This is a genomic window from Agrobacterium sp. D14, from assembly GCF_001526505.1.
Taxonomy (GTDB): Bacteria; Pseudomonadota; Alphaproteobacteria; order Rhizobiales; family Rhizobiaceae; genus Agrobacterium; species Agrobacterium leguminum.
Map to the genome: position 1 here is coordinate 1 of NZ_ASXX01000015.1, position 115,343 is coordinate 115,343.

General features: G+C 60.6%; 98 protein-coding genes, 1 tRNA gene and 3 pseudogenes (1 of these 102 running past the window's edge). 46 read left to right on the forward strand and 56 right to left on the reverse strand.

All coding sequences use genetic code 11. The features are described 5' to 3' along the window. The first annotated feature begins 317 nt into the window (after positions 1-317). Positions 318-2,264 carry a M23 family metallopeptidase gene (locus L901_RS11730; protein ID WP_059756793.1) on the forward strand — a complete coding sequence of 649 codons (1,947 nt, stop codon included), beginning with the start codon at positions 318-320 and terminating at the stop codon, positions 2,262-2,264. An 87-nt stretch (positions 2,265-2,351) separates the two neighbouring features. Here the strand turns inward: L901_RS11730 and clpB are convergent, their stop codons facing one another. From clpB to L901_RS11760, 6 genes are all read right to left on the reverse strand, one after another. Beyond that, positions 2,352-4,976 (reverse strand): ATP-dependent chaperone ClpB, encoded by a 2,625-nt coding sequence (gene clpB / locus L901_RS11735; protein WP_059756796.1) that lies wholly within the window; start codon positions 4,974-4,976, stop codon positions 2,352-2,354. Between the two features lie 366 nt (positions 4,977-5,342). Then, positions 5,343-6,122: a DUF4167 domain-containing protein gene (locus L901_RS11740; protein ID WP_059756798.1), complete on the reverse strand. Its 780-nt coding sequence runs from the start codon at positions 6,120-6,122 to the stop codon at positions 5,343-5,345. Between the two features lie 396 nt (positions 6,123-6,518). Then, positions 6,519-7,388 carry a peptide chain release factor N(5)-glutamine methyltransferase gene (prmC, locus tag L901_RS11745; RefSeq protein WP_059756801.1) on the reverse strand — a complete coding sequence of 290 codons (870 nt, stop codon included), beginning with the start codon at positions 7,386-7,388 and terminating at the stop codon, positions 6,519-6,521. Next, positions 7,385-8,464, reverse strand: a complete 1,080-nt coding sequence (gene prfA / locus L901_RS11750; RefSeq protein WP_059756804.1) for a peptide chain release factor 1 — start codon at positions 8,462-8,464, stop codon at positions 7,385-7,387. The genes prmC and prfA overlap by 4 nt, the downstream gene beginning before the upstream one ends. A gap of 130 nt (positions 8,465-8,594) precedes the next feature. Beyond that, positions 8,595-10,862 (reverse strand): phosphoenolpyruvate--protein phosphotransferase, encoded by a 2,268-nt coding sequence (gene ptsP / locus L901_RS11755; RefSeq protein WP_059756808.1) that lies wholly within the window; start codon positions 10,860-10,862, stop codon positions 8,595-8,597. A 174-nt stretch (positions 10,863-11,036) separates the two neighbouring features. Further along, positions 11,037-12,314: an aspartate kinase gene (locus L901_RS11760; protein WP_003522538.1), complete on the reverse strand. Its 1,278-nt coding sequence runs from the start codon at positions 12,312-12,314 to the stop codon at positions 11,037-11,039. Positions 12,315-12,704: 390 nt separating this feature from the next. Between L901_RS11760 and L901_RS11765 the strand changes: the two genes are divergently transcribed. Then, positions 12,705-14,552, forward strand: a complete 1,848-nt coding sequence (locus L901_RS11765) for a DEAD/DEAH box helicase (RefSeq protein WP_059756811.1) — start codon at positions 12,705-12,707, stop codon at positions 14,550-14,552. Positions 14,553-14,825: 273 nt separating this feature from the next. Here the strand turns inward: L901_RS11765 and L901_RS11770 are convergent, their stop codons facing one another. Both L901_RS11770 and nspC read right to left on the reverse strand, forming a co-directional pair. Beyond that, the gene (locus L901_RS11770; RefSeq protein WP_059756814.1) at positions 14,826-16,064 is read right to left on the reverse strand and encodes a saccharopine dehydrogenase family protein; all 1,239 of its coding nucleotides are present in this window, start codon (positions 16,062-16,064) and stop codon (positions 14,826-14,828) included. 60 nt (positions 16,065-16,124) lie between these two features. Continuing rightward, positions 16,125-17,222: a carboxynorspermidine decarboxylase gene (gene nspC / locus L901_RS11775; protein ID WP_059756815.1), complete on the reverse strand. Its 1,098-nt coding sequence runs from the start codon at positions 17,220-17,222 to the stop codon at positions 16,125-16,127. 273 nt (positions 17,223-17,495) lie between these two features. On the opposite strand from nspC, the gene L901_RS11780 reads away from it, so the two are divergent. The 3 genes from L901_RS11780 to galE all read left to right on the forward strand — a co-directional run bounded on the left by L901_RS11780 (position 17,496) and on the right by galE (position 19,453). Beyond that, positions 17,496-17,840, forward strand: coding sequence for a YqjD family protein (locus L901_RS11780; RefSeq protein ID WP_003522534.1), 345 nt, complete (start codon positions 17,496-17,498; stop codon positions 17,838-17,840). Between the two features lie 10 nt (positions 17,841-17,850). Further along, a complete protein-coding gene (locus L901_RS11785; protein WP_003508754.1) occupies positions 17,851-18,288 on the forward strand; it encodes a hypothetical protein in 438 nt (145 codons plus the stop codon). A gap of 181 nt (positions 18,289-18,469) precedes the next feature. Next, positions 18,470-19,453, forward strand: coding sequence for a UDP-glucose 4-epimerase GalE (gene galE / locus L901_RS11790; protein WP_035239308.1), 984 nt, complete (start codon positions 18,470-18,472; stop codon positions 19,451-19,453). 105 nt (positions 19,454-19,558) lie between these two features. On the opposite strand, the gene L901_RS11795 is transcribed toward galE, so the two are convergent. Beyond that, positions 19,559-20,134 (reverse strand): PRC-barrel domain-containing protein, encoded by a 576-nt coding sequence (locus tag L901_RS11795; protein ID WP_059756996.1) that lies wholly within the window; start codon positions 20,132-20,134, stop codon positions 19,559-19,561. A gap of 235 nt (positions 20,135-20,369) precedes the next feature. Between L901_RS11795 and L901_RS11800 the strand changes: the two genes are divergently transcribed. Further along, the gene (locus L901_RS11800; protein ID WP_059756819.1) at positions 20,370-22,094 is read left to right on the forward strand and encodes a sensor histidine kinase; all 1,725 of its coding nucleotides are present in this window, start codon (positions 20,370-20,372) and stop codon (positions 22,092-22,094) included. 296 nt (positions 22,095-22,390) lie between these two features. Here L901_RS11800 and L901_RS11805 read toward each other — a convergent pair whose 3' ends face one another. Both L901_RS11805 and L901_RS11810 read right to left on the reverse strand, forming a co-directional pair. Beyond that, a complete protein-coding gene (locus L901_RS11805) occupies positions 22,391-23,374 on the reverse strand; it encodes a sensor histidine kinase (RefSeq protein ID WP_059756822.1) in 984 nt (327 codons plus the stop codon). A 101-nt stretch (positions 23,375-23,475) separates the two neighbouring features. Beyond that, on the reverse strand, positions 23,476-24,270 hold the full coding sequence (locus tag L901_RS11810; protein ID WP_003522529.1) for a response regulator: 795 nt from the start codon (positions 24,268-24,270) through the stop codon (positions 23,476-23,478). Positions 24,271-24,408: 138 nt separating this feature from the next. Between L901_RS11810 and L901_RS11815 the strand changes: the two genes are divergently transcribed. Both L901_RS11815 and L901_RS11820 read left to right on the forward strand, forming a co-directional pair. Beyond that, positions 24,409-24,615: a NepR family anti-sigma factor gene (locus L901_RS11815; protein WP_003522527.1), complete on the forward strand. Its 207-nt coding sequence runs from the start codon at positions 24,409-24,411 to the stop codon at positions 24,613-24,615. Continuing rightward, positions 24,615-25,181, forward strand: a complete 567-nt coding sequence (locus L901_RS11820; protein WP_003508744.1) for an RNA polymerase sigma factor — start codon at positions 24,615-24,617, stop codon at positions 25,179-25,181. The genes L901_RS11815 and L901_RS11820 overlap by 1 nt, the downstream gene beginning before the upstream one ends. A 66-nt stretch (positions 25,182-25,247) precedes the next feature. Here the strand turns inward: L901_RS11820 and L901_RS11825 are convergent, their stop codons facing one another. Next, positions 25,248-25,718, reverse strand: coding sequence for an Lrp/AsnC ligand binding domain-containing protein (locus L901_RS11825; RefSeq protein ID WP_003522526.1), 471 nt, complete (start codon positions 25,716-25,718; stop codon positions 25,248-25,250). A gap of 175 nt (positions 25,719-25,893) precedes the next feature. Between L901_RS11825 and putA the strand changes: the two genes are divergently transcribed. Further along, positions 25,894-29,568, forward strand: coding sequence for a trifunctional transcriptional regulator/proline dehydrogenase/L-glutamate gamma-semialdehyde dehydrogenase (gene putA / locus L901_RS11830; protein WP_059756825.1), 3,675 nt, complete (start codon positions 25,894-25,896; stop codon positions 29,566-29,568). A 41-nt stretch (positions 29,569-29,609) separates the two neighbouring features. Here putA and L901_RS11835 read toward each other — a convergent pair whose 3' ends face one another. The 4 genes and pseudogenes from L901_RS11835 to L901_RS11850 all read right to left on the reverse strand — a co-directional run bounded on the left by L901_RS11835 (position 29,610) and on the right by L901_RS11850 (position 33,964). After that, positions 29,610-30,431 carry an ABC transporter ATP-binding protein gene (locus L901_RS11835; RefSeq protein WP_059756826.1) on the reverse strand — a complete coding sequence of 274 codons (822 nt, stop codon included), beginning with the start codon at positions 30,429-30,431 and terminating at the stop codon, positions 29,610-29,612. 8 nt (positions 30,432-30,439) lie between these two features. After that, entirely contained in the window at positions 30,440-31,219 is a 780-nt protein-coding gene (locus L901_RS27050; RefSeq protein ID WP_059756829.1) for an ABC transporter permease subunit, read from the reverse strand. A gap of 21 nt (positions 31,220-31,240) precedes the next feature. Further along, positions 31,241-32,194 carry an aliphatic sulfonate ABC transporter substrate-binding protein gene (locus tag L901_RS27055; protein WP_059756831.1) on the reverse strand — a complete coding sequence of 318 codons (954 nt, stop codon included), beginning with the start codon at positions 32,192-32,194 and terminating at the stop codon, positions 31,241-31,243. 241 nt (positions 32,195-32,435) lie between these two features. Continuing rightward, positions 32,436-33,964 (reverse strand): annotated as a pseudogene (locus L901_RS11850) (aldehyde dehydrogenase family protein). A 231-nt stretch (positions 33,965-34,195) separates the two neighbouring features. Here L901_RS11850 and L901_RS11855 point away from each other — a divergent pair. Next, positions 34,196-35,098, forward strand: coding sequence for a LysR family transcriptional regulator (locus L901_RS11855; RefSeq protein WP_059756833.1), 903 nt, complete (start codon positions 34,196-34,198; stop codon positions 35,096-35,098). Between the two features lie 12 nt (positions 35,099-35,110). On the opposite strand, the gene L901_RS11860 is transcribed toward L901_RS11855, so the two are convergent. Together L901_RS11860 and L901_RS11865 are read right to left on the reverse strand one after the other, a co-directional pair. Then, complete coding sequence (locus L901_RS11860) at positions 35,111-36,091, reverse strand: glutathione S-transferase family protein (protein WP_059756836.1); 981 nt, start codon at positions 36,089-36,091, stop codon at positions 35,111-35,113. 104 nt (positions 36,092-36,195) lie between these two features. Then, complete coding sequence (locus L901_RS11865) at positions 36,196-37,083, reverse strand: DMT family transporter (RefSeq protein ID WP_003522518.1); 888 nt, start codon at positions 37,081-37,083, stop codon at positions 36,196-36,198. A 383-nt stretch (positions 37,084-37,466) separates the two neighbouring features. Here L901_RS11865 and L901_RS11870 point away from each other — a divergent pair, with 383 nt between their 5' ends. Together L901_RS11870 and L901_RS11875 are read left to right on the forward strand one after the other, a co-directional pair. Continuing rightward, the gene (locus L901_RS11870; protein WP_059756839.1) at positions 37,467-38,798 is read left to right on the forward strand and encodes a UDP-glucose/GDP-mannose dehydrogenase family protein; all 1,332 of its coding nucleotides are present in this window, start codon (positions 37,467-37,469) and stop codon (positions 38,796-38,798) included. An 86-nt stretch (positions 38,799-38,884) separates the two neighbouring features. Beyond that, positions 38,885-39,907: an NAD-dependent epimerase gene (locus tag L901_RS11875; protein ID WP_059756841.1), complete on the forward strand. Its 1,023-nt coding sequence runs from the start codon at positions 38,885-38,887 to the stop codon at positions 39,905-39,907. 2 nt (positions 39,908-39,909) lie between these two features. Here the strand turns inward: L901_RS11875 and L901_RS11880 are convergent, their stop codons facing one another. From L901_RS11880 to L901_RS11890, 3 genes are read right to left on the reverse strand one after another with little or no spacing between them, the layout of a single operon-like run. Then, complete coding sequence (locus L901_RS11880) at positions 39,910-40,956, reverse strand: glutathione synthase (protein WP_059756844.1); 1,047 nt, start codon at positions 40,954-40,956, stop codon at positions 39,910-39,912. Positions 40,957-40,966: 10 nt separating this feature from the next. Beyond that, on the reverse strand, positions 40,967-42,844 hold the full coding sequence (locus tag L901_RS11885; protein WP_059756847.1) for a flavohemoglobin expression-modulating QEGLA motif protein: 1,878 nt from the start codon (positions 42,842-42,844) through the stop codon (positions 40,967-40,969). After that, positions 42,841-43,671, reverse strand: a complete 831-nt coding sequence (locus L901_RS11890) for an N-formylglutamate amidohydrolase (RefSeq protein ID WP_059756850.1) — start codon at positions 43,669-43,671, stop codon at positions 42,841-42,843. Before L901_RS11890 ends, L901_RS11885 begins: the two co-directional genes overlap by 4 nt. 292 nt (positions 43,672-43,963) lie before the next feature. Here L901_RS11890 and L901_RS11895 point away from each other — a divergent pair, with 292 nt between their 5' ends. The 6 genes from L901_RS11895 to L901_RS11920 all read left to right on the forward strand — a co-directional run bounded on the left by L901_RS11895 (position 43,964) and on the right by L901_RS11920 (position 47,844). Beyond that, positions 43,964-44,185 carry a hypothetical protein gene (locus tag L901_RS11895; RefSeq protein WP_020811542.1) on the forward strand — a complete coding sequence of 74 codons (222 nt, stop codon included), beginning with the start codon at positions 43,964-43,966 and terminating at the stop codon, positions 44,183-44,185. 18 nt (positions 44,186-44,203) lie between these two features. Then, on the forward strand, positions 44,204-44,764 hold the full coding sequence (locus L901_RS11900) for a type 1 glutamine amidotransferase domain-containing protein (protein WP_059756853.1): 561 nt from the start codon (positions 44,204-44,206) through the stop codon (positions 44,762-44,764). A 61-nt stretch (positions 44,765-44,825) separates the two neighbouring features. Next, positions 44,826-45,266, forward strand: coding sequence for a PPC domain-containing DNA-binding protein (locus L901_RS11905; RefSeq protein WP_059756855.1), 441 nt, complete (start codon positions 44,826-44,828; stop codon positions 45,264-45,266). A 53-nt stretch (positions 45,267-45,319) separates the two neighbouring features. After that, positions 45,320-46,180, forward strand: coding sequence for a TIGR02587 family membrane protein (locus L901_RS11910; protein WP_059756858.1), 861 nt, complete (start codon positions 45,320-45,322; stop codon positions 46,178-46,180). Positions 46,181-46,187: 7 nt separating this feature from the next. Next, positions 46,188-46,598 (forward strand): TIGR02588 family protein, encoded by a 411-nt coding sequence (locus tag L901_RS11915; protein WP_059756861.1) that lies wholly within the window; start codon positions 46,188-46,190, stop codon positions 46,596-46,598. Between the two features lie 19 nt (positions 46,599-46,617). Next, entirely contained in the window at positions 46,618-47,844 is a 1,227-nt protein-coding gene (locus L901_RS11920) for an FAD-binding oxidoreductase (protein WP_059756999.1), read from the forward strand. Between the two features lie 6 nt (positions 47,845-47,850). On the opposite strand, the gene L901_RS11925 is transcribed toward L901_RS11920, so the two are convergent. Further along, positions 47,851-48,336, reverse strand: coding sequence for an MgtC/SapB family protein (locus tag L901_RS11925; protein ID WP_059756862.1), 486 nt, complete (start codon positions 48,334-48,336; stop codon positions 47,851-47,853). A gap of 172 nt (positions 48,337-48,508) precedes the next feature. Here L901_RS11925 and L901_RS11930 point away from each other — a divergent pair, with 172 nt between their 5' ends. Continuing rightward, complete coding sequence (locus tag L901_RS11930; RefSeq protein WP_020811535.1) at positions 48,509-49,009, forward strand: ferritin-like domain-containing protein; 501 nt, start codon at positions 48,509-48,511, stop codon at positions 49,007-49,009. Between the two features lie 76 nt (positions 49,010-49,085). Here L901_RS11930 and L901_RS11935 read toward each other — a convergent pair whose 3' ends face one another. From L901_RS11935 to L901_RS11990, 12 genes are all read right to left on the reverse strand, one after another. Then, a complete protein-coding gene (locus L901_RS11935; RefSeq protein WP_059756865.1) occupies positions 49,086-51,422 on the reverse strand; it encodes a glucose/quinate/shikimate family membrane-bound PQQ-dependent dehydrogenase in 2,337 nt (778 codons plus the stop codon). 103 nt (positions 51,423-51,525) lie between these two features. Continuing rightward, entirely contained in the window at positions 51,526-51,786 is a 261-nt protein-coding gene (locus tag L901_RS11940) for a hypothetical protein (RefSeq protein ID WP_059756868.1), read from the reverse strand. A gap of 490 nt (positions 51,787-52,276) precedes the next feature. Next, on the reverse strand, positions 52,277-53,320 hold the full coding sequence (locus tag L901_RS11945; protein WP_059756871.1) for a helix-turn-helix domain-containing protein: 1,044 nt from the start codon (positions 53,318-53,320) through the stop codon (positions 52,277-52,279). Between the two features lie 118 nt (positions 53,321-53,438). Next, on the reverse strand, positions 53,439-54,224 hold the full coding sequence (locus L901_RS11950) for a 3-hydroxybutyrate dehydrogenase (protein WP_059756874.1): 786 nt from the start codon (positions 54,222-54,224) through the stop codon (positions 53,439-53,441). Between the two features lie 4 nt (positions 54,225-54,228). Further along, a complete protein-coding gene (locus tag L901_RS11955; protein ID WP_059756877.1) occupies positions 54,229-56,184 on the reverse strand; it encodes an acetoacetate--CoA ligase in 1,956 nt (651 codons plus the stop codon). Then, positions 56,181-57,065: a 3-hydroxyisobutyrate dehydrogenase gene (gene mmsB, locus L901_RS11960; protein WP_059756880.1), complete on the reverse strand. Its 885-nt coding sequence runs from the start codon at positions 57,063-57,065 to the stop codon at positions 56,181-56,183. The genes L901_RS11955 and mmsB overlap by 4 nt, the downstream gene beginning before the upstream one ends. Positions 57,066-57,078: 13 nt before the next feature. Continuing rightward, positions 57,079-58,674 (reverse strand): GMC family oxidoreductase, encoded by a 1,596-nt coding sequence (locus L901_RS11965; protein WP_003522498.1) that lies wholly within the window; start codon positions 58,672-58,674, stop codon positions 57,079-57,081. A 75-nt stretch (positions 58,675-58,749) separates the two neighbouring features. Then, positions 58,750-59,757, reverse strand: coding sequence for a branched-chain amino acid ABC transporter permease (locus tag L901_RS11970; RefSeq protein ID WP_059756883.1), 1,008 nt, complete (start codon positions 59,755-59,757; stop codon positions 58,750-58,752). Between the two features lies 1 nt (position 59,758). Beyond that, a complete protein-coding gene (locus tag L901_RS11975; protein ID WP_003522496.1) occupies positions 59,759-60,646 on the reverse strand; it encodes a branched-chain amino acid ABC transporter permease in 888 nt (295 codons plus the stop codon). A 2-nt stretch (positions 60,647-60,648) separates the two neighbouring features. After that, positions 60,649-61,350 carry an ABC transporter ATP-binding protein gene (locus L901_RS11980; protein ID WP_059756885.1) on the reverse strand — a complete coding sequence of 234 codons (702 nt, stop codon included), beginning with the start codon at positions 61,348-61,350 and terminating at the stop codon, positions 60,649-60,651. Position 61,351: 1 nt separating this feature from the next. Further along, positions 61,352-62,137: an ABC transporter ATP-binding protein gene (locus L901_RS11985; RefSeq protein WP_059756888.1), complete on the reverse strand. Its 786-nt coding sequence runs from the start codon at positions 62,135-62,137 to the stop codon at positions 61,352-61,354. Positions 62,138-62,162: 25 nt separating this feature from the next. Further along, the gene (locus L901_RS11990) at positions 62,163-63,371 is read right to left on the reverse strand and encodes an ABC transporter substrate-binding protein (RefSeq protein WP_059756891.1); all 1,209 of its coding nucleotides are present in this window, start codon (positions 63,369-63,371) and stop codon (positions 62,163-62,165) included. Between the two features lie 231 nt (positions 63,372-63,602). Here L901_RS11990 and L901_RS11995 point away from each other — a divergent pair, with 231 nt between their 5' ends. Continuing rightward, on the forward strand, positions 63,603-64,520 hold the full coding sequence (locus L901_RS11995) for a LysR family transcriptional regulator (protein WP_059756893.1): 918 nt from the start codon (positions 63,603-63,605) through the stop codon (positions 64,518-64,520). Between the two features lie 135 nt (positions 64,521-64,655). Beyond that, positions 64,656-65,677, forward strand: a pseudogene (locus tag L901_RS12000) (LLM class flavin-dependent oxidoreductase). A gap of 46 nt (positions 65,678-65,723) precedes the next feature. Here the strand turns inward: L901_RS12000 and L901_RS12005 are convergent. Then, positions 65,724-66,842: a mandelate racemase/muconate lactonizing enzyme family protein gene (locus tag L901_RS12005; RefSeq protein WP_059756896.1), complete on the reverse strand. Its 1,119-nt coding sequence runs from the start codon at positions 66,840-66,842 to the stop codon at positions 65,724-65,726. A 230-nt stretch (positions 66,843-67,072) separates the two neighbouring features. Here L901_RS12005 and L901_RS12010 point away from each other — a divergent pair, with 230 nt between their 5' ends. Together L901_RS12010 and L901_RS12015 are read left to right on the forward strand one after the other, a co-directional pair. Next, a complete protein-coding gene (locus L901_RS12010; protein ID WP_059756898.1) occupies positions 67,073-67,747 on the forward strand; it encodes a GntR family transcriptional regulator in 675 nt (224 codons plus the stop codon). 109 nt (positions 67,748-67,856) lie between these two features. Then, complete coding sequence (locus tag L901_RS12015) at positions 67,857-69,326, forward strand: mannitol dehydrogenase family protein (protein ID WP_059756901.1); 1,470 nt, start codon at positions 67,857-67,859, stop codon at positions 69,324-69,326. Positions 69,327-69,376: 50 nt separating this feature from the next. On the opposite strand, the gene L901_RS12020 is transcribed toward L901_RS12015, so the two are convergent. The 8 genes from L901_RS12020 to L901_RS12055 all read right to left on the reverse strand — a co-directional run bounded on the left by L901_RS12020 (position 69,377) and on the right by L901_RS12055 (position 77,868). Further along, complete coding sequence (locus L901_RS12020) at positions 69,377-70,222, reverse strand: ATP-binding cassette domain-containing protein (RefSeq protein WP_003522486.1); 846 nt, start codon at positions 70,220-70,222, stop codon at positions 69,377-69,379. Next, entirely contained in the window at positions 70,219-71,058 is an 840-nt protein-coding gene (locus tag L901_RS12025; protein ID WP_003522485.1) for an ABC transporter ATP-binding protein, read from the reverse strand. The genes L901_RS12020 and L901_RS12025 overlap by 4 nt, the downstream gene beginning before the upstream one ends. A 3-nt stretch (positions 71,059-71,061) precedes the next feature. Further along, positions 71,062-71,976 (reverse strand): ABC transporter permease subunit, encoded by a 915-nt coding sequence (locus tag L901_RS12030; protein WP_003522484.1) that lies wholly within the window; start codon positions 71,974-71,976, stop codon positions 71,062-71,064. Beyond that, positions 71,973-72,980, reverse strand: a complete 1,008-nt coding sequence (locus L901_RS12035) for an ABC transporter permease subunit (protein ID WP_003522483.1) — start codon at positions 72,978-72,980, stop codon at positions 71,973-71,975. Before L901_RS12035 ends, L901_RS12030 begins: the two co-directional genes overlap by 4 nt. A 61-nt stretch (positions 72,981-73,041) precedes the next feature. Beyond that, positions 73,042-74,646 carry an ABC transporter substrate-binding protein gene (locus tag L901_RS12040; protein ID WP_020809098.1) on the reverse strand — a complete coding sequence of 535 codons (1,605 nt, stop codon included), beginning with the start codon at positions 74,644-74,646 and terminating at the stop codon, positions 73,042-73,044. A 119-nt stretch (positions 74,647-74,765) separates the two neighbouring features. Then, positions 74,766-75,953 (reverse strand): Xaa-Pro peptidase family protein, encoded by a 1,188-nt coding sequence (locus L901_RS12045; RefSeq protein WP_059756904.1) that lies wholly within the window; start codon positions 75,951-75,953, stop codon positions 74,766-74,768. Between the two features lie 554 nt (positions 75,954-76,507). Beyond that, positions 76,508-77,257 carry an SDR family oxidoreductase gene (locus L901_RS12050; RefSeq protein ID WP_059756907.1) on the reverse strand — a complete coding sequence of 250 codons (750 nt, stop codon included), beginning with the start codon at positions 77,255-77,257 and terminating at the stop codon, positions 76,508-76,510. Then, entirely contained in the window at positions 77,254-77,868 is a 615-nt protein-coding gene (locus L901_RS12055; protein WP_059756911.1) for a nucleoside 2-deoxyribosyltransferase, read from the reverse strand. Before L901_RS12055 ends, L901_RS12050 begins: the two co-directional genes overlap by 4 nt. 176 nt (positions 77,869-78,044) lie before the next feature. On the opposite strand from L901_RS12055, the gene L901_RS12060 reads away from it, so the two are divergent. From L901_RS12060 to L901_RS12075, 4 genes are all read left to right on the forward strand, one after another. Continuing rightward, positions 78,045-78,671, forward strand: coding sequence for a ribonuclease D (locus L901_RS12060; protein ID WP_059756914.1), 627 nt, complete (start codon positions 78,045-78,047; stop codon positions 78,669-78,671). A gap of 84 nt (positions 78,672-78,755) precedes the next feature. Then, the gene (locus L901_RS12065) at positions 78,756-79,985 is read left to right on the forward strand and encodes a hypothetical protein (protein ID WP_059756917.1); all 1,230 of its coding nucleotides are present in this window, start codon (positions 78,756-78,758) and stop codon (positions 79,983-79,985) included. Between the two features lie 48 nt (positions 79,986-80,033). Next, positions 80,034-80,342 carry a hypothetical protein gene (locus L901_RS12070; protein ID WP_035263283.1) on the forward strand — a complete coding sequence of 103 codons (309 nt, stop codon included), beginning with the start codon at positions 80,034-80,036 and terminating at the stop codon, positions 80,340-80,342. A gap of 254 nt (positions 80,343-80,596) precedes the next feature. Beyond that, positions 80,597-82,144, forward strand: coding sequence for a hypothetical protein (locus L901_RS12075; RefSeq protein ID WP_059756920.1), 1,548 nt, complete (start codon positions 80,597-80,599; stop codon positions 82,142-82,144). A gap of 239 nt (positions 82,145-82,383) precedes the next feature. On the opposite strand, the gene rpsA is transcribed toward L901_RS12075, so the two are convergent. Next, entirely contained in the window at positions 82,384-84,084 is a 1,701-nt protein-coding gene (gene rpsA, locus L901_RS12080; RefSeq protein ID WP_003522474.1) for a 30S ribosomal protein S1, read from the reverse strand. 170 nt (positions 84,085-84,254) lie between these two features. Next, complete coding sequence (gene cmk, locus L901_RS12085) at positions 84,255-84,914, reverse strand: (d)CMP kinase (RefSeq protein WP_059756923.1); 660 nt, start codon at positions 84,912-84,914, stop codon at positions 84,255-84,257. A gap of 199 nt (positions 84,915-85,113) precedes the next feature. Here cmk and L901_RS12090 point away from each other — a divergent pair, with 199 nt between their 5' ends. Then, entirely contained in the window at positions 85,114-85,500 is a 387-nt protein-coding gene (locus tag L901_RS12090; RefSeq protein ID WP_003522472.1) for a TIGR02300 family protein, read from the forward strand. A gap of 152 nt (positions 85,501-85,652) precedes the next feature. After that, positions 85,653-85,728, forward strand: a tRNA-Ala gene (locus L901_RS12095). 76 nt (positions 85,729-85,804) lie between these two features. Here the strand turns inward: L901_RS12095 and L901_RS12100 are convergent. Together L901_RS12100 and L901_RS12105 are read right to left on the reverse strand one after the other, a co-directional pair. Further along, entirely contained in the window at positions 85,805-86,305 is a 501-nt protein-coding gene (locus L901_RS12100) for a hypothetical protein (protein WP_059756926.1), read from the reverse strand. Between the two features lie 73 nt (positions 86,306-86,378). Beyond that, entirely contained in the window at positions 86,379-86,753 is a 375-nt protein-coding gene (locus tag L901_RS12105; RefSeq protein ID WP_059756929.1) for a PAS domain-containing protein, read from the reverse strand. Positions 86,754-86,959: 206 nt separating this feature from the next. Between L901_RS12105 and L901_RS12110 the strand changes: the two genes are divergently transcribed. The 7 genes from L901_RS12110 to L901_RS12140 all read left to right on the forward strand — a co-directional run bounded on the left by L901_RS12110 (position 86,960) and on the right by L901_RS12140 (position 92,366). Then, on the forward strand, positions 86,960-87,862 hold the full coding sequence (locus L901_RS12110; RefSeq protein WP_059757002.1) for a hypothetical protein: 903 nt from the start codon (positions 86,960-86,962) through the stop codon (positions 87,860-87,862). 69 nt (positions 87,863-87,931) lie between these two features. Continuing rightward, on the forward strand, positions 87,932-88,903 hold the full coding sequence (nadA, locus tag L901_RS12115) for a quinolinate synthase NadA (RefSeq protein WP_059756932.1): 972 nt from the start codon (positions 87,932-87,934) through the stop codon (positions 88,901-88,903). Then, on the forward strand, positions 88,900-90,471 hold the full coding sequence (locus L901_RS12120; RefSeq protein WP_059756935.1) for an L-aspartate oxidase: 1,572 nt from the start codon (positions 88,900-88,902) through the stop codon (positions 90,469-90,471). The genes nadA and L901_RS12120 overlap by 4 nt, the downstream gene beginning before the upstream one ends. 1 nt (position 90,472) lies before the next feature. Beyond that, positions 90,473-91,330 (forward strand): carboxylating nicotinate-nucleotide diphosphorylase, encoded by an 858-nt coding sequence (nadC, locus tag L901_RS12125; RefSeq protein WP_059756938.1) that lies wholly within the window; start codon positions 90,473-90,475, stop codon positions 91,328-91,330. A 150-nt stretch (positions 91,331-91,480) separates the two neighbouring features. Continuing rightward, positions 91,481-91,732, forward strand: a complete 252-nt coding sequence (locus L901_RS12130; RefSeq protein ID WP_003522465.1) for a GlsB/YeaQ/YmgE family stress response membrane protein — start codon at positions 91,481-91,483, stop codon at positions 91,730-91,732. A gap of 12 nt (positions 91,733-91,744) precedes the next feature. Next, a complete protein-coding gene (locus tag L901_RS12135; RefSeq protein WP_059756941.1) occupies positions 91,745-92,155 on the forward strand; it encodes a DUF3597 domain-containing protein in 411 nt (136 codons plus the stop codon). Between the two features lie 22 nt (positions 92,156-92,177). Next, positions 92,178-92,366, forward strand: coding sequence for a hypothetical protein (locus tag L901_RS12140; RefSeq protein ID WP_020010007.1), 189 nt, complete (start codon positions 92,178-92,180; stop codon positions 92,364-92,366). Between the two features lie 232 nt (positions 92,367-92,598). On the opposite strand, the gene cydX is transcribed toward L901_RS12140, so the two are convergent. The 8 genes and pseudogenes from cydX to L901_RS12180 all read right to left on the reverse strand — a co-directional run bounded on the left by cydX (position 92,599) and on the right by L901_RS12180 (position 101,128). Continuing rightward, positions 92,599-92,721: a cytochrome bd-I oxidase subunit CydX gene (gene cydX, locus L901_RS12145; RefSeq protein ID WP_003508602.1), complete on the reverse strand. Its 123-nt coding sequence runs from the start codon at positions 92,719-92,721 to the stop codon at positions 92,599-92,601. A 25-nt stretch (positions 92,722-92,746) separates the two neighbouring features. Beyond that, positions 92,747-93,904 (reverse strand): cytochrome d ubiquinol oxidase subunit II, encoded by a 1,158-nt coding sequence (gene cydB, locus L901_RS12150; RefSeq protein WP_059756943.1) that lies wholly within the window; start codon positions 93,902-93,904, stop codon positions 92,747-92,749. 6 nt (positions 93,905-93,910) lie between these two features. Then, positions 93,911-95,488 (reverse strand): cytochrome ubiquinol oxidase subunit I, encoded by a 1,578-nt coding sequence (locus L901_RS12155; RefSeq protein ID WP_059756945.1) that lies wholly within the window; start codon positions 95,486-95,488, stop codon positions 93,911-93,913. 67 nt (positions 95,489-95,555) lie between these two features. Continuing rightward, positions 95,556-97,247 (reverse strand): thiol reductant ABC exporter subunit CydC, encoded by a 1,692-nt coding sequence (gene cydC / locus L901_RS12160; protein WP_059756948.1) that lies wholly within the window; start codon positions 97,245-97,247, stop codon positions 95,556-95,558. Beyond that, positions 97,244-99,039, reverse strand: a pseudogene (gene cydD / locus L901_RS12165) (thiol reductant ABC exporter subunit CydD). Before cydD ends, cydC begins: the two are co-directional and overlap by 4 nt. A 17-nt stretch (positions 99,040-99,056) precedes the next feature. After that, complete coding sequence (locus L901_RS12170; RefSeq protein ID WP_003522458.1) at positions 99,057-99,635, reverse strand: GbsR/MarR family transcriptional regulator; 579 nt, start codon at positions 99,633-99,635, stop codon at positions 99,057-99,059. A gap of 2 nt (positions 99,636-99,637) precedes the next feature. After that, positions 99,638-99,844 carry a hypothetical protein gene (locus L901_RS27065; protein ID WP_147401507.1) on the reverse strand — a complete coding sequence of 69 codons (207 nt, stop codon included), beginning with the start codon at positions 99,842-99,844 and terminating at the stop codon, positions 99,638-99,640. A gap of 252 nt (positions 99,845-100,096) precedes the next feature. After that, a complete protein-coding gene (locus L901_RS12180) occupies positions 100,097-101,128 on the reverse strand; it encodes an L-idonate 5-dehydrogenase (protein ID WP_059756955.1) in 1,032 nt (343 codons plus the stop codon). A 220-nt stretch (positions 101,129-101,348) separates the two neighbouring features. Here L901_RS12180 and L901_RS12185 point away from each other — a divergent pair, with 220 nt between their 5' ends. From L901_RS12185 to L901_RS12195, 3 genes are all read left to right on the forward strand, one after another. Continuing rightward, a complete protein-coding gene (locus L901_RS12185) occupies positions 101,349-102,104 on the forward strand; it encodes an SDR family oxidoreductase (protein ID WP_003522158.1) in 756 nt (251 codons plus the stop codon). 88 nt (positions 102,105-102,192) lie between these two features. After that, positions 102,193-103,086, forward strand: coding sequence for an NAD(P)-dependent oxidoreductase (locus L901_RS12190; RefSeq protein ID WP_035263414.1), 894 nt, complete (start codon positions 102,193-102,195; stop codon positions 103,084-103,086). A 159-nt stretch (positions 103,087-103,245) separates the two neighbouring features. Continuing rightward, positions 103,246-104,229 (forward strand): aldose 1-epimerase, encoded by a 984-nt coding sequence (locus L901_RS12195; protein WP_059757005.1) that lies wholly within the window; start codon positions 103,246-103,248, stop codon positions 104,227-104,229. 18 nt (positions 104,230-104,247) lie between these two features. On the opposite strand, the gene L901_RS12200 is transcribed toward L901_RS12195, so the two are convergent. Further along, complete coding sequence (locus L901_RS12200) at positions 104,248-104,709, reverse strand: Lrp/AsnC family transcriptional regulator (RefSeq protein WP_003522155.1); 462 nt, start codon at positions 104,707-104,709, stop codon at positions 104,248-104,250. A 167-nt stretch (positions 104,710-104,876) separates the two neighbouring features. On the opposite strand from L901_RS12200, the gene L901_RS12205 reads away from it, so the two are divergent. The 7 genes from L901_RS12205 to L901_RS12235 form a co-directional block, all read left to right on the forward strand. Next, positions 104,877-105,590 carry an aspartate/glutamate racemase family protein gene (locus L901_RS12205; protein WP_035223929.1) on the forward strand — a complete coding sequence of 238 codons (714 nt, stop codon included), beginning with the start codon at positions 104,877-104,879 and terminating at the stop codon, positions 105,588-105,590. Then, the gene (locus tag L901_RS12210; protein WP_059756958.1) at positions 105,591-106,361 is read left to right on the forward strand and encodes a class II glutamine amidotransferase; all 771 of its coding nucleotides are present in this window, start codon (positions 105,591-105,593) and stop codon (positions 106,359-106,361) included. A 441-nt stretch (positions 106,362-106,802) separates the two neighbouring features. Continuing rightward, on the forward strand, positions 106,803-109,265 hold the full coding sequence (locus L901_RS12215; protein ID WP_059756961.1) for a glycogen/starch/alpha-glucan phosphorylase: 2,463 nt from the start codon (positions 106,803-106,805) through the stop codon (positions 109,263-109,265). Continuing rightward, the gene (glgB, locus tag L901_RS12220; protein ID WP_059756964.1) at positions 109,265-111,472 is read left to right on the forward strand and encodes a 1,4-alpha-glucan branching protein GlgB; all 2,208 of its coding nucleotides are present in this window, start codon (positions 109,265-109,267) and stop codon (positions 111,470-111,472) included. Before L901_RS12215 ends, glgB begins: the two co-directional genes overlap by 1 nt. A gap of 21 nt (positions 111,473-111,493) precedes the next feature. Then, positions 111,494-112,756, forward strand: coding sequence for a glucose-1-phosphate adenylyltransferase (gene glgC, locus L901_RS12225; protein ID WP_003522150.1), 1,263 nt, complete (start codon positions 111,494-111,496; stop codon positions 112,754-112,756). 5 nt (positions 112,757-112,761) lie between these two features. Beyond that, positions 112,762-114,204, forward strand: a complete 1,443-nt coding sequence (glgA, locus tag L901_RS12230; RefSeq protein WP_059756967.1) for a glycogen synthase GlgA — start codon at positions 112,762-112,764, stop codon at positions 114,202-114,204. 4 nt (positions 114,205-114,208) lie between these two features. Continuing rightward, a protein-coding gene (locus L901_RS12235) for an alpha-D-glucose phosphate-specific phosphoglucomutase (protein WP_059756970.1) crosses the window boundary here: on the forward strand, positions 114,209-115,343 show its 5' portion. Its footprint extends 494 nt past the window's final position; only the first 1,135 of its 1,629 coding nucleotides appear in the window; the start codon lies at positions 114,209-114,211; the stop codon falls past the right edge of the window.

A 115,343-nucleotide genomic window follows, 5' to 3' on the forward strand; every position in this document is an offset into this window, starting at 1 on the left:
GATATGTACCTGATTGTAAAAGGGAATTTCGTTTTCATGAGCTTATCGGCATAAAAAGACGCAACCACACTCCTGGTTTTGCACAGGAGAACAGGCCGCCGGGCGTCAAGGCAGGGCTCGCGCCTTCTTTTAGCCCCCTTCCTCGCTAATTGCTTCGTCAACGAAGCGTTAATACGAGACATGCCTGCGCGTGTCCTTATATGGGCTGCTGCGACATGTCCCGCTGGTGCGTCGACCGATTTGACTCCCAGCTTTGAAAGTTGCACACCTTCGCCTGAAGTTTCTGGAGAGCGCATGACCGACGGGGCACAGCTGGTATGACTGCGGATCGCAATGTGATCCGGTCGCTAGGCACAGAACCGCCAATTCTGGCGGAAGGGCGCCGTGCACCCGATCGTCGCGAAATTTCGCTCCGATGGCTTTCCGGCACGTTCCTCACCGGCATTACCTCTTCCATATTGATGGGCGTGGCGCTGTTTGCCGCTCTTGACGGTCGCCAGCAGCTCGCCATTCCCGCCGAAGCCTTCGCGAAGGCGGATATGGGCAACAATGCCACGGAAGCCGCCCGTCGCGGAACGCGCCTCGTCGCACCGAATATCGCGGCCCGGCCGTCCGACCGGTCGATCATGGAAGTTTCCACCGTCATCAATGAAGGCGACAAGGAAGTGGTCCGCAAGGTCCCCTTCTCCCACGTCAAGATTCCGCTGGCGTCAAATTACGCCAAGCAGGATGACTATCCCGCCTTCGATCCCCTGAATATTTTTGCGAGCAACGAGGACAAGGACGCATCGGCACCCGCGCCAAGCCGGACGGGAACGATCTATGGCTCCGAGGTTGAATCCGAAGTCAGCCTGAAGACTGTCGCCTTTCCCGTCCAGCATTCCAAATATGCCTTCGCCGGCTCCTTGAGCTTCGACGAGGTCGAGGAGGCGGTGCGCTCGAACGGTTCGATCCTGACGGATGGCAACGAACAGCTGGCCGCGCTCTATTATATCGACCCACGCCGTTTCGATAATGACGACGGCGATGTCGACATTACCGCGGGCCTTGCCGCCCGTGTCGTCGAACAGAACATGTCGGTCTCGACCCCGCAGTCCGCTTCGGTGCCTATCAAGGAATATGCCGACGACGTGATCCCTGCCCGCCAGACCGAAACCATCGAGGCCGCCCTTTTCGGCGCCGGCTATTCGAAGGCGCAGTCCTCGGAAATCGCTGGGCTGCTATCGCCGCAAATCCAGTCGAACAATGTCGAAAGCGGCGATGTGCTGCGCGTCGGCATTATTCAGGAAGACGAGAAAAGCGACATCGTGCGCGTCAGCCTTTACCGCAAGGGCCGGCACATGGTCACCATGGCCATCGATGACAGCAAGCGTTTCATCAAGGCCAGCGAACCGCCGAAGCTCGATGCCGTGGCGACCGCCTTCGACAGCACCCCGGCACCTGCCGCCGGACGCGATCTGCCGAGCGTTTATGACGGGGTCTACCGTGCGGCTCTGGCCTACGGCATGAACCAGGGCATGGTTTCGCAGCTCATCAAGCTTCTGGCCAGCAGCGTCGATTTTCAGGCTCAGCTCAAGCCGGCGGATACGCTGGAAGCCTTCTTCTCCGTGGAAGACGCGGATGGCAAGGCGACGGACAAGTCGGAACTGCTCTACGTCAACGCCAAGTTCGGCGACAACGAGACACGTTTTTACCGGTTCCAGAACCCGGACGACAACAGCATCGATTATTTCGATGAAAACGGCAAAAGCATCCGGCAGTTCCTGTTGCGCAACCCGGTTCCGAACGGCCGCATGACATCCGGTTTCGGCATGCGCCGTCACCCGGTTCTGAAATTCAGCCGCATGCATACCGGCACCGACTGGGCCGCCGCCCGCGGCACGCCGATCATCGCGACGGGCAATGGCACCGTCGAAAAGGCCGGATGGGCCTCCGGTTACGGCAACCAGACGCTGATCCGCCATGCCAATGGCTATGTCTCTTCCTATAACCACCAGAGCGCCATCGCCAAGGGTGTCACCGAAGGCGCAAAGGTCCGGCAGGGCCAGGTCATCGGTTATGTGGGATCGACCGGCCTTTCGACCGGCGCGCATCTGCATTACGAGCTGATCGTCAACGGCACCAAGGTGGATGCGATGAAGGTACGCCTGCCGGGCGGCAAGTCGCTTTCCGGCGAGGCGCTGGCGCGTTTCTCCGATGAGAGAAAGCGCATCGACAATCTGCTGAATATTGACGAAAAGCCCAATCAGGTGGCGAGCCGCTGATCTGCGGAGAGACCCGAACGACAATCCCGGTCATGTGAAAAGGGCCCGGTCATATAAAAAGGGCTCCGTTTCCGGAGCCCTTTCATTTTATGCCGCATCGGCCGTTTCAGCTTCGGCCTCGCCCTTTGCGGGCTTGACCTTGAACAGCAGCCGGTCCGTGCCCGAGGTCACCTTGACCCGCGATCCATCCGGGACTTCGCCACCGAGGATCATTTCGGCAAGCCTGTCCTGAACCGCCTTCTGGATCACCCGCTTCAGCGGACGCGCGCCGTAAGCCGGATCGTAACCCTTATTGGCAAGCCAGTTGCGGGCATCCTCATCCAGTTCGAGCGAAATCTTGCGATCGCCGAGCAGCGAGATGAGGCGCTTCAGCTGGATTTCGACAATTGCACCCATTTCGTCGCGCCGCAGGCGGTGGAACAGGATGATATCGTCGATACGGTTGAGGAATTCCGGCCGGAAATGCGACCGGACCCGCTCCATCACCAGGTCACGAACCGAATCCACATCGTCATTGTCGCCCATCTGCGTCATGAATTCCGAACCGAGGTTCGAGGTCATGATGATGATGGTGTTCTTGAAATCGACGGTGCGGCCCTGGCCGTCCGTCAGGCGGCCGTCATCCAGCACCTGCAAGAGGACGTTGAACACGTCCGGATGCGCTTTTTCGATCTCGTCGAACAGCACGACCTGATAGGGCCGGCGGCGAACCGCTTCGGTCAGGGCACCGCCCTCTTCATAACCGACATAGCCGGGAGGCGCACCGATCAGCCGGGCAACGGAGTGTTTCTCCATATATTCCGACATGTCGAGGCGAACCATTGCGGTTTCGTCGTCGAACAGGAAGCGAGCGAGCGACTTGGTCAGCTCGGTCTTGCCCACGCCCGTCGGGCCGAGGAAGATGAACGAACCGATCGGCCGGTTGGGATCCTGAAGACCGGCGCGCGAACGGCGAACCGCCTTGGAAACCGCCTGAACGGCCTCGCCCTGCCCGACAACGGACTTGGCAAGCTCGTCTTCCATGCGCAGCAACTTTTCGCGCTGGCCTTCCAGCATCTTGTCGACCGGAATGCCGGTCCAGCGGGAAACGACATGGGCGATATTGTCCGCCGTCACCACTTCCTGAACCATCGAGCCGGCACCGCTGCTATCGCGGGCTTCCGCCGCAGCCAGTTCCTTTTCGAGACCCGGAATGATGCCATAGGTCAGCTCACCGGCGCGCTGGAACTGGCCGTTGCGCTGGGCAATCGCCAATTCGTTGCGGGCTTCGTCCAGCCGCTTCTTGAGGTCTGCGGCATGGCCGAGCTTCTGCTTTTCCGCCTGCCAGCGGGCCGTCAGCGCATCCGCCTTTTCTTCCGTATCGGCCAACTCGTCCTCGAGCTTCTTGAGGCGGTCGGCGGACGACTGGTCCGTTTCCTGCTTCAGGGCTTCGCGCTCGATCTTGAGCTGAATGATGCGGCGATCCAGTTCGTCCAGTTCTTCCGGTTTTGAATCCACCTGCATGCGAAGACGCGAAGCGGCTTCGTCCATCAGGTCGATTGCCTTGTCGGGCAGGAAGCGGTCGGTGATATAGCGGTTGGAAAGCGTCGCAGCCGCAACCAGGGCCGAATCCGAGATACGGACCTTGTGGTGCTGTTCGTATTTTTCCTTCAACCCGCGCAGGATCGAGATCGTGTCCTCAACGGTCGGCTCATCCACAAGAACGGGCTGGAAACGGCGGGCAAGGGCCGGGTCCTTTTCCACATGCTTGCGGTATTCATCGAGCGTGGTGGCGCCGACGCAGTGCAACTCGCCACGGGCAAGCGCGGGCTTCAGGAGGTTGGACGCATCCATCGCACCATCGGCCTTGCCGGCGCCGACCAGCGTGTGCATCTCATCGATGAACAGGATGATGCCGCCATTTTCGGCCTGCACCTCATTGAGCACAGCTTTCAGACGCTCTTCGAACTCACCGCGATATTTCGCACCGGCGATCAGCGCGCCCATATCGAGCGCCATCAGCTTCTTGTCCTTCAGGCTTTCCGGCACGTCGCCATTGACGATGCGCAGCGCAAGGCCTTCGGCAATCGCCGTTTTACCGACGCCCGGTTCACCGATCAGCACGGGATTGTTCTTGGTGCGGCGCGAGAGCACCTGAATGGTGCGGCGGATTTCGTCGTCACGACCGATCACCGGATCGAGCTTGCCTTCGCGGGCCTCTTCCGTCAGGTCGCGCGCGAACTTCTTCAGCGCATCGAAGCCCTGTTCGGCATTGGCGCTGTCAGCCGTGCGGCCCTTGCGGATATCGTTGATGACCTGATTGAGCGCCTGCGCGGTTGCGCCGGCCTTCTTCAGGGAAGCCGAAGTGGTGGCGGAACTTTCAATCGCAAGCGCCTGCAGCAGACGCTCGACAGTGACGAAACTGTCGCCGGCCTTCTTGGCGAGATCTTCCGCGGTCGAGAACACTTTGGCGAGCGGCGCGGTGAGAGAAAGGCCGCCATTGCCGCCGGAAACCTTGGGCAATTTCGCCAGCGCCGCATCATTGGCAAGGCGCGCTTCCTTGGCATCGCCACCGGCCCGCTCGATCAGCGATGCCGCCATGCCCTGCTCGTCATCGAGCAGAACCTTCAGAACGTGTTCGGGCGAAAACTGCTGATGGTTTTCCGCCAGCGCAAAGGTCTGTGCCGATTGCAGAAAACCGCGAACGCGCTCAGAGTATTTTTCAATATTCATAGTCGAACCTCCATAGACCGGCCCGCCCGCTTTCGGCACGGCTCCGGGTGTTAGGGTTGAGGCTCCCTCAAAAGGCAAGCCCCGCTGCGACAGCCGTGCTTAAAGGATTTCACGATTGCCGCCTCTCGACGGTCGGTTGCCGGCGAATGCGGCTTCCGTCCGTCCTGCACGAATATGGGAGGCATTTTCATCGGTTTAAAGGGGAGAAAATCCACCGTCCGGGAAATTTTCATATGATTTGACAGGCATCAATTCGCCACATGAAATCACGTGGATTGCTGGCGGAATGTTCATAACCAAGCACCAAAAGCAAAAAACTCCGGCAGGCCGGAGTTTTTCGATCGCAGAGTGATTTGCAGAAGCTGCTTATTCGGCAGCGTTCTCAAGCGTGGCAGGTGCAGCGTCTTCACCGGCCGGCGCATCTTCGCCTTCGGCGCCTTCCGCAGCGGCGGTGCGGCGCGGGCGGCGCTGGCGCGGTCCGGTTGCACGGCGCGTCTTCGGTGCGCGTTCGCCCGCCGGAGCTTCCGCCTGCTGCTGCTCTTCCTCAACAGCCACTTCCATGGGCGTGCCTTCGATGACGGGCTGCGGCGCCTGGCTGGCGTCGTATACCGGCGGCGGCTGTTCGGCGGCTACCTGCGGCTGGCGCGGCTGACGCTCGCGGCGGTCCGGGCGCTCACGACGCTCCTGGCGCTGTTCGTTCCGCTCAGTACGCTCCTGACGTTCCGGCTGCTGCGCGCGCTCGGCCTGTTCGGCCTGCTGCTGCGGTGCAACGACGCCTTCATCGCCGTCGTTCACATCCATATCGTCGCCATCGGCAGCATTGTACTCGCCGCGGTCGTCGCGCTGGAAACGTTCCTGCATCTGGGCCTGAGCCGAAGCGATGATGCGGTTATAATGTTCAGCGTGCTGCAGATAGTTCTCAGCGATCACGCGGTCGCCGGAACTCTGCGCGTCGCGCGCCAGAGCCGCGTATTTTTCCGCTATGTGCTGGGCTGTGCCACGGATTTTAACATCGGGGCCGGAACTGTCATAAGTCCTGGTGAGCGGGTTGCCGCCCTTGCGGTTGAAGTTGTTGTTACCGCCACCATTGTTATTGTTGTTGTTTCCACGCCCCCGGCCGCGCTTGTTTTGCTGTCCTGGCCTCATCAATTGCTCACCTGAATTCTGTTTTGCTGACAATCTGGTTGTTTTCATGCAATTCCGGGCGGAAAACCGCTGGAAATTTTTCCTGAAATTGCTCCATCACGCGCCTTGCCGAAGATAACCCCAGGGCAAGACCTCGCGTATGACGACCGGCTGCGCAAATGCTGCACCGAGCCGCCTGCGAACAAAGTTTACTGATTCACATGCCGGAAACGCCCAGCCTTTCAGGGCTCTTTAAAGAACCCGCTTCGGGACTGACCCATACCCTGACGAATCTGTGTTCGTCCTCAGCCACCCGGCATGTGGCCGCAAACTATCCCGCTTCCTGCGGAAATCCAAGCCTTTTCTTTTGCTGTGCAAAATATCCTTGCAAAAAATCCGCAGACATATCGCGAACAACTATCTCCGGAAGGTCAAAACTCTGTCGTTACCGCCATAATCCTTCACGGCGTCCAGAAGAGAGAAGCCGTGGGAAGCAAATATAGCGGAAACATCAAGCCTTTGATCGAAACCGATCTCCACACCGACAATCCCGTTTTCCACAAGAAAGCGGCCTGCATCGGCAGCGATGAGGCGGTACGGTGCAAGGCCGTCCTGACCTCCATCCAGCGCCGCCATCGGGTCGTGGATACGAACCTCCTGGTCAAGCGTTGCGACGATATCAGTCCTTATATAAGGCGGATTCGACACAATTATGTCAAAGCGGCCAGAGATTTTTTCAAACCAGTCGCTGCGGATGGCCTCGAAGCGCCCGCCGAGATCGTTTCGGGCCGCATTCCGGGCCGCCGTTTCCAGCGCATCGGCGGAAATGTCGCTGCCGATGCCGGTTGCTTCGGGGCACTCCTTCAACAGCGCCAGACAGATCGCGCCGGTCCCGGTGCCCATATCCAGAATGCGGGCGTTGCCCTTGGCGGAAACGGCTTTTTTCAGCGCCGGCAACAGGGTATCAACAAGAACCTCCGTATCCGGCCGGGGTTCGAGCGTCTCCTTTGATAAAAGAAGGTCGAGGCCATGAAATTCCCGGTGGCCGAGAATACGATGAACGGGTTCGCCATTCGCCCGTCTTTCGATCATGGCGGCAATACGGGCGCTTTCTTCCGGCGTAATGACACGATCAGGCTTCATCACGAAATCGGTCAATGAAAAACCGACAACCTCCGCAATCAAAAGCCGCGCATCGAGAAGCGGATCGGCAATCCCCGCCGCCTGCAGCCTTTTGCGGGCTGCGGCAAGCGCGTTCGCAACACTCGCTTCAGCCGCCGTGCTCAAAGCTGTTCGCCGAGCTGTGCAAGCTGCCCCGCCTGATAGTCGGCGATCAGCGCATCCACAAGTTCATCGATCTCGCCTTCGATCATCCGGTCCAGCTTGTAGAGCGTCAGGTTGATGCGGTGATCGGTAACGCGGCCCTGCGGAAAATTATAGGTGCGGATACGCTCGGAACGGTCGCCGGAACCAACCTGGCTCTTACGGTCGGCCGAACGTTCGCTATCCACTTTCTGGCGCTCGATGTCGTAAAGGCGCGAGCGCAGAACCTGCATGGCCTTGGCGCGGTTCTGATGCTGCGATTTCTCCGAGCTGGTGACGATCAGGCCCGTCGGTAGATGGGTGATGCGAACGGCGGAGTCGGTGGTGTTGACGTGCTGGCCGCCCGCACCCGAGGCTCGCATCGTGTCGATGCGAATGTCTTCCGGGCGGATTTCGATATCGATATCTTCCGCTTCCGGCAGCACAGCAACGGTGGCAGCAGACGTGTGGATACGGCCGCTCGCTTCAGTTTCCGGTACGCGCTGCACCCGGTGCACGCCGGATTCGAATTTCAGCTTGGAGAACACCCCGCGCCCGCTGATCGTCGCGATAATTTCCTTGTAGCCGCCCGCTTCGCCCTCGCTTGCGGAAAGCACTTCCACCTTCCAGCCCTTGGTCGAGGCGAAACGTTCATACATGCGGAACAGATCACCGGCGAAGAGCGCGGCCTCGGACCCGCCGGTGCCGGCGCGAATTTCGAGAATCGCGCTTTTTTCGTCCGCCGCATCCTTCGGCAGCAGCAGGACCTGCATGTCCTTTTCAAGCTCGCCGATGCGGACCTCGACCTCCGGCAGCTCCATTTCCGCCAGGTCGCGCATATCCTTGTCGGTCGACTTGTCGGCCAGCAGCGCCTCCAGATCGGCGGCCTCGGAAACCGCCTTCTCGTAGTCGCGGATTTTCTTCACCACCGGCTCGAGTTCGGAATATTCCGAAGCCAGCTTCACATAGACATCCGCAGCAGGCCCGGCCGACATACGCGCTTCGATCTCACCGAAGCGTCTTTCCAACTCGCGCATTTTTTCGACGGGAAGCTTCGCCACCAGTCACTCCAATAATGAAACAGGTCTTTTAGAGCGTTTTCGCTTTTCTTCGAAACGCGAAAACGCTCTAACTTTTTACTTTAACGCATTTCCGGACGGAAAACCGGGGTCCACTTTTCCTGGAAATGCTCTAAATGGGAATGGAATGCGTCGCGGCAAAGCGTAACAACACCTCGCGCGCGCTTTCCAGCGAATTATGGTCGTCCAGCGCCGCGTTCAGCTCTTCGGCAAGGCGCGCGGCATCGAGCCCGAGCAGCATGGCCTTGACCGGACCGATGGCCGTCGGCGACATGGAAACAGAACGGAAGCCGAGGCCGATCAAAGCCATGGCCGAAAGCGGCTTGCCCGCCATTTCGCCGCACAGCGTGACCGAGGTGTGGTGCCTTTCGCCGGCGCGGACGATATCGCGCAGAATGCGCAGGAACGGCTTGCCGAGATTATCGAAACGATCCGAAACACGCGCATTGCCGCGATCGACCGCCATCGAGAACTGGAACAGGTCGTTCGAACCGACGGAGACGAAATCCACCTCCTGCATCAGCTCATCGAGCTGCCACATCAGCGATGGCACTTCCAGCATGGCGCCGAATTGCAGCTTCTTCGGCAGCGCGTGGCTGAATTTCGAAAGATGCTGCACTTCCTTCTGCAGAAGATCGCGAGCGGCGCGGATTTCTGACACTTCCGTCACCATCGGCAGCATCATGCGCAGCTCGGCGCCCGAGGCGGCACGGAGCAGCGCGCGCATCTGCGTGCGCATCAGGCCCGGCCGGTCGAGCGACAGGCGGATCGCCCGCCAGCCCAGTGCCGGGTTTTCCTCTTCCTGACCGCGCATATAGGAAACGACCTTGTCGCCGCCGATATCGAGCGTACGGAAGGTGACGCTCTTGCCCTTCGCCTGCCGCAGAACGGAGCGGTAGAACGCCTCCTGCTCCTCGCCCTTCGGCATGTTGGAGGCGATCATGAATTGCAGCTCGGTGCGGAACAGGCCAATGCCGTCAGCGCCGGATTCGTCGAGCTGCGGCAGGTCCACCAAAAGGCCCGCATTCATCTTCAGATTGACCTTCTGGCCATCCTTGGTGATCGGCTCGACGTTGCGCAGCGCGCGGAACTGTTCCTGCCGCTTGGCGCGCAGGCGCACCTTTTCTTCATAGGCACGCTGCAAATCCGACATCGGGCGCAGATGCACCTGACCGTCATCGCCATCGATAATGATGGGATCGTTGTTTTCCGCCAGAGCGACGATACCGGTCGCCTGCCCGATGATCGGAATGCCCATGGCACGCGCGACGATGACGACATGGCTCGTCACCGCGCCGTCTTCAAGCACCAGACCACGCAGTTTTTCACGCGGGTAATCGAGCAGTTCGGCAGCACCCATGGCGCGCGCCAGAACGATGGCGTCGAGCGGGAAATCCTGCTCCGGCCCACGACCGCCAAAACCGATCAACTGCCGCAGCAGCCGGTTGGCGAGATCGTCGAAATCATGCATGCGCTCGCGCAGATAGGGATCGGTCAGGCGCATCATGCGCGCCTTGGTATCGCTCTGCACCTTCTCGACCGCCGCTTCCGCCGTCAGGCCGTTGCGGATCGCCTCTTCCATGCGCCGCACCCAGCCCTGGTCGTGGGCGAACATGCGGTAGGTTTCCAGAACCTCGCGGTGCTCACCCTCGGTCGGCACATCGCGACGCTGCAGCATATCGTCGATGGAGAGACGCAGCGAACCGATGGCATCGGCAAGACGCCGGATTTCCGTATCGGCATCTTCATTGAGCAGATTGGTGACGACGATGCGCGGATCGTGCAGCACGACGTGGCCAAGACCGATGCCTTCGCCATAGCCGTCGCCATCGATGGAAACGGCGCGCGTCAGATCCAGCTCCACCCCAGGGCGGGTGATCTTCTTCAACTCGCCGCTCGCCACTATTTCGGCAATGAGCATCGCGGTTGTCTCAAGCGCTTCCACTTCATCCTCCCGGTATGTTCGGCTGGCCTTGTTCTGGACCACAAGAACGCCAAGAGTGCGACCGGAACGCAAAATCGGCACGCCGAGGAAGGAATGATAAATTTCCTCACCGGTTTCAGGAAGATAGCGGAAAGCGGGATGCGCCTGCGCATCGGAAAGATTGAGAGGTTGGGCGGAAGCGGCGATGGTGCCGACAAGACCCTGCCCCATTTTCAGCTGGGCAAGATGCACGGCATCCTTGTTCAGACCTTCGGTCGCGTAAAGCTCGAGCACGCTGTCGGAGCGCAGCACATAGACCGAGCAAACCTCCGCCACCATGTTGCTGGCAATCTGACGGACGATCTGGTCCAGACGGTCCTGCGGTTCAAGGTGCTCCGCCATCATTTCGCGCAGCCGCTTGAGCAGGACGCGCGGACCTGCGGAAAGGTCTCTCATCGCGTTTGCTCCCCGACACTTCCGATCCGAATGTCATAATATTCGAGAATCAAAAGGTCATTTAAAAATTTATAGCGCGAGAAGCGCGTCCCGCAAGGGACACGCTTTCATGAAACGCCACATCGGAAGAACGCAACTCCGAAGAATCGGAGCATCGGGAACCGATGTCTCGGCTTAGCTCTTATCGAGACCGTAGGCGGAATGCAAAGTGCGAACCGCAAGTTCGGCATAGGCACCGTCGATCAGGATCGAAATCTTGATCTCGGAGGTGGTGATCGCCTTGATGTTGATGTTCTTCTCGGCAAGCGCCTTAAACGCGCTGGCGGCGACGCCGGCGTGGCTGCGCATGCCGATACCGATGACCGAAACCTTGGCAAGACCGGTCTCGTTCTGCGCGACGTCGAAGCCGATCTGGGCCTTGTTGTCTTCCAGAAGCTTGATCGCCTTGGCAACGTCGCCCGAAGGAACGGTGAAGGTCATGTCTGTGCGCGAACCGTCTTCGGAGATGTTCTGCACGATCATGTCGACGTTGATATGGGCTTCGGCGAGCGGCCCGAAGATCGCGGCGGAAACGCCCGGACGGTCGGCCACGCGGCGCAGCGAGATCTGTGCTTCATCCTTGGCATAGGCGATGCCGGTTACGACTTCCTGTTCCACGATTTCATCCTCGTCACAAATCAAAGTACCGGGCGGGTTGATGAGGTCGCCCATGCCCGGCGCATCGGGATCCTCGAAACTGGAGCGAACGAAGGTGCGCACCTTGTGTACCATGGCAAGCTCGACCGAGCGAACCTGCAGAACCTTCGCGCCGAGAGAGGCCATTTCGAGCATTTCCTCGAAGGCGATCTTCTTCATGCGGCGAGCCTTGGGCTCGATGCGCGGATCGGTCGTATAAACGCCGTCGACATCGGTATAGATGTCGCAACGATCCGCCTTGACGGCGGCGGCAATCGCAACTGCGGACGTATCCGAACCGCCGCGGCCAAGCGTCGCGATGCGGTTGTCCGGGCCGATGCCCTGGAAACCGGCGACAACGGCAACCTGCCCTTCACCCATGCGATGGATGATATCCGAACCGTCGATTTCGAGAATGCGGGCGGCGCCATGCGCATTGTCGGTGCGGATCGGGATCTGCCAGCCCTGCCAGGAGCGCGCATTGATGCCCATGGATTGCAGCGTGATCGCCAGGAGACCCGATGTCACCTGTTCGCCGGATGCGACGACCGCGTCATATTCGCGCGCATCGAAAAAGGAGGCGGCGTTGGCGCCGGCCACCTTCGCTGCGTTCTGCACCCAGTCCACCAGCTCATTGGTTTTGCCGGACATGGCGGAAACGACCACGGCCACTTCATGGCCGGCATCCACTTCGCGTTTCACATGCCGTGCGACATTGTGAATGCGTTCGAGGTTCGCGACGGACGTGCCGCCGAATTTCATGACAATGCGAGCCATAGCCTTGACCAGTACCATCCCATTTTCCCGCCGGCTCGTTCAAAGAGCGGACGGACAAGAACAAACCCAGTCGGCTCTTCCTGACAAAGAGCCTCAAGTTGCGGGTCTCTTAGCGAAAAGGCGGGGGGCACGCAATGCCGTTTATGAACCATGCGGTACGCCTTTTTCGCAGCATCGCTCCGGAACAATGGCGGGATGAAAACGTCGACGGGATAAAGCACCCGCAAAAGAGCGTACCGCAGTGCACTGTACAAACCGGCCCATTCGCAGTATGAGCGCGGCAATGCAACCGGCCAGATGGCCGAAATGGCCCGTATCGGCTGCCCCGGAGACTTTAGGACCTATTGGTTTCGGGCGGATGCGGGCGGCTTCATATCCGAAAGACGGTAGATGACAGACACCCAGGGTATCGCCCCGGCGATCGCGCAGGCGTTGGAAAAACGCGGCTATAAAGATTTGACCCCCGTGCAGCAGGCCATGCTTGCACCCGAACTGGCCGACAAGGATGCGCTGGTTTCCGCACAGACCGGTTCCGGCAAGACCGTCGCCTTCGGCATTGCACTGGCGCCGACGCTGCTGCCGGAGAACGGCCGCTTCGGTCAGGCTTCCGCACCGCTGGCGCTCGCCATCGCGCCGACCCGCGAATTGGCCATGCAGGTCAAGCGCGAGCTGGAGTGGCTCTATGAATTCGCCGGTGTCTCGATTGCCTCCTGCGTCGGCGGCATGGATGTGCGCAACGAGCGCCGTGCGCTTGAACGCGGCGCTCACATCGTCGTCGGCACGCCCGGGCGTCTTTGCGACCACATCAAGCGCGGCGCGCTCGATCTGTCGTCCATCCGCGCCGTGGTGCTGGATGAAGCCGACGAAATGCTCGATCTCGGTTTCCGTGAAGATCTGGAATTCATTCTGGAAGAATCGCCGGAAACCCGCCGCACGCTGATGTTCTCGGCCACCGTTCCGCGCAGCATCGCCAAGCTTGCGGAAAGCTACCAGAAGAACGCCGTGCGCATCGCCACCGCTTCCGAACAGAAGCAGCATGTGGATATCGAATACCGCGCCATGCTGGTGACGCCGGCCGACCGCGAGAACGCCATCATCAATGCGCTGCGCTTTTATGAAGCCCGCAACGCCATCGTCTTCTGCTCCACCCGTGCGGCGGTGAACCATCTGACGGCGCGGCTGAACAATCGCGGCTTTGCCGTCGTGGCCCTTTCCGGCGAACTGACCCAGAACGAGCGCACCCATGCGCTGCAGGCCATGCGCGACGGCCGCGCCCGCGTCTGCGTGGCGACCGACGTTGCCGCCCGCGGTATCGACCTGCCGGGTCTCGAACTCGTTATCCATGCCGACCTGCCGACCAATTCCGAAACGCTTCTGCATCGCTCCGGCCGCACCGGCCGCGCCGGACAAAAGGGCGTCAGCGCCATCGTGGTGCCGATCAACCAGCGCCGCAAGGCAGAGCGCCTGCTGGAAGGCGCCAAGGTCAGCCCGGCATGGGTTCGTCCGCCTTCGGCCGAGGAGATCGTCGAGCGCGATGGCGCCCGGCTTCTGGCTGACCCGTCGCTGACCGAGGCCGTGGCCGAGGACGAGCGCGATTTCGTCACTAAGCTCCTGGAACAGCATGGCGCTGAAAAGGTCGCCGCCGCTTTCGTGCGCCTGTACCACGCCGGACGTTCCGCGCCGGAGGACATCGCCGAAGTCTCGCTCGACAACAATCGCAAGCCGCGCCGCGACAGTTTCGAAACGGTCGAAAACAATGCACCGCGCCGCGAACGTTCCGATTTCGCCGACAGCGCCTGGTTTTCGCTGTCCGTCGGCCGCAAGCAGAGCGCCGAACCGCGCTGGCTGATCCCCATGCTCTGCCGTTTCGGCAAGATCACCCGCCAGGATATCGGCGCGATCCGCATGCAGCAGACGGAGACCTTCGTGGAACTGGCGGCCGATGCCGTCGACCGTTTCACCTCCGCCATCGGCAAGGACATGACGCTCGAAAAGGGCATCCGTCTGAAGGCGCTGGAAGGCAAGCCGGAAATGACCGGCGGCTTCCGCGAAGACACGCGCCCGGCCAAGGCGCAGCGGAAATTCAGCAAATCGGACAATGCAAGCGGCCCCCGCGATGACCGCAAGGGCGACGATAAGCCCTGGAAAAAGAAAAAGCCCTTCGGCGACAAGCCGAAATACGAGGGCAAGAAGGACAAGCCCTTCGAAAAGCGCGGGCCGAAGCCGACGAAGGGCTGAGGGCAACTCTGTGACTGACGACGGCAGACATACCTGCTCTCGACGTCATCCTCGGGCTTGTCCCGAGGATCTGCGACCTGTTAATTCCATTCAACGTGATTGGATCCTCGGCACAGGGCCGAGGATGACGCCGCGTAGCTGGTAAGACTCATCTTTCCATCGATTTGCGCTACACCCGTTTTGCGTCTCGCGCGGACAGATAAGCTGTATAGCCAAGAAAAAAGCCCCGCTTTCGCGGGGCTTTTCTGTTTCTATCCGTCAAGAATGCTGCGCTTAGAATTCCAGCGCGCGATCGCCGTTTTCGTCCTTGATGCGGTTCGGAAGGCCGATCTTGTTCAGAATGTTCAGGAACGGCTTCGGCGGCAGTTCTTCCACATTGGCCATCTGTTTCACGTCCCATTCGCCAGTGGCGATGAGCATGGCGGCGGCGACCGGCGGAACGCCGGCGGTGTAGGAAATGCCCTGCGAGCCGACTTCTTCATAGGCTTCCTTGTGGTCGGCCACATTGTAGATGAAGACTTCGCGCTCCTTGCCGTCCTTGATGCCCTTGACGATATCGCCGATGCAGGTCTTGCCAACATAATCGGGCGCCAGCGAAGACGGATCGGGCAGCACGGCCTTGACCACCTTCAGCGGCACGACTTCGAGACCTTCAGCCGTCTTGACCGGCTTTTCGGACAGAAGGCCGAGGTTCTTAAGCACGGTGAAGACGTTGATATAGTGATCGCCGAAGCCCATCCAGAAGCGCACATCGGCGCCGTCCATGTTCTTGGAGAGCGAATGCACTTCGTCATGGCCGGTCATATAGGCCTTCTGCTTGCCGACGACCGGAAGGTCGAATTCCTGGCCGACTTCGAACATCTGGTTCGTCTGCCACTCACCCTTCTGCCAGGAATAGACGACGCCGGTGAATTCGCGGAAGTTGATTTCCGGATCGAAGTTGGTCGAAAACCAGCGGCCGTGGCTGCCGGCATTGATATCGACGATATCGACCGAAGTGACCTTGTCGAAATAATCATCCTTGGCGAGACGCGCATAGGCGTTCACCACGCCCGGATCGAAGCCGACGCCGAGAATGGCGGTAATGCCCTTTTCCTTGCACTCTTCCGCGCGCTTCCACTCGTAGTTTCCGTACCACGGCGGCGTCTCGCAAATCTTGGTCGGATCCTCGTGGATCGCCGTATCCATATAGGCAACACCCGTGTCCATGCAGGCACGAAGAACGGACATGTTGACGAAAGCCGAACCGACGTTGATGACGATTTCAACACCGGTCTGTTTAATTAAGGCTTTCGTCGCCTCGATATCCATCGCGTCAAGCGCATGGGCCTCAAGTTTCACATCTGTCTTGAGGCTCTTCTTTTCGCGTACGGACTCGACAATCTTGCGGCACTTTCCCAAAGTCCGTGACGCAATATGAATGTCTCCCAATACATCGCTGTTCTGGGCGCATTTATGCGCCACGACCTGTGCTACGCCACCGGCGCCGATGATCAGAACGTTCTTCTTCATTTCAGGTGATGCCTCCTTTTCCCCGCAGGGATGAGCTTCGTTTCATGTTAAAAACAGGGTTTAAGACAGGCTTTGCTCGAAATCGGCAAAGTCGAATTCACGAACGGCGCGAACGGTGCCGTCCAGTTCCTTGATCGCGATGGTCGGCATCTTCACGCCGTTGAACCAGTTCTTCTTGACCATGGTGTAGCCGGCCGCGTCCTGGAAGGAGATGCGGTCGCCGACCTTCAATTCCTTGTCGAACCGGAAATCGCCGAAAATATCGCCCGCAAGGCAGGATTTGCCGCAGACCATGTAGGGATGCTCGCCCTCGTTCGGCGACACCTTGGCGGTTTCGCGGTAGATCAGCAGATCGAGCATATGCGCTTCGATGGAGCTGTCGACGATGGCGAGGTTCTTGCCGTTGAACAGCGTGTCGAGAACCGTCACTTCGAGCGTCGTGCTTCTGGTGATCGAGGCTTCGCCCGGCTCCAGATAGACCTGCACGCCGTATTTTTCCGAGAAGGCCGCCAAGCGGTCGCAGAACTGGTCGAGCGGATAATTGTCGCCGGTGAAGTGGATGCCGCCGCCGAGGCTGACCCATTCCGCACGCGACAGAAGCGATCCGAATTTCTCCTCGATCTGCGTCAGCATGCGGTCGAACAGGGAAAAATCGCTGTTTTCGCAATTATTGTGGATCATGAAGCCGGAAATGCGGTCCATGACCTTGTCGACCTTGGCGACATCCCATTCGCCCAGCCGGCTAAAGGGGCGCGCAGGATCGGCAAGATCGAAGCTCGACGAGCTGACCTGCGGGTTGAGGCGCAGACCGCGCGTAATGCCGGAGGCCTTGTCGGCGAAACGCTCGAGCTGACCGATGGAATTGAAGATGACCTTGTCCGCATTCGCAATCACCTCGTCGATTTCATAATCGGCATAGGCGACGGAATAGGCATGGGTCTCGCCGCCGAATTTCTCGCGGCCGAGACGCACCTCATAGAGCGAGGACGAGGTGGTTCCGTCCATATATTGCGACATGAAATCGAACACCGACCATGTGGCGAAGCACTTCAGCGCCAAGAGCGCCTTGGCGCCGGATTTTTCCCGCACATAGGCAATCTTCTCCATGTTGCGAAGAAGTTTTGTCTTGTCGATGAGGTAATAGGGCGTCTGGAGCATGTCGTTTCACATATTGATTGAAGTCAAGGTACGTCTCGATGATGGGCCTTATAGGATGCTTGTGACAGGAAAACAAATGTCCGGCACCGAATTCCTCGAAAATCGACCCCGAGCCGAAGTGCCATCAAGAAAACCCGTCCCGTTGCGGAACCAAGCCGGCATCGGCGCGTTTGACTGACGGACAGGCGGGTGTTTCGGCCGCCGAAACGAAGCTTCACGGACGGCGGTGATGTGTCGTCGTCCCATCAATGATGTTCAGGAAGGACCTCCCCTATGGCAAGCGTGCGTAGCAGCGTCAGCGACAAGATCCAGCAATCCCTCGAAAACGGCGATGCGGCCGATGTGGCAGCGCAGCTCGCCCAGCTTCGCGAAGATCTGGCTAGTCTTGCCAAAAGCGTGAAGGCGCTCGGCGTCGGCGCTTCGCATGAGCTGAAGGCGCAGGCCGCCCGTGTGGCCGATGACGCCCTCACCGCATCCGGAGAAATGGCCGACAGCGTTCGCAATGAAATCTCCACGCTCAACGACAACCTCACCGACCACGTCCAGAAGAACCCGCTCCAGTCCCTCGGCATCGCCGTCGGCGTCGGTTTCGTGCTCGCCCTTCTGACGCGTCGATAAGGCCGCGCTCATGCTTGAGGCATTGCTGGTCTATCTGGGGGAGACCCAGCGCGAAGGACGCGTCGTTACACGGCGATTGCGCGCGACCATAATCCTGTCGGTTCTGACCGGGATATTTTTTCTGATCGCCTTCATCGCCGCTGTGGTGGCGGGGTCCATCTATCTTGCCCGGCATGTGGGTGCAGGCCCTGCGGCGCTCGTCGTCGCCGGGACCGCGTTCCTGCTCGGCGTCATCATGCTGGTGGCGCTGGCGATCGTCAAACGCCCGAGGGTCTATGCCGCACGTCCCGCTGTCGCGCCTTTGACGGCGGCGCCGCTTGCCGCAGCGCCGCTCGCCCTGCAATCGCTGCTGACGCTGGCGATCCAGGCGCGTCCCTATGCGACGCTCGCCGTGGCTGTCGCGGCCGGTTTCCTGGCCACAAGGGTCAATACGAAAAAGTCCAAGTAATTTCTTGGCGACACGATAAGGCAAACCGCGCGTCCAGACGATGGATGCGCGGTTTTTTTTATGTTACCCGCGAAGGATAGACTGGTTGATGGCGTTACCCGCCACGCCGCCCTTATTTGAACAAAGTGACATACAGTCTCGGGCAGTCTCGGCGCGTCCGTAATTTTCTGAAAGGCAATTGATGAAGAAGAAAGTCCTTGTCGTCGGCGGTGCCGGCTATATCGGTTCGCACACCTGCCTTCTCCTGTCTGAGCGAGGATATGAACCGGTCGTTTTCGACAATCTGTCCAACGGGCATGAGGAATTCGTCCGCTGGGGACCCTTCGAACAGGGCGATATTCGCGACCGGGCGCGGCTGGACGAAGTCTTCGCCAAACACCGGCCGGAAGCCGTTCTGCATTTCGCCGCGCTGATCGAAGTCGGTGAATCGGTCAAGCAGCCCGTGGCTTTCTACGACAACAATGTCATCGGCTCGCTCAACCTCCTCTCCGCCGCCATCGATGCCGGCGTCACGGCCTTCGTTTTTTCGTCCACCTGCGCAACTTACGGGTTGCCGGAACAGGTGCCGATCGACGAGACGCACCGGCAGGCGCCGATCAACCCCTATGGCCGCACCAAATGGGTGGTGGAGCAGGCGCTGAAGGACTACAGCACCTATAAGGGGCTGCGCTCCGTGATGCTGCGCTACTTCAATGCCGCCGGCGCGGATTTCGAAGGCCGCATCGGCGAATGGCACAAGCCGGAAACCCACGCGATCCCGCTGGCCATCGAGGCCGCACTCGGCCGGCGTCAGGGCTTCAAGGTGTTCGGCACGGATTACGACACGCGCGACGGCACCTGCGTGCGCGACTATATCCACATTCTCGATCTCGCCGATGCGCATGTGCGGGCCGTGGATTATCTGCTGGCCGGCGGGGAGACCGTCGAACTCAACCTCGGCACCGGCACCGGCACCACGGTGAAGGAATTGCTGGCGGCGATTTCGGACGTTTCCGGCCGCCCCTTCCCCGTTGAATATACCGGGCGGCGCGACGGCGATTCCACGACACTCGTTGCCAATAACGACAAGGCGAAGGAGGTTCTCGGCTGGGAACCGCGCTATTCCCTGTCGGACATCATCAAATCCGCCTGGGCGTGGCATTCCTCCCGCAATGCCGGGGATTGAACAGCCGGCGAACAAACATAAAAAAAGACACCGGCCTGTTGGCCGGTGCCTCCCGCGGGACAGCTGATTGAAGCCGGTCCCGCTCCTGCCTCCCAGGGACGGGAATTAGGGCTTGGTGGCGGATGTCGTCGTGCTGTCAGGAGCCGCCGGCGTTGCCGCATTCTTTTCGCTGGCCTTCTGTTCCAGCGTCTTGAATTCGGGAGCCGCCTTCAGCGTTTCCGCCGTTTCGGTCGTGGTCAGGCGGATGGTGCCGTCCTGCGCGTTGCGCGTCATCGTTACCTTGTCCATCGGAACGGCGACGTCCTTTGCGCCGATACCCAGGAAGCCGCCGACGCCGATCACGGCCGCAACCAGACCACCGTCTTCTTCCATGATCAGGTTGGTGACGTTACCGATGCTTTCATCGGCCGCGGTATAGACCGCCTTGCCGATATAATCGTTGGCGCTGACCTGCGTTTCGCCCTGTTCGGTGAGATAAGCGCCGCCTGTCGTTGTCGCCGCGCTGTCATTGGTCGAAGGAGCAGCAGGCGTCATCGGTGTGGCAGGCGGGGTTGCCGGCTCCGTCTGCGCACTCGGATTTGCCGGCGCAGGCTGGGTGGTGCCCTGAGCGATGGCCAGCGGCGCGAAAGCCGTCGTGCCCATCAGAGCGGCAGTGACGAGGATTGTAAGTTTCTTTGCCATTTCGTACCTTCCTTTCATCGTTCTCAACTGGCCGGCGGTGATGAATTTCATGCCGCTCCTCGGCCGGTTCGTCTGGCAAACGGGTTGGTCGTTGAAATAGTTCCGATTTTTTCAATCACACTGACGCAATTGTGGCCTGCCGCAACAACCGAAGGTAAAAATCAGGCATTGCTAAAGGGGGACGGCACGGTATTATCCGTGTCGTAACAATGCCATAACTGCCGGAGTTTTTTGTATGCCTCGACCCGGCGACAGACTGAAAGACATGATCTCGGCTTTGCGTCGGCGCAGTGCGAATTTTTTCCCGACCGCCTCCATCGGCACCTATCTGGTGGTGATGGCTACCGTCATTACCCTGCCGCTCATTCTTTTCGGCGGCTATCTGATGCTGCGCCTCGAGGCGGAAAAACGCGACGACCTGCAACGGGAAACCATCGAGGATGTGCGGGTGGTCTCCCGCAACATCGACCGCCGCCTGCAGGAAATCGCCACCTCGCTCAATCTCCTGTCGCAATTCCCGGAACTTGAGAGCGGCAACCTCGCCGCGTTTCAGGGGCGCGTCGCCGACAGTCTGAAGCGGGAGGGCCTTTACGCCATTCTCGCCACCAAAGATGGCCAGCAGCGTCTCAATACGCGCGTGCCCTATGGCCAGCCGCTCGGCAAGGTGCCGGCGGAAGCCAATCTGGCCAGGGCGATCGACTCCCGCCGCATCACCGTCTCGGACATGTTTTTCGGCTCGACCAGCAAGGAATGGGTGTTCAACGTCACCATGCCGCTCGGCCCGGACCTGGATCCCGCCGGAGACGCCCTGATCCTGACGCAGAATACCAGTGACCTGAGCCGGCTCATCCCCACGGAAAACCTGCCGCGCAACTGGGCGGTCGCCATCATTGACGGCAACAACCGCGTTGTCGTCTCAAGCGCGCCCGAAGAGGCCGAAGTGGGCAAGCCGTTTGTCACCCCCGACGTCCTTTCGGAAATGCAGGCCTTCAGCGGCAATTTTTTCGACGGCAAGGGTAACCTCTATGCCTATGCTCAATTGCCGGGCTGGCAATGGAAGACGGTGATGTGGGGGCCGCTCGCCGCAAGCCAGGCGGCGCTGATAGACACCTGGCGGCAGATGATGATCGGCAGCCTGCTGCTGGTGCTGATTGCCATTGGCGGCGCCTATCTGGTCGGCCGGCAATTGCGCAGCTCCATTCGTGACCTGACCCTGATGGCCGAGCGCATCGGCGAGGGCGAGATCGTCGCACCCGTCGATACCAAGATAAAGGAGGCCAACCAGGTCGCCATCGCGCTCTCCAATGCGTCCTTCGACAGAAGCCAGTCGGAAGAGCGACTGCAACTGCTGCTGCACGAGCTGGTTCACCGTTCCAAGAACATTCTGACGCTGGTTCAGGCGATGATACGGCAATTGGGACGCGAAAATAAAAGCATTCCGGAATTTCAAAAGGAGGTCGATCACCGCCTGCGAGGCCTTGGAATGTCTATCCGGGCTCTGGCGGAGGTTCAATGGCAGGGTCTGCCGATCCGCAAGCTGATCGAAACCCACCTCGATGTTTTCGGAACCGTGGCGCAGCGCATCATGCTGGTGGGAGACGATTTCATGCTTTCCCCGGAAGCGGCACAGAATTTCGGTCTGGTGATCCATGAGCTGACGACGAATTCCATCAAATATGGCTCATTGTCGGTCCCATCGGGAAAAATTACCCTGCGCTGGCAGTCGCTTGAAAAAGACGGGCGGCAGATGATCCATCTCGTCTGGACCGAAACGGGCGGACCGCCGGCCAGAGAACCGAGCCGCAAAGGCTTCGGCACCACTGTCATCAAAAGACATGCGGAAGGCGCCTTCGGCGGGCAGGTGCTGACGGAATATCGTGAATCCGGCTTCGAGTGGTCGCTGGAAGCGCCGATGCGTTATTTCACGCCCAAACGATCGGAACAGACGGGCACGCATTGAGGCCGAGACTTGCGGACCTATCCGCCGTGCAGACGACAAAAAGCCGGGGCAAAAATGGCCGGTATTTTGCGCAATGTTAAAAAAATGCATTTTTTGGGAACCGAATCCGGTCGAGCGTGTTTTTACTGCAGGCCAAGCAATTCCCCCGTCCCCGCCTGAAGCTTGGCTGAAAATAAACAGGTTTCGCCCCTGAAAACCTGTCATAAAAATAGCACGGCTCTTTCATGAGCCGTGCTTTTTGTTTTGGCTTTCATGAAATGAAAGATGAACCCGGCGCTGCGCGCGATCTTGAGATTTCAGGCATCCGCGCCGTCGCCGGACGGAAATTTCAGCCGGTAGACGATCCGCTCCGGCGTCAACTCGTATTCGGCGCTTCCCCCCAATGCGGACGGAACCACCTTTTCCAGCACCACGCTGCCGAAACTGCCGCGCCGGGTCTCCGCCGGCTCTTTCGACGGCATCATCGGCTCATTCCATTCAACGATATAAAAATCACCCTCCTGACGACATTGCAGGGATATGGGCGGGTGATAGGCAAGATTGCCGCTATGACTGACGGTGTTGACGACCAGCTCGTGGAAGGCGAGCCCGATATAAAGCGCGCCATTCGGATTGAGCAGCAGGTTTTCGCCTTCCATGTGGATGAGGTTCGGATATTCCGGCACATAAAGATCGAATTGCTGGCGCAGCAGCTCGAATATGCGCGCGCCCCGCCAATCCGAATCCGTGATGAGATCCTGACTCTGGGCGAGAGCGTGCAGTCGGCCGCGGAACTTGCGCAGAAAATCATCCTTGGTCAGGCTGAAACGGGCCGTCTGGCCGGCAAGGCTCTGGATGATCGCCAGGAGATTCTTGGAACGGTGGCTAACCTCGCGCAGCAGCGAGCGCAGAAGCTGCTCGCGCCGCCTTTCCGCCGTTACCTCCCGGATGGTGGTTTTCAGCACCGTCTGGTTCGACTGGTTGAAGGTGGAATGGACCTGAAACTGAAAAACCCGGTCCTTGCCGGCGTTGACTTCCAGCATGCCGCGGCTGCCGGCCGTATTCATGTCCTTCTTAAGTTCAGCAAGCCTGGCGGAAAGGTCGTTACCGAACAGATTTTCATCGGTCGGATGGGAATCGACCGGAAGTTTCCAGACATCCGGCAGATTGGCCACGAATATATAGTCGCGGTTCCAGTCCTGCAGCATGACTGTCTCACCCGAATCGAGCAAGGCGAGGACGAGCGAATCGTGAAGTTCGCTTTCGTCCCTCTCCGCGTTATGCCATGCCAGCCGATGCAAATTCGTCTCCTTGCAGAAAGCCGCGGGGCAGTCCCACGACCGTAACCGCCAACGCCCGGGCACCAGAGTGGTTCCCGGTCAGCCTGCGGTTTCGGCAAAATTCACGCCGCGACGCGTGAGCTTTCGTTGAAAAACAGGGCCTGGCTGATAAGCGCTTTCACCATGTCCGGATTAAACGGCTTCGTCACAAGGAAGGTCGGCTCCGGCCGCTCGCCCGTCAGAAGACGCTCGGGGAAGGCGGTGATGAAGATTACCGGCAGCGTGGTCATCTGCAGGATGTCCTTCATCGCATCGAGACCGGAACTGCCATCGGCGAGCTGAATATCGGCAAGGATCATCTTCGGCTGGGTGCGATGGAAGAGATCGAGCGCTTCCGTGTGGGTGCGGGCGATGCCCGTGACGCGGTGGCCGAGATCGGTGACCATCTGCTCGATATCCATGGCGATCAGAGGTTCGTCCTCGATAATCATGATATCGGTCGCCACCTGCCGGGCGATTTCAGACGCTGCCTCGTCGATCAGCTTGCCGACCTGATCCTCGGAGACTTTCAGAACCTCTGCCGTTTCCGAAGGCGTGAATTCTTCGACCGTGGTCAAAAGGAATGCCTGACGGGCCAGCGCCGGCACGGCGGAGAGGTTGGCCGAGGCGCGTTTTTCCCATCCCGACAGGTTTTCGTCGGTCTTAATATTGATCGTGACGGAACTAAAGATCGATACGAACAATTGATAAAGCGAAACGCGATCGCTGCTTGTCTGCGGAAAAATGCTGATATCGGCGATCAGAGCTTCGAGTGTTGCCGCAACATAGGCATCGCCCGTCGATTGTGAGCCGCAAACGGCACGCGCGAACCTGCGCAGATATGGCAGGTGCGGTGCGATGCGTGTAGAAACTGACATGGAATTCTCCCCTTTCATGCGGTCTGCAACGCAAACCCACGATAGCAACGTGCGCATTGCAAAAAAAGTTCCGGACCGCCGGAACTATTTTTTTCACGGCGCATTCTTTGCCACGACGCAAAAGGAATACCGGACGTTATGAGCATATTTCAATCGGACCAAGATCAGCCGGACAATTCGGCCGCCCCCCAGGTTCCACACTCCGGGCGAGCGGTGATTTCCCGTAAGCTCAGGGAGCTTTATGATGCCGTTCAGGATGAAGGCATCCCTGACAAATTCCTCGACCTTCTCGAAAAACTCGATGAAGCCGAAAGCAGAGCCAAAATGAAGGCTTCGGAGGAATGATGGCGAAAGAGCCGGAGCAGACAGAATACAATTTCAAACGGGAAATGCTGGCGGCGCTGCCGAACCTGCGCGCCTTCGCGATCTCGCTCATCCGCTCAAGGGACCGTGCCGACGACCTCGTGCAGGACACGATCATGAAGGCATGGGCGAAACAGGACAGCTACCAGCCGGGCACCAATATGCGGGCATGGCTGGTGACGATCCTGCGCAACGAGTTCTACAGCCAGATTCGCAAATCCGGCCGTGAGGTGCAGGATACGGACGGGGTCTACACCTCGCGCCTGTCGGTGCCGCCGGAACAGCATGGCTCGGTCGATCTTCAGGATTTCCGCGCAGCACTGGCAAAGCTGCCGGACGACCAGCGTGAAGCGATCCTGCTGATCGGTGCCTCGGGTTTTGCTTACGAGGAAGCCGCCGAGATTTGCGGTTGCCCTGTCGGCACCATCAAGAGCCGCGTCAGCCGCGCAAGGCTGCGCTTGCAGGAATTGCTCGGCATCGAAAACGAAAACGAGTTCGGTCCGGACGCGCAGATGAGTGCGGTGACCGCCGCCGCCACGGCGCGCTGAGAGAGCTGAACTTGGGCGGCAAGAAACGGGCAGGCAAACATCTGCCCGTTTTTTCATGTCCGCTTTTCAGATACCCGTTTCCTTGACCGATTGCATGACCACGAAGGTCGAGGTGTTGGCGACGGATGGCAGGCTTGAGATTTTCTCGCCGAGTACCCTTCGATACTTGCGGATATCGCTGGTGCGCACCTTCAGAAGATAATCGAAGGCGCCGGCGATCATGTGGCACTCCTCCACTTCCTTGATCTTGCGCACCGCCGCGTTGAATTCCTCCAGCGCCTTTTCGCGCGTATCGGAAAGCTTTACCTCGGCGAAGGCGATGTGATCGACACCGAGCTTCTGCGGATTGAGCATGGCGCGGAAGCCGAGAATATAGCCCTCATCCACCAGCCGCTTCAGCCGCGTCTGGCAGGGCGTCTTGGAAAGACCGACCCTTTTCGAGAGCTGCAGCACGGACATGCGCCCGTCTTCGCTCAGCGCCTCGAGTATCTTGAGGTCGAAGTGATCCAGATCGTCTGTTTTTTGACTATTTGCCATGTGATTTAACGCCATATCTCAAAAATAAAAGTTCATATAGCCTGTTTTATCCTGAAAATAGGGCCATAGCAATTTCTGCGGTGATGATATTGTCTGTGCCAGGATGACGAGCGGCGGGCGGAGGACACGCTGCCGCCGAAGGTCTGTCTTCAACAGCGTTTTCAGGATTTTCAGAATGGCCGATGGTGCAAGCAACGCCGGTGTAGTGGCGAACGGTATCTTCCAGAATTTTGCGCCGCCGGTGCGCGAGCAAAGCCTGCTGCGCAAGGCGATCACCGCCGCCTATCGCCGCCCGGAGGAAGAATGCCTGGCGCCGCTGATCGAGGCGGCGACGGTGACGGCGGAAGAGACGAAAGCCATTCGCGACACGGCCCGCAAACTGATCGAGGCATTGCGCGCCAAGACCAAGGGCACCGGCGTCGAGGGACTGGTGCAGGAATATTCGCTCTCCAGCCATGAGGGCGTGGCGCTGATGTGCCTTGCCGAAGCGCTGCTGCGCATTCCCGACACCGCTACCCGCGACGCACTGATCCGCGACAAGATCGCGCGCGGCGACTGGAAGTCCCATATTGGCGGCGGGCGCTCACTTTTCGTCAACGCCGCCACCTGGGGTCTCGTCATCACCGGCAAGCTGACCTCGACGGTCAACGATAGCGGCCTTTCGGCGGCGCTGACCAAGCTGATCGCCCGCGCTGGCGAACCCGTCATCCGCCGCGGCGTCGACATGGCCATGCGCATGATGGGTGAGCAATTCGTCACCGGCGAAACCATCGGCGAAGCGATCAAGCGTTCGAAGCCGCTGGAAGAACAGGGCTTCCAATATTCCTACGACATGCTGGGCGAAGCCGCGACCACCGCAAAGGATGCGGAGCGCTATTACAAGGACTACGAAAACGCCATCCACGCCATCGGCAAGGCGTCTGCCGGCCGCGGCATCTATGGCGGGCCGGGCATTTCCATCAAGCTTTCGGCGCTGCATCCGCGTTACGCCCGCGCGCAGGCCGAGCGGGTGATGGCGGAGCTGCTGCCGCGCGTCAAATCGCTGATGCTGCTCAGCAAGAAATACGATATCGGCCTCAACATCGATGCCGAGGAAGCCGACCGGCTGGAACTGTCGCTCGATCTTCTGGAAGAGCTGGCGCTCGACAGGGATCTTGCGGGCTGGAACGGCCTCGGTTTCGTCGTACAGGCCTATGGCCGCCGCTGCCCCTTCGTTCTGGACTACATTATCGATCTCGCCCGCCGTTCGGGCCGGCGCATCATGGTGCGTCTCGTCAAGGGCGCCTATTGGGATGCCGAAATCAAGCGCGCGCAGGTGGAAGGGCTGGAGGACTTCCCGGTCTTCACCCGCAAGGTGCACACCGATGTTTCCTACATTGCCTGCGCCCGTAAGCTGCTCGACGCACGCGATCTGGTCTTCCCGCAATTTGCGACCCATAACGCGCAATCCATGGCGACGATCTACCATCTCGCCGGCCCCGCCTTCAAACTCGGCGACTATGAGTTCCAGTGCCTGCATGGCATGGGCGAACCGCTTTACAGCGAAGTCGTCGGCAAGAAGAAACTCGACCGGCCGTGCCGTTTCTATGCCCCCGTCGGCACCCATGAGACGCTGCTCGCCTATCTCGTCCGCCGCCTGCTGGAAAACGGTGCGAATTCTTCCTTCGTCAACCGCATTGCCGACCCCGCCGTGCCGGTGGATTCCCTGCTGGAAGACCCAGTTGCCGTGGTCAAGGCCTATGCCGTTCCAGGCGCGCGTCACGACCGCATCGCCGCCCCTGAAGGCCTGTTCGGCCCGGAACGCAAAAACTCCGCCGGCCTCGACCTCTCCAGCGAAACGACGCTCGCCGTACTGGACAAGACCCTGAAGGCAGGTGCTGCGACGGAATGGAAAGCCACAGCGCCGCAGGCGGGTGGCAACACGCGCCCGGTTCTCAACCCCGGCGACCACAATGATATCGTCGGCCATGTGACGGAGCCGACTGAAGGCGATGTCGAAGCCGCCATGCAGCGGGCGGCAGCCTCAAGCTGGCCTTCCACCCCGGTGGAAGAACGCGCCGCCTGCCTCGAGCGGGCCGCCGACGCGATGCAGGCTGAAATGCCCGCCCTGCTCGGCCTCATCATGCGCGAAGCGGGAAAATCCATGCCGAACGCGATTGCCGAGGTGCGCGAGGCCATCGACTTCCTGCGTTATTACGCAGCGGAAGCCCGCAGGAACTTCAAATCCGGCGAAACACCGCTCGGCCCGGTCGTCTGCATCAGCCCGTGGAACTTCCCGCTCGCCATTTTCATCGGTCAGGTCACGGCGGCGCTGGTTGCCGGCAATCCGGTGCTGGCGAAGCCCGCCGAAGAAACGCCGCTGATCGCGGCACAGGGCGTGCGCCTGTTGCATGAGGCCGGCGTGCCGCAGGATGCCGTGCAGCTTCTGCCGGGCGACGGCAAGACGGGGGCGGCCCTTGTTGGTTCACCTCTTACAGCCGGTGTGATGTTCACCGGCTCCACTGAAGTGGCGCGGCTTATTCAGGGCCAGCTTGCCGGCCGGGTTCTCGCCAATGGCCAGCCGGTGCCGCTGATCGCCGAAACCGGCGGCCAGAACGCCATGATCGTCGATTCTTCCGCACTTGCCGAGCAAGTCGTCGCCGATGTCATTGCATCTGCCTTCGACAGCGCCGGCCAGCGCTGCTCTGCGCTGCGCATCCTATGCCTGCAGGAGGATGTGGCGGACCACACGCTGACCATGCTGAAAGGCGCGCTGCATGAGTTGCGCATCGGCCGCACCGACAAGCTTTCCGTCGATGTCGGCCCCGTCATCACCGCCGAGGCGAAAAGCATCATCGAAAAGCACATCGAGGGCATGCGCGGGCTCGGCCATCGCATCGAACAGATCACGCTTGCCGGCGAAACCGGCAAGGGCACCTTTGTGCCGCCGACCATTATCGAGATGAAATCGCTCGCCGATCTGAAGCGCGAAGTCTTCGGCCCGGTGCTGCACGTCATCCGCTTCAAGCGTGACAATCTCGACCGGCTGATCGATGAGATCAACGCCACCGGTTACGGCCTGACCTTCGGCCTGCATACCCGCCTTGACGATACGATCCAGCATGTGCTGTCCCGCGTCGCCGCCGGCAACCTTTATGTGAACCGCAACATCATCGGCGCGGTGGTCGGCGTGCAGCCCTTTGGCGGACGCGGCCTCTCCGGCACTGGCCCAAAGGCCGGCGGGCCGCTCTATCTCGGCCGTATGACGCAGACCGCACCGAAGATCGACCGCATCGCCAGCCAGCAGGATCAGGCCGCCGTCGATCTCGCCCGCTGGCTGGATGAAAACGGCGAAACCGTTGCGGCGGAAGCCGCACGGCAGGCGGCGGCACTTTCCGGCCTCGGCTTCGAAACCGAGTTGGCAGGTCCTGTCGGCGAGCGCAATGTCTATGCGCTGCATCCGCGTGGAAAGGTTCTGCTGGTTCCGGCAACCGAACAGGGGCTTTACCGCCAGCTTGCGGCAGCGCTTGCAACCGGAAACGCGGTTGTCATCGATAATGCTTCGGGACTGGAGAAATCCATTTACGGACTGCCGGCAAGCGTGACCTCGCGCATCGTCTGGGCGGATGACTGGGAAAAATCAGCGCCCTTCGCCGGCGCGCTGGTCGAGGGCGATGCGGCGCGTATCGTGGCGGTCAATAAAAAGATCGCCGCCCTGCCCGGCCCGCTGGTTCTCGTTCAGGCCGCGGCAACGGAAGCGCTTTCCGGGGAAAGCCAGCCCTATAATCTCGACTGGCTGGTCGAAGAGGTTTCCGTCAGCGTCAACACCACGGCCGCCGGCGGCAATGCCAGCCTGATGAGCATTGGCTGATGATATCGTCCGGCGGGGTCTCGGCCCTGCCGGTTCATGCCTTATCCGTTGGTGTCGCCGCGGCCGAAGAGCTGGTTCAAAACCTGCTCTTCCAGCCTTGCGAATTCCGCAGTGCCATGACGGCGCGGACGCGGCAGTTTCACATCGAGATCGAGCGCGATGCGCCCTTCATCGATGACGACGATGCGATCCGCAAGCGCCACGGCCTCCGATACATCGTGCGTGACTAGTACGGCGGTGAATTTCTGCTTGCGCCAGATGCGCTCCAGCAGAAGCTGCATTTCAATGCGGGTGAGCGCATCGAGCGCGCCAAGCGGCTCATCCAGCGCCAGAATCTGCGGATGGGCCACCAGCGCGCGCGCCAGCGCCACGCGCTGCTTCTGGCCGCCGGAAAGCACATAGGGCCATTCGCCAGCCCGGTCTTTCAGACCGACCTCTTCGAGAATTGTAAGCGCCTGCTCCTGCGCCGCCTCGCCCTTGGCGATGCCGGTCAGCCCCACGGAGACGTTGCTCGCGATACGTTCCCACGGCAGAAGACGCGGTTCCTGAAACATCATGCGGGTGCGGCTCGATGCATCTTTCGAGACGGTTCCGGTGGTCGGCGTGTCGAGGCCGGCCAGAATGCGCAGGAGCGTACTCTTACCGCAGCCGCTCTTGCCGATGATGGCCAGAAACTCACCTTCCCGCACATCGAGATCGATGCCGCGCAGAACCGGTTTATCGCCGAAGCTCTTCGCCACATTGCGGAAGCTGAAGGCGACCTTGCCTTCTGCCGTCTTCTCACGTTGTTCGATTTTCGCCTGCGACGGGAGGGATGGCGGGGCATCCGGGCGTCTCAGCGTCGTAACATTGCCGGTCGACATGGGTTACCTCAGACTTTCTTGAAGGCTGGATGCCATTGCAGGAAGATGCTTTCGAGGAGGCGGGCGAAACTGTCGGCCAGCTTGCCGAGAAGCGCATAGATGAGGATCGACAGCACGACGACGTCGATCAGCAGGAACTCGCGCGCCTGCATGGCCATATAGCCGAGGCCGGAGGAGGAAGAGATGGTTTCGGCGACGATCAGCGTCAGCCACATGATGCCGAGCGCATAACGCAGGCCGGTGAAAATGGCGGGCAGCGCGCCGGGCAGGATGACCCGCCGGAACAGCGTGAAGGGCGACATGCCATAGGTGCGGCCCATCTCCACCAGTTGCGGATCGACGCCCTGAATGCCGAGCAGCGTATTGATGTAAATCGGGAAAAACACACCAAGCGCGACGAGGAAAAGCTTCGCCTCCTCATCGATGCCGAACCATAGGATGACCAGCGGAATGAGCGCCAGATGCGGAATGTTGCGGATCATCTGCAGCGTCGTATCGGTGAAGCTGCGGGAGAATTTCGAGAGGCCATTGGCCAGGCCGAAGATGAAGCCGATGGAGCCGCCAATGGCGAAACCCACAAGCGCACGGGCGGAACTCACGCCGATATTGGCAATGAGTTCCCCCGAAAGCAGAAGCCGCCAGAAGGCTTCCGCAACAGCGGAAGGGGCTGGAAGGACATTTCCTGAAATAAGCCCGACGCGGGCGGCCGCTTCCCAGCCTGCAAGAATGATGGCGGGAAGCAGCCAGCCCGTGATGCTTCCAACCTCGATGCGCGTTCTGATGCTCATGGCGAAGCCTCCGGTCGGGGATCAGTTCGTCGCGCCAGACCAGACGGCATCCTTGATGTTGATCTGTTTCGGGATCAGGCCGAGACGATAAAAGCGGTCGGCGGTTTCCTGCTGGCTGGCGACGATCTTGTCGTCGATTTTGGTAATGCCGAATTCAGAGCGGTTCGCGGCGAGCGTCTGCGCCTCCAGCGGCACGCCCGTCACCTCATGCAAAGCTGCAGCAACCTTGTCGCGGTTGGCAGCGGACCATTTTGCCGCCTCGTCCAGAGCATCGATGGTGATGTTGATCGTATCCGCATTGGATTTGGCGTAATCGCGATTGGCGAGGAAATAGGTGCTGACAGCAAGTACATCGCTGGTGCGGGCCAGAGTGACCGGCTTGTAGCGGGTTTCGGCAATCGCATAGAACGGATCCCAGACGGCCCAGGCGTCGATCTTGTCGCTGGCGAAGGCGGCCGCGGCATCGGCAGGGCTGAGATAGACCACCTCGATATCGCTGAATTTCAGGCCATTCTTCTCAATTGCCGCCACCAGCAGATTGTGCGCGCTGGTGCCCTTGCCGACGCCGACCTTCTTGCCCTTCAGGTCGGCAACCGATTTGATGCCACTTTCAGGCTTTGTGAAGATCGCCTCACCTTTGCCGTTCGAAGGAAGGGCCGCAACATAAACGATGGCGGAACCTGCCGCCTGCCCGAAGATCGGCGGCGCATCGCCTGTCCAGCCGACATTGATGGAGCCGACATTCAGAGCTTCCACCAGCGGCGGACCAGCGGTGAACTCGACCCACGAAACCTTCACGCCCTTGGCCTCAAGCGCCTTTTCGATGACACCCTGCTGACGGGCGATCACCGGCAGGCCGGTTTTCTGATAACCGATCTTCAGCTCTTCCGCCGCCTGGGCCTGAAAAGGCAGAACGGATAAAGCAGCGGCAACAAGAATGCTGGCGGAAAGGGCGCGGCGGGTGACGGCTGGCATTTCATCTCCTTATCACCGGCGCTCTTGCCGGGTTGCGATATGGAGCAATGCTAGGATTTTCGATTAAAACGATAGAGAGACGATAATTCAATATGATCAATATTGCGGGAATAAAATTTCGCGCAAAAGCCTCTTTCCCGCAAATCGTCGCGGACACCCTCGTCCGACCCATCAAATAGAAATGCCGGCGCGAATGGAGCCGCGCCGGCACGATGGATCAATTTCTCTATAGAGGACGCGATTATTCGATATCGAAGGAAACGCCCTGCGCCAGCGGCAGCGCCTTGGAGTAGTTGATGGTGTTGGTGGCGCGACGCATATAGGCCTTCCACGCATCCGAACCGGATTCACGGCCGCCGCCGGTTTCCTTCTCACCGCCAAAGGCGCCGCCGATTTCAGCACCCGAGGTGCCGATATTGACGTTGGCAATGCCGCAATCGGAGCCTTCCGACGACAGGAACCGTTCCGATTCCTGCATGTCGCGGGTGAAAATCGATGAGGAAAGACCAGCAGCGACGGCGTTATGATCGTCTATCGCCTGATCGAGATCGCTGTATTTCATGACTAGAGGATCGGCGCAAAAGTCTCTTCCAGCACCGGCCCCGCCTGCTTCGGCATTTCGACAAGCGCCGGCTTGACGTAATAGGCATCCGGCGCACCCGTATCCACACGACCGCCGCCATTCACCACGCCATCATGGGCTTTCGCCGCTTCGAGGGCCTTCTGCATGCCGTCGAAAGCCGCCTTGTCGACCAGCGGGCCGACAAGTGCGGAGGTTTCCAGCGGGTTGCCGACGGAAACGGAAGCATAGGCCTTTTTCAGACGCGGTACGAGCTGGTCATAAACGCTGTCATGCACGAAGAGACGGCGAAGCGTGGTGCAGCGCTGGCCGGCCGTGCCCATGGCGCCGAAGGCAATGGCGCGCAGCGCCATGTCGAGATCAGCCGAGGGGCAGACGATGCCGGCATTGTTGCCGCCGAGTTCCAGAATGGCGCGGGCGAAGCGTTTCGCCAGACGCGGGCCGACATCGCGGCCCATGCGGGTGGAGCCGGTGGCCGAGACGAGCGGCACCTTGGGATTGTCCACCAGAGCTTCGCCCACGGCGCGGTCGCCGATCAGAAGCTGCGAGAGACCTTCCGGCGCATCGCCGAAACGGGCGGCGGCGCGCTCGAAGATGCCCTGCACGGCAAGCGCCGTGAGCGGGGTCTTTTCCGAAGGCTTCCAGACAACCGAATTGCCGCAGACGATGGCGAGCGCCGCATTCCACGACCAGACGGCGACCGGGAAGTTGAAGGCGGAGATGACGCCCACGACACCGAGCGGATGCCAGGTTTCCATCATGCGATGGCCGGGGCGTTCGGTGGCGATGGTGAGACCATAAAGCTGGCGGGAAAGGCCAACCGCGAAATCGCAGATATCGATCATTTCCTGCACTTCGCCGAGGCCCTCGGAGGGAACCTTGCCCGCTTCCAGCGAGACGAGACGGCCGAGATCGGCCTTGAAGGCGCGCAGTTCCTCGCCGAGCAGCCGGATCAACTCGCCACGGCGGGGCGCCGGCACATTGCGCCATGTCTTGAAGGCGGCATCGGCCCGGTCGATCACGGCTGCGACACCCTCGACCGAAACGGTCTTGAGATTCGCGACCTGTTCACCCGTCACCGGGCTGAAGGAGGCCATATCGCCGCCGGTATAAAGATCGCGGGCAACGCCCATCCTGTCGAGCAGGGCCGCAGCTTCCTGTTTCACGTCGAGCTTCGTGGTCGCATCCATGTCCATCGTCCTTTTGGCTTAAAAGGGGAGGAAAGGCCGTTTCGATACGGCGCTTTCAACTCCCGTCACTCTTCTTTCCCCGAATTTGCCATTCGTTCTGTGAAACTGATGTTTTGCGAAACTGGAACCGGCAAAGCCGGAAAAACACCGTTCCATTCTTTCCCGTAATCATATATGGCCATAATGACCCTTTTCCAATGAGGAAAGCGGGTAAGTTGATGCGAGAATGGAATGGATCCGCGCAGAAGACTGGTCCCCGACATCGTTACCCTGCAGGCGTTCGAATGCGCGGCACGGCATGGCAATTTTACGCGTGCTGCGGAAGAACTCAACCTCACGCAGAGCGCGGTGAGCCGACAGATCGGCGAACTGGAAGCGCAGACCGGAATGCAGCTTTTTGAGCGCATCCGCAGGCGGGTCGTGCTTTCGGAAGCGGGGCGTAAATTCCTGCCCGATGTGCGGCGCCTGCTGCAGCAATCCGAACAATTGATGGTGCGCGCGGTTTCAGCCGGAACATCGCACGCATCGCTTTCGGTCGCGACATTGCCGACCTTCGGCAGCCGCTGGCTGATGCCGCGCCTCCACCGCTTTATCGACGCCAATCCGGAAATAACGATCACCATCGGCTCGCGCTCGCATCCCTTCGATTTCGACGAGGAAGGTTTCGATCTCGCCATTCACTACGGCCAGCCGGTCTGGGCGCATGGCACCTGCACATTTTTGTGCAACGAGGTGATCGTGCCGGTAGCAAGCCCCGCCCTTGTGCGCCGCGCCAGCGTGAACCAGCCACAGGATCTGACCGGGCAACCGCTCCTGCATGTGACGACGCGGCCGAAACTATGGACGGAATGGCTGGAGATGAACGGTGTGACGGCGGAGAACGCCTATCAGGGCAGCCGTTTCGACCAGTTCTCGATGATCATCGAGGCCGCCGCAAGCGGTATCGGTTTTGCCCTTCTGCCGAAATATCTCATCGAGGCGGAGATCGCCTCCGGCCGTCTCGAAATCGTCTTCGACATTCCCCTGCAGACCGACAAGAGCTATTACGTCGCCCTGCCGGAAGGGCGGCAGGACAATGCGCTGGCCCGCGCCTTTCAGGCATGGCTGCTCGATCAGGTCGGCAAGCCGGTCTAGTCCATCATCCGCTCAGTTCGATGGGCGGAGAGAAACGTCATACAGCCCCGGAAGATCGGGGCCGACGGGCACGATGCGGGTCGGGTTGAGCGCCTTGATGGAATAATAACCGCGCTTGATATGGTCGATATTGACCGTGTCGCGCACGCCTGGAATGGTCAGCACCCGCATCATATAGGCCTGAAGGGCGGGGTAATCGGCGATACGGCGAAGATTGCATTTGAACAGGCCATAATAGGCGGCATCGAAACGCACAAGCGTCACGAAGAGCCGGACATCTGTTTCGGTTAAAAGATCGCCGAACAGGAAAGGTCCGCCTGAGACGAGGCGGCTTTCGAGCTCCCCAAGCGTTGCGAACACATCGGCGAAGGCCTCCTCATAGGCGATCTGCGTGGTGGCGAAACCGGTTCTGTAAACGCCGTTGTTGAGGCGTGGATAGATGTGGTCATTGAGAGCATCGATCTCATCGCGCAGCGCTTCCGGATACAGGTCCACGCTATTATCGGCCAGATCGCCGAAACCGGAATTCAGCATGCGCAGAATATCGGCGGATTCGTTGTTGACGATGGTTTTCGTCTTTTTGTCCCAAAGCACGGGCACGGTGGCGCGGCCGGTATAGTGCGGATCCGCGCTGGTATAGACCTCGTGCATATAGGTGAAGCCGTTGAGCGTATCACGATCCGCGCCCGGATAGTCGCCGAATTTCCAGCCCTCGTCGGAAAGCGCCGGCTCAACCACGGAAACGGAAATCACCTCTTCCAGCTTCTTCAGCTTTCGGCCGATCAGCGTGCGCGATGCCCATGGGCAGATCAGCGCGACGTAAAGATGATAACGGCCGCTTTCGGCCGCATAGCCGCCCTCACCCGTCGGCCCCGCCGAACCGTCAGGCGTCACCCAGTTGCGGAAGCCGGAGGTCTGACGAACGAAGCCGCCTTTCTTGTCGGTCGCCTGCACCGGATGCCATTCGGCGGTCCATTTTCCATCCACGAGCATTTGCGGCTCTCCGTTCATCTAAAGATGAAAGCCTTATGGGCTGGGTTGCCGCCGCTTCACAAGCCGCGCTTCGGTTGACGCACTGTTTCCGATCAAGGGTGAGTTCAAAGCCGATTGCGGAAAAACGGGTTCCAGCGCACGGTGCCGAGCCTCACCTTTTCGCGGATCATCGTCAGCAGCCCCGATGCGGCGATGACGGCCAGACCAAGCACGGCGACCGCATCCGGATATTCGTGGAAAAAGGCCATGCCGATCGCCACGGCCCAGAGGATTTGCGAATAATGCGATGGCGCGATCTGGCTTGCCGGCGCGATGCGGGTTGCGACCAGAAGGGTGATTTGCCCCGTGGCCGTGCAAAGGCCGATGAAGGCGAAAGCCAATAGCTGGTGCAGGTTGGGCATCACGAATTCGGGGATGGAGGCAATGCCGTTGAAAGTGAGGCCGTAGATCAGCAGCACGCCCATGATCGAGGTGCGCTTTTCCTTGCCCGCAAGCGAGCGCAGCAAAACGATGGTCATTGCCGCGAGGAACGCAACGCCGATGGCGGCGAAATGTCCGAGTTCCAGCGTCTTGAAGCCCGGCCGCACGACGAGGATCACGCCGACGATACCCGCCAGAACCGCCGCCCATCGCCATGGACCGATATTCTCCTTCAGCACGACGGCGGAAAGCACGGTCACGAAGAGCGGCGACAGGAAGATCAGCGCATAGGCTTCCGCCAGCGGAATGGTGGTGAAGGCATAGATGCCGAAAATACCCGCGAAAAGGCCGGAGATCGCGCGCCCGTGCACCGCGAAGGGCCGGCTCATGCGCCAGAATTCACGCCACCTTTCCTCGCGCGGCTTGCTGAAGAAAATGAAAATGCCGGAAAACAGAATGCTGAAGAAGCCGATTTCGAAAACGCTGATCTGCGATCCAAGCGACTTGATGGTGGCATCGCCCATGGAAAAGGTCGCATAAGCGAACAGACCGAGCAGAAAACCCTTTTGCATTTGAACGTCCCCAAACACCGACCGCAATGCAAAGCATCCCCCGGCCGCGTGGAACGCGACCCGGACGCCCCTTGAAGGGACAGACAGTCTGGCAGATTTGATCCTCAGTCCTATGGCTAGACCCGGCTACCTATGAGTGCAAGCCGCAAAAGAAGTAAAATTGCCCGATTGGACCCGGCCAGTGCAAATGGCTGCAAGGTGCGGCAAATTTGTCCCGCCATGGCCATCACATCCCCGTCATGGAAAGAGGTTAGCCGGTGTTGATCGTGGCGCTTGGCGACGGGCATGAAGGCGGCTAAATATTATCATGCGATTTTCATCCGCCGATTTCCCCGGCTGATATTGCTGCGTTACCATGGCCTCGCTAACCGAAAGGAAAAAGAATGCGGATTGTGATGATCGGTTCGGGTTATGTCGGCCTTGTGTCCGGCGCGTGTTTTGCCGATTTCGGCCATGACGTGGTCTGCGTCGACAAGATGCCGGAGAAGATCGAGGCCCTGAAAAACGGCCATATTCCGATCTTCGAACCGGGTCTGGAGACCATCGTCGCCAACAATGCCAAGGCCGGGCGGTTGAGCTTCACCACCGATCTTTCCGCAGCCGTTGCCAATGCCGATGTCGTCTTCATCGCGGTCGGCACGCCCTCGCGGCGCGGCGATGGCCATGCCGATCTCGGTTATGTCTATGCGGCGGCGAAGGAAATCGCCCATGCGCTTGATGGTTTCACGGTCATCGTCACCAAATCCACCGTTCCCGTCGGCACCGGCGACGAGGTGGAGCGTATCATCCAAGAGGAAAACCCCTCGGCCGATTTTGCCGTCGTTTCCAACCCGGAATTCCTGCGCGAAGGGGCCGCCATCGAAGATTTCAAGCGGCCGGACCGCATCGTCGTTGGCCTATCGGATGAGCGCGCCCGCCCCGTGATGACCGAGGTTTACCGCCCGCTCTATCTCAACCAGTCGCCGCTGCTCTTCACCACAAGGCGCGCTTCCGAACTCATCAAATATGCCGCCAACGCCTTTCTGGCGATGAAGATCACCTTCATCAACGAGATGGCTGACCTCTGCGAAAAGGTCGGCGCCAATGTGCAGGATGTCTCGCGCGGCATCGGTCTCGATGGCCGCATCGGTTCGAAATTCCTGCATGCCGGCCCCGGTTATGGCGGCTCCTGTTTCCCGAAGGACACGCTGGCGCTTGCCAAGACCGCGCAGGATTATGATGCGCCGGTGCGGCTGATCGAGACCACCATCGCCATCAACGACAACCGCAAACGCGCCATGGGCCGCAAGGTCATCAATGCGGTGGGCGGCGATGTGCGCGGCAAGAAGATCGCCGTGCTTGGGCTGACCTTCAAGCCGAATACCGACGACATGCGCGACAGCCCGGCAATCGCCATCATCCAGACCCTGCAGGACGGCGGTGCGAAGGTGGTCGGTTACGACCCGGAAGGCATGGCGAATGCCCGCCACCTGATGGAAGACATCGAATACGCGGCCGGCCCCTACGAGGCGGCGGAAGATGCCGACGCCGTGGTGATCGTGACGGAATGGAACCAGTTCCGCGCGCTCGACCTGCCGCGGCTGAAGGCGATCATGAAACATCCGGTGCTGGTGGACCTGCGCAATATCTACCGCACGGATGAGGTCGCCGCGCATGGTTTCATCTATGCCGCCGTCGGCCGTCCGCATGAAGGCGGTTCCGACAAGGGCGCATAGAGGTTTCGTTTTCGCCATTTCATTAAAAGGTTTTCTGCGCTTCGGTCAGACCGCAAACGCACCAACGGATTCGGGATATAATCATCATGCGTTATCTGGTTACCGGCACGGCTGGCTTCATCGGCTTTTATGTTGCCAAGCGGCTGTTGGACGCCGGCCATTTCGTGACCGGCTTCGACGGCATGACGAAATATTACGATGTCAGTCTCAAGGAAAAACGCCACGCCATTCTTTCCCGCTCCAACGGCTTCCGGGCCGAAATCGGCATGCTGGAAGATACGGATGCGCTGAAGCGCGCGGCGGAGGCCGCCGAACCGGAGATCATCATCCACCTCGCCGCACAGGCGGGCGTCCGTTACAGCCTTGAAAATCCGCGGGCCTATATCGATTCCAATCTCATCGGCTCGTTCAACATGCTGGAGCTCGCCAGAAGCCTTGAGGTCAAGCACCTGATGCTGGCGTCTACTTCCTCCATCTACGGCGCCAACGAGAAAATCCCCTTTGCGGAAAGCGACAAGGCCGACGAGCCGATGACGCTTTATGCCGCCACCAAAAAATCGATGGAGCTGATGGCGCACAGCTATGCCCATCTGCACAAGCTGCCCACCACCGCCTTCCGCTTCTTCACGGTCTACGGCCCATGGGGGCGGCCGGACATGGCGCCGATCAAATTCGTCGACGCCGTTTCCAACGGCCGACCGATCGATATTTACGGGCAAGGCAATATGAGCCGCGATTTCACCTATATCGACGATCTCGTGGAAGGCATCGTCCGATTGAGCGCGGTCATCCCTTCCGAGGAAAACCGTGTTACACAGGAAGGTGTCACCGACACGCTCTCGCACCACGCGCCCTTCCGCGTGGTCAATATCGGCGGCGGCCAGCCGGTGGAGCTGATGCATTTCGTCGAGACGGTCGAAAAGGCGGTCGGGAAACCCGCGATCCGCAACATGCTGCCGATGCAGCAGGGCGATGTTCCCCGCACCTTCGCCTCGCCCGATCTTCTGAAGGCATTGACCGGCTACGTTCCGCAAACCCCGGTCGAGGAAGGCATCAAGGCCCTCGTCGCCTGGTATCGCGAGATGCATCCGGCCGAATTACGGGAATAACCTCACAGCGTCGCCAGCAGTCGGTTGGAGATGGTGCCGCCGGAAGCGCTCTGCATGGTGATCTTGGTTTCCACGGCCTCGATGATCGTGTCGCTGAAATTCATCTCGGTGAGATCGCGGATATTGGAAAGTCCGCCCGGGGAAAAGACGTTCACTTCCAGTATCTTGTCACCGACGATATCGAGCCCGACGAGGAACATGCCGTCCTCCACCAGCTTCGGCCGCACCATTTCGGCAAGCGCCACGATTTCATCGGTCACCGTCGCCGCCTCCGCCGTGCCATGGGCATGGATATTGGAGCGCAGGTCGCCCTTGGCCGGCACGCGGCGAAGGGCGGCATATTTGCCTTCACGCATCAACGGGCGGCCATTCATCATGAAGAAACGGATATCGCCATCCTTGGCGGCCGGCAGATAGGCCTGCGCGATCAGATAACCTTCGAGGCTCACCGCCTCGAAAATCTGGTTGAGATTGGTCTCCTTGCTGGAGCCGATCTTGAAGACATTCTTGCCGCCGGAGCCCTGCAGCGGCTTGACGATGACGCCCTTGGGGTGCGCGTCGGCAAAGGCGCGGATTTCCTCGACATTGCGCGAAATGATTGTGGTCGGGCGGACGATTTCGGGAAAGCTCTGGAAATAGAGCTTGTTTTGCGCGAGCGCCAGACCTTCGGGATCGTTCAGCACCACGACACCGCGCTGTTCGGCAAGCCGCCCGAACAGGATGCCGGCATGCACCGCCCATGGCCGCGTCGTCTGGTCGAGTGAGGGGTCGTTGCGCAGCATCAGCGCATCGATTTCCTCCACATCCATGGTCCGCCGCTCCAGCGCCTTGTCCTGAAGTGTGGAATGGAACGTCTCGCCTTTCTTGACTTTACCCTTCGGCAGCACGGTGGCGTGAATGGTCAAACTGTCATCCGAGCGCAACGTAAAATCGCCGGGCGTCAGATAGACCACCTCGTGGCCGCGATTGAGCGCGGCCATAGCAAGCAGGCCGGTCGCGTAATTCGGTCCCTCGGTTTCGATGGAATTGACGAAAAATGCGATACGCATGAAGCCCCTCCTATAATGTCGCCAGTTCGGCAATGGATAATCCCGCCCGTATTTTTTCCAGCCGTTCATTGGCCTTGGCGGGCAGCAGGAATGCGGGCCTGACGCCCGGCGGGCGAAGCAGGCCGCGCAGGGCAAGCTCCTGCATCACCGGAAAATGGGCGGCGGCGATCTTGCCCATCCAGAACGGATCGAGCGCCCCGCCCCTGCGCAGATGCTCCAGCACCTCCGCCAGCCCGCGCAGATAGATCGCGTCCTTGGAAAGGCCGCCGCCGCGATAGATGCGCAGCACCATGTTAAAGGCCCCGGCCTCATCGAAACCGTGATCGCGGGTCATGGTGCGGAAGGTCTCCACGAAGCTCGCCCCATCCAGCATGGCGGCGCAGCCGATAACGCGACCGGCGATCAGCCGCAGGCGCTCACGCGTCATGCCGCCGGCCAGATGTTCCGCCAGCACCGCCAGCCCCTCCTGCACGCCCTCGTAACCGGAAAGGCCGGTGCGGAAGAGCCGCAGCCCCTGAAACGAGCCGTTGAAATAGGTGAGAAGATGCACGCCGATCTCATGCGACAGCAGCGCCTCGACACGGCGCTGTTCCATGACGGTGTGGCGGGAAATCAGAAGCTTCTCGCCCGTCACCATCAGGCCCGGCGGCAGGTCGTCGCGGATTTCGACGCGCGCCTTGAATTCCGGGTCTTCCGCAAGATAGGTCTCGACCATCTCCCGCGACTTCTTCGCGACCGCGTAACAATCGACCATGGCGATTTCACTGGTCTCCTCCCCGCGCGGGCAATCCGCAAGCACCCGCAGCGCCAGCTGAAGGAGGGCCGGTTCGACAGCGCCATAAAGGGCGCGTGAAAAATCGGTGAAGGTGCGATGGTGCAGATTGGCAAGCATCGTCAGTTGCAGATCGATCTCCTGCTGTTTCTCCCGGTAGAGATTATAGAGCACCGGGTCTTCCAGATGATCGAAAACAACGGAATAAAGCTTGCGTTTCTGCTCCTCGACATCGACGCCGAGCGGCCGGTAGAGCAGGCGCGGCGCGAACTGAAAGCCGCCATCGCGAAACTCCTCGAAGGCCCGGCGGGCATTGATGGGCGTGACGGAAAGCAGAAAATCGAAGGATGAAACAATATCGTCGACGGACCGGTCGGCACGCCTGACGGCATCGACGAAGGCCTTGCGCCCCAGCGCCCGATGGCTGGTGACCTTGAGCGCGTCCTTGCCCGAAGCGAAGGATGAAAAAGCCTGCAGGCCGGCATCGAAAAGATCGGCGATCATCGTCACCCGCAGGCCCGGATAGTCCGCACCGGATTCCGGCTGGCGGTAGATCGGCGCAAAACGCACGCCGATACAGGGAAAATCGAGGCCGGCTTTCTTGAAGCGCAGAACTGGATCGGCATCCGGCTCCGGCCGGGTGATGCGCGGCGTGCGAAAGCGTACCTCGGCTTCACAAACCGCCTTGATAAAGACCCGGCGGGCATTCTGCGTTTCTGGCTCAGCCGTCGCCGAGACGGAAACCTCATAATGCGGCAGGAAAGGCGAATCGTCGGCCAGCAGGATATCATGCTCCAGCTCGCCGATATCGAGGACCATGAAAGCGCCGAAACGCTGCCGCATGACCGCGCCAACGGCCTCAATCAGCGGCGCAGCCTCCTGAATGGTCGACGCGATCAGATAGGAGGCATGGGCGGCGGCGATATCGCGGGCGGCGAGATTTTTCGTGCCGCCCGTCAGATGCAGGCAGAGGAACGGCAGCGGCCGGTCGATATGCAGACGACCGTCTTTGCCGACATCGCGGCGGATGGCCTTGCCGGCTTCGAGGCAGGACACGACGTCATCGACCAGATCGGCGATGGGAGACGGTGCGCTGCGGGCGGAGGAGAGGTTCATCGCCGCGACCTCAGGCACTCTTCGAGTACCGGCTGGAGTGCTGCGATCGCTTGGCGAATATCCGCCACCACACGCGTATCCGGCTTTCCCGTCCACTCGTCCATGAAGAATTTCTTGAACTCGACCGCGATGGCGCAACCATTTTCGGCGAACCTTTCATGGATGAAACGGGTCTGCTCCCCCTTACCCTGAAACGCCACGTTCTCGCGAACATCGAGGCGGCGTCCGCCGATGGTCGCTGACGCGAAATGATGCCCGACCGCGCTCACGATATCGCCCCAGCGGCTGCGATCCATGGAAAAGGTGCCGATATTGATATCGGGCGCCTCCGCCTGCGCCGTCGGCGGCGCGGCGGCGCCCTGCCGGCGATGATTATAGCTGTGCACATCCAGCACCACGAAAGCGCCGTGCCGCCTTTCGATTGCAGAGAGCACGGTCTCCAGCATCGCATAATAGTCGGCGTGAAAATCGAGCGATTGCCGGATGGCTTCCCGCGCCGGCTCCTCTTTCCAGACCTCAAGCCCCCAGGATTGTTCCGGCTTCAGATAGATCGCCTGATCGGCCGCACGGTTGAGATCGATTTCGAATCGCGAATGGTGAACGACGAGACGGTTCGTCAGTCCCGCAACCATCTCACCGGTGAAAGGGTCTTCCTCCCGCAGCCGCTGTTCCGGGGAAAGGGCGATGAGCCCGGATACGTCCGGTCTAATGCGATGACCGTCGTGAATGGCCGTGCCGATAACCGGTGAGTTGCCGAAATCGATCGACCAGAAACCCTTGTTTTCGTTGTCACCGCGGTATTCACCGTCACTCTGTCTGGCTGCCATGCTGCCTCCCCTGCATCGGGGATAAAACAGCGGGACATGCCCGTTTGTTCCGGTAAAAATTGCGCGCGATATATTCGGCTTCGGCAACGACGCCGCTGGAAAAAACTGCGGAACCTTACGGGAAAGCTCACGTTGTTCCAGCAGGAGGGGCCGCCGTGTCAAACGGACGCGATGGCGCTGAAGAACATCGGGATTTTTCCGTTTTCTCCCGGTGGCCAACGAAATGGCAGCCGAGCTTCTTACCCATCCGGCACCCCTCCGTTCCCGCTTTCCACGCACAAGGAGCCGCGACATGGAAAAGACCGAAACACGCAAACTTGCGGAAGAATATTTGCGTCTCGGCGGCACGCGTCAGGTGATGATCGACGACAACAAGACCTTCGTGCGCCAATGGCAGCACGAACCGGCGGAAGCCGAACGGTTCTGGCAAACGCACATCGAAAATCTCGACGCGGAGCGCCTCAAGGACGTGGAATTTTTCCTACCCTCCATGAATTCCGACAAGGGCAAGTGAACCCAGAAGGAGACAGACATGACTGCCATCAACGCTGCAAAAATCCTCATTCTCGCAACGGACGGCTATGAGCGTTCCGAATTGCGCGTGCCCTATGACCGGCTGCAGGCCAAAGGTGCGGACGTCAAGATCGCCTCCATCAAGGAGGGCGAGATCAGGAGCTGGGACAAGAAGAACTGGGGCGACAGCATCGCCGTCGATCTATCCGCCAAGACCGTAAAAACCGAAGATTTTGACGCGCTGGTTCTTCCCGGCGGCCAGATCAATCCGGACGTTCTGCGCCATGACGAGGATGCGATGCGGGTGGTGCGTGATTTCATCAAATCCGGCAAGGTGGTGGCCGCTATCTGCCACGCACCCTGGCTGCTTGTAGAAGCCGACGCCCTGCGTGGCCGCGACGCCACCTCCTATTGGTCGATCAAGACCGACCTCAAGAACGCCGGCGCCAACTGGAAGGATGAAAAAGTGGTGACCGACAAGGGGATCATTACCTCCCGCAGCCCTGACGATCTCGATGCCTTCGTCGCCAAGATCGTGGAAGAGGTCGAGGAAGGCCGCCACGAACGCCGCGCCGCTTAAGACACGCACCCTATTCCCGTGCCGCCGGTTTCCCGGCGGCACTTCTATTTGGGAGGAAGACATGAAAAGCAGATTGCTGGCAAGCGGCGCGGAGCGCACCTTTATCCTCGTCATCGATCCCGAGGAAGAAGCCTTCGAGGCCATCAGGCGCTTTGCCAGGGCCGAGAATATCAACGCCGCCTCGGTGAGCGCGATCGGCGCCTCCGCCACGGCAACACTCGCCTTTTTCGATCTTTCGACGCAGGACTATAAGGAAATACCGGTCACCGACCAGAGCGAGGTTCTGAGCCTGCTCGGCGATATCACCCTTGACGAGAACGACACGCCCAATCCGCACCTGCATGTGGTTCTGGGCTTTGCCGATGGCTCCACCAAGGGCGGCCATTTTCTAAAAGGGGTGGTGCGGCCGACGCTGGAAGTCGTCATCCGCGAAACACCTGCGGAATTGCGGCGCAGCTATCGCCCGGAATTCGGCATCGCTCTCATCGACCCCGCGAAATAAACCCACGGAACCGGAAAAACGCCATTGCGTTATCGCTCTGGACAGGGGGCGGCATGGTGGCGGCGATCAATCGAAGAGATGCGGACGATGACGAGGTCGGGCAATTTCTGATCGGCCTCGCGCGCGGCACGGCGGGTGCATTGCTGTTTGCCCTGCCCATGCTGATGACCATGGAAATGTGGTTTCTCGGCCTTTACGTCAATTCCTGGCGGCTTCTCCTGCTCTGCATCCTCAACCTGCCGCTGCTGTTGCTTCTCGCCCGCCGCATCGGTTTCGAAAATGTTCACTCCTGGAGCCAGGCGCTGCGCGATGCGATAACGGCCTATGGGCTGGGCATTGCGGTCAGTGCCGCCGTGCTGCTGCTGTTCGGCATTCTGAACGACCAGATCACCGCCTCCAACATCGTCGCCAAGATTGCGCTGCAATCCGTTCCAGCCAGCATCGGCGCGTTGCTTGGGCGCAGCCAGCTCGGCCAGCATTCCGACGCGGAGGATGAAGAGGAGGGCGAATATTCCGGCGAGACGGGTTATCTGCACGAACTGTTCATGATGGTGGTCGGCGCGCTTTTCCTCAGCCTCAATGTCGCGCCGACGGAAGAAATGATCCTGATCGCCTATAAGGTGACGCCCTATCACATTCTGGCGCTTTGCCTGCTCTCGGTCGCCATCATGCATGGCTTTGTCTACGCGCTTCACTTCAAGGGCTCGCACCAGCTTCACGAAGGGCAGAAGTGGTGGCAATCCTTCATCCGCTTCACCCTGCCCGGCTATGTCATCGCCATCGCCATCAGCATCTATACGCTCTGGACCTTCGAGCGCCTCGACCACACCTCGCTGTCGCAGATCATGAATGCCGCCGTCATTCTCGGCGTCCCCGCCTCGATCGGCGCGGCCTCCGCCCGGTTGATCCTGTGAGGACAAGATGACGATATCCAAGGGCCGCAAACATACGGAAAGCCCCGAGCCCCACTGGGTGGAATGGCTGACGGGCGCCATCTGCACGCTTCTTGTCGCCGCCATGCTCGGCTGGATCGGCTATGACATTTATCGCTACAGGCCGGAGGATGCCCGCTTCGAAATCGCCGTTACCGGTGTGGAGGCGCAGGCCGGGCAATACCGGGTGCGGTTCGATATCCGCAACCTGTCCATGACGACGGCGGCGCAGGTGCAGGTGCGCGGCGACCTGCAGCAAAACGGCGCAACGCTGGAGAGCGCCGATGTGACATTCGATTACGTCGCCTCGGAGTCTCGCGACACCGGCACGCTTTTCTTCCGCAACGATCCCCGCAGCGCAACGCTCACCATCAATGTCGCCGGCTATACCGAGCCGTGACACCTTTCAGGATGATTTCATGCCGACATCGGAACTGACGAAAGAACGCGACCTCAGGGATTCAAAGCCCGTGTGGGCGGATACGCCGCGCATCGGCGTCCGCAGCAGGCACACGCCGGAGGCCGACCGTTACGACACGATCGTCGTCGGCGCCGGTATCAGCGGCGCGCTGGTGTCCCACGCCCTGCAACGACCGGGTCAATCGATGCTGATCGTCGACCGGCGCGAGCCGGTCATGGGCAGCAGCGTCGCCAGCACCGCGATGATCCAGCACGAAATCGACACGCCGCTGACACAGCTTCGAAAGATGATCGGCAGGCACGCGGCTGACAGGGCATGGCAGCGTTCCGCCCGCGCCGTCCTGCGGCTGGAGGAAATCGTTTCTTCGCTCGGCATTTCCTGCAGCATGAGGCGCAAACAGGCCCTTTATCTGGCTGGAGACGAAATGGGATCGCGCGCGTTGAAGGCCGAAGCGGCAGCCCGCAAAGAAGCGGGCATCGAGGCCCGCTTTCTCACCGCCGCGGAACTGAGAGAGCAATACGGCTTGCACCGGACCGGGGCCATCCTCAGCGATATTTCGGCCTCCGCCAATCCCGCGCAGCTGACGGCCGGCCTGCTGCGCCACACGGCGGGCGCCGGCGCCGAAATCGTCTCCCAGCTTGAGATCACCGATCTCAGAAACCTCGGCGACGAGGTTGTCCTTGCCACCGCCGGCGGCAAAATTCTTTCAGCGCGCAATGTCGTTTTCTGCACCGGCTATGAATTCCTGAAAATGCTGGAGAGCCCGAAACACCAGATCATTTCCACCTGGGCGCTGGCGAGCAGAAAGGGGCTCGACCTACCCGACTGGCTGGAGAACCATATCGTCTGGGAGGCGTCCGATCCCTATCTCTACCTGCGCACCGACCGCGAGGGGCGGATGATCGCCGGAGGCGAGGACGAGGAAAACCCCACCGCCTACCAGTCGGAGCGCAAGCTCGCCGCCAAGGCCGAGACAATCCGCCGCAAGATCGAAAAGCTTCTCGGCATCGATATGGGAAAGCCGGAATATCGCTGGGCAGCCGCCTTCGGCACGACCACCACCGGCCTGCCGCTGATTGGCGCTGTGCCCGGAATGAACAACGTCTATGCCGTGATGGGTTTCGGCGGCAACGGCATCACTTTCAGCCAGATCGCCGCTGAAATCGTGGCCGCCGCCGTCAATGGCGGCAAGGATCCCGACGCCGATCTTTTCCGCTTCGGCTAACGTCGTTCATTCCTCCTTGATGCCCGCCGCCACCTGTATGCGGCGCAGCGTCCACAGAACGACAATGCCCATTACAGAAGCGAGAAGAGCGAGCGGCCACATGCCAAGGCCGGCAGAGAGGCCGATTGCCGCCGAAAGCCACATGCTGGCGCCCGTCGTCAGGCCTTTGACATCGCCTCTGGTATAAACGACCACACCCGCCGCGAGAAAGGCGATGCCCGCCGTCACGGCCTCCACCAGCCGGATGGGGTCGAGCCGCGCGGCCTCATGGCCTTCCGCCATCGTCTCCATCATGTGAATGGTGATGACGCAGAAGGTGACGGCGGCAAGGCCGATCAGCATGTTGGTGCGCAGGCCGGCCGTGTTCTTGTGAAACTCACGTTCCAGACCGATCAAGCCACACAGGATGACCGCACCGAACACGCGCACCAGCAGCACCTCGAAGGGGATGGAAATATTCATGGAAAATTCTTCTGCAAGGCTCTGGGGCACTGTGGCGTCTCCTCCCGAAATTTCTTCACACTAAGTTCGCAGAGGCGCGTTGGTTCCGCGCGGCAATATAAACGTTGCGCGCAACCGAGCCGGAACCATGGGCGCAGCAAAGGGTTTGTCTCCCGTGCGCATGGGCGTACGTCATGCATTTTCACACATGGGAGAAGGAACAATGGCCGAGAAGAAACTCGACGACCTGTTTTACGATACGCTGAAGGATATCTATTACGCCGAGAGGCAGATCCTGAAAGCCCTGCCGAAAATGGCCCGGGCGGCAACCGATCCGAAGCTGAAACAGGCCTTTGAAAAACACAAGGAAGAAACGCAGGGACACATCGAACGCCTGCAGGAAGTGTTCGAGATCATCGGCAGGCGGGCGCAGGGCAAGACCTGCGAAGCGATCCAGGGCATCATTGCCGAGGGTGAGGAGATCATCGACGATTTCAAGGGCACCGCGGCTCTCGATGCCGGTCTCATCTCGTCGGCGCAGGCGGTCGAGCATTACGAGATCGCCCGCTACGGCACGTTGAAGGCCTGGGCGGAAAAGCTTGGACACGGCAATGTCGTTTCCCTGCTGGACGCCACGCTGAAGGAAGAGTCCAAGACCGATGACGCGCTGACTTCGCTCGCCAAGACTTCGATCAATGCGGCGGCCCAGAAAAAGGCGGCATGACGCTGTCTGAAACACAAACAAAAAACCGGAATGGGCGACCATTCCGGTTTTTTATGTGTGTTGAAACCTGCAGAAATTACGGCAGGGTATAGGCGATCACATAGTCGCCCGGCTTGGTTCCGACGGAGCCGTGACCACCCGCAACCATCACCACATATTGCTTGCCGCCATCCAGCGCATAGGTCATCGGCGTCGCCTGACCGCCGGCCGGCAGGCGCGCTTCCCAAAGCTGCCTGCCGGTCGTCAGGTCATAGGCGCGCAGATAGTTGTCGACGGCAGCACCGAGGAAGGCTACGCCGCCCTTGGTGATCATCGGCCCGCCAATGCCCGGCACGCCCAGTTTGAAGGGCAGCGGCAGCGGCGTCATATCATGGACCGTGCCGTTCTTGTGCTTGTAGGCGATATCGCCGGTACGCAGGTCAGCACCCGCGACGTAACCCCATGGCGGGGCCTGGCAGGGGATTTTCAGCGGGCCGAGGAACGGGCCCATGAACACGCCATAGGGCGCGCCGTCGTTGCGGTTCAAGCCCTGTTCGCTACCCTTTTCGTCCTGACCCTTCGGCGGAATGTCGGCGCGCGGCACGAGCCGCGAGGTGAAGGCGAGATAGGTCGGCATGCCGAACATCACCTGACGCTCCGGATCGACCGCCACGCTGCCCCAGTTAAAGGTGCCGAAATTGCCGGGATAGATGATCGAGCCGGTCAGCGAAGGCGGCGTATAGCGGCCCTTGTAGTTCAGCTGATGGAAGCGAATCCGGCAGGCGAGCTGATCGAACATGGAGACGCCCCACATGTCCTTTTCCTGCAATGGCTCCGGCTTGAAGGACAAGGCCGTCGTCGGTTGCGTCGGGGAGGTGAAGTCCTCCGGGATGGCGCCACCCGGCGCGGGTTCTTCGGTGATAGGCAGAAGCGGCTCGCCGGTGCGCCGGTCGAGAACGTAGATATCGCCCTGCTTGGTGGGGCCGACGAGAGCCGGCACGGTCTGGCCATCCTTGGTGATGTCGAGCAGCACCGGCTGGGCCGGCACGTCCATATCCCAGAGATCGTGATGAACCGTCTGGCGCACCCAGCGATCCTTGCCGGTGTTTATATCCAGCGCGACGATGGAGGAGGAATATTTCTCCACATTCTCGCTGCGGCCCATGCCGAGCTGATCCGGCACCTGATTGCCGAGCGGGATATAAACGAGGCCGAGGCCTTCATCGTAACTGAAGACCGACCAGCTGTTGGGCGAATTGGTGGTGTAGGTTTCACCCGCCGCAATCGGTTCGGTTTTCGCCGGGTTGCCGGAATCCCAGTTCCAGACGAGCGCGCCGCTGTTCACATCGAAAGCACGGATGACGCCGGACTGTTCCTGCGTGGAATAGTTGTCGTTCACTGCACCGCCGATGATGATCTTGCCCGCCACGATGACGGGCGGCGAGGTCGAATAATAATAACCGGCGGGATTGTATTTCATGCCCTGCTCAAGATGCAGCACACCCTGATCGGCAAAGGACGTGCAGACCTGACCGGTGGCGGCGTCAAGCGCGATCAGCCGCGCATCCGAGGTCGGCAGGTAGACGCGCTCGGCGCAGGCCGTGCCTTGAGCGGCATTCGGCTCGGCATAATAGGAAACGCCGCGGCAGGTCTGGTGCTGGCGATCCGGATTGAGGCCGACATTCGGGTCGTATTTCCACTTTTCCTTGCCGGTGGCGGCATCGATTGCAATCGCCCAATTATGCGGCGTGCAGATATAAAGCGTGTTGCCGATCTTGAGCGGCGTCACCTGATAGGTGGTTTCGCCCACATCATCGGGCAACTTCACATCGCCCGTCTGGTAACGCCAGGCTTCCTTGAGCTGCGAGACATTGTCGACATTGACCTGGGTGAGCGGCGAATAACGCTGGCCATAGGGCGTGCGGCCATATTGATGCCAGTCACCGTCAGGCACATTGCCGCCATAGGCGGGCGTGGCAGAGGCCGTTTCCTGAGGCAGGGAACCTGCCGTATCGTGCGGATCCTGCGCCATGGAATATCCGGCCACGACGATGGAGGCAAGGACGGAAAGGGCAAGCGGCCAGGCATTCGGCCCGTAGCTAAGCCCGGTCGGGCTCGAAAAACCGAGCGGCTTTCTGACCCAGGGAACCAGAAGCCAGAGACCGATGAGAATGATGATGCCGCCGCGCGGACCAAGTTGCCACCAGTCGAAGCCGACTTCCCAGATGGCCCAGGCAAGCGTCGCGACAATGAAGACGGCATAGACGTGAAGGGCTGCGCGATTGCGCTTGAACAGCAGAATGGCCGTCAGCAGAAAGGCCAGTCCGGAAAGCACGTAATAGAAGCTCCCGCCCAGCATGACGAGCTGAGAGCCGAAACCGAACAGCGCAAGACCGATCAGCGTGAGAACAACTGCAGTGACGGTGACTGCCATGAATGAAACCCCCGATTCCTGTCACTTTGCGTGAAATGAAATCGGGCGCGATCTGGTTCCATGAAAATTATCACCGGTGCGAAAAAACTTCACGCCATGGTGGTCACGGGTTTTGCGGTGCTCCGGTCGAATCCTGCGGGGCGGGCGCAGTCTCAGTCTGCGGGTTCTGCGGGTTCTGCGGCAGGTTCTCGTCGGGTTCGAAAACCGAATATTCGACAACGGCCCAAACCACCAATGCAAGAAGCACGCTGACGATCAGAATGACAAGCACGGGACGGCCGCGCGATCCCTGCCGCGCACGCATTGCCGTTTCGCTTTTCGGCGCATCCCGACCGTCGAGATAGCTGGCATTTTCTCTGGCCATGTCGTTCACTCCCTGTAACCCTGTTGATCTAATCATTGAGGTCAGGGTTTTGTTCCAGACTTGGAAAAACGACGTTAGCCTCACTCGGCCGGCAAACGCGCCCTGTCACAGTCCGCCATATCCACCGCACTAAAGCTTTGCCCAAGGCCGAGCCAGGAAACCGGCCGCCGCGCTCCATCATCCGTTTCCGATGGATCGTCTGCGGGGCTGTCTGAATTCGCCAATGGCAGGGGTGATGGCCGCCTGCGAAATCGGGGGCCGGAAAAGGAGAGGTGTTGTTTCAACGCATGGCGCCATTGGCGACACAGGTCCAGAAAAGCGAGGATTCTCAGCATCATGATTGTCAGGCAATATATTGATAAAAATAACCTGCCCTGTTTGGCACGTCTGGAAGATATGCGCATCCCCATCGCGCCGCAGCCTCAGCGAATGGTCGGATTGTGCCAACAAACCCGCATAAAGTGTCAGAAGGGCATCCGAAAAAGCGTGGTCAGCGGCCGAGCTGCACGATCCAGCGGGTCCATTCCGCGCTATCCGGCTTCACAATATCCGACGTGAGGTCGCGGTTTTCCGAAGCGAAATGCCGCATCTGACGCGGCGAAAGGCCGAAGGTCTTCTTGAAGACGCGGCTGAAATTTTCCGGATTGGTGAAACCATAAGACGCCGCCACCTCGGCAATCGTCATATGCGCCGATTGCGGTGCCCGCAGAAAATCCATCGCGCGTTCAAGACGCCGATGGGTGATGCAGGCCGAAAACCCACCCAGCGGCTCGAAAAGCCGATAGACGGTGCGTCGCGACACGCCGAATTCGCCCATGACCCTTTCCACCGACAGCGCCGGATCGAGCAGGTGATTGTCGATATAGCGCCGGATGGATGCCCTGAGCGCCCGCTGCACGCCCTGCGCATTGTCGTGCCCGACATGATTGTTGATGGCGGCTGCGGCAAGGTCCAGAAGCGGCGAGACCGTCGCTGCGCCTTCACTGGCGTTCATCAGGTCGAAATGGCGATAGATGCTCGTCATCGTTTCGCGCAGCAGCGATACCAGCGGCAAACCGGCTGGCAGAACACGTTCATGATGATTGCCGGAACCGACAAGCCTGCCCTCCAGCAGCCGGCGCGGCACGACGAGGCTGAGATGGTCGTGATCGGTCGTTGCAGTGGCAAGCGGCTGCGCCATATCGATGAGATAGAGGTCGCCGGGGCCTGCGGTCTCGCCCGATCCGCGCCGCGACATGCTCTGTCCGCTGGCGTAAAATTGCAGGAGAAAACCGTCCATGCCGTCGCGGGCAAGCTTGTGGCGCGAACGGTCGAAATCCTGCGCCGAGGACTGGGTGCGGCCGAGCGCGACATTGCCGATGAAAGCCGCATCGACGCTGGCGAAGAAACTGTCATCCTGCGGGCGACGCAGGCGGGCATCGAACAGCACGTTGATCGAATCCCGCCAGAGCCCCATGGCGTCGCGTTTCGGCACCTGGCGCGTATCGAAGCGGGAGCGCGCCAGCGGCGCTTCAAAAGACCCTGTGTTCATCATGACGCTTTTCCGTGAACACGGCGCTGACCCCGCCGTTCACGAAAACTATACAGGATTGAAACCGCTCAACAATGCCGGAAGCCGATGAGACGGTTCGCTTCAAGCGCGTGCGCGAGAATTATTTCGCGGTCCAGCCGCCATCGATGGAGATGGTGGTGCCGGTGATGGAGCGCGCCATATCGCCCGCGAGATAAAGCGCCATTTCCGCCACTTCTTCCGGTTGCACGAACCGCCTTGTCGGCTGCGGCGCAAGCATCACCTTCTTCACCACCTCCTCCTCGCTCATGCCATGCACGCGCGCCTGATCGGCAACCTGGGCGGCGACAAGCGGCGTCCAGACATAGCCGGGGCAGATGGCGTTGCAGGTAATGCCGAGTTCGGCCACTTCCAGCGCCACGCTTTTCGTCAGGCCCACCACCGCATGTTTGGTCGCCACATAAGGCCCCTTGAAGGGCGAGGCGCGCAGGCCATGCGCGGAAGCGATGTTGACGATGCGGCCCCAGCCTCTTTCCTTCATGCCCGGCAGCGCCGCATGGATGGTGTGAAACGCGCTGTCGAGCGAGATGGCGACGATGCGGGAGAAATCGGCGAAATCGAACTCGTCGATCGCCGCGACCTTCTGAATGCCGGCATTGTTGACGAGGACGTCGATATGACCGAATTCGGCGATGACGGTTTCCGGCAGATGGGCGCTTTCATCGTAATTGGCGAGGTTGGCGGCAAAATAGACCGGCCTGTGCCGCGCCACCTTCGCAACCGCCTCCAGCGCCTGCGTCGCCTCCTCCGCCGTCTCTATGCCATGCACCGCGACCAGATACCCCGCCTCGGCGAAACGCCTGGCGATGGCAAGCCCGATGCCGCTGGTGGAACCCGTGACGAGCACGGTTTTCGGTTGATCCTCCATCGGCCTAGTCCTTCAGCTGCGGCAGGTTGCGGAAAAGTTCGAGCGCTTCAGGATTGGCGAGCGCATCGGCATTCTTCACCGGCCGGCCATGGATGGTGTCGCGCACCGCGATTTCGGAAATCTTGCCCGAACGGGTGCGGGGAATGGCGCTGACGGCAATGATCCTTGCCGGCACATGCCGCGGCGTGGCGCCCGAACGGATGCGGCTGCGGATGGTCTTTTCCAGCTCTTCCGTCAGGGCCGCGCCGCCCTTCATGCGCAGGAAGAGGATGACCCGCTGGTCGCCGTCGATATCCTGCCCCACGGCAATCGCCTCCTCGACTTCAGGCACGGTTTCCACCTGCCGGTAGATTTCCGCAGTCCCGATGCGCACCCCCCCGGGATTGAGCGTCGTATCCGAGCGTCCATGGATGACATAACCGCCGGAGGGGCGCATTTCGGCAAAATCACCATGCGCCCAGATGCCGGGAAACCGGTCGAAATAGGCAGCCTGATAGCGCGAACCGTCCTCATCGCCCCAGAATTTGACCGGCATGGACAGATGCGCATTGCGGCAGACGAGTTCGCCGGCAACACCGCGAACGGAACGGCCCTCATCGTCCAGCGTGTCGATATCCATGCCGAGCATCGCACCCTGCAATTCGCCGCGATGCACCGGCTGCAAAGGGTTGCCGCCGAGGAAACAGGCGCAGATATCCGTGCCGCCGGAAATGGAGGCAAGGTGCACGTCTGCCTTCCAGTCGCGATAGATATAATCGAAGGATTGCGGGATGAGCGGCGAGCCGGTGGAGAGAATTGTCCGCAGCGGTGAAAGATCGTGGCTTTCGCGCGGCTTCAGCCCGGCCTTCAGGCAGGCGTCGATAAACTTCGCCGACGTGCCGAAAGTGGCGATCCGTTCGGCGTCGATGAGATCGATCAGCCGCGCGGATGTCGGATAACCGGGATTGCCGTCATAGGTGACGAGCGTAGCGCCAAGCGCCAGACCGGAGACCTGCCAGTTCCACATCATCCAGCCGCAGGTGGTGAAATAGAAAAAGCGCTCCCCTTCCTGAATATCGCATTGCAGCTTCAGCTCCTTCATGTGCTGAATAAGCAAACCGCCGCCGGAATGGGTGATGCATTTCGGCTTGCCGGTGGTGCCGGAGGAATAGAGGATCGCCAGCGGCGCCTTGATGGGCAGACGGTTGAAGGCAATCTCGCCCGCCGCATAAGGCGCGACGAAATCCTTAAGCGTCACGCAGCCGAGATCGGCAAGGCTTTCGGGAACGGCATCGCCGATCAGCACGATCTTTTCAGGAGCCGCACTTTCCGCCACGGCGCGAATGGTCGGGCCGACATCGATGCGTTTGCCGGCATAACCATATTCCGGCACGGCGATGAGGATTTTCGGACCGATCTGCGACAGGCGGTCGGAGGCTCCCGCCGGGCCGAAATCCGGCGAGCAGGACGACCAGATCGCCCCGATGGCGCTCGCGGCCAGATAGCTGACAATCGCCTCGATATCATGGGTGACGATGGCCCCGACGCGGTCGCCTTGCCTCACACCGGCATGGGCAAGCGCCTGCACCATGCGGGACACGTCGTCGTAAAGCTCTCTGCGGCTAATCTCGCGCCTTGTGCCATCGTCGCGATGGGCGATGATGGCCAGCCGCTCATCGGCATCGCGCAGCAGGTTTTCAGCGTAATTGAGCCTCGCGCCCGGATAGAACTCGGCCTCCCGGATCGTCGCGCCCGGTTTGAATGCGGTTTCGCCGCGTGTGCCGATCATGCCGAGTTCGTCCCACAGCGCATCGTAAAATTCATCCGGCGCGTTGATGGACCAGCGCAGCAGGCCGGCATAGTCATTGGCGGCCTGCCCGTGCAGCTTTGCCGTTTTCGTCGCGAAGGCGAAAAGCGCGGAGCGCTCCAGCCTCTTCTCCGGCGGAACCCATAAGATGTCGGATGGCGCGGCGTCCGTCATGCTTCGCTCCCGCGCAGCATTTCGACGATGGCGGAAAAATCACGCCCGCCGCTTCCTTCGCCGACGAAGTTCTCGTAAAGCGCCGCCGCCGCCGCACCGAGCGGAGTGGAAGCCCCCGCTCCATTGGCGGCCTCCTGCGAAAGCTTCAGATCCTTCAGCATCAGGGCCGCGGCAAATCCGGGCTGGTAATCCTTGTTGGCGGGCGATGTCGGCACCGGTCCCGGCACCGGGCAATAGGTGGTGAGCGACCAGCATTGCCCGGAAGAGGTGGAGGCGACGTCGAACAGCGCCTGATGCGAGAGGCCGAGTTTTTCGCCCAGAACAAAAGCTTCCGAAACGGCGATCATGGAAATGCCGAGGATCATGTTGTTGCAAATCTTCGCCGCCTGGCCGTTGCCGCCCTTGCCGCAATGCACGATCTTCTTGCCCATCGCCTCCAGCACCGGCTTTGCCGCAGCGAAGGCCGCAGCCTCGCCGCCGCACATGAAGGTCAGGGTACCCGCCGCAGCCCCGCCCGTCCCGCCGGAAACGGGCGCATCGACCGAGGGGCAACCGGCGGAAGCGGCCAGCTCATGCGCCTTCAGCGCGCTTTCCATATCCACCGTCGAGCAATCGATGAGAAGCGTGCCGGCAGGGATTTTCCGAACCAGATCGCCATAGACCGACACGACATGTTCGCCCTTCGGCAGCATGGTGATGATCACGTCAGCCGCTTCGATGGCCTCGGCAGAATCCGCGGCAACGGGAACGCCCGCCTCTCTCGCCGCCGCGCGGCAGGCGTCGGAAAGATCGTGACCCCTGACGGCATATCCGGCCTTGACGAGATTGGCGGCCATGGGCAGGCCCATATGTCCCAGCCCGATAAAAGCGACGGTCTTCATCGGAGCGCTCCTTTCAGCGATTATCCGCAAGGATCATGTCGGCGGCCTTTTCGGCAATCATGATCGTCGGGGAATTGGTATTTCCGGATGTGATGCGCGGCATCACCGATGCGTCGGCGACGCGCAGCCCGGCGAGCCTGCGGAATTTCAGCCGCGCATCGACCACGCTTTCCATGTCCGAACCCATGCGCAGCGTGCCAACGGGATGGAAGATGGTGGTGCCGATATCGCCCGCCGCCTTGGCGAGATCATTGTCGTTTTCGAAGGAGGGACCCGGCTTGTATTCCTGCGGCTTGAAGCGCGCGAAGGCCGGCTGGGCGACGATGCGGCGCGTCAGCCGCATGGCGTCGATGGCCACCTGGCGGTCGCCTTCGGTGGAAAGATAGTTCGGGCGGATTTCCGGCTGCATGGCGAAATCCGGTCCTTTCACATGCACTGAGCCCCGGCTTTCCGGCCGCAGATTGCAGACACTTGCGGTAATGGCCGGAAAAGTGTGAACCGGATCGCCGAACTTGTCGAGCGAAACCGGCTGGACATGATACTCCAGATCGGCGGTTTCCTTTTCCGGCGAAGATCGGGTGAAAACACCAAGCTGGCTCGGCGCCATCGACATCGGCCCGGAGCGCGTCAGCGCATATTCGAGGCCGATCCTAGCCTTGCCGAACAGGGTGGAGGCCCTTTCATTCAGCGTCAGGACGCCGGAGACCTTGTAGACCATGCGCAATTGCAGATGATCCTGCAGGTTCTCGCCCACACCCTGAACCTCGGCCACCGTGTCGATACCGGCCGCCTGCAACACATCGCCACGGCCGACACCGGAAAGCTCCAGAATATGCGGCGAGCCGATGGCACCGGCGGACAGCACCGTCTCGCGCCGCGCCCGCATCTTTTTCAGGACGCCGTCATGGTGAAACTCGACGCCGGTAACACGGCCTTCTTCGATGATGAGGCGCTTGACATGGGCCTTGGTCAGAACCGTCAGGTTCTTGCGGCCGAGCGCCGGTTTCAGGAAGGCTTTCGCCGTGTTCCAGCGCCAGCCGGCCCGCTGGTTGACGTCGAAATAACCGGCGCCTTCATTGTCACCCCGGTTGAAATCATCGGTCGCAGGAATACCCGCCTCGCCCGCCGCCTTCTGGAAGGCATCCAGCACATCCCAGCGCACGCGCGCCTTCTCCACCCGCCATTCGCCGCCGGCGGAATGCATCTCGTTTTTGCCGCGATAAAAGTCTTCCGACTTCAGGAAATAGGGCAGGATATCGTTCCACCCCCAGCCCTCGCAGCCGAGCTGCCGCCACATATCATAATCGCGCGCCTGGCCGCGCATATAGATCATGCCGTTGATGGAGGAGCAGCCACCAAGCACCTTGCCGCGCGGATAGATCAGCGAGCGGCCGTTAAGCCCCGGCTCTTCCGCCGTCTTGAAACACCAGTCGGTGCGCGGATTGTTGATGCAATAGAGATAACCGACCGGAATGTGGATCCAGTGGTAATTGTCGTTGCCGCCCGCTTCCAGAAGCAGCACGCGGTTGTTCGGATCTTTCGAAAGGCGGTTGGCGAGAACGCATCCGGCACTCCCCGCTCCGATGACGATATAGTCATATTCGCCCATGCTCTTCTCCATGCGCCGCCCTTGCCGCACCGTCCCGGACGCGGAGGAGGCCTTTTCCAGTGTTTTCAAAAATGTCTAGCTGCGGTGCTGAAAGCCGAGTTTTCTCCCGAGCCGCGACGCGTAAAATTCGCCGATCAAACCGCGCCGGAACACCAGAACGCAGGCCATGAACACGAGGCCGGTGATGATGGTGACCGGGAAATCGGATGTCGCGAGATAATTCTGTAGCGTGACGACGAGACCCGCGCCAAAAATCGGGCCAATCATGGTGGCGATGCCGCCGAGCAGCGTCATCAAGATTACTTCGCCCGACATCTGCCAGGTCACATCCGTCAGCGTCGCGAACTGGAAGACCAGCGCCTTCAGACCGCCCGCGAGACCGGCCAGCGTCGCCGACATTACGAAAGCACCGAGCTTGTAGCGCTGCACGCTGTAGCCCAGCGAAATGGCGCGCTGCTCGTTTTCGCGGATCGATTTCAGGATCATGCCGAAGGGCGAATTGACGAAACGCCAGATGACAAGAAGCGCCAACACAAAGGCGGCAAGCACCGTGTAATAGATATTGAGCGGCGCATTGAGGTCGAGAAGGCCGAAGAGATGGCCGCGCGGCACGCCCTGCAGACCATCCTCGCCATGGGTGAACGGCGCCTGAAGGCAGAAGAAATAAAACATCTGCGACAGCGCGAGCGTGATCATGGCGAAATAGATGCCCTGGCGGCGAATGGCGAAAAAGCCGATGACGAGACCGAGCAGCGCCGCACCCGCCATGCCGATGACAAGGCCGATCTCCGGCGTGACGCCCCACTCCTTCACCGAATAGGCGGTGAAATAAGCGGCACCACCGAAAAACGCCGCATGGCCGAAGGAAAGCAGCCCGGTGTAACCGATCAGGAGGTTGAAGGCACAGGCAAACAGCGCAAAGCACAGAAGCTTCATCAGAAAGATCGGATAAACGAACATCGGCGCGGCGATGAGAACGGCGAGCCCTGCGAGAATAAGCACGGTCTTGATGGTGCCGGCAGTCGTCGAAACCTCCGTCTGCGGCATTGCTCCGGCAGTGGGGCTATGGGTGGCTTTGGACATATCAGGCGTCCTTTCCGAAAAGTCCGGCGGGGCGGATGAGCAGCACAAAGGCCATGATGACGAAGATGACGATGTTGGAGGCTTCCGGGTAGAACACCTTGGTCAAGCCTTCGGCGACGCCCAGCATATAACCGGTGACGATGGCGCCCATGATCGACCCCATGCCGCCGACCACGACCACCGCGAAGACGACGATGATGAGGTTCGTGCCCATCAGCGGCGAGACCTGATAGATCGGCGCGGCGAGAACCCCGGTGAAACCGGCAAGGCCGGCACCCAGCGCGTAGGTCAGCGTCAACAGCACCGGCACGTTGATGCCGAAAGCCTGCACCAGCGTCGGGTTTTCCGTCGCAGCGCGCAGATAGGAGCCAAGCCGCGTCTTTTCGATCAACGCCCAGGTGGCGATGCAGACGATGAGCGAGATGACGACGACGAAAGCGCGGTAATTCGGCAGAAACATGAAGCCGAGATTGGTACCGCCGGCAAGCTCGCGCGGCACCGAATAGGGTTGGCCCGCCGCGCCGTAAAGCCAGCGGAACGTGCCTTCCACCACCAGCGCCAGACCGAAGGTGAACAGCAGCCCGTAAAGCGGATCGAGATCGTAAAGCCGCGACAGCAGGAAGCGTTCGACAATCGCACCGAACAACGCCACGACGAAAGGTGTGACGATGAGCGCCACCCAGAAATTGATACCGAAATATTGCAGGCCGAGGAAGGCGACGAAAGCGCCGAGCATATATTGCGCGCCATGGGCAAAATTGATGACGCGCAGCAGGCCGAAAATGACGGCAAGGCCAAGCGACAGCAGCGCATAAAACGACCCGTTGATAAGGCCCACCAGCAATTGCCCGAGCAGTGCCTGAATTGGAACGCCGAAGATCATCGTCATCATTAAACCCCCAGCACCTTGTTGAGCTCGCCCATGCGGCCGGAAAGCTCGCGGACCGGAAAATTGCTGACCATCTGACCATGATCCATCAGGTAGAAACGGTCGGCGATACGGCTGGCAAAACGGAAATTCTGTTCGACCAGAACAACGGTCATGCCGCGGCTCTTCAGCTTTTGCAGCACCTCGCCGATGCGCTGAACGATGACCGGGGCAAGCCCCTCGGTCGGTTCGTCAAGCAGCAGCACCTTCACCCCGGTGCGCAGGATGCGCGCCATGGCGAGCATCTGCTGCTCGCCGCCGGAAAGCTTGGTGCCGGGGCTGGTGCGGCGTTCGTAGAGATTGGGAAACAACTCGTATATCTCATCGAGCGTCATGCCGCCGGATGCGACGACAGGCGGCAGCTTCAGATTTTCCTCGACGCTCAGTGTCGCGAAGATGCCGCGCTCTTCCGGCACAAAACCGAGGCCGTATTTCGCCGTGCGATGCAGCGGCACCGGCATCAGATCCTTACCGCCGAGCTTAATGGAACCCTTGCGGTTGCGGATGATGCCCATGATGGTGCGCAGCGTCGTGGTCTTGCCCACACCGTTGCGACCGAGAATGGTGATGGTTTCGCCCTCGCCGACGGTGAGATCGACACCGTGCAGCGCCTGGCTTTCACCGTACCAGGATTTCAGGTTGGAGACTTCGAGCATTGCCGCCATATCAAGCCTCCTCCGTGCCCATATAGGCCGTGCGCACGCGTGGATCGGCGGCAACGGCGGCATAATCGCCCTCCGCCAGAATTTCACCGCGTTGCAAGACCGTGACGTGGTGGCAGATATCGGCCACGACTTTCAGATTATGTTCGACCATCAGCACCGCGCGTGTCTTTGCCACCTCACGGATGAGTTCGGCGACGTGGGAGACATCCTCGCCGCCCATGCCTGCCATCGGCTCATCGAGCAGCAGAACCTTCGGATCGAGCGCCAGCGTGGTGGCGATTTCAAGCACACGCTTGCGGCCGTAAGAAAGATCGGCCGCAAGCGCATGTTTTTCCCGTGTCAGGCCGACCATGGCGATCAGCTCCTCGGCGCGGGCGTTCAGCCTGTCGAGCGAGGAGAGCGGCAGCCAGAACTGCGTGGCGAGGCTGTTCGGCCGCTGCAACGCCACCCGCACGTTTTCCAGAACCGTCAGATGCGGAAACACCGCCGATATCTGGAAAGACCTGACGAGGCCGAGACGCGCCACCTTGTCCGGCGGCGTCCTTGTTATGTCCGTTCCCATGAAGGTGATCGCCCCGCCTGTCGGCTGGAGAAACTTGGTCAACAGGTTGAAGACCGTGGTTTTGCCGGCACCGTTCGGACCGATAAGCGCATGCACGCGGGCATGGTGGACGTCGAGATCGACGTTTTTCACGGCTGCGAATGCGCCGAAGGTCTTGGAGAGACCACGCGCCGAAAGAACGACGCGAGGTTCGGCCTGCCCGGCAAGGGCGGGAGCGATCGTCATCAAGCTTTCCCCTTTTTATTCTTCTTTACTGCGTTACCAGCGGGCAACCGCTCTTTGCGGGGTCCATGAAGGCTTCCTTGCCGGGGATGGTGGCAAGTACCTTGTAATAATCCCACGGCTGCTTGCTTTCGTCCGGCTTCTTCACTTCCATGAGATACATGTCATGGATCATGCGGCCGTTGGCAGCCACATGGCCATCCTTCGAGAACACATCGTTGACCGGCATTTCCTTCATGGCCTTGGCGACGGCATCGGCATCGTCGGTGCCGGCCTTTTCGATGGCTTTCAGGTAGTGCAGCACGGCGGAATAGGTGCCTGCATGAACCATGTTCGGCATGGCGCCGGTGCGTTCCTTGAAGCGTTCGCCGAACTTGCGCGATTCATCGTCGCGGTCCCAATAAAAACCTTCCGTCAGCGTCAACCCTTGAGCCGCTTCGAGACCGAGGCCGTGGACTTCGGCAAGCGTGAAGAGAAGCGCCGCAAGCCGCTGGCCACCGGCCACGATGCCGAATTCGGCTGCCTGCTTGATGGCGTTGGAGGTGTCGAGACCGGCATTGGCAAGGCCGATGACCTTCGCGCCCGAGGACTGCGCCTGCAGCAGGAAAGAGGAGTAGTCCGTCGTTGCGAGCGGATGGCGCACGGAACCCAGAACCTTACCGCCATTGGACTTGACGAAATTGGCGGTATTTTCTTCCAGCGAATAACCGAAGGCATAGTCGGCGGTCAGGAAGAACCAACTGTCGCCGCCCTGCTTGACGAGCGCGCCGCCGGTGCCGACCGCCAGCGAATAGGTGTCATAGGCCCAGTGGAAACCATAGGGGCTGCACTGCTTGCCGGTGAGCTCGGTGGTTGCCGCACCCGTATTGATGGTGATCTTCTTCTTGTCCTTCGACAGCGCCTGCACGGCAAGGCCGACCGACGAGGAGGTCAGTTCCATGATCGAATCGACCTGTTCGGTATCGTACCATTGGCGGGCGATATTGGAGGCGACGTCCGCCTTGTTCTGGTGGTCGGCGGTCACCACTTCCACCGGCGCATCGAGCACCTTGCCGCCGAAATCCTCGACCGCCATCTTCGCGGCTTCATAAGAGTATTTGCCGCCGAAATTGGCGTAGACGCCAGACTGGTCGTTCAAAATGCCGATCTTGACCTTGCCGTCCGAAATCTCGGCGGCATAAGCGGCGGTGCCAGCGGCCAGCGCCATGGCCGTGGATAAAACGATACTCTTGCGCATGACTTCTCCTCCCAGAGATGATTGCGAGCCTCAGATTGTCTGTGCAACGGTGAACGAACCGCGTGGGGGACTTGCATGCCATTGCACCTGAACGGTCACACCGCCCTCCTCAAAGCGATGCATCCTGAGCCTAGACTTCTCGAATTCGGCCGTTGACACAAGAGCGGGGCATCATCAAATTGCGAACAGGAACTGTTCATTTTTGAACAGAACTCTTGATGGGAGACAAATATGGCCACCCCTTTCACCTGGGACGACCTGCAATATTTTCTGGCCGTGGCCCGCACCGGACAGCTCTCATCGGCAGCCAGAAGCCTGCGCACCAGCCACGCCACCGTCTCCCGCCATATCGACCGGCTGGAATTCTCGCTTAAAACCAAGCTGTTCGAGCGAAACCCGCGCGGTTATGAACTCACGACCGTCGGGCGGCGGCTGGTGGATACGGTCGAGCGTATCGAGGCGGAAGCCGAAAGGCTGCAATCGGATATTTCCGAAAGCGGCAGCCTGCTGCGCGGCGTGGTGCGCCTTAGCGCGCCTGAAGGTTTTTCCAATTTTTTCTTCGTGGAAAGGCTGAAAGACTTCGCCGTCACCCATCCGCACATCATGGTGGAAATGGTGACGATCCAGCAGATCATGGCGCTTTCCCGAAAGGAGGCGGATGTCGCCGTCACGCTCGATCCGCCGAAGGCCGGTCCCTATATCAACGAACAGATCATCGATTATACGCTGCATATCTATGCCTCGCGTTCCTATCTCGCCGGGCGGCCGAAAATCACCAAGCGCGAGGACCTGCTCGATCATTTCTTCATCGGTTACGTGCAGGACCTGATCTTCTCGCCCGGCCTTGATTATATGCGCGATGTGCTTCCCGGCCTGCGTCCGGGCTTTCAGTCCTCCAGTATTTTCGCGCAGCTGACGGCCACGCTGAGCGGCCGGGGCCTGTGCATCCTGCCGAATTTCATCGCCGCGCGTTTTCCGGACCTGCAGATGGTGCTTGCCGGTGAGGTGGAACTGCGGCGGGGCTACTGGCTAACCAGCCATCAAGACCTTGCCAATGTGCCGCGTGTGCGCTCGCTGATGGACTTCATTCTCACCACGGCGCGCGCGCATGAAAAACTCTTCATCCTCGACCGCAGGACGATGGTCTGAACAGCCATCGTTCACATTTCGGCGACACCGTGTCTACGCGTGGCCGGTTGGAGGATGCGCGTGCCAGCCTATATGACTGACAACAACGAAGCCGGTTTGTGAAAGCCGGCATCCTCCGACATCTGGAAGGTCATCATGAAAAAAATCGGATTCCTGTCCTTCGGCCACTGGACGCCCTCGCCCCAGTCGCAGACCCGCTCGGCTGCGGACACGCTGCTGCAATCGATAGACCTCGCCGTCGCGGCGGAAGAGCTGGGCGCCGACGGCGCTTATTTCCGCGTGCACCATTTCGCCCGCCAGCTTGCCTCGCCCTTTCCGCTGCTGGCTGCCGTCGGCGCGCGCACGAAAAAGATCGAGATCGGCACCGGCGTCATCGACATGCGTTATGAAAACCCGTTCTACATGGCGGAGGACGCCGGTTCGGCCGACCTCATCGCCGGCGGCCGCCTGCAACTCGGCATCAGCCGTGGCTCGCCGGAGCAGGTGATCGATGGCTGGCGTTATTTCGGTTACCGCCCGGCCGAGGGCCAGAGCGAAGAAGACATGGCGCGTCAGCACACCGAAGTCTTCCTCGAGCTTTTGAAGGGTGAAGGTTTCGCTGAGCCGAATCCGCGCCCGATGTTCCCGAACCCGCCCGGCCTTTTGCGGCTGGAGCCGCATTCCGAAGGGCTGCGCGAGCGCATCTGGTGGGGTTCGAGTTCCAATGCAACGGCGGTGTGGGCGGCAAAGCTCGGCATGAATTTGCAAAGCTCCACCCTGAAGACGGACGAAACGGGCGAGCCTTTCCATGTTCAGCAGGCGCAGCAGATCCGCACCTTCCGGGAAGCATGGAAGGAAGCAGGCCACACCCGCGAGCCGCGTGTGTCGGTCAGCCGCAGCATCTTCGCCCTCGTCAACGACCGCGACCGGTCCTATTTCGGTTACGGCAACGAAGGCGACGACAAGATCGGTTATATCGACGACAAGACACGCGCGATCTTCGGGCGCAGCTATGCCGCGAGCCGGAAAAACTGATCGAACAGCTGAAAGCCGACGAGGCCATCGCCGAAGCCGATACGCTGCTCCTGACCGTGCCGAACCAGCTGGGCGTCGATTACAACGCCCATGTGATCGAGACGATCCTCAAGCAGGTAGCGCCGGCTCTCGGCTGGCGCTAACGGCAACGCTTGAAAATGAGGGCGGCGCATTCCATGCGCCGCCTTTTTATTTCACCGCCTTGCCGTAGCGGGCGAAGCTTTCCGCGAGAGGCGTGGTGCTGGCGCCGGGGCGCTCCGGACGTTTGTAGACACCGTCCCGCACATGGATCGGCTCTTCGAAATGATCCTTGATCCACGGAATATATTCGAGAATGGTCGAAGCCGGGTGCCAGTAGCTCAGATGCACATGCACCTGGCTCATCTCACCGGCATGCGGCACCACGGGCAGGCGATGGGCGAGCGCGAGATCGGCAACCTGAATATATTCGGTGATGCCGCCAAGTCGGGTCACATCCGGCTGGACATAGGCAACCGCGCCGGCATCGATAAATGAGCGGAACGCATCCACCGTGTAGAGCTGTTCCCCGAGCGCAATCGGAATCGACGTATTGCGCGCCAGCCGCGCATGGCTCGTCACATCGTCATACCAGAGCGGTTCCTCGAACCAGTAAATGTCCAGATCTTTCGCCGCCGCGCAGAAACGCTGGCATGTGGGTAAATCCCACTTGCCGTTGCCGTCGATGGCGATGCGGATGGACGAACCGACACGCTTGCGCACGGCCGCAAGGCGGGCAATATCGATATTCGGATCGTCATGCCCGACCTTGATCTTCAGCCGGGTGAAACCTTCTTCCTCCACCGCCCTTGCGCTGCCCGCGAGCAAATCCTCCAGCGTGAAGGAAAGCCAGCCGATATCGGTATTATAGGCCTCCACCGCCGCCGTGCGCGCGCCGCCGAGATAGTGCCAGAGCGGCACGCCCGCCTTTTTCGCCTTCAGGTCCCAGAGCGCAACGTCGACTGCGGCCAGCGCCAGATGGGTGATGCCCGCCCTGCCGACCCATTGCAGCGCCGGATAACGGGCCAGTTTCGTCCAGAGCCTCGAATGCTCCGACGCATCCTCCCCTAGAAGCAAGGGCGCGTAACAATCGCTGATGCAGGATGTGATCAGCCTGTCCGACGGCAGATGCGCGTGGGTGCCGGTAAAACCATAGCCCTCAAGGCCATCGCTCGTGGTGATCTTTGCGCCGACGACGCCCCAATGGGTGATGCTGTGGGTGGAATCGGAAATGGACTCCGATGTCAGCGGCAGGTGCAGGATAAAAGGTTCGACAGCGGTAATTTTCATGATCGGTCATTCCTCGATGCTTGATCGCTTCCGGGGAGGAATAGACGCCGCGTCCCCGCGACCATGGCCGCGAAGATGGCTTTCGGGAAATCGCCAGACCGCCCTCCTCCAGCAGCCTGCTTCCGATGAGGGATAGAGCTAAAGGAAAAACGGCCTTTGTAAAATAAAAAATTTTTTATTTTTAATATTCAGCCATTGCCAGCCCTTCGAAGCTGGGCAATGATGTCGCCATGAACTCGCTGGTCAAAGTCACGCTCGCCGAACAGGCGCATCAGGAACTGCGCGCGCGCATCGTCAGCGGCAGATTGCGCGGCGGCGAACGCCTGCTGCCCAATGAGCTTGCCGCCGATCTCGGCATCAGCCCCACGCCGGTGAAGGAAGCCTGCCTGAAACTCGAGGCCGATGGGCTGGTGGTCAATTCCTCCCGGCGCGGCATGGTGGTGCGCGATTTCACCGTGGAGGATGTGGAGGAACTTTACGCCGCTAGAATGCTGCTCGAAAAAGGCGCGGTGGAAGTGGCCTTCGACGCCGGGCAACTGGATGAAGCGCTGCACGCGGAACTTCTGGAAAGCCTGGCGAAACATCGCGAATTCGCCAAAGGCTCGACGCTCGACGAATTGTCGAAAGCGCTTTTTTACGACCGCAGCTTCCATACGACCCTTGTGTCGGCCGCGCGCATTCCGGTCATTTCCGGCTCGCACGAGCGCATTCTCGACCAGACGCACACGGTTTTCGTCTCGATCCTTGGCGACTACGCCCGCTCGGTCGAGGAGCACCAGAATATCGCCGATGCCATCGCCGCCGGCAGCAAGGCCCAGATCGTCGATGCCCTGTGGCGGCACCTCGAGCGCAGCCGCCAGAATACGCTGCGCCAGGTCAGGCTGCTCAAAGAGGCCGGCGCCTGATCATTCCGCATATTAGGGGAGGAACCGACATGATGCGCCACAAGCCGGACGCCGCAATGAGAGCGGCGCGAGCCACAACCGTCCCGTTCCGCATGGGGATTTCGCATCGATGACAGACCGGCTTTCCGCTGCAACCCTGCCCCGCCTGCCGCAATCCGTCACGACACCGGCCTATAATCGCCAAAGCGTCACGCCCGGCATCGTCCATCTCGGCGTCGGGGCCTTTCATCGGGCGCATCAGGCGGTTTTCATCGACGATTGCCTTAATCGTGGTGAAACCCGATGGGGCATCGTAGCCGCATCGCTGCGCAGCCCGGATACGCGCGACGCCATCGAGCCGCAGGATAATCTCTACACCTTTTGCCTGCGAGACGGTGAGAGTGAGCGCCTGCGCATCATCGGTTCGATTCTCGAAACCATCGTCGCCCCGGAAGAGCCTGAACGGCTGGTGGAGCGAATGGCCGATCCGCGCGTCCTCATCGTCACACTGACCGTGACGGAAAAAGGTTACCTGACCAATCTCGCGTCCCGCAGCCTGCTGCGCGATCATCCCGATATCGTCCATGACCTTGAAAACCCGGAGCGGCCGCGCTCCATCTTCGGCTTCATCCTTGCCGCCACACGGCGCAGGCGCAGGCAAGGTTCTCAGCCCCTGACGCTCCTGTCCTGCGACAACCTGCCCGCCAACGGCCATGTGCTGCAAAAGCTTCTGCTGGAATTTGCGGAACTGGCAGATCCGGAACTGGCATCCTTCATCGAAACAAACATTGCCTGCCCCTGCTCGATGGTGGACCGGATCGTTCCCGCTACCACGGATGCGGACCGGGAGGCGATTTCGGCCGCACTCGGCTTCAGCGATGCCTGGCCGGTGGTGGCCGAGCCCTATTTCCGTTTCGTCATTGAGGACCGTTTTCCGCACGGAAGGCCGGCGCTCGAGAAGTCAGGCGTGGAATTCGTCGGCAATGTCGAACCATACGAGCATATGAAGCTCAGAATGCTGAACGGCTCCCACAGCGCCATCGCCGCCATCGGCCAGATTGCCGGCCTTGCGACGGTGGCGGATGCTTGGGGTGAAAAGCCCGTGCGCGATTTCATCGACGCCTATTGGCGCGAGATCGAACGGACGCTCGATCCCGCCGTCGACGGGGCGGAATTCGCAGCCGGCCTGCGGGAACGTTTCGCCAATCCCTCATTGCAGCACAAGACCATGCAGATCGCCTCCGATGCGTCGCAGAAAGTACCGCTGCGTATTCTTGGCCCCTTGCGCGAATTGCTTGCGGCGAAGGCTGAAAGCCGGACGGTCATTTTCGCCGTCGCACTCTGGATCAGGTCCTGCGCGGACAAAAATGAAAAGGGGCAGCCGATTGCCATTCTCGATCCCGCTTTCAAGGAGTGGGATGCGCCGGATCAACTGGCAATGACGCCGGATGCGGTGGTCGACCGTTTTCTGACTTTCGAGCGCACATTTGGCAGCGACCTGCCCAGGAATGAAACCTTCGTCTCTACCCTGAAAGCCGCCTATAGCGACATTCGGGAACACGGCGCACTTGCGGCAATCGAGCGTTTCCTGAAGTCCTGAAAAAGAACAGGCCGGAAATCCGGCCTGTTCCTAACCTCGGTCGTCAGCCTTCAGGCTGTCGCTGCCAGCCGTGCCGCCTTGCGGCGTTCCACGCGGGCGCGGATGGCATCGACATCCGTGATCGGTGTCGCGGCGAAAAGCTGGCGCGTATAGGGATGCTTCGGATCGGCGAAGAGTTCCTCGCGCGTGCCCTGCTCCACCGCCACGCCCTTCGAAATGACCATCACATCGTCGGCGATGTAACGCACCACCGAAAGATCGTGGCTGACGAAAACATAGGTCAGCTCGAATTCTTCCTGAAGGTCGGCGAGAAGGTTCAGCACCTGCGCCTGCACGGAAAGATCGAGCGCGGAGACCGGCTCGTCCAGCACCAGCAGCGCCGGGTTCAGCATCAGTGCGCGCGCAATGGCGATGCGCTGGCGCTGGCCGCCGGAGAACATGTGCGGATAACGGTTGAAATGCTCAGGACCGAGACCGACCTTCACCAGCATGGCTTCGGCCCGCTCGCGCCGTTCGGAAGCCGGTATTTTGGTATTGATGACCAGCGGCTCCATCAGCACGTCGCCCACCTTCTGGCGCGGATTGAGGCTGCCATAGGGGTTCTGGAACACCATCTGCACCTTGGAGCGCATCTCCGTATCGGGACGGCGTCTGGCGATATCGACAGGCTTGCCTTCGATCTTCAGTTCGCCGCCGGATGCCGGGTCGATCAGCGCGATGATGCGGGCCAGCGTCGATTTACCGGAGCCGGATTCACCGACGATGGCGAGCGTCTTGCCGCGCTCGACGGTAAAGTCGATGCCTTTAAGGGCCTGCACCGTCTTGGCCCCACCGAACAGGCCGCCGGGAACGTGATAGTCGCGGGTAATGCCCTTGCCTTCGACAACGATACTCATTGAACGCCCTCCTTGCCGAAGAAATCGGAAACCGTGGGCAAACGGTCGCCGGTGGCATTTTCCGGCAGGGCCGAAAGCAGTGCCTTGGTATAGGGATGCTGCGGGGCCTCGAACAGGCTCAAGACATCCGCCTCCTCCATCTTGCGGCCCTTATATTGCACGACGACGCGGTCTGCGGTTTCCGCCACCACGCCCATGTCATGGGTGATGAGGATCAGCGCCATCCCATATTCCGCCTGCAGGTTCATCAGCAGATCGAGGATCTGCTTCTGGATCGTCACATCGAGCGCAGTGGTCGGCTCGTCGGCAATCAGCAGGCGCGGTTTGGAGGCGATAGCGATGGCGATCATCACGCGCTGGCACTGGCCACCCGACATCTGGTGCGGATAGGCCTTGAGCTTGGTTTCCGGCTCGGGAATGCCGACAGCCCGGAACAGCTCCAGGGCGCGGGCGCGGGCGGCAGCGCCGCTCATGCCGAGATTGAGGCGCAGAACCTCCTCGATCTGGAAACCGACCGTGAAGGACGGGTTGAGCGAGGCGACCGGCTCCTGGAAGATCATGGTGATCTCGCGACCGATCACCCGGCGGCGCTCCTGCGGCGACATGGCCAAAAGGTTCTTGCCGTCGAAGGTCATCTCGTCGGCGGTAATCGTCGCCGTATCGGGCAGAAGCCCCATGACGGCGAGCATCGATACCGACTTGCCGGAACCGGACTCGCCGACGATGGCCAGCACCTCGTGTTTGTCCACGGAGACATCGATGCCGTTGACGGCCGTGAACGCGCCGGTGGCGGTGGCGAATTTGACGGTGAGGTTCTTGATTTTCAGCAGGCTCATCGCTCAGCTCCGCTTCAGTTTGGGATCGAGCGCATCGCGCAGGCCGTCACCCATGAGGTTGATGGCGAGCACCGAGATCAGGATCGTCAGGCCCGGAAGGGTCACGACCCACCAGGCGCGCAGGATGAATTCACGTGCTTCCGCCAGCATCGTGCCCCATTCGGAGGCGGGCGGCTGCGCGCCCATGCCGAGGAAGCCGAGAGCGGCGGCATCGAGAACCGCGGACGAGAAGGAAAGCGTCGCCTGAACGATCAGCGGCGCAAGGCAGTTCGGCAGGATGGTCTTGAACATCAGCCGGATATTGCCGGCGCCGGCCACGCGGGCGGCGGTGACATATTCGCGCCTGAGTTCGCTCATGACCGCCGCACGTGTCAGACGCGCGAAATGCGGCTGGTAGACGATGGCAATCGCGATCATGGCATTGGTGAGACCCGGCCCGAGGACCGCCACCAGCACCAGTGCCAGAAGCAGCGACGGAAACGCCAGAATGACGTCCATCACGCGCATGATGACGGTATCCACCCAGCCGCCGAAGAAGCCGGCGACGAGACCGATGACGATACCGCCGACAAGGGCGATGGAGACGACGACGACGCCGATGAACAGCGAATATTGCGCGCCGTAGATCAGCCGGGACAGCATGTCGCGGCCCACCGCATCGGTGCCGAAGAAGAAGCCGGCGCGGCCGCCTTCCTGCCAGACCGGCGGGACGAGCAGCGCATCGCGATATTGTTGTGTCGGATCATGCGGGGCCAGGATGGGCGCGAAGATCGCCACCAGCACAAGCAGGATGAAGACGGCAAGCCCGATGACGGCGCCGCGGTTCTGGCGGAAATAGAACCAGAAATCGGCAAGCATCCGGCGGCGGATGGCGGCGTCCGAAAGGCGGACGCCGGGGGTGGTGGTCACATCGGTCATTTGTGACGGATCCTCGGATTGATGAGGCCATAGGTCAGATCGACGAGCAGGTTGACGATCATCACCAGGCCCGCGATCAGGAGCAGGCCGCTCTGCACGACCGGATAATCACGGCGCGAGATGGAATCGATCATCCACTTGCCGATGCCCGGCCAGGAAAAGATGGTTTCAGTCAGGATGGCGCCAGCCATCAGCACGCCGATCTGCAGGCCGATGGTGGTGATGACCGGGATCATGGCGTTGCGCAGCGCATGAATGCCGACGACGCGGGCGGACGACATACCCTTGGCGCGGGCGGTGCGCACATAATCCTCACCCATGACTTCCAGCATGGCCGAGCGCGTCTGGCGCGCAATCACCGCCAGCGGAATGGTGGCGAGCACGACGGAGGGCAGGATGAGATGCGAAAAGGCCGACGCGAAGGCGCCCTTCTGGCCCGAAATCAGGCTGTCGATCAGCATGAAACCGGTGACGGAGGGGAAGAAATACATCAGCGAGATGCGGCCCGACACCGGCGTCCATTGCAGGATGCCGGAGAACATGATGATGAGCAGCAGCCCCCACCAGAAGATCGGCATGGAGAAGCCGACGAGCGCGGTCGTCATGGAAATCTGGTCGAACCAGGAACCGCGACGGATGGCGGCGATGACGCCGACCGGCACGCCGATCAAGGTTGCGATGATGATGGCGACGAGACCAAGCTCGACCGTCGCGGGGAAGAGCGACAGGAACTCGGTGAGAACCGGCTTCTTGGTGACTAGCGAATTGCCGAGATCGCCCTGAAGCAGCCGTCCGAGGAAATGAAGATATTGCTGCCAGATGGGCTGGCTGAAGCCGAGCTGTTCGGCAAGCTGCGCATGCCGTTCGGGTGAAATGCCGCGTTCGCCCGCCATCAGCAGCACGGGATCTCCCGGCAGGACGCGCACGAAGGAGAAGGCGACAAAGGTGATCCCGAGAAATGTCGGAACGAGATAGAGAAGTTTGCCGAGAATGAACCGGATCATGGCTTTTTCCTGAAAAGACGCGCGGAAGAACAGGGTCCTTCCGCGCGTCCGTTGTTTGGGATTATTCCGCGATGTCGACGTTTTCGAAGGTGAAGTCGCCAAGCGGGCTCATGGTGAAGCCGGAAACCTTGGCGGACATCGGAACGAACTGCGTGGAATGCGCAAGCGTCGCCCACGGAGCCTGTTCCTTGAAGATCACCTGCGCCTGCTCATAAAGCTTGGTGCGCTCGGCAACGTCAGTCGCCTGCTTCGCCTTGGAAATCAGCTCGGAGAACTCCTTGTTGCACCACTGCGCACGGTTCGTGCCGCCTTCGCCTGCCGAAGCGCAGGAGAGCAGAACGCCCATGAAGTTGTCCGGGTCACCGTTGTCACCGGTCCAGCCGAGGATGACGGCGCCGTCGCGGTTCACTTCGGTCGACTTCTTGAGGTATTCACCCCATTCATAGGAGACGATCTCGGCCTTGACGCCAACCTTTGCGAAATCCGCCTGGATGAGTTCGGCGGTGCGGCGTGCGTTCGGCATGTAAGGACGCTGAACCGGCATTGCCCAGATCTTCATCGACAGATCCTTGACGCCAGCGGCTTCGAGAGCCTTCTTGGCCGCTTCCGGATCGTACGCATCGTCCTTGATGCTGTCGTTATAGGACCACATCGTCGGCGGGATCGGGTTCTTGGCAACCTGACCGGCGCCCTGGAACACGGCGTCGATGATCGCCTGCTTGTTCATCGCCATGTTCAGCGCCTTGCGGACTTCCGGCTTGTCGAAAGGTGCAACGGTGGTGTTATAGGCGAAGTAGGCGACGTTCAGACCCGACTGTTCATCGAGCTTGAGGTTGGAATCGGCGCGGATGGCGGCAAGGTCAGCCGGTGCCGGATAAGGCATCAGGTGGCATTCGCCGGCCTTCAGCTTCTGCAGACGAACGGCGGCGTCCGGCGTGATCGCGAAGATCAGATCGTCGATCTTCGGTGCTTCACCCCAGTAGTCGGCGTTCTTCTGGTAGCGGATGACCGCGTCCTTCTGATAGGCGACGAACTTGAACGGGCCCGTGCCGATCGGCAGGTTGTTGAAGTCTTCCTTGGTGCCGGCCTTTTCCAGCGTATCGGCATATTCCTTCGATACGATGGAGGCGAAAGGCATGGCGATGTTGGCGAGGAACGGCGCTTCCGGACGCGTCAGCACGAACTTGACGGTGTAATCGTCGACCTTGACGATTTCCTTGATCAGCGACGGCATTTCCATGGAGTTGAAATATTCGTAGGTGATGCCTGCGATATACTGGTTCCACGGGTTCTTCGCATCGCGCTGGCGGTCGTAGCTGAAGATCACGTCATCGGCGTTGAATTCGCGGCTCGGCGTGAACTTGTCGTTGGAGTGCCACTTCACGCCCTTGCGCAGGTGGAAGGTATATTCCAGACCGTCGCTCGAAACTTCCCATTTTTCGGCAAGGCCGGGCTCAACTTCGGTCGTGCCCTTCTTGAACTCGGTCAGGCGGTTGTAGACCGGATGCGCGGAAGCGTCGAAGGTGCCGCCAGCGGTGTAGGGCGACGGATCGAAGCCTTCCGGCGATGCCTCGGAGCAATAAACGAAGGTCTTCGCCATGGCGGGCATGGCGGAAGTGATCGCAATCGCAGAGGCGATAAGCAAACTGCGGGTCAGCGTTTTCATCTGGTGGTCCTTTCCCTCTTTTTCTGAGTTCCTGCGGCCCCGTCCGGGGGCCTACCTCTTCTGGTCAGCAGCGACATGGGAGCCCCGTGTCGCCGTTCGGTCCTTTGCCTCCCGACCAATTACCCGGCGACCGGCTGAAACAACCGGTCGAGGTTCTTCTCCGGTGGGCAGAACCAGCGCGGTCCCGCCTCCGTCATATAGGCTATATCCTCGAGACGGACGCCGCATTCGCCATAAACGCACAGCATCGGCTCGATGGAAAAACACATGCCCGGCTCCAGCGCCGTGGCATTTCCTGCAACGATATAGGGTTCTTCGTGAATATCCAGCCCAAGCCCGTGGCCGGTGCGGTGCGGCAGGCCGGGAAGCTGATAATCCGGGCCGAAACCGGCCGCTTTCAAGCTGTCGCGCGCGGCCCTGTCCACATCCGAGCAGGCAGCGCCGACCTTTGCCGCGGCAAAGGCCGCCGCCTGCGCGTCACGCTCGGCGTTCCAGAGGAAACGCTGCCGTTCCGTCGGTTTGCCGAAGACATAGGTGCGGGTGATATCGGAACGATAGCCATGAAGAATGCCGCCGAGATCGACCAGCACCATCTCGCCTTCGCTGAGCGTCTGCGCATGGGGCACACCATGCGGATAGGCCGTCGCCTCGCCGAACTGCACCGCCACGAAAAGCGGCTTCAGGCCAAGGGCGACATGCGCCGCATTAACGAAATCAGCGACTTCCGTGGTGGAAACGCCGGGACGCAGCCCTTCGAACACGGCCTTCTGCACGCCGTAACTCGCATCCATCGCCGTCTGGATGATGGCGATCTCGGCTGCGGATTTGACCTGCCGCTGGGCGACGATCATCGGCTGGGCGGAAATGATGCGCCCTTCAAGACGCTGCATGAGGGCCGATGCAAAGACAAAGGGGGTAGCGGGATCGATGGCGACAAGATGACCGGGACAGGCCAGCGCCTCAATGCGCCTTGCCATCAGGTCGAAGGGGCTTTCATCCTCTTCCCAGACGGCAACCTCACCCGGAATGCGGATGAGCGTCTGAAGCTTCGGCTCCTCGAAGGTCGGGCTGACATAGACCGGCGCACCTTCCGCCGGCACCAGGGCGCCGTGAATGCGCTCGGAAAGGCCAAGCGACAGGCCGGTATAATAGGTCAGCGACGATGATGCATCGAGCCAGACCGCCTTGATATTTTGCTGGATCATTCGCGCCTGCAGGCCGCGTAGTCGCAACCTGAGCTCGTCTTCAGCGATCGATGAAACCGCGATCGGCTGAAACCGCTTCAGCGCCTCTTGAAAGTCTGCCATTCTCTCCCCGCCGCTTTCGGGCCGCAGACACAGGCGTGCCGACAACCTCCCAAGCGTTCTTTTGCCCATGCTTAAACACAGGGCGGGGGGTAAGCAATGGCCCGGCAGGGCACGCCACCACAAAACTGTGCAAATTTATCTAGACATAACGAAAATGTGATCGACGCACGCCTGATTTCAACATTCGTTGCCTTGACGCAGAAATTCAAAATCCCCCGGAAATCCAAGGGGGAGACTGCGGCCCGCCTTCAGCACCGAGCCGGTGCGCTGGAAATCGACAGCCAAAAATATTCAAGGAAAAGACGCCCAGAAAAGGAAAAAGCCTGCCGCGGGAGGAGGTGCGGCAGGCTTCAAACTTGATCGGTGATTGGGAGGAGGAGTACCACCGATCCACATCGAGCGACGCTGGGAGGAGGAGTGCGTCGCTTCGACGATTTGAATATAGCGGTATCTGTGATTTTTAACAGAGCAAGTCTCGCAATGCAGCATTGCATTTCTGCATAGCTCGAAAATTCCTGCCCGGTTTTTCAGCACTCCCCAAAATCGCGGGAAAATCAGCTGTCCCGATAGACCTGGAAACCGGCGAAGGACTGGTTGACCGGCATGAGTTCGAGGCTGTTGATGTTGATGTGCTTGGGCTGCGAGGCGACCCAGTGGATGGTGTTGGCAATATCGTCCGCCGTGATCGGATTGACGCCCTTGTAGAGATTGTCCGAGGCTTCCTGATTGCCGCCGGTGCGCACCAGCGTAAATTCCGTTTCGCACATGCCGGGCTCGATGGATGTCACCCGCACGCCTTTGCCATGCAGGTCGGAACGCAGCCCGAGCGAAAACTGCCGCAGGAACGCTTTGGTACCGCCATACACATTGCCGCCCGTATAGGGGTAGTGCGCAGCCACAGACGAGAGGTTGACGACAATACCCTTGCGCCCGATCAGCGTCGGCAACAGATGGTGGGTGATGTTCAGGAGACCGGTGATGTTGGTGTCCACCATGGTCTGCCAGTCTTTCAAGGGCACCTGCGGTGCGGGCGCGGTGCCAAGTGCGAGACCGGCATTGTTGACGAGAACGTCGATATCCCGGAAGCCTTCCGGCAATCCGGACAGCGCCTTTCCTGTCGCCTCCTCGTCGGTGATATCGAAGGCGAGGCCATGAAAGGCGGAACCGAGCTCGGCGGAAAGCGCCTCCAGCCGTTCCGCCCGCCGGCCCGTGCCGATGACCTTCCAGCCCTCCTTAACGAAGCGCCGCGCCGTGGCCTGTCCGAAGCCGGATGTCGCGCCGGTGATGAGGATGGTTCCGCTCATGATGATGCCTCCACTCTATTCGTTTTTTCAGGGTCAATCGGTGTCAGTAATTTTTCGGCCGCCGCCGCGAGACAGCGCCTGTAGGCCTCGAGATCCGTATACAAAGCCTCTTCGGGAGCATCGCCAACGATGATGACGCCGCCGCGCCGCAAAATCCCGCCATGCAGCATGAGATTGTCGACCATGTCGAAATTCTCGATCGACAGCCCGTCCGGCCCGCGATAACGGCCCGTTTCATCCAGGGTGGCGACGCCACCATAATGCGCCTTGATGCGGGTGAAGTGATTGGCCGCGACATTGGTATAGGCGAAAACCGGCTTGCCCAGCGCACACATGAAGCCCAGCTCATAGCTGGTTCCCGTATCGGCGGCGATGCCGCGAAACGGCGTGAGGTTGGCGATCACCGCATCCGCTTCCAGCATCATCCGCTCATCGACGGCATTGATGTTGCAGCCGTGACCGACCCTGGTATCCGCCGGCGGAATTTGCAGATCGCCCGGCGAAAGCGGCGTGAAACCGGCTTCCCGCGCCAGCGAGGCCTTGAGATCGAGCATTTCGCGCGCGTTCGGGAGGAAGACTTCCGGTCCGGCGAGATAGATTTTCTTTGTCATCGGGAATTCATGCGATTTGTCAGGAAAGGATTTCCCGACCCTAACCCGGGGACTTTCGCAAAGGCAAGTGCCAAGGGCGTGCAGCGTGACGCACCGGGCGAGCCGATAAAACGGTATCGTCCCGCCGCTCTTTCCGTTATAGCCGGAGCAAGAAACTGGAATTTCTGGAGCAGGACATGGCAGCACCCATCCGTTACCACGAAGGCGATATTTCCGCCGAAGATGCAGCGCGTTACACCGGCGCCATCGCAATCGATACGGAAACGCTGGGACTGGTGCCGCGCCGCGACCGCCTCTGTGTCGTTCAGCTTTCGCCGGGCGACGGCACGGCGGACGTCATTCGCATCGCCGCCGGTCAGAAGCAAGCGCCAAACCTCGTGCGGATGCTTGCGGATCCTGCCCGCCAGAAGATCTTTCACTATGGCCGTTTCGATATCGCCGTCCTGTTCCACACCTTCGGCGTGACGACCACGCCGGTCTTCTGCACCAAGATCGCCTCGCGGCTGACCCGCACATATACGGACCGGCACGGGCTGAAGGATAACCTCAAGGAAATGCTGGAAGTCGATATTTCCAAGGCCCAGCAATCTTCCGACTGGGCGGCCGAGACCCTGTCGCCGGCGCAGCTCGAATATGCCGCCTCCGACGTGCTGCACCTGCACGCGCTGCGCGACAAGCTGACAGGTCGTCTCGTGCGTGACGGCCGCCTCGACCATGCCGACGCCTGTTTCGCCTTTCTGCCGACCCGCGCAAAGCTCGACCTCCTCGGCTGGGAAGAAACCGATATTTTCGCCCATAGCTGAGCGAGCCCACATCCGGTTTAAGCACTGATTTACCAGAATTGCCTATTCTCGGCCGCAACTTTGGGCGGCCGGGGACTTTGAGGGATGATTACTCCGCTACAGCAGACGGCGGGCATTGCAGTCAGCGACCTCATACGCTCGATGGTCGAAACCATCGAGGAACGCCAGCGCGAAGAGCAGGAAAAGGCCAACGGCACCAAAAAGGACGATGCGGTCAAGACAAACCCGCAGCCGGACGAAAGCCAGCGCGCCGCCAATGAGAAGATAAGCGCCTATCTCTTCGGCGTCATGAAGCCGGATGCCGATGCTTTCGCCTCGCTCGTCTCCCGCTTTTCCTCCGCGCTGGGCATCACACAGGAAAAGGACGAATCGAGCTTTTCCTTCGCACGAAGACTTCAGGATGCGCTGACCCTGACCGACAGCTTCGAAAAAACCGATGCTCAGGGGAAAGCCACAAAGATTTCCCTGAAATCCTTCGGCGTTTCGGAGGCTGAGGTCGTGGACGTGCTGAACAATGGCGTCAACAGCAAGACCGATCCCATGGCCGCCCTTGCCGCCCGCATCGCGAAGGGTGCAGGCCTCACAGGCACGGAAGAGGATTTCGGCGAGCAGATGTCGAAAGCCATCATGGCGGCGCGCGCGACCCTGCCGAAAAACGTCGACGATCTGGAAGAATCGACCGGCCTCAAACAACTCGGCGTCTCCGCGCGGCAGATGATCTCCGCCATCGCCAACCCCTATGGCGATGAGGCGCGCGCGGTGAAGGAGGCCTTGGACGAACAGGCGCAGGGCACCCGCTTCATGACGCGTGAAACCCTGAAGGTCATTCAGCGTCTCGAAGATGTCGCCGATCCCAAAACCAGGGAAGAGCTGCAGGCCGAACGCGGTAAAGATCGTATCGGCGAAATCAACGATGCCGAGGTGAAGGCCGAGCGGGAACAGGATATCCAGACGCGCGATGCGCAGGGCAAGCTTGAAGACGTGCAGGAGCTTCAGGACGTCGTGAAGGAGCATATCGATGCTTCCGGCGACGAAAAAACGGAAAGCGTCGATCCGCAGGCGCCGGCCGACACATCGTCGGAAACGGCCCTGATCGCCGTGCTTGCGGCTGCGCCGGCTGAGCAAGCCGCCCCAACGGAAAACGAAAATGAGCCTGCGGATACAGACGCGGGCACCGATCCGGCCGATGCGGAAGACGACGGCGAAAAACTGCTCGATGCGCAGGCGCTTGTCGAAGACACCCGCAACGCCATTTTGCCGATCTCGATCGACGACAACGGCCTTTATGAACTGCTGAAGAAAAAGGCGGCATGATTGCCGCTTCCGATCGTCACTTGAGCGAAACATGATGTGAGTTCAGACATGACCGATATTTCCGGCCTATCCGGCAGCGCCGTTTACGACACAGAACCCAATGCCGCGCAGGCGCTGCTATCCATGGCCGCCCCGTCGCTCATTCCGGATGATGCGGCCTTCACCGCGCCCGCTGAGGAAGACAGCCTCATCGACCCGGTGAACATTCAACCGGAACGAAATCTTCCCAAGGCAAGCTGGCTCGATGCCATGCCGCCGGAAGCTTTTGAGACGGCTCCCAGCGATCCCGACCATATTTCCTCGGTCAATTCCGACGATAACGGCCTTTACCGCATGTTCATCGGCGTTTCGCCCTGACCGGACGCGCAATTCCTTGGTTAGCCAAATCTTAATATCTGCAAGCCAAGATTGAGCTTGATGATTCTGTATGCGCTGCAACCGGCATTGCGGCCAGAGGCGTATACGGCGCTCCCGCATGAGCGGGCGAGATGACACCTGTCCATCACCGGCGCGGCGATTTTTCAACATTCAAGCCAGATGCGGATCACAGAGCCAATGGGGATTGGCCCTTTCGCAGCCAGCGGCGGTCACCGATAGAAACGGAGCGCAGCATGTTACCGCCTGTACCGAAAATTGCGGCAACCGATGCCGCCTATGGAACCACGGTTTCACTGACACCGCGCGAGCAGGTGAAACAGACTGCACCGCCGCAACCGAACACTCCCGCCCCTGAAAACAGCAGCCTTTTTGCCCGCGCGGCAATCGCCTCCCTCACCAGCGAATTTCAGCTCTCGCGCAGCACCGCCGTTCTCGCGGAAGCGCTCGGCAAGCTGATGAACCTGCCCCGGCGGGATGGCGAAGCCATAGAGACCTACGTGACGCGGCTGACGGAGGCGCTCCGCACCCTGCCCGCGCCACAACGCCTGGCGCTGGAACAGCAGGTCGGCAAGGCCCTGCAGGGCCTGACCCTTTCGATGCTTGCCGAAATCCTGAAACAGCCGACCGGACCGGATGCTGCCCGCCTCGCGTTGTTGATCGAGCTTTCCCGTTACAAGGGAACGGATCTTGCGGCAAAGGCGGTGGTTTCCTCCTATCAGCAGAACAATTCCTCCAATCCTGCCCCTGCGCAATCGGCCCAGCCGAAACAGCAGAACGCACCGAGCCAGAATGCGGAAGCTCGCCCGTCTCCGGCCGCGACAGCGCAGGCGGCAAATTCCGCCACCGTCAGCCGGCTCCTGCCGCTGCTCATCGGGCCGCTCGCCCTCAGTGGCGCAGCGATGAAAGCCACGGTGGCGGCGCTAACGGCGCAACTGGACCCCCGGCCCACGCTTTCCACCCCACCTTCCGACACACATGATACGCCGACCAATGCCGCAAAGCCGGATGGAAGAGCCGAAAACACGGCACGTCCGCTTCCGCCACAAACCGGCAGCGTGATGAAGGAAGTGTCGGCCGAGATCCGCCCGGCAAATCCGCCCCGCGCTGAGACCGGCGAAGCCCACCCTGCCCTTGCGCATCGGGAGACGATGAAGCCGGAGCAGAAAGAAATCCGCACGGGCCTTACCCCGCCATCCGGTTTGTTCGCAGACGACGCCGAGACCGTGAACAGTCTGCTGCTTGCCGCCACCGCCGGCAAACTTCCGCTCAAGCCGACCGGCACGCAAGAGCCTCCACCCGCGCCGCAGGGTGTTACGCAGCAACCGTCCGATGATCAGCCCGCCGAAAAATCGGCCCTCGCAACAGCCGCTGCCCGCCCCTCGAGTGAGGAAACGGAAACTGCGGCCCATCGCCCCGAAACCCAACCGCTGCCGCGGGCCATGCTGGACCCGGAAGCGAGAATGGCGATGCTGGAGCAATCGGCTTCGCAATCGTTGATCGCCGCGGCTCTGGTAAAAGACGGCACACCGCTGCCGCTCGTCGCCTATCCGCCGGCGGATGAGGACTATGAATCGGAAACGCCGCCGCGCGGAGGCGGCCCATTTTCCGAGGATGAGGCAAACGACGAGGCCGAAGCCGGCGCTGATAATTCTGACAGTCAGGACGAAAAAGAAGAGCGCATCGCCGCCAATGACGGGATCGACACGCAGGAAAGCCCGACGGCGGTGGCTTCCGACGACAGCGCGGAAAATTATTATCTGAAGATGAGCGGCATGCTCTGAATTCGGCGTGGTCAGATTGGAATGTAAGTCGCGCCAATCACGCCGACGTCATCCTCGGCCCTGTCCCGAGGATCTGCGACCGATTGATTTTATTCGACGTGATTAAATCCTCGGCACAGGGCCGAGGATGACGTCGAGAGAAGCCTTACCCTTCGCGCTCAAGCGGGCAAGGCCCGTTGAACCCAACAAAAAACCCGCCGGAAATTCCGGCGGGTTCTTCATTTCAAAGATCGGAGCGATTATTCGCCGCGGTTCTTCAGAGCCGCGCCGAGGATGTCGCCGAGCGAAGCGCCCGAGTCGGACGAACCGAACTGTGCGACGGCTTCCTTCTCTTCAGCGATTTCCAGAGCCTTGATCGAAAGCATGACCTTGCGGTCCTTCTTCGAGAAGTTGACGACGCGGGCGTCGACAACCTGGCCAACCGAGAAGCGCTCGGGGCGCTGCTCGTCGCGGTCACGGGAAAGGTCAGCGCGACGGATGAACGAGGTGAGGTCTTCGTGGTTGACGAGCTTCACTTCGATGCCGCCATCGTTGACGCCGATGACTTCAGCGGAAACGACTGCGTTCTTGCGCAGGTCGCCGGAAGAAGCGGCTTCGCCGACAGCATCCTTGCCGAGCTGCTTGATGCCGAGCGAGATGCGTTCCTTCTCGACGTCAACGTCGAGAACAACAGCCTTGACGACGTCACCCTTGTTGTACTCTTCGATGACCTGCTCGCCCGGACGGTTCCAGTCGAGATCCGACAGGTGAACCATGCCGTCGACATCGCCTTCGAGGCCGATGAACAGACCGAATTCGGTCTTGTTCTTGACTTCGCCTTCAACTTCAGTGCCGGCCGGATGGCTGTAGGCAAATGCCTGCCACGGGTTTTCCAGCGTCTGCTTGAGGCCGAGCGAGATACGGCGCTTGGACGGATCGACTTCGAGAACGACAACGTCGACTTCCTGGCTCGTGGACAGGATCTTGCCGGGATGTACGTTCTTCTTGGTCCAGGACATTTCGGAAATGTGGATCAGGCCTTCGATGCCCGGCTCCAGCTCGACGAATGCACCGTAGTCGGTGATGTTCGTGACCGTACCGGAGATCTTCTTGCCAACCGGGTACTTGGCGGAGATGCCATCCCACGGATCGGACTCGAGCTGCTTCATGCCGAGCGAGATGCGGTGGGTTTCCTGGTTGATGCGGATGATCTGAACCTTGACCTGCTGGCCAATGTTGAGGATTTCCGAAGGATGGTTGACGCGGCGCCATGCCATGTCGGTGACGTGCAGCAGGCCGTCGATGCCGCCGAGGTCAACGAACGCACCGTAATCGGTGATGTTCTTGACGACGCCGTCAACAACCTGGCCTTCTTCGAGGTTCTGAACGATTTCAGAACGCTGCTCGGCACGCGACTCTTCGAGAACCGTACGACGCGAAACAACGATGTTGCCGCGACGCTTGTCCATCTTGAGGATTTCGAAGGGCTGCGGGTTGTGCATCAGCGGGGTAACGTCGCGGATCGGACGGATGTCGACCTGCGAACGCGGAAGGAAGGCAACAGCGCCGTCCAGATCGACGGTGAAACCACCCTTGACCTGGTTGAAGATAACGCCTTCGACGCGCTCGCCAGCTTCGAACTTGGCTTCGAGCTTGACCCAGCTTTCTTCGCGGCGAGCCTTCTCGCGCGACAGAACGGCTTCGCCGAGGGCGTTTTCGATGCGCTCGACGTAAACTTCGACTTCGTCGCCGACCTTCAGCGTGCCGTCCTTGGACTTCGCGCCGAATTCCTTCAACGGTACGCGGCCTTCAACCTTGAGGCCGACGTCGACGATGGCAACGTCCTTCTCGATTGCCGTTACGATACCCTTGGCAACATAGCCTTCGGCAAGATCGTTGGAGGCAAAGGATTCTTCGAGAAGCGCTGCGAAATCTTCGCGCGTGGGGGTAGATACTGACATGAAATCTCCTGATTGCATCCGCGCAATGGCGAATACAAAAGCGCCGGTGGGCTAGTGTTGTTGATACCCGACCCCATGCCCGCCTTTTCAAAAGGCTTTCCGGCGCAAGGACATGTCTTCGGGCAATTCCGGACTAAACGCAGACGGCAGGAAGCCGTTCCGCGAGAAACCTATCTCTTCAGGGCGGCGTCGATGATCGTCCGCGCGGCCTGAAACGCCGCCTCTATACTCATTTCCGACGTATCTAGCAAGTGCGCGTCTTCAGCCAGCTTCAACGGGCTGTCGGCGCGGCCCATGTCGCGCTCGTCGCGTTTTTTCACTTCAGCGAAAATGGCATCATAATCGCCGCTGCCGCCATTGGCCAGAATTTCATCGTAACGGCGTCGCGCCCGCACATCCGCAGAGGCCGTGACGTAAAGCTTCACCGGCGCGTCAGGGCATACCACCGTGCCGATGTCGCGTCCGTCAAGCACCGTGCCCGGCTCCTTTGCGGCAAAACGCTGCTGCGCCTTCACGAGCGCGCGCCTCACCGGCGTCATCACCGCGATTTTGGATGCGGCCTCACCGATATCGTGCCGGGAAAGAACGGTGCGATCGAGCCCCGCAAGATCGACTTCCAGCGCGATCTTCTCAGCCACGGCCTCATCATCGAGCGGCAGGCCCGCATCCAGAAGCGCCTTGGCGGTCGCCCTGTAGGTCAGCCCGGTATCGAGATGGTGGAAACCATAGGTCTCGGCAATCCTGCGCGACAGGGTTCCTTTGCCCGCCGCAGCCGGCCCGTCTATGGCGATCGTGAAGGTCATGAAGCTTTCCGCCTGTGCATTCGTCATTCATATAATAGAGTGCGCAACGCCTTCCTATTTATATCAGCATCCCCGCATAGGGGTTGCGCCGAGGCGGGCGGCACCCGAAGTTTGTCTTTGACACGAAAGAGCGCAACGATTAAGGGGACCGGCTATAAATTTTACCGTCTATGCCGGTTTTACGGCGTACACACCGAAACTCATTCGACAATTTGAGGCTTAGACAGTGGCAAAAGCGGAACTTGGTACCAAGCGCACAGACCCCGATACCGGCAAGAAGTTCTACGATCTGAACCGCGATCCGGTCGTTTCTCCCTACACCGGCAAGTCCTGGCCGCTCTCCTTCTTCGAGGAAAGCACCGCCCAGGCCAAGATGGAGCAGGCTGAAGAAGAGGAAGTGGCGGAAGTCGATACCGAAAACACGGAAGTCGAACTCGTCTCGCTGGAAGATGCCGATGGCGACAACAACGGCGACGATATCCCCGATCTCGGCGACGACGATGACGTCGAAATCGATGACGACGACGACACCTTCCTCGAAACCGACGACGAAGATGACGACGACGACATGTCCGGCATCATCGGCGTATCGGGCGACGACGAAGAAGCTTGATTTTACTTGATAATTCGGCCCGACGACAAAAAAATGACGCCGGGCCGTTTTTTATGCTTGCACTCGTCGGAAAGCCGCAGTAGTAAGCCGCCACCGAACGGAACAACAACCGCTTCGGTTCCCGGAACCGGAAGAAATGCCGGAACCCTTATGGGGCTATAGCTCAGCTGGGAGAGCGCTTGCATGGCATGCAAGAGGTCAGCGGTTCGATCCCGCTTAGCTCCACCAAACCTTCCCAGACAAAAAATACCTTCCCTTCGGCCAGTCGCCCTCGCGCATCTCGCAAGCCGTTCGACCTGATCGCCTATTGCAGCAGCGCCCGTACATCCTGCCCGTTGATCCGGCACTCCACGGAACCGCCGGCACCACCTTCCTCCACCGTCCGACATTCGAGATATCTACCGCGCAGCCGGTTCTCCAGTGCTTTGAAAGCGTTGAGGCCGCAGGCGTAACGGCGGCCGTCGGGGCCGGTGCAAACGCGGTTGCGCTCGACATCCTCCACGCCGGCGAGGCGGAATTCCTTGCCCTTGAAAGTGAAGCGGCTGCTGGAAATCACCCGCAGGCGCTGGTCCGCATGCATTTTCAGCGGATAAAGATCGGGAGGCGTCGGAATGCGCTCGTAATTTTGGCTACGCGGATCGACCCGCACGGGCGAGGTCGTCCACAGCAGTTCCGTATTGGCCGCAAGGCCTGCTGGCGCCGGGGTTGCCTCGCCATTGACGAGCGAGGCGATGCGGATGCCGGCTATACCGAGGCCAATGGCCAGAACGATCTGAAACAGCAAAATTGCGATCTGCCGGACCATGTCACCGCAACGTCAAAACAATGAACGAATTAAAATCGATCGGCCGCCGCCTCGCGAAGAGGTCCGCCGCTTATCACATCAATAAAATCTTGCCGGCACTGACATCCCGCACCGTGCCCATGGCCATGATCGGGATCCGGTCGCCATCCAGGATCACTCTTCCCGTTGTCCGCAGCCAGCGGAAACCGCCAACTTTGAGCTCAATGCGGTATTCCTGATCATAAAACACGCCATTTGTCAGCGAATTATAAACCGCCTTGGCGACACGCGCCCGCGAGCCGCTTTCGATCTGCGCGATGAAATCTTCGACCGGAATGCCGCAGGCGGCTTCTTCCGGCGAAAATTCGCGCAGGCGGGCGGCCACGGCATCCAGATAAACCAGATTTTGCCCGACATTCCAGGTGTAGTAACCCACAAGTGTCTCTTCGAGGGATATGTTTTCCAACATCGGCCTTCTACAGTCTGAAATGCTCGTGCGGGTCTGTAACATATCAGATGACGGACGACTAACCACAAGAATTCATCCTTTTGTCTGATGGCGTCCGGTTTTCAGTCAGACTACTTATCGACAGCCCTTTTCGGCCGCCATGTTGGCGAAGCAACCTTCCTGTGCCAAAGAAGATTGATCTTGCGCCAACGACCAGAGGAGCCGCCGTGACCATCGGGCTTGCCCATGCCGAACTCATCGCCGTCGTCACCGCCATCACCACGGATGAGCCGCGGGTCATGACAGTTCGGGAAGGTGCAGCACTTCCGTCGGGACCGTTCGAATTCGGGCACAGAACCCTCCAGAGCGGCTTGCGGGAATGGATTCACGAACAGACCCATCACCCCGTCGGTTATCTCGAACAACTCTATACTTTCGCCGATCGCGACCGCAACAACGACATTTTAGGCGGCAGAACCATCTCTATCGGTTATCTCGGGCTGGTTCGCGAACAGGAAGCCTCCGGCGGCAAACGCCCGCTCTGGCACGGCTGGTACGAATATTTCCCCTGGGAGGATCACCGTCAGGGACGCCCGGAAGTTCTGGACAGCATCATCGACAGGCTGCGCGCCTGGGCGGATTCCGATCCCGCCTCCAAAAGCCAGCGCCATTTGCGCGCCGATTTCACCTTCGGCCTCGATGGCCGCGGCTGGAACGAGGAATTGACCCTGCAGCGTTACGAGTTGCTGTATGAAGCCGGGCTGGTCGAAGAGGCGCAGGGCGAACCGCGGATCAATTTCGGCAGGCCGATGTTTGCCGATCACCGCCGCATCCTTGCCACCGGCATCGCGCGTCTGCGGGCCAAGATCAAATATCGCCCCGTGGTGTTCGAACTGATGGCCGACGCCTTCACGCTCCTGCAGCTACAGCGCGCCATCGAGGCGCTGGCCGGGCTTACGCTGCACAAGCAGAACTTCCGCCGGCTTATCGAACAGCAGCAACTGGTGGAAGAGACCGGCGAGATAGCGACCGAAACCGGCGGACGCCCGGCAAAGCTCTTCCGCTTCCGCCAAACCGTTCTCGATGAACGCGCCCTTTCCGGAACGAAACTGCCGCTCTCCCGCAATTGACATATGCTCACAATGAGAATATGTCTTTGCTCTAGATATACTCAAAAAGAGTATAAATGGGAGAGCACCGTGAACGAGCAAATTTCCGCCGCAAGCCTTTACGACCGCGTCGCCCGCGTCATTCCCAAGGCCGAATGGATGGGCTTTCAGGACGATGTGGAGGCGATCCTCGAGCTGAAGCGCAAGCGCAATGCCGTCATCCTCGCCCATAATTACCAGACACCGGAAATCTTCCACGGCGTCGCCGATATCGTTGGCGACAGCCTCGCCCTTGCCCGCAAGGCGATGGAGGTGGAAGCGGATGTCATCGTTCTGGCCGGCGTGCATTTCATGGCCGAGACGGCAAAGCTGCTCAATCCGGAGAAAACCGTGCTCATTCCGGATATGGCCGCCGGTTGTTCGCTGGCCGATTCCATCACGCCCGAGGACATCGCGCTTCTGCGCAAGGCCTATCCCGGCGTTCCGGTCGTGACCTACGTGAACACGTCTGCGGCGGTGAAGGCGGCCTCCGACATCTGCTGCACCTCCGGCAATGCCCGTCAGGTGGTGGAATCGCTCGGCGTGCCGCGCGTGCTGATGTTGCCGGATGAATATCTGGCGAAGAACGTGGCGCGGGAAACCAATGTCGAGCTGATCGCCTGGCGCGGCCATTGCGAAGTGCACGAGCTTTTCACCGCCGATGATATTCGCGAATTGCGCGAAAGCCATCCGGGCGTCACCGTGCTGGCGCATCCGGAATGTCCGCCCGATGTCGTCGAGGCTGCGGATTTTTCCGGCTCCACCGCCGTCATGTCGGATTATGTCGGCCGCGAGCGCCCCGCCCGCGTGGTGCTTTTGACGGAATGCTCGATGAGCGACAATGTCGCCGTGCATCACCCGGATGTCGAATTCATCCGCCCCTGCAATCTCTGCCCGCATATGAAGCGCATCACGCTCGGCAATATCCGCACAGCGCTGGAGGAAAACCGCCACGAAGTGACGGTCGACCCGGCCATCGCTGTCGCCGCCCGCCGCGCCGTGGAAAGGATGCTGGAAGTATGAGCGAACGCCTCCCGTCGCATACGGGCTGGACGGTGATTGTCGGCAGCGGCATTGCGGGCCTGATGGCGGCGCTGACGCTTGCGCCGCAGCCCGTGCTGCTTCTGACACGCGGCGCTCTCGGCGGCGAGACCTCCAGCGCCTGGGCGCAGGGCGGCATTGCCGCCAGCCTCGGGCCGGACGATAGCGCCGCACTGCATCTTGCCGATACGCTCGCCGCAGGCGACGGCCTCTGCGACGCGGAAATGGCCGCAGAGATCGTTTCCGCCGCCCCCGCCGTCATCGAGGCGCTGGAGCGGGCCGGAGTGCGCTTCGACCGGGATGCCGAGGGCAGGCTCGTCTTCGGGCTGGAGGCCGCCCATGGCAGAAGGCGCATCCTGCATGCCGAAGGCGACGGGTCGGGCGCGGCCATCGTCAGGGCTCTCGCCGCCGCCGTTCTTCGCACGCCCTCCATAACCGTTCTGGAAGGCACGGAGGTTCGCCGCCTGCTGACGGAAGACGGCGTCATCGCCGGTCTCGCCTGCATCGGGCCAAAAGGCTGCTTCACTTTGCCGGCAAGCCAGGTCGTTCTCGCCACCGGCGGCCTCGGCGGGCTTTATGAGGCGACAACCAATCCCTCCGGCAATTTCGGGCAGGGCATCATGCTCGCCGCCCGCGCCGGGGCCATCCTCGCCGATATGGAATTCGTGCAATTCCATCCGACAGCGCTTTCCTCGCCCCGACGACCGCTGGCGCTGGTGAGCGAAGCGGTGCGGGGCGAAGGCGCGCTGCTTCTCAACGAAAACGGCGAACGTTTCATGGCTGCCGTTCCGGGTGCGGAACTTGCCTCGCGCGATATTGTCGCCCGCGCCATCGACCGCGAAATACTGCGTGGCGGCAAGGTCTTTCTCGATGCCCGCAAGGCGCTCGGCTCCGGCTTTTCCACCCGCTTCCCCTCAATCGACCTGCTCTGCCGCGAGGCCGGGATAGACCCGGCCCGTGAGCTCGTGCCGGTGCGCCCGGCGGTGCATTACCATATGGGCGGCGTCGCCACCGATGGCAGAGGCCGAAGCTCGGTGCCGGGCCTTTGGGTTGCCGGCGAAACCGCCTGCACGGGCCTTCATGGCGCGAACCGGCTTGCCAGCAATTCCCTGCTGGAAGCGGCGGCCATGGGCATGCGCGCGGGGCAAGACATTGCCGGCAGGCCGGCATATGCGGGAAAACAGGCAGCGGATATCGCAACGCTCCCCGTGCCTGATTTCCCGGCAGCCGACCTCTCCCCCGTCCGGCCCATCGTTTCCCGCCATCTCGGCATCGTAAGACATGCGGAAGGGCTGACGGGCGCGATCCGCGATCTTCTGCCACTGGCTGAGCGGAACGGCCCGGCATCCGATCCTGCCCTTGTCGCGCTGGCCATCGCCGTCTTTGCGGCGCTGCGCACGGAATCGCGCGGCGCGCATTTCCGCGACGATTTCCCTGAAAAACATGCGACGGCGACGAGGCGCAGGCTGAACCTCAGCGACGTCCTCACCATCGCCCATGAATTCTCCTCTTCCAGCCATTCTTCGGCCAGCCTTGCGCGGAGCGCCTGACATGACCCTTTCACCCCTGCCACGCCTCATCATCGAACCGCTCGTGCGCAACGCTCTTCTGGAAGACCTCGGACTGGCGGGCGACATCACGTCCGCCGCCGTCATTCCCGCCGATCATCGTTCGGTCGTCGTCATGGCCGCGCGCGAACCAGGCGTTATTGCCGGTCTCGACGCGGCGGAACTGGCTTTCCAGCTCGTGGATCCGGCCATCGTGATGAAACGGCATGTGCAGGATGGGGCCGCCGTGGCGCCCGGCGATATCATCGCAACAATCGAAGGCCCCTCGCGCGGCCTTCTGACGGCGGAGCGCACGGCGCTGAATTTCCTCGGCCACCTGTCGGGAATCGCTTCCGTCACCGCAAAAATCGTTGCCGCCATTGCCGGCACCAAGGCCTCGGTCGCCTGCACCCGCAAGACGACGCCGGGGCTGAGAGCGCTGGAAAAATATGCCGTGCGGGCCGGCGGCGGCATGAACCACCGTTTTGCGCTTTATGACGCCGTTCTCATCAAGGACAACCATATCGCCGTGGCCGGCGGCGTGCGCGACGCTATCCGCGGCGCCCGGCAGGGCGTGGGGCATCTCGTCAAGATCGAGGTGGAGGTCGATACGCTTGCGCAATTGCGCGAGGTCATGGATGAGGGCGTCGATGCGGTCCTTCTCGACAATATGACACCCGAACAGCTGCGCGAGGCGGTGGGGATCGTCGCCGGTCGCGCCATTACCGAAGCGTCCGGCCGCATCAATCCGCAGACGGCCGCAGCCATCGCCGCAACCGGCATCGATCTCATCTCCGTCGGCTGGCTGACCCACAGCGCGCCGGTTCTCGATATCGGCCTCGACTTTCAAAGCCAGAGCTAAAGAATATGCGGCGCATAGTTCGCCGCACGGAACCAATCGCCCATATCGCCGTTATTGCTCCGCCTGAGGTCTATTCAAGGCGGGGGGATCAGTGCGCGCAAAAGCCTGTCCATATGCCTGCGGACCTCTCTCACAAAGGAAAGGCTTGTTATGGAAGACGCACAAGTTGGCTGGATTGCAGCAATCATCATCGGCGGCGTGGCCGGTTGGCTCGCCGAACAGTTCATGAAAAGCAATATGGGTCTTTTCATGAACATTATCCTCGGCATTGTCGGCGCCATCGTCGCCAATTTCCTTCTGGGGCTCGTGGGCATTTCGCTCGGAGGCTGGATTGGCTATCTCATCGCCGGTTTCATCGGCGCCTGCATTCTCATCGCCGTCGGGCGGGCATTTCGCCGCTAAGGGGAGGACACCATGAGCTTTTTCGACAAGATCAAGAACGCTATTTTCGGCAAGGCCGAGGCCGCACCGCAGACTTCGGCTCCGGCCGGCACGCCGGCAGCCACGGCAAGCCCGGCCGCACCGGCAGCACCCGCGCCGACAGCCGCGGCTCCGGCCCCCGCCGGCAATGTCGACGTCGCTTCGATCCTGGATGCGGCGGTCAAGCAGAATGGCCAGAAACTCGACTGGAAACATTCGATCGTCGACCTTCTGAAAGCGCTCAATCTGGACAGCAGCCTCAGCGCCCGAAAGGAACTGGCCGGCGAACTCGGCTATACCGGCGACACTTCGGATTCGGCGACCATGAACATCTGGCTGCACAAGGCCGTCATCAAGAAGCTGTCCGAAAACGGCGGCAAGGTTCCGGCCGACCTTCTGGATTGAACCGATAAACGGGAGCGCCGCGATGGACGACTATTCCAGCCTTCGAGAGCAGATCGGCCAGGACCTCGACACCCTGCACAGGACCGAGAATCCGAAATCGATCTTCGAGATCGCCGACGACTATCTTCTGGGAAATCCAAATCTCAACAGAGCCATCGTCGAAGACATCATCAAGGAAGAAGCGGACAAGCGCGGCATCGCGATCCACTGACGCCGCGCATCGCCGGCACGGCTGTGTACCCAAAAGGGCGGCATCCCAACCGGATGCCGCCCTTTTATATTTGGCGGAGTTGCATCATCCGCACTCCGTCACCCCGGACCAAATCCGGGGTCCAGCGCGATCAAGTCCATGATCGCGAGAAACTCTTTTCACGGCGCAGACGCGTCGTGGCTGGATGCCGGATCTAGTCCGACATGACGGAGGAGAGGCTTCCGCCAAAGCCCTATTTATCCAGCTTCGCTTCGGCCTTTTTCGCGTTTTCTTCCATCAGCTCATACCACATGGCGTTCATGACGGCGAAGATGGCGGCGAGAGGCAGGCCGAGCAGCCAGGCGAAATACCACATGTTCGATCTCCTTCTTTCTTGAATATCAGTAGGCGTGACCGCTGTCGTCGCGGATCGCCTTTTCATCCACCTTGCCCCACAGCACGCGATAGACCCATGACGTATAGGCGACGATGATCGGGATGAAGATGAGGGCAACGACCAGCATGATGAACAGCGTCATATGGCTGGACGACGCATCCCATACCGTCAGGCTCGATTTGGGATCGACCGAAGACGGCAGGATGAAGGGAAACATCGTTAGCCCCACCGTTGCGATGATGCCGAAAATGGCAAGCGAGCTGGAAAGCAGCGCCAGCACTTCCCTGCGGGCCCGGAACAAGACGAAAGCGACGAGCGGGAAGGCAAGACCGAGCGCCGGCGCCAGCATCATCCAGGGATGCGCCGCATAATTGGCAAACCAGACACCGCCCGCAACCTCCACCGTCTTCGACAGCGGATTGGACGGACCATCGGTCACGACCTCCGAGGTGAAGCGATAGCCATCGACACCGAGCCACAGAAAGACGCCGCCGAGCGCAAAAAGAACGGTGGTGGCAAGCGCCGCAATGCTGCCGAAACCGCGCGCGCGGGCAGCGACCGGGCCATCCGTCTTCAGCACCAGCCATGCGGCACCGTGCATGATGAGCATGGCGACGGAAACGAGACCGCAGAGGATGGCGTAGGGGTTCAGAAGCTCGAACAGCGTCGTGCCGTCATAGAAAATCCTGAGGTCGTCATTGAGGTGGAAGGGAACGCCCTGCAGCACATTGCCGATGGCCACGCCGAAGATCAGCGCAGGAACGAAGCCGCCGATGAAGAGTGCCCAGTCCCAGCCGGTGCGCCAGGCGGCGCTTTCACGCTTGGAGCGATATTTGAAACCAACCGGCCGCAGGATCAGCGCAAACAGGGTGGCGAACATCGCCAGGTAAAACCCTGAAAACGACACCGCATAAAGCGGCGGCCAGGCGGCGAAGATCGCACCGCCGCCAAGGATGAGCCAGACCTGATTGCCTTCCCAGACCGGGCCGATGGAATTGATGACGACACGCCGCTCAATATCCGTTTTCGCCACGAAGGGCAGCAGCGCGCCGGTGCCGAGATCGAAACCGCCGGTCACGGCAAAACCGATCAGCACCACGCCAAGCAGCAGCCACCAGATGACGCGGAGGATTTCGTAGTCGATGAGTTGGTGCAATATCATGATCGTTTACTCCGCAGCGACGAGTTTTTCAGGAACGAGCGGCGCTTCCGGCTCATGGTCCGGCTCGGGCCCCTTGCGGATCGCCTTCAGCATCAGCCCCATTTCGACGATGAACAGCACCGTGTAGATGGCGATGAAACACAGGAGCGTGATGAGGACGGTGGAGGCGCTGAGGCTGGAGACGGCCGCGGCCGTGGGCAGCACGCCCTCGATGATCCATGGCTGACGGCCGAACTCGGCCACCACCCAGCCCATTTCCGCCGCGATCCACGGCAGGGGAATGGCGAAGACCGCCACTTTCAGCAGCAACGGATAATGATCCAGCCGGCGGCGGGCCGAAAGATAAAAGAACGTCGCCGTCAGCAGGATGAAGAAGATGCCAAGACCGACCATGATGCGGAACGACCAGAACAGGGTCGGAACATGCGGAATGGTATCCGCCGCCGCCTTGGCGATCTGCTCTTCATTCGCCTGGCGCGGATCGTCGACATATCGTTTCAGCAGCAGGGCATAACCGAGCTCATGGCCGAGTTCGGCAAAGGTGCCGCGCACCTCTTCCGGCAACTCCGCGCCCTTGCCGGTGGCGCGTATCTGCATCAGCGCGTCATAGGCCTTGATACCGTCGCGGATGCGGGTCTTGGCCTGCTCCACCAGATCGTTGATGCCCGGAATTTGCGTGTCGAGCGAGCGGGTGCCGATAAGGCCCATCACCCACGGGATCTTCACGGCGAAATGCGTTTCGCGTGCTTCCTGATCGGGAAAACCGATGGCCGTGAAGGGAGCCGGGGCCGGCTCGGTTTCCCACATGGCCTCGATGGAGGCGAGCTTCATCTTCTGGTGTTCGGTGGAGAGATAGCCGCTTTCATCACCCAGCACGACGACCGACAGCGCGGACGCCAGACCGAAGGAGGCGGCAACCGTCATCGAACGCTTGGCGAGATCGACATGACGGCCTTTCAGCACATACCAGGCCGAAACGCCGAGCACGAAGATGGAGGCCGTGACATAGCCCGCGGAAACCGTGTGGACGAACTTCGCCTGCGCAACCGGGTTGAACAGGACCTCGAAGAAGTCAGTCACTTCCATGCGCATGGTCTGGGGATTGAAAGCGGAACCCGTAGGGTTCTGCATCCAGCCATTGGCGATCAATATCCATAGCGCCGAAAAATTCGAACCGAGCGCCACGCACCATGTCGCGACGAGATGGCCGAGTTTCGACAGCTTGTCCCAGCCGAAGAAGAACAGGCCGACGAAGGTGGCTTCCAGGAAGAAGGCCATCATGCCCTCGATCGCCAGCGGCGCACCGAAAATATCGCCGACATAATGGCTGTAATAACTCCAGTTCATGCCGAACTGGAATTCCATGACGATGCCGGTGGAAACGCCGAGCACGAAGTTGATACCGAACAGCGTGCCCCAGAATTTCGTCATCTGCCGCCAGACCGTGCGGCCGGTCATGACATAGACCGTTTCCATGATGGCGATCACCACCGATAGTCCGATCGTCAGGGGAACGAACAGAAAGTGATATAAAGCCGTCACTGCAAATTGCAGGCGCGACAGCGCCACTATGTCGAGTTCCATAGTCCTATCCACCTTTTCCGGAAGGCCGGCCTTCCATTTTCAAGACGACGCCGGCTCTCAAAAAATCTCAGTCCGGGCGCAGTGTCTCCAGCACTACGCCGTATTCCGGGGTGCCGCTTTGACATTCATCAAATTGACGCCCCTCTTTCAGCACGATGATGCGATCGGCAAATTCCGCCTCGCGGCGATTATGGGTGATCATCACGACAGTCTTTTCCTGCGCCCTCGCAAACAGCCGGGTGAGCACGTCGCGGGCGGTCTCGCCGTCCAGCCCTTCCGTCACCTCGTCAAGAAGCCAGAGCGGCCGGTCGGCGAGCAGGAAACGGGCGAGCGCCAGCCGGCGCGACTGGCCGCCGGAAAGCCCCTGGCCCGCCTCGCCAAGCCTTGTCTCCAGCCCGGTCGGCAAAGATTTGACGTGTTCGGCAAGGCCTGCCGCCTCGAGCGCGTCCCATAACTCGGCCCCGGTTGCGGTGGGTTTCGCCAGCCGCAGATTGTCGGCGATACTGTCGCGGAAAAGCTGGCTGCGCTGCGTCATCAGGGTGGACGGCAGGGCGTTGACCGTGCCCGCAGCCGGCTGCAATGCACCCGCCAGAAGCTGGATGAGGCTTGTCTTGCCCGCACCGCTCTGGCCGATGATGGCAACCCGTTCCCCGGAGGCGATTGCAAGGTTGATATTCGTCAGGACCGGATTGTCGTTCCCGTCCCGCTCCAGACGCACATTTTTGAGCTCTGCCGCCATGCCGTCGACCGGCGAGACGGGACAGCGGCCTTCAGACGTTGCCGAAAGACGCGGCGCGATGCGCCTTGCGGAAAACAATGTGCGCCCAAGTTCCATCGCTCCACGGCGCAGCGCCGTGAAAGGCTCCAGCGCGGCAAAACAGACGAGCAGCCCGAGTGCTGCGGCCGGCGCGCTCACCGCCCCCTGTTCCGCAAGCCAGGCCATGCCGAGAAGGGCGGCGCTCAAAAGAACGGCCGCTGAAAACCCGAAGGAAAAACCGGCACTGGTTTCGATACGGTTCAGGGTATCATCGCAGGCAGAGAGGTAATCATCCGCCCGTTTCACCGCCGCGACCTGCGCGGAAAGGCGGCCGGTGGTCAAGAGCTCCGTCTGCCCGCTTACGAGATCGGCCGTGCGGGCCCGAAGGGCTTCCAGCCCGATTGCCCGGCGGCGCGAGAATGTTTCCGCCCGCAAGGCGGCGCGAACCGAAACTCCAAGCCCCGCCGCGATGAGGAAAACCGCCGTCAGAATGCCCGCCAGAGGATGGAGAAAAGCAAGCCCGAGACCTGTCGCGATTGCAGCAAGGACCGCCACGGCGGCGGGAACCAGCACGCGCAGATAGAGCGAATCCAGCGCATCGATATCCGCCGTCAGCCGGTTCAGCAGGCGCGCAGGCCTCGCCTCCAGGGATTTCGCGGCCTGCGGCGCGGCAAACCCGCGAAACAGCTTTTCCCGAAGTGCTGCAAGCACGGAAAGCGTGGCGTCATGGGTCGTCATGCGTTCGCCGTAACGGGCGGCGGTGCGCGCCAGCGCCAGAAGACGAATGGCGGCCGAAGGCGCAAAGACATCGAAGGCATAGGCCGTTGCGGGCAGAAGACCGGCAATTGCCGTTGCGGTGATGAACCAGCCGGAAACGCCGAGAAGGCCGATGCCCGCCAGCACCGTCGTTACCGCCAGAACCGCGCCCGCCAGCAGCATGCCGCGCCGCGCCGACCAGAACAGGCCGATAATCGGTTTCAATATCGCAAAACGCGCGATCATGGCTGCCCCCTCGAATGGATCGCCGTCATATCCACGATCCTGTCCATGCGTGCCGCAAGCACCGGATCATGGGTCGCGACGATCAATGTCCTGCCATTTGCCAGTTGCAGCAGGTTATCCGTAACGAGAGCAGCCGTTTCGCGGTCGAGATGGGCTGTCGGCTCATCGGCCAGAACAAGCTGCGTTGCGGGGTCTGCGAAAGCACGCGCAATGGCAAGCCGCACCGCCTCCCCTCCAGAGATTCCATATCCGCCATCGCCGATCTGCAGATGCCGTCGCGCATGCGACAAGCTATCGAGCCCGGTGCGGCGCAGCGTCTCTTCCACCATACCGTCACTGACAACCGAACGGCCGAAGCGAATATTCGCCTTCAGCGAACCGGCAAAAAAGAACGGCTTCTGGCTGACCCAGCCGATCGTCCTGCGCAGCTCATCCGCCGTCGCATTCTCGAGCTTGACGCCGCCGATCCTGATCGAGCCCTCTCCAGCCTCGGCCAGCCCGGCAATCAAGGAGAGTACAGTGGATTTGCCACAACCGGAAGGCCCAAGAATTGCTACCCGCTCACCCTGCTGAACGGTCAGGTTGAGATTTTGGATGATAGGTGGGGCGCTCGGATAAGCGAAGGAGAGATTATCTATCTCCAGCAGGCCCGGCGTCGGGGATAGGACAGACGCCACATCCGCACCCTCGCCCGCGATGGCAGCACCGCCGGCCGTCAATTTGCCGAGCGCATCAAGCGCCGCTTCGCCGGCCGCGCGGTCGTGCCAGACGGCGGAGAGTTCCCGCAGCGGCTCGAAAAAGGCCGGCGCCAGCAGCAGGATGAAGAGGCCCTCGGCGAGCGTCAGCTTCTCGCCCCAGGCGCCGAAATCGAGAAATCCGAGCAGATGAAATCCGATATAGACGGCGGTCATGGCAACGCCGAGCGCCGCGAAAAGCTCCAGCACCGCCGAGGAGAGAAAGGCGATCCTGAGCACCGCCATCGTCCGCTTCTTCAGGTTTTGCGCATCGGCGCTGAGACGTTCCGCCGTCAATCGACGGCTTTAAGCGTGCGGATCGTTTCCAGCCCGCGCAGGCGATCGAGCAGGAAGGCATTCATATTGCCCGTCTCGGCAAGCTGCTTTTCGCTGGCGGCCCTGGCCTGCCAGCCGATGAGCGCCATGAAAAGCGGGATGGTTGGCATGGCGAGCAACAGCACCAGCGCCGCAATCCAGGTAAAGGGCAGGATCGCCAGCACGAAAACCAGCGGCACGATGGTCGCCTTCATCCGCGCCGGCTGAAAACGGGAAAGATAAGGCACCAGCGCTTCCGCCGCCTCGGCCACGACGCCTGCCGCCTCGCCGGATGCGGTGCGCGACAGATCGAGCGGGGAAACCTTCGCCACAGCCTGCAGCGCTTCCAGCCGCCGCTGCGACAGCGCCGCACGAGCGGCACGAAACGACAGCCGCGACGCGATCTTTTCCAGCCATGCCTTGATGAGGCCGAGGATGAGAACCGCAGCCGCAGCCGGTACGATCGCCATCATCGGCGCGCCATCGGCAATTCTTCCGACTGAAAAGGCAAGCAAACCTGCCTGCGGCAGCCAGAGCAAAGCCGCCAGCACATGCAGCAGAGCCACGGATCTCCCAACCGCCGGCGAGCGTGTCATTTTCGCCCACCCGGCGGCTCTGTCGTGTGAGGTTTTGCGGTTGGAATTGCTGAAGAAGCGCCGACACCTCGCGTCGGGCGAGACTCCAAGCGGAGCGGGACAGACAGACCCGTCACCATCGGCCCCCTGGCGGATTTCCACGGACATGCTCACGGCCGTTCTCCTCACCCGTCCTTCTTCGCGCCACGGGGTCTGGCGAGGGAGACGATCTTGTCCTTGGCCTCCAGAAGCTTCGTGACCTTCGAACCGAGCGCCAGAAGCGAAGCCAGCCTTTCCGTCTCCAGCCGCTTCACATCGTCATACCAGCCGGTCAGCTGCTCGATCAGCGTCTTCATCTCGTCGATGCGCTTTTGCGCATGCCGCTCATCTTCGTTTTCCGGCGTCTCCATCAGAATTTCACGCAGCACGCTGAGCGTGGGATCGATCTCGCGCTTCTTGCGCTCTTCGGCAAGGGTGCGGAGAATCTGCCAGACATCGTCAGGCGTCGTGAAAAAATCGCGCCGGTCGCCGGGAAAATGCTTGAGAATTGCAAGGTTCCACGCCTGCAACTCTTTCAGGCTCATCGACACGTTGGAACGGGAAATGCCGAGCGCCTCCACAATCTCGTCCGCACACAGCGGCTGCGGCGAAATATAAAGCAAAGCATAGACTTGGCCGACGGTGCGGTTGATGCCCCAGCGGCTGCCCATCTCACCGAAATGCAGCACGAAGGACTGAACGAGCGGGGACAGGCTGGTTGGCATTTTTACGTTTCCTGAATTTTCAGTAATTTCTGAAATTTCGATAACGCAAAAAACGGCAGCCGGCAAATCACCTTTTTGACCTGCGTCAAAATGTGCAAATGGGCAGAAACGACGCCGGTAAAGACGGTCGTGGGTGCAGCCCGGGGCAAAATATGCGGCAGTCGTGTTAGGGGGGATGACAGGCTGGGGCGTTTGCTGGCGTCCGTCACTTTCCCTCCGTCATTCCGGCCTTGAGCCGGAATCCAGCCAGCCCAAGTCCTTGGGCTGAAAGGACTCTCTCGCCGCGCAGACGCGCGCCGGCTAGATTCCGGCTCAAGGCCGGAATGACGTACCCAAAGCAGTTGATGATATCGATAACATCTTCACGAGTCTCCACGGGCAAGAACCCGCCGAAAAAAATCGGCGGCGGGATGACCCGCCGCCGATCGAAACGTCGGCACATTCGCGCGCAGAAACCTTGCTTACGAAAAAGCGATCTGCACCTTCATCGCACGGCTGCGGTCCGAGGCGAATTCGAAGGCCGAGATGGCGTCGACGAGATCGACGGTCTGGGTGATGAACGGCTTAACGTCGATCAGGCCCTTGCGCATCAATTCGACCCCGGTGGCGAATTCCTCATGGAAGCGGAAAGAGCCGCGCAGATCCAGTTCCTTGGCGGTGATCGCCATCATCGGCAGGCTCATATCGCCGCCAAGGCCGAGCTGGACGATGATGCCGCGCGGACGAAGCGCCGCAATACCGCCGGCAAGCGCCACGGCGGCGCCAGAGCATTCATAGAGAACATCGAAGGTTCCCTTGTTCGCGCCATAGGCGGCAAGTGCGTCGGGCTCATCCTTGCTGTTGATGACACGATCCGCACCGGCCTCTCGCGCCTTGGCAAGCGTGAAATCGGAAAGATCGGTGGCGACGATCTCAGCCGCGCCGGCACGGCGCGCCGCCAGAATGGAGAGGATGCCGATCGGGCCGCAACCGGTGACGAGCACGCGTTTCCCCAGCAAATCGCCAGCGCGGCGCGTGGCATGCAGCGTTACCGCCAGCGGTTCCGCCATGGCCGCCTCACCGGCGCTGAGCCCATCGGCCGGCACGCATTGCAGGGCGTCGGCCACCAGAACCTCACGGAAAGCGCCCTGAATATGCGGGAAAGGCATGGCGCTGCCATAAAAGCGCATGTTGAGGCACTGGTTGTGCAGGCCTTCCTGGCAGAAGCGGCAGGTTCGGCATGGGCGGGACGGCGAAACGGCAACCAGACCGCCGACCTTTAGCCCTTCCACGCCCTCGCCCAGTTCTTCGATGACGGCGGAGACCTCATGGCCGAGCACCATGGGTTCACGAAGCCGTACCGCGCCGAAACCGCCATGGTTGTAATAATGCAGATCGCTGCCGCAAATTCCGCCCCGGACCAGACGGAGCCGCACTTCTCCCGGCCCTGGCGCTTCCTCGGGCCGCTCCTCGATGCGCACATCCTTTGCCCCATGGGCAACAATCGCTCTCATAAATATCTCCCGTTCGACATCGCGCTTGAGCGGCGCGACAAAATAATCCGCATCCCTGTCACCGCCGCCTGCCGCGCATTTGCACGTCGTGCGACCTCCTCGCCCACCCGATCCGTACCGAAACCGGGCGTTTAAGCCTTGACATCCACGTCTGAAAGGGATGAATGTTATCGATAACATAAACCTGTACGAATGCAATGTCGAGAGACTGGAGGAAACAGTGGGCCTTAAATTGTTCGATCTTTCCGGCCGCCGCGCCCTGATCACGGGTTCGTCCCAAGGCATCGGCTTCGCGCTGGCGCAAGGGCTGGCGGAAGCGGGAGCGGAAGTGGTGCTGAACGGGCGCGATGAGGCGAAGCTGAAAGCCGCCGCCGCCGGCATCAAGGGTGCGAAAACGCTTGCCTTCGACGCCACCGATCATGAAGCCGTGCGCAAGGCCATCGACGGTTTCGAGGCGGAAGTCGGTCCCATCGATATTCTGGTCAACAATGCCGGCATGCAGCACCGCACGCCGCTTGAGGATTTTCCGGCAGATGCCTTCGAGCGCCTGCTGCAGACCAACATCGCCTCGGTGTTCCACGCCGGACAGGCGGCCGCGCGCCACATGATCAGCCGCGGTCGTGGCAAGATCATCAACATCGCCAGCGTTCAAACCGCCCTTGCCCGCCCCGGCATCGCGCCCTACACCGCCACCAAGGGCGCCGTCGGCAACCTGACGAAAGGCATGGCGACGGACTGGGCCAAATACGGCCTGCAATGCAACGCCATCGCACCCGGTTATTTCGACACGCCGCTCAACGCGGCCCTGGTGGCGGACGAGACCTTCTCGGCATGGCTTGAAAAGCGCACGCCCGCCGGTCGCTGGGGCAAGGTCGAAGAGCTTGTCGGCGCCTGCATCTTCCTGTCGTCCGATGCCTCATCCTTCGTGAACGGACATATTCTCTATGTCGACGGCGGCATCACCGCTTCGCTTTAAAAACACCGAAACCGGATGGCCGGCTGCGGCCGCCATCCGGTTTTGAACCGACGACACCACGACACTTTGGGAGGAGGCCGTGAACACCATGACCGAGAAGAACAAAGTCGCCCTGATCGGCGCCGGCGCCATGGGCGGGGCAATCGGCACACGGCTCATCGAGACCGGAAATCAGCTGACGGTTTTCGATCTGGATGCGGAAAAGGTGGCGGCGCTGACGAGTCTTGGCGCGCAGAGCGCGGGTACGGCGGCGGAAGCGGCTTCGGTTTCCGATGTGGTCATCCTCAGCCTCAATTCGCCGAAAATCGTTCGTATTGCCGTCTTCGGCAAGGATGGCGTCGCGGCGGGGGCGAAGCCCGGCACGCTCATCATCGACATGTCCTCCATCGACCCGGAAGCGACGAAGGAACTGGCGGCAGATGCCGCGGAAAAAGGCCTGCGCTGGGTGGACAGCCCGCTTTCGGGCGGCGCGCCCAAGGCGCTCATCGGGCAATTGACGCTGATGGCCGGCGGCAGCGAAACGGATGTGGCCGATGCGCATCGCGTGCTGCGGCATGTGGCCAGCAATTATACCCACATGGGACCCTGCGGCGCGGGGCAGACGACGAAACTCATCAACCAGGTTCTGTGCGGGCTGAACTTCCTTGCGGTGGCGGAAGCAACCCAGCTGGCGCTGGATGCCGGCGTCGATGCCGCCAAAATCCCGCAGGCGCTGAAGGGCGGCCGGGCCGACAGTGCCATCCTGCAGGAATATATGCCGCGTTATGTGGCGAAGGATTACCGCCGCACCGGCCGCATCGACAATATGGTGAAAGACCTCAACGGCGCGCAGGATCTCGCCCGGCGCACCAACACGGCCATGCCGCTGACAGCGGTTTGCGCCGAGGTGCACCGCATGCTGACGGCGGCCGGGCTGGGTGGAGAGGATCAGGCCGCGCTGATGGAATATTTTAGCGGCGCGAAACGCACTTTTCCGGACTGATCGCCCAGCAGACATGGGATGGCAGGAGCCTGTTGATACAGCCCATGCGGGCCCTTAACGGCCATTGCGAAATTGTCCTTCAGCGAAGATGATCGGGCGAATCGGCACGGCAGCTGCCCCGATGACCGCAGACGCATGCATGCAAAGGACAATTTCCCGATGACTACCTCCACCACAGGCACGGGGATTGCCGGTCTGACCGTTTCTGGAAACGGTTTCACTGCCGAAATCGCTTACGAGGGCGCGACGCTTTTAAGCTGGCGACCGGTCTCTGCCGATGGCGGCGAAGGCGAAAATCTTGTCGACGGATATTCGACGCCTGCCGAAATGCAGTCGCAAAACGGCGTGAGAAACGGCATTCTCGCCCCCTTCACCAATCGCGTCCCGGATGGTCGGTTCGGTTTTGGCGGGCAGATGCATCGCATCGAGCCGGTGCTTGCCCATGAAGCCCTCGTCTTCCACGGATTTGCCAGAGCCCTGCCCTTCGCGCTTGCGCAGTCTTTCGAGGAAAACGGCGCTCACATTCTCGTATTCCGCGCCGAAATAGCGCCTGCGGATTTCAAGGGTTATCCCTATCGGCTTGCCATCGAGGTGGAATATCGTTTCGCCGGCCATGAGATCACCATCGACATACGCGGCATCAATCGCGACGGCCGACCCCTGCCTTTCGCCGCCGGTTGGCATCCCTATTTCCGCCTGCCCGGCACGACGTCTATCGACGATCTTCTTCTCACACTGCCCTCGCGAACGGCGATTGAAACAGACGAAGACCTGATCCCCCTTCGGGATCCACAGGGCGGGATGGTCAAACGGGACGACACCCGCTTTCTCCATGCGCCGCTGGCCGGTCATGTGCTCGATGTCTGCTTCACCGACCTCATCGCATCCGAAAACGGGCTTTACGAGACGAGGCTGGAAAACCGGCACGACGGTTCGAGCCTGACGGTATGGCAGGAGCGCGGGCACATGCATGTCTTCACCGGCGATACGCTCGCCCGCGACAGGCGGCAATCCATCGCGCTCGAACCGGTGGAAACGCCGACCAACGCCTTCAACCAGCCGGAACTCGCGGATGCGATTGCGCTGCAACCGGGCGAGACGCGAAGCTTCCGCTTCGGTGTTCGTTTCGTGGCGGGACGCTGACCAAGGTTCGATCATCGCTCAGATATGTGTCGTCGGCAGCGAAGACGACAGCTTCACCGTCTCCATGGAGATATAAGCGGACATGTCGTAAAGCTCGACACGGCGCAGGATCTGTTTGTAGATCGTGTCGTAATATTCGACATTCGGCAGCACGAGTTTCAGAATATAGTCGAAATTACCGGTCAGCCGGTGAACCTCGACAATTTCCGGTATGGTGCTGACGGCGGCATGGAACCGGTCCAGCCAGTCCTCCGCATGCAGGCCGGTTCTCACCAGCAGGAAAACCGTGGTCGGCAGGTTGATCTTGCGCCGGTCGAGCAGCGCCATCGTACCCGTCACATAACCTTCCGCCCGCAGCCGCGTAATGCGCCGTGAACAGGCCGATAGCGACAGCGACACTTCCTCCGCGATATCGGCGAGCGGCGTTTCTGCATTTTCCTGGAGAATCGCAAGGATTCGGCGGTCGCGATCATCAATCATCGATAAAGAATGCACAGGTTAACGCAACAGCGCAAGAAATTTGCGATCTTTAGAGAAAGAGCGCCCTAGTTTTGCATCTAGGCCGCGAAATCCCTGCAAAAACGCATGCCGTTTTCGTCCCGACGATGGCATTCTTATTTTCAATCAAACTTGATAAGGGAACTCTTATGAAACGGATCGGCCTGATCGGCGGCATGAGCTGGGAATCCACCGCAACCTATTACCGCATGATCAACGAGGCCGTGCGCGACAGCCGCGGCGGGCTGGTCTCGGCAGACATCGTCATGCATTCGCTCGATTTTTCCGAAGTCGTCGCCCTTCAGAAGGCCGATCGCTGGGATGAGGCAGGTGCGCTTCTGGGTGCGGCCGGCGCGCGCCTTGCCAATGCGGGCGCCGATTGCGTGCTGATCTGCACCAACACCATGCATCTGGTCGCAGACACCGTGGAGAAGATGTCCGGCGTGGCGTTGATCGATATCATCGATGAAACCGCCGCAGCCCTGAAGGCGGACGGACGCCGCAAGCCGCTGCTGCTCGCCACCCGCTACACGATGGAACATGGTTTCTACACCGACCGCATGCGCCGCCACGGCGTCGAGGTGGTCGTGCCCGATGCGGAAGACCGGGCTGCGATCCACGACATCATCTTCGGCGAACTCTGCCAGGGCGAAATCAAGTCCTGCTCGCGCGAGCGCTATCTCGCGGTCATCGAGAAGGCCCGCGCACTTGGCGTCGATTCCGTCATTCTCGGCTGCACCGAGATTTCGCTGCTGATCGATCCCGATGCCCTGCCGCTGCCGGGTTACGATTCGACCGCCATTCACGCGAAGGCCGCCGTCGGCTTCGCGCTCGGAAACAAGGCCCTGAACAGAGCCGCATGAATGTGCCGCCTCTTTGCCTATTCCGGTAAACCGGTCTGGCTCGACAGTCTTCTGATCGAGCCGGAAGCATCACTGGTCAGCCAGTCCATGGCCGCAAGGGAAGCGAAAACCGTCGTCAATGGCGATGGCTGCGGCCTTGGCTGGTATGGCGAACGCGGAACGCCCGGCGTTTTTCGCGATACAAGGCCCGCCTGGTCCGACGCCAATCTGGCAGCGCTTTGCCACCAGCTCCGCTCGGGCATGTTCATGGCCCATGTCCGCTCCGCCACGTCAGGCGAAGTGTCCCGCGCCAACTGCCATCCCTTTGCGCATGGGCGATACCTGTTCATGCATAACGGCCAGATCGGCGGTTACGAGCAGATCAGGCGCGATATCGATTCCCTCATCCCCGACGATATCTATGCATCCCGGCGCGGCACTGGAGACAGCGAAGCCATTTTCCTGATTGCCGCCGGCCATGGCCTCGACGCAGAGCCGGTTCGCGCCATTTCCACCGCGCTGCGGCTCTGCCAGGAAAAGATGACGGCGGCAGGCGTCTCTTCCGCGCTGCGATTCAGTGCCGTTCTTATGGATGGCGATTGCCTGCATGCCTTCCGCTGGTCAAGCGACGACAAGCCGCCGACACTCTACTGGCGAGGGCTCGATGACGGCATCGCATTGAGTTCCGAACCCTTTTCCTTCGATTGCGCGCCCTGGTGCGCCGTTCCCCCCAATACCAGGGTGACGATCCGCGCCGGCGAGATGGCGATGGAACCTTTTCTTCTGCCGTAAACAGCGCCATTGGCGATGATCGCGGCCGGCTTTTACGCCCGCGCCACCACAGGTCGGCGCGGCGGCAGCGCCGCCCTGTTTATTTTCATTGAATTTTCACAACCGCGAAGGCTAGTGTGTGATCCGATAGTTCGAAACAGATTTCAGGACCGGTGAACCATTTCAGAAGTATTGCAGCCTCTTCCCCTTTTCCGAGCGATGCCCGGCATCGCAAGGACCAAGAAAATCCGCTGAAGAACGGCGCAGACAGGGCGATCAATGCCTTCGGCGATCCTTTGGGCGCCGAGAAAAACACTTATTTTTCATTGCGCTAAGCTGTTCAATTTTCCGAAAAAATTGCTGTTGCCACGCCTCCATATCGATGCATAAACTGGCATCAGCAAAGGCAAACCGGATCGACCTCATCAGACCCTCTCCTCCCACCAAGGTGCTGACCGACCAATGATCAATAATCTTAACGCCGCCGATCTTCCCCGTCCCGCCCCGCGCAGTTCCAACCCGGAAATCATGGCGTCGGAAATCATCGAACGCCTCACCTACCGTATCGGCAAGGATGTCAAGGTTGCCAAGCCCCATGACTGGCTGACCGCAACCATCCTCGTCGTCCGCGACCGCATCATCGACAAGTGGATGGAATCCACCCGCAAGGCCTATGCCAACAATTCCAAGCGCGTTTATTACCTGTCGCTCGAATTCCTGATCGGCCGCCTGATGCGCGACGCCATCTCCAATATCGGCCTGATGCACGAAATCCGCGATGCCCTGTCCTCGCTCGGCGTCGATCTGGATGTCATCGCCGGGCTGGAGCCGGATGCGGCGCTCGGCAATGGCGGTCTCGGCCGGCTTGCGGCCTGTTTCATGGAATCCATGGCGACCGTCGACATTCCCGCCTATGGCTACGGCATCCGTTACGTGCACGGCCTCTTCCGCCAGCAGATGGCGGACGGATGGCAGGTGGAACTGCCGGAAACCTGGCTGGCGCACGGCAACCCCTGGGAATTCGAGCGCCGCGAAAGCTCCTATGAGGTCGGCTTCGGCGGCTCGGTGGAAACCATCGGCGGTTATGAAGATCCGCAGCGTTTCGTCTGGAAACCGGCCGAACGCGTGATCGCCATGGCTTACGATACGCCGGTCGTCGGCTGGCGCGGCACCCGCGTCAATACGCTGCGCCTGTGGTCGGCGCAGCCTATCGACCCCATTCTGCTGGCCGCCTTCAACGCCGGCGACCATATCGGCGCATTGCGCGAAAGCAACAAGGCGGAAAGCCTGACGCGGGTTCTCTACCCCGCCGATGCGACGCCGGCCGGTCAGGAACTGCGCCTGCGGCAGGAGTTCTTCTTCTCCTCCGCCTCGCTGCAGGACATTCTGCGCCGCCATTTGCAGCAATATCCCGATTTCACCTCGCTGCCTGAGAAGGTTTCGATCCAGCTCAACGATACGCATCCGGCCATTTCCATCGCCGAAATGATGCGTCTTCTGTGCGATGTGCACGGGCTGGAATTCGAGGAAGCGTGGAAGATCACGCAGGGCACGTTCTCCTATACCAACCACACGCTTCTGCCGGAGGCGCTGGAAAGCTGGCCGGTGCCGCTGCTCGAGCGTCTTTTGCCAAGACATATGCAGATCGTCTATGCGATCAACGCCAACACGCTGGTCTACGCCCGCAAGGAAAAGAAGATGGCGGATCAGCAGATCCGTTCGATCTCGCTGATCGATGAAGGCGGCGAACGCCGCGTGCGCATGGGCAACCTCGCTTTCATCGGCTCGCATTCCATCAACGGCGTTTCCGCCCTTCATACCGACCTGATGAAGGAAACGGTCTTTGCCGACCTGCACAGCCTTTATCCTGACCGTATCAACAACAAGACCAATGGCATCACACCGCGCCGCTGGCTGATGCAGTGCAATCCGGGCCTCACCAGCCTGCTGCGCGAGGCGATCGGCGACGATTTCCTCGACGATGCGGAAAAGCTCACCGCGCTCGACCGTTTTGCCGACGATGCCGGTTTCCGCGAAAAATTCGCCGAGGTGAAGCGTCTGAACAAGGTGCGGCTTGCCAATACGGTGGCGCAGCGCATGGGCATCCGCGTCGATCCTTCGGCCATGTTCGACATCCAGATCAAGCGTATCCATGAATATAAGCGCCAGCTTCTTAACCTCGTGGAGACGGTCGCGCTTTACGATCAGATCCGTTCTCACCCGGAACTGGATTGGGTACCGCGCGTTAAGTTCTTCGCAGGCAAGGCGGCGCCGAGTTATCACAACGCGAAGCTGATCATAAAGCTTGCCAACGATATTGCCCGGGTCATCAACAACGATCCGGCCGTGCGCGGGCTTCTGAAAGTGGTGTTTATTCCGAACTATAACGTCTCGCTTGCGGAAATCATGGTTCCCGCCGCCGATCTTTCCGAACAGATCTCGACGGCCGGCATGGAAGCTTCCGGCACCGGCAACATGAAATTCGCACTCAACGGCGCGCTCACCATCGGCACGCTCGATGGCGCCAATGTCGAAATGCGCGATCATGTCGGCGCGGAGAATATCGTCATCTTCGGAATGACGGCAGACGAAGTGGCCAAGGCGCGCGCCGAAGGCCACAATCCCCGCGCGATCATCGAAGGATCGGCCGAGCTGTCGCAGGCGCTGTCATCCATCGCCTCCGGCGTCTTCTCGCCGGATGACCGCTCCCGTTTCGCCGGCCTGATCGACGGTATCTACAACAGCGACTGGTTCATGGTCGCCGCCGACTTCGACGCCTATGCCAATGCGCAGCGGGAAGTAGACGCGATCTGGAGCGATCCGGATAGCTGGTATGCCAAGACAGTGCGCAACACGGCGCGCATGGGCTGGTTCTCGTCCGACCGGACAATCCGCCAATATGCCACCGAGATCTGGAGAGCCTGATGAAAAAACCGCTCAATTCGGCCGAAGAGAAAAAGACTGGCGACATCACGAAGGCTGAAATCGAGGCGATCAAGAGCGGTTTGCATTCCAATCCCTTTGCCCTTCTCGGCGTTCACGAAACGCCGGAAGGGTTTTCCGCCCGCTGTTTCATTCCCGGCGCCGAGGAGGTTTCCGTCCTGACGCTGGACGGAAATTTCGTGGGCGAATTGAAGCGGCTCGATCCGGATGGCTTTTTCGAAGGCCGGATCGATCTTTCGAAGCGACAGCCGGTGCGGTATCGCGCCAGCCGCGACGATGCCGAATGGGCGGTGACCGATCCTTACAGTTTCGGCCCGGTTCTCGGCCCCATGGACGATTATTTCGTCCGCGAAGGATCGCATCTCAGACTCTTCGACAGGATGGGCGCGCATCCGCTGAAGCTCGAGGGCGTCGAGGGCTTCCACTTCGCCGTTTGGGCCCCCAATGCGCGACGCGTTTCCGTCGTCGGCGATTTCAACAATTGGGATGGCCGCCGGCATGTCATGCGGTTCCGCAAGGATACCGGCATCTGGGAAATCTTCGCGCCTGACGTCTATGCCGGCTGTGCCTACAAGTTCGAAATCCTCGGCGCAAACGGCGAGCTTCTGCCGTTGAAGGCAGACCCCTATGCGCGGCGCGCCGAGTTGCGGCCGAAGAACGCCTCCGTCACCGCGCCGGAACTCACCCAGAAATGGGAAGATCAGGCTCACCGGGAACATTGGGCGCAGGTGGACCAGCGCCGCCAGCCGATCAGCATTTACGAGGTGCATGCCGGCTCCTGGCGGCGGCGCGAGGACGGCACGTTCCTGAGCTGGGATGAACTGGCCGCCCAGCTCATTCCCTATTGCACGGATATGGGCTTCACCCATATCGAGTTCCTGCCGATCACCGAACATCCCTATGACCCTTCATGGGGTTACCAGACGACCGGGCTTTATGCGCCGTCCGCCCGCTTTGGCGATCCGGAGGGCTTTGCGCGTTTCGTCAATGGCGCCCACAAGGTCGGCATCGGCATCCTGCTCGATTGGGTTCCAGCGCATTTTCCAACCGACGAGCACGGCTTGCGCTGGTTCGATGGCACCGCGCTTTACGAACATGCCGATCCGCGGCAGGGTTTTCACCCCGACTGGAACACGGCCATCTATAATTTCGGCCGCATTGAGGTGATGTCCTACCTCATCAACAATGCGCTTTATTGGGCCGAAAAATTCCATCTCGACGGCCTGCGCGTCGATGCGGTCGCCTCGATGCTCTATCTCGATTATTCCCGCAAGGAAGGCGAGTGGATCCCCAATGAATATGGCGGGCGGGAAAATCTCGAATCCGTCCGCTTCCTGCAGAAGATGAATTCCCTCATCTACGGCACCCATCCGGGCGTCATGACCATTGCCGAGGAATCCACCTCCTGGCCAAAAGTATCGCAGCCGGTCCACGAGGGCGGCCTCGGCTTCGGCTTCAAATGGAACATGGGCTTCATGCACGATACGCTGAGTTATTTCTCGCGCGAGCCGGTGCATCGCAAGTTCCACCATCAGGAGCTGACCTTCGGCCTGCTTTACGCCTTCAGCGAAAATTTCGTGCTGCCGCTTTCCCATGACGAGGTGGTGCACGGCAAGGGATCGCTGATCGCCAAGATGTCCGGCGACGACTGGCAGAAATTCGCCAATCTGCGGTCCTATTACGCCTTCATGTGGGGTTATCCCGGCAAGAAGCTGCTGTTCATGGGGCAGGAATTCGCACAATGGAGCGAATGGAGCGAAAAGGGCTCGCTCGACTGGAACCTGCGCCAATATCCGATGCATGAGGGCATGCGCCGCCTCGTGCGCGATCTCAACCTCACCTACCGTTCAAAACCCGCTTTGCACGCCCGCGACTGTGAACCGGAAGGTTTCCGCTGGCTTGTGGTGGATGACCACGACAATTCCGTCTTCGCCTGGCTGCGCATGGCGCCGGGTGAAAAGCCGGTGGCGGTTATCTGCAATCTCACGCCGGTCTATCGGGAAAACTATTATGTGCCGCTTCCGCTTGCGGGGCGGTGGAGGGAGATTCTCAACACCGACGCCGAAATTTATGGCGGCAGCGGCAAGGGAAATGGCGGACGCGTTCAGGCGGTCGATGCCGGGGGAGACATCGGGACAATGCTCGTGCTGCCGCCACTCGCAACGATCATGCTCGAGCCGGAAAACTGACAGACAGAGAGGGAGGACACCATGTCGGAAAAAAGAGTTCAGCCTTTGGCACGCGATGCAATGGCCTATGTCCTCGCAGGCGGCAGAGGAAGCCGCCTGAAGGAATTGACGGACCGCCGGGCAAAACCCGCCGTCTATTTCGGCGGCAAGGCGCGCATCATCGATTTTGCGCTCTCCAACGCGCTCAATTCCGGCATTCGCCGCATCGGCGTCGCCACGCAATACAAGGCGCACTCGCTCATCCGCCACCTGCAGCGCGGCTGGGATTTCTTCCGTCCCGAGCGTAACGAAAGCTTCGATATTCTGCCGGCCTCCCAGCGCGTTTCCGAAACGCAATGGTATGAAGGCACGGCCGACGCCGTCTACCAGAACATCGACATCATCGAGCCCTATGCGCCGGAATATATGGTCATCCTCGCCGGCGACCATATCTACAAAATGGATTACGAATACATGCTGCAGCAGCATGTCGATTCCGGCGCCGACGTGACGATCGGCTGCCTTGAAGTGCCGCGCATGGAAGCGACCGGCTTCGGCGTGATGCATGTGAATGAAAAAGACGAGATCATCGATTTCATCGAAAAGCCGGCCGATCCGCCGGGCATTCCCGGCAATGAGGGCTTCGCTCTCGCCTCGATGGGCATCTACGTCTTCCACACGAAATTCCTGATGGAAGCCCTGCGCCGCGACGCCGCAGACCCGACTTCCAGCCGCGACTTCGGCAAGGACATCATTCCCTATATCGTCGAGCACGGCAAAGCCGTCGCCCATCGCTTCGCCGATAGTTGCGTGCGTTCGGACTTCGAGCATGGCCCTTACTGGCGCGACGTCGGCACCATCGACGCCTATTGGCAGGCCAATATCGACCTGACCGATGTGGTGCCGGACCTCGATATCTACGACAAGTCCTGGCCGATCTGGACCTATGCGGAAATCACGCCGCCGGCGAAATTCGTGCACGATGACGAGAACCGCCGCGGTTCGGCCGTGTCTTCGGTCGTCTCCGGCGATTGCATCATTTCCGGCGCCTCCCTGCAGCGCAGCCTGCTGTTTACCGGGGTGCGCGCTAATTCATACTCCCGCCTTGAGAATGCCGTAGTACTGCCGAGTGTGAAGATCGGGCGTCATGCCCAGCTCAGCAATGTCGTCATCGACCATGGCGTGGTCATTCCGGAAGGACTGATTGTAGGAGAAGACCCAGAACTGGATGCCAAACGTTTCCGCCGCACCGAAAACGGCATTTGCCTTATCACCCAATCGATGATCGACAAGCTGGACCTGTAGAGCCCATGAATGTCCTTTCGGTTTCATCCGAAATCTATCCCCTGATCAAGACCGGAGGGCTCGCCGACGTTGCCGGCGCGCTCCCCATCGCGCTGGAAGCCCATGGCGTCACGACGCGCACATTGATACCCGGATATCCGGCGGTGAAAGCCGCCGTGACGGACCCCGTCAAATGTTTCGAATTTACCGACCTGCTCGGCGAAAAAGCCGATGTGCTCGAAGTGCGGCATGAGGGGCTCGACCTCCTCATTCTCGATGCGCCCGCTTATTACGAGCGCTCCGGCGGCCCCTATCTCGACCAGACCGGCAAGGATTACCCTGACAACTGGAAGCGTTTCGCGGCGCTGTCGCTGGCTGCGGCCCGCATTGCCGCCGGCGCGCTTCCCGGCTGGCGGCCGGATATGGTGCATGCTCATGACTGGCAGGCCGCGATGGCCCCGGTCTATATGCGTTATGCCGAAACGCCCGAGATTCCGAGCCTTCTCACCATCCACAACATCGCTTTTCAGGGCCAGTTCGGCGCGAATATCTTCAGCAAGCTTGCATTGCCCGCCCATGCCTTCGGCATGGAAGGCATCGAATATTACAACGATGTGAGCTTCCTGAAGGGCGGCCTGCAGACGGCAACGGCGCTCAGCACCGTCAGCCCGTCCTATGCCGAGGAAATCCTCACCCCGCAATTCGGCATGGGGCTGGAAGGAGTGATCGGCAGCCGCGCCCATGTGCTGCACGGCATCGTCAACGGCATCGATGCCGATGTCTGGAACCCAGCGACGGACCATCTGATCCACGACAATTATTCAGCCGCCAATCTCAAGAACCGCGCGCTGAACAAGAAGGCGGTCGCCGAACATTTCCGCATCGACGATGATGACAGCCCGCTTTTCTGCATCATCTCCCGCCTCACCTGGCAGAAGGGCATCGACCTCATGGCGGAAGCCGTGGATGAGATCGTTTCCCTCGGCGGCCGTCTGGTGGTGCTGGGAGCCGGCGATGTAGCGCTGGAAGGCGCGCTTCTGGCGGCAGCATCCCGCCACCATGGCCGCGTCGGCGTTGCCGTCGGTTATAACGAGCCGTTGTCGCATCTGATGCAGGGGGGCTGCGATGCGATCATCATTCCCTCGCGTTTCGAACCCTGCGGCCTCACCCAGCTTTATGCGCTGCGCTATGGCTGCATTCCGGTCGTCGCCCGCACCGGCGGCCTTGCCGACACGGTGATCGACGCCAACCATGCCGCCATCGCCAATAAATCGGCGACCGGCGTGCAGTTTTCACCCGTTACGCTCGATGGTCTGAAACAGGCGATCCGCCGGACCGTCCGTTATTATCACGACCCGAAACTATGGACACAAATGCAGAAACTCGGAATGAAATCCGATGTTTCCTGGGAAAAGAGCGCCGGTCTTTACGCCGCGCTTTACAGCCAGCTTATTTCGAAAGGCCATTGAAACAATGATCAAGACCGTTCAGACGAAGCCCTATCAGGACCAGAAGCCGGGCACATCCGGCCTGCGCAAGAAGGTGCCAGTCTTCGCCCAGGAAAATTACGCCGAGAATTTCATCCAGTCGATCTTTGACGCGCTTGAAGGTTTTCAGGGCCAGACGCTGGTGATTGGCGGCGACGGCCGTTATTACAACCGCGAAGTCATCCAGAAGGCGATCAAAATGGCCGCCGCTGCCGGTTTCGGCAAGGTTCTGGTTGGTCAGGGCGGCATTCTTTCCACGCCCGCCGCCTCTAACATCATCCGCAAATACAAGGCCTTCGGCGGCATCGTGCTTTCCGCCAGCCACAATCCCGGCGGCCCGAACGAAGATTTCGGCATCAAATACAATATCGGCAATGGCGGCCCCGCACCGGAAAAGATCACCGATGCGATCTATGCCCGCTCGAAGGTCATCGACAGCTACAAAATCTCCGACGCCGCCGATATCGATCTCGACAAGGTGGGCAGCTTCAAGGTGGACGAACTGACCGTCGAGGTGATCGATCCGGTTGCCGATTACGCCGCCCTGATGGAAGAGCTGTTCGATTTCGCCGCCATCCGCGCGCTGATCGCCGGCGGTTTCAAGGTCGTGGTCGATTCCATGAGCGCCGTCACCGGGCCCTATGCCGTGGAAATCATCGAAAAGCGTCTCGGCGCGCCGAAGGGCTCCGTCCGCAACGCAACGCCGCTGCCGGATTTCGGCGGCCATCATCCCGACCCGAATCTTGTCCACGCCAAGGAGCTTTATGACGACGTCATGAGCCCGGAAGGCCCCGATTTCGGCGCGGCCTCCGATGGCGACGGCGACCGCAACATGGTGGTCGGCAAGGGCATGTTCGTCACCCCGTCCGACAGCCTCGCCATTATCGCGGCCAATGCCAAACTGGCCCCGGGTTATGCCGGCGGCATTTCCGGCATTGCCCGTTCGATGCCGACGAGTGCGGCGGCGGACCGTGTGGCCGAAAAGCTTGGCCTTGGCATGTATGAAACGCCGACCGGCTGGAAATTTTTCGGCAATCTCATGGATGCCGGCAAGGTAACGATCTGCGGCGAAGAAAGCTTCGGCACGGGTTCCAACCATGTGCGCGAAAAGGACGGCCTGT

Coding starts and splice junctions, on each gene's coding strand:
- L901_RS11730 (WP_059756793.1), top strand. CDS start 318: ATGACTGCGGATCGCAATGTGATCCGGTCGCTAGGCACAGAACCGCCA.
- clpB (WP_059756796.1), bottom strand. CDS start 4,976: ATGAATATTGAAAAATACTCTGAGCGCGTTCGCGGTTTTCTGCAATCG.
- L901_RS11740 (WP_059756798.1), bottom strand. CDS start 6,122: ATGAGGCCAGGACAGCAAAACAAGCGCGGCCGGGGGCGTGGAAACAAC.
- ptsP (WP_059756808.1), bottom strand. CDS start 10,862: ATGAGAGACCTTTCCGCAGGTCCGCGCGTCCTGCTCAAGCGGCTGCGC.
- L901_RS11760 (WP_003522538.1), bottom strand. CDS start 12,314: ATGGCTCGCATTGTCATGAAATTCGGCGGCACGTCCGTCGCGAACCTC.
- L901_RS11765 (WP_059756811.1), top strand. CDS start 12,705: ATGACAGACACCCAGGGTATCGCCCCGGCGATCGCGCAGGCGTTGGAA.
- L901_RS11770 (WP_059756814.1), bottom strand. CDS start 16,064: ATGAAGAAGAACGTTCTGATCATCGGCGCCGGTGGCGTAGCACAGGTC.
- nspC (WP_059756815.1), bottom strand. CDS start 17,222: ATGCTCCAGACGCCCTATTACCTCATCGACAAGACAAAACTTCTTCGC.
- L901_RS11780 (WP_003522534.1), top strand. CDS start 17,496: ATGGCAAGCGTGCGTAGCAGCGTCAGCGACAAGATCCAGCAATCCCTC.
- L901_RS11785 (WP_003508754.1), top strand. CDS start 17,851: ATGCTTGAGGCATTGCTGGTCTATCTGGGGGAGACCCAGCGCGAAGGA.
- galE (WP_035239308.1), top strand. CDS start 18,470: ATGAAGAAGAAAGTCCTTGTCGTCGGCGGTGCCGGCTATATCGGTTCG.
- L901_RS11795 (WP_059756996.1), bottom strand. CDS start 20,134: ATGGCAAAGAAACTTACAATCCTCGTCACTGCCGCTCTGATGGGCACG.
- L901_RS11800 (WP_059756819.1), top strand. CDS start 20,370: ATGCCTCGACCCGGCGACAGACTGAAAGACATGATCTCGGCTTTGCGT.
- L901_RS11810 (WP_003522529.1), bottom strand. CDS start 24,270: ATGTCAGTTTCTACACGCATCGCACCGCACCTGCCATATCTGCGCAGG.
- L901_RS11815 (WP_003522527.1), top strand. CDS start 24,409: ATGAGCATATTTCAATCGGACCAAGATCAGCCGGACAATTCGGCCGCC.
- L901_RS11820 (WP_003508744.1), top strand. CDS start 24,615: ATGGCGAAAGAGCCGGAGCAGACAGAATACAATTTCAAACGGGAAATG.
- L901_RS11825 (WP_003522526.1), bottom strand. CDS start 25,718: ATGGCAAATAGTCAAAAAACAGACGATCTGGATCACTTCGACCTCAAG.
- putA (WP_059756825.1), top strand. CDS start 25,894: ATGGCCGATGGTGCAAGCAACGCCGGTGTAGTGGCGAACGGTATCTTC.
- L901_RS11835 (WP_059756826.1), bottom strand. CDS start 30,431: ATGTCGACCGGCAATGTTACGACGCTGAGACGCCCGGATGCCCCGCCA.
- L901_RS27050 (WP_059756829.1), bottom strand. CDS start 31,219: ATGAGCATCAGAACGCGCATCGAGGTTGGAAGCATCACGGGCTGGCTG.
- L901_RS27055 (WP_059756831.1), bottom strand. CDS start 32,194: ATGCCAGCCGTCACCCGCCGCGCCCTTTCCGCCAGCATTCTTGTTGCC.
- L901_RS11855 (WP_059756833.1), top strand. CDS start 34,196: ATGGATCCGCGCAGAAGACTGGTCCCCGACATCGTTACCCTGCAGGCG.
- L901_RS11860 (WP_059756836.1), bottom strand. CDS start 36,091: ATGCTCGTGGATGGAAAATGGACCGCCGAATGGCATCCGGTGCAGGCG.
- L901_RS11865 (WP_003522518.1), bottom strand. CDS start 37,083: ATGCAAAAGGGTTTTCTGCTCGGTCTGTTCGCTTATGCGACCTTTTCC.
- L901_RS11870 (WP_059756839.1), top strand. CDS start 37,467: ATGCGGATTGTGATGATCGGTTCGGGTTATGTCGGCCTTGTGTCCGGC.
- L901_RS11875 (WP_059756841.1), top strand. CDS start 38,885: ATGCGTTATCTGGTTACCGGCACGGCTGGCTTCATCGGCTTTTATGTT.
- L901_RS11880 (WP_059756844.1), bottom strand. CDS start 40,956: ATGCGTATCGCATTTTTCGTCAATTCCATCGAAACCGAGGGACCGAAT.
- L901_RS11885 (WP_059756847.1), bottom strand. CDS start 42,844: ATGAACCTCTCCTCCGCCCGCAGCGCACCGTCTCCCATCGCCGATCTG.
- L901_RS11890 (WP_059756850.1), bottom strand. CDS start 43,671: ATGGCAGCCAGACAGAGTGACGGTGAATACCGCGGTGACAACGAAAAC.
- L901_RS11895 (WP_020811542.1), top strand. CDS start 43,964: ATGGAAAAGACCGAAACACGCAAACTTGCGGAAGAATATTTGCGTCTC.
- L901_RS11900 (WP_059756853.1), top strand. CDS start 44,204: ATGACTGCCATCAACGCTGCAAAAATCCTCATTCTCGCAACGGACGGC.
- L901_RS11905 (WP_059756855.1), top strand. CDS start 44,826: ATGAAAAGCAGATTGCTGGCAAGCGGCGCGGAGCGCACCTTTATCCTC.
- L901_RS11910 (WP_059756858.1), top strand. CDS start 45,320: ATGGTGGCGGCGATCAATCGAAGAGATGCGGACGATGACGAGGTCGGG.
- L901_RS11915 (WP_059756861.1), top strand. CDS start 46,188: ATGACGATATCCAAGGGCCGCAAACATACGGAAAGCCCCGAGCCCCAC.
- L901_RS11920 (WP_059756999.1), top strand. CDS start 46,618: ATGCCGACATCGGAACTGACGAAAGAACGCGACCTCAGGGATTCAAAG.
- L901_RS11930 (WP_020811535.1), top strand. CDS start 48,509: ATGGCCGAGAAGAAACTCGACGACCTGTTTTACGATACGCTGAAGGAT.
- L901_RS11935 (WP_059756865.1), bottom strand. CDS start 51,422: ATGGCAGTCACCGTCACTGCAGTTGTTCTCACGCTGATCGGTCTTGCG.
- L901_RS11940 (WP_059756868.1), bottom strand. CDS start 51,786: ATGGCCAGAGAAAATGCCAGCTATCTCGACGGTCGGGATGCGCCGAAA.
- L901_RS11945 (WP_059756871.1), bottom strand. CDS start 53,320: ATGATGAACACAGGGTCTTTTGAAGCGCCGCTGGCGCGCTCCCGCTTC.
- L901_RS11950 (WP_059756874.1), bottom strand. CDS start 54,224: ATGGAGGATCAACCGAAAACCGTGCTCGTCACGGGTTCCACCAGCGGC.
- L901_RS11955 (WP_059756877.1), bottom strand. CDS start 56,184: ATGACGGACGCCGCGCCATCCGACATCTTATGGGTTCCGCCGGAGAAG.
- mmsB (WP_059756880.1), bottom strand. CDS start 57,065: ATGAAGACCGTCGCTTTTATCGGGCTGGGACATATGGGCCTGCCCATG.
- L901_RS11965 (WP_003522498.1), bottom strand. CDS start 58,674: ATGGGCGAATATGACTATATCGTCATCGGAGCGGGGAGTGCCGGATGC.
- L901_RS11970 (WP_059756883.1), bottom strand. CDS start 59,757: ATGTCCAAAGCCACCCATAGCCCCACTGCCGGAGCAATGCCGCAGACG.
- L901_RS11975 (WP_003522496.1), bottom strand. CDS start 60,646: ATGACGATGATCTTCGGCGTTCCAATTCAGGCACTGCTCGGGCAATTG.
- L901_RS11980 (WP_059756885.1), bottom strand. CDS start 61,350: ATGGCGGCAATGCTCGAAGTCTCCAACCTGAAATCCTGGTACGGTGAA.
- L901_RS11985 (WP_059756888.1), bottom strand. CDS start 62,137: ATGACGATCGCTCCCGCCCTTGCCGGGCAGGCCGAACCTCGCGTCGTT.
- L901_RS11990 (WP_059756891.1), bottom strand. CDS start 63,371: ATGCGCAAGAGTATCGTTTTATCCACGGCCATGGCGCTGGCCGCTGGC.
- L901_RS11995 (WP_059756893.1), top strand. CDS start 63,603: ATGGCCACCCCTTTCACCTGGGACGACCTGCAATATTTTCTGGCCGTG.
- L901_RS12005 (WP_059756896.1), bottom strand. CDS start 66,842: ATGAAAATTACCGCTGTCGAACCTTTTATCCTGCACCTGCCGCTGACA.
- L901_RS12010 (WP_059756898.1), top strand. CDS start 67,073: ATGAACTCGCTGGTCAAAGTCACGCTCGCCGAACAGGCGCATCAGGAA.
- L901_RS12015 (WP_059756901.1), top strand. CDS start 67,857: ATGACAGACCGGCTTTCCGCTGCAACCCTGCCCCGCCTGCCGCAATCC.
- L901_RS12020 (WP_003522486.1), bottom strand. CDS start 70,222: ATGAGTATCGTTGTCGAAGGCAAGGGCATTACCCGCGACTATCACGTT.
- L901_RS12025 (WP_003522485.1), bottom strand. CDS start 71,058: ATGAGCCTGCTGAAAATCAAGAACCTCACCGTCAAATTCGCCACCGCC.
- L901_RS12030 (WP_003522484.1), bottom strand. CDS start 71,976: ATGACCGATGTGACCACCACCCCCGGCGTCCGCCTTTCGGACGCCGCC.
- L901_RS12035 (WP_003522483.1), bottom strand. CDS start 72,980: ATGATCCGGTTCATTCTCGGCAAACTTCTCTATCTCGTTCCGACATTT.
- L901_RS12040 (WP_020809098.1), bottom strand. CDS start 74,646: ATGAAAACGCTGACCCGCAGTTTGCTTATCGCCTCTGCGATTGCGATC.
- L901_RS12045 (WP_059756904.1), bottom strand. CDS start 75,953: ATGGCAGACTTTCAAGAGGCGCTGAAGCGGTTTCAGCCGATCGCGGTT.
- L901_RS12050 (WP_059756907.1), bottom strand. CDS start 77,257: ATGAGCGGAACCATCCTCATCACCGGCGCGACATCCGGCTTCGGACAG.
- L901_RS12055 (WP_059756911.1), bottom strand. CDS start 77,868: ATGACAAAGAAAATCTATCTCGCCGGACCGGAAGTCTTCCTCCCGAAC.
- L901_RS12060 (WP_059756914.1), top strand. CDS start 78,045: ATGGCAGCACCCATCCGTTACCACGAAGGCGATATTTCCGCCGAAGAT.
- L901_RS12065 (WP_059756917.1), top strand. CDS start 78,756: ATGATTACTCCGCTACAGCAGACGGCGGGCATTGCAGTCAGCGACCTC.
- L901_RS12070 (WP_035263283.1), top strand. CDS start 80,034: ATGACCGATATTTCCGGCCTATCCGGCAGCGCCGTTTACGACACAGAA.
- L901_RS12075 (WP_059756920.1), top strand. CDS start 80,597: ATGTTACCGCCTGTACCGAAAATTGCGGCAACCGATGCCGCCTATGGA.
- rpsA (WP_003522474.1), bottom strand. CDS start 84,084: ATGTCAGTATCTACCCCCACGCGCGAAGATTTCGCAGCGCTTCTCGAA.
- cmk (WP_059756923.1), bottom strand. CDS start 84,914: ATGACGAATGCACAGGCGGAAAGCTTCATGACCTTCACGATCGCCATA.
- L901_RS12100 (WP_059756926.1), bottom strand. CDS start 86,305: ATGGTCCGGCAGATCGCAATTTTGCTGTTTCAGATCGTTCTGGCCATT.
- L901_RS12105 (WP_059756929.1), bottom strand. CDS start 86,753: ATGTTGGAAAACATATCCCTCGAAGAGACACTTGTGGGTTACTACACC.
- L901_RS12120 (WP_059756935.1), top strand. CDS start 88,900: ATGAGCGAACGCCTCCCGTCGCATACGGGCTGGACGGTGATTGTCGGC.
- nadC (WP_059756938.1), top strand. CDS start 90,473: ATGACCCTTTCACCCCTGCCACGCCTCATCATCGAACCGCTCGTGCGC.
- L901_RS12130 (WP_003522465.1), top strand. CDS start 91,481: ATGGAAGACGCACAAGTTGGCTGGATTGCAGCAATCATCATCGGCGGC.
- L901_RS12135 (WP_059756941.1), top strand. CDS start 91,745: ATGAGCTTTTTCGACAAGATCAAGAACGCTATTTTCGGCAAGGCCGAG.
- L901_RS12140 (WP_020010007.1), top strand. CDS start 92,178: ATGGACGACTATTCCAGCCTTCGAGAGCAGATCGGCCAGGACCTCGAC.
- cydX (WP_003508602.1), bottom strand. CDS start 92,721: ATGTGGTATTTCGCCTGGCTGCTCGGCCTGCCTCTCGCCGCCATCTTC.
- cydB (WP_059756943.1), bottom strand. CDS start 93,904: ATGATATTGCACCAACTCATCGACTACGAAATCCTCCGCGTCATCTGG.
- L901_RS12155 (WP_059756945.1), bottom strand. CDS start 95,488: ATGGAACTCGACATAGTGGCGCTGTCGCGCCTGCAATTTGCAGTGACG.
- cydC (WP_059756948.1), bottom strand. CDS start 97,247: ATGATCGCGCGTTTTGCGATATTGAAACCGATTATCGGCCTGTTCTGG.
- L901_RS12170 (WP_003522458.1), bottom strand. CDS start 99,635: ATGCCAACCAGCCTGTCCCCGCTCGTTCAGTCCTTCGTGCTGCATTTC.
- L901_RS12180 (WP_059756955.1), bottom strand. CDS start 101,128: ATGAGAGCGATTGTTGCCCATGGGGCAAAGGATGTGCGCATCGAGGAG.
- L901_RS12190 (WP_035263414.1), top strand. CDS start 102,193: ATGACCGAGAAGAACAAAGTCGCCCTGATCGGCGCCGGCGCCATGGGC.
- L901_RS12195 (WP_059757005.1), top strand. CDS start 103,246: ATGACTACCTCCACCACAGGCACGGGGATTGCCGGTCTGACCGTTTCT.
- L901_RS12200 (WP_003522155.1), bottom strand. CDS start 104,709: ATGATTGATGATCGCGACCGCCGAATCCTTGCGATTCTCCAGGAAAAT.
- L901_RS12205 (WP_035223929.1), top strand. CDS start 104,877: ATGAAACGGATCGGCCTGATCGGCGGCATGAGCTGGGAATCCACCGCA.
- L901_RS12210 (WP_059756958.1), top strand. CDS start 105,591: ATGTGCCGCCTCTTTGCCTATTCCGGTAAACCGGTCTGGCTCGACAGT.
- L901_RS12215 (WP_059756961.1), top strand. CDS start 106,803: ATGATCAATAATCTTAACGCCGCCGATCTTCCCCGTCCCGCCCCGCGC.
- glgB (WP_059756964.1), top strand. CDS start 109,265: ATGAAAAAACCGCTCAATTCGGCCGAAGAGAAAAAGACTGGCGACATC.
- glgC (WP_003522150.1), top strand. CDS start 111,494: ATGTCGGAAAAAAGAGTTCAGCCTTTGGCACGCGATGCAATGGCCTAT.
- glgA (WP_059756967.1), top strand. CDS start 112,762: ATGAATGTCCTTTCGGTTTCATCCGAAATCTATCCCCTGATCAAGACC.